General features: G+C 67.7%; 96 protein-coding genes (2 of these 96 cut by a window edge). 48 read left to right on the plus strand and 48 right to left on the minus strand.

Annotated elements, in window-relative coordinates:
• Nucleotides 1-155: the end of a methyl-accepting chemotaxis protein gene (locus PotMrB4_RS02165; RefSeq protein ID WP_172432383.1), read on the plus strand. Its footprint begins 1,873 nt before the window's first position; 155 of the gene's 2,028 nt are visible here — the last part of the coding sequence; the start codon falls outside the window, past its left edge; it ends in the stop codon at nucleotides 153-155.
• Between the two features lie 4 nt (nucleotides 156-159).
• On the opposite strand, the gene PotMrB4_RS02170 is transcribed toward PotMrB4_RS02165, so the two are convergent.
• Nucleotides 160-390, minus strand: coding sequence for a DUF1127 domain-containing protein (locus tag PotMrB4_RS02170; RefSeq protein ID WP_074967267.1), 231 nt, complete (start codon nucleotides 388-390; stop codon nucleotides 160-162).
• 179 nt (nucleotides 391-569) lie between these two features.
• Here PotMrB4_RS02170 and PotMrB4_RS02175 point away from each other — a divergent pair, with 179 nt between their 5' ends.
• Nucleotides 570-2,015 carry an aminotransferase-like domain-containing protein gene (locus tag PotMrB4_RS02175; protein ID WP_142012748.1) on the plus strand — a complete coding sequence of 482 codons (1,446 nt, stop codon included), beginning with the start codon at nucleotides 570-572 and terminating at the stop codon, nucleotides 2,013-2,015.
• Nucleotides 2,016-2,069: 54 nt separating this feature from the next.
• Here the strand turns inward: PotMrB4_RS02175 and PotMrB4_RS02180 are convergent, their stop codons facing one another.
• Nucleotides 2,070-2,519 (minus strand): REP-associated tyrosine transposase, encoded by a 450-nt coding sequence (locus PotMrB4_RS02180; RefSeq protein ID WP_172432384.1) that lies wholly within the window; start codon nucleotides 2,517-2,519, stop codon nucleotides 2,070-2,072.
• Between the two features lie 163 nt (nucleotides 2,520-2,682).
• On the minus strand, nucleotides 2,683-4,875 hold the full coding sequence (yccS, locus tag PotMrB4_RS02185) for a YccS family putative transporter (RefSeq protein WP_172432385.1): 2,193 nt from the start codon (nucleotides 4,873-4,875) through the stop codon (nucleotides 2,683-2,685).
• Nucleotides 4,876-5,115: 240 nt separating this feature from the next.
• On the opposite strand from yccS, the gene PotMrB4_RS02190 reads away from it, so the two are divergent.
• Nucleotides 5,116-5,850 carry a substrate-binding periplasmic protein gene (locus tag PotMrB4_RS02190; RefSeq protein WP_172432386.1) on the plus strand — a complete coding sequence of 245 codons (735 nt, stop codon included), beginning with the start codon at nucleotides 5,116-5,118 and terminating at the stop codon, nucleotides 5,848-5,850.
• Between the two features lie 30 nt (nucleotides 5,851-5,880).
• On the opposite strand, the gene PotMrB4_RS02195 is transcribed toward PotMrB4_RS02190, so the two are convergent.
• The 3 genes from PotMrB4_RS02195 to mdtD form a co-directional block, all read right to left on the minus strand.
• Nucleotides 5,881-7,113, minus strand: coding sequence for a GGDEF domain-containing response regulator (locus PotMrB4_RS02195; RefSeq protein ID WP_172432387.1), 1,233 nt, complete (start codon nucleotides 7,111-7,113; stop codon nucleotides 5,881-5,883).
• A gap of 75 nt (nucleotides 7,114-7,188) precedes the next feature.
• Complete coding sequence (gene dbpA, locus PotMrB4_RS02200) at nucleotides 7,189-8,589, minus strand: ATP-dependent RNA helicase DbpA (RefSeq protein WP_301308360.1); 1,401 nt, start codon at nucleotides 8,587-8,589, stop codon at nucleotides 7,189-7,191.
• Nucleotides 8,590-8,655: 66 nt separating this feature from the next.
• Entirely contained in the window at nucleotides 8,656-10,068 is a 1,413-nt protein-coding gene (gene mdtD, locus PotMrB4_RS02205; RefSeq protein ID WP_172432388.1) for a multidrug transporter subunit MdtD, read from the minus strand.
• Between the two features lie 123 nt (nucleotides 10,069-10,191).
• Between mdtD and torT the strand changes: the two genes are divergently transcribed.
• Complete coding sequence (gene torT, locus PotMrB4_RS02210; protein ID WP_172432389.1) at nucleotides 10,192-11,223, plus strand: TMAO reductase system periplasmic protein TorT; 1,032 nt, start codon at nucleotides 10,192-10,194, stop codon at nucleotides 11,221-11,223.
• 35 nt (nucleotides 11,224-11,258) lie between these two features.
• Here the strand turns inward: torT and betA are convergent, their stop codons facing one another.
• Complete coding sequence (gene betA / locus PotMrB4_RS02215) at nucleotides 11,259-12,944, minus strand: choline dehydrogenase (protein ID WP_172432390.1); 1,686 nt, start codon at nucleotides 12,942-12,944, stop codon at nucleotides 11,259-11,261.
• Nucleotides 12,945-13,045: 101 nt separating this feature from the next.
• Entirely contained in the window at nucleotides 13,046-14,518 is a 1,473-nt protein-coding gene (gene betB, locus PotMrB4_RS02220; RefSeq protein WP_172432391.1) for a betaine-aldehyde dehydrogenase, read from the minus strand.
• Between the two features lie 363 nt (nucleotides 14,519-14,881).
• Here betB and PotMrB4_RS02225 point away from each other — a divergent pair, with 363 nt between their 5' ends.
• Entirely contained in the window at nucleotides 14,882-16,417 is a 1,536-nt protein-coding gene (locus PotMrB4_RS02225) for a BCCT family transporter (protein ID WP_044409272.1), read from the plus strand.
• 91 nt (nucleotides 16,418-16,508) lie between these two features.
• Here PotMrB4_RS02225 and betI read toward each other — a convergent pair whose 3' ends face one another.
• From betI to PotMrB4_RS02255, 6 genes are all read right to left on the minus strand, one after another.
• Entirely contained in the window at nucleotides 16,509-17,099 is a 591-nt protein-coding gene (gene betI, locus PotMrB4_RS02230; protein ID WP_172432392.1) for a transcriptional regulator BetI, read from the minus strand.
• Between the two features lie 217 nt (nucleotides 17,100-17,316).
• Nucleotides 17,317-18,174, minus strand: coding sequence for a glycine betaine ABC transporter substrate-binding protein (locus tag PotMrB4_RS02235; protein ID WP_044409239.1), 858 nt, complete (start codon nucleotides 18,172-18,174; stop codon nucleotides 17,317-17,319).
• 121 nt (nucleotides 18,175-18,295) lie between these two features.
• Nucleotides 18,296-19,240, minus strand: a complete 945-nt coding sequence (locus PotMrB4_RS02240) for a choline ABC transporter substrate-binding protein (protein ID WP_074967283.1) — start codon at nucleotides 19,238-19,240, stop codon at nucleotides 18,296-18,298.
• A gap of 35 nt (nucleotides 19,241-19,275) precedes the next feature.
• Nucleotides 19,276-20,172 carry an ABC transporter permease gene (locus PotMrB4_RS02245; RefSeq protein ID WP_074967285.1) on the minus strand — a complete coding sequence of 299 codons (897 nt, stop codon included), beginning with the start codon at nucleotides 20,170-20,172 and terminating at the stop codon, nucleotides 19,276-19,278.
• 1 nt (nucleotide 20,173) lies between these two features.
• Nucleotides 20,174-21,370: a quaternary amine ABC transporter ATP-binding protein gene (locus tag PotMrB4_RS02250; protein ID WP_172432393.1), complete on the minus strand. Its 1,197-nt coding sequence runs from the start codon at nucleotides 21,368-21,370 to the stop codon at nucleotides 20,174-20,176.
• 669 nt (nucleotides 21,371-22,039) lie between these two features.
• A complete protein-coding gene (locus tag PotMrB4_RS02255; protein ID WP_107329260.1) occupies nucleotides 22,040-22,978 on the minus strand; it encodes a choline ABC transporter substrate-binding protein in 939 nt (312 codons plus the stop codon).
• Nucleotides 22,979-23,245: 267 nt separating this feature from the next.
• Here PotMrB4_RS02255 and PotMrB4_RS02260 point away from each other — a divergent pair, with 267 nt between their 5' ends.
• Nucleotides 23,246-24,622: an L-serine ammonia-lyase gene (locus tag PotMrB4_RS02260; protein WP_074967287.1), complete on the plus strand. Its 1,377-nt coding sequence runs from the start codon at nucleotides 23,246-23,248 to the stop codon at nucleotides 24,620-24,622.
• Between the two features lie 418 nt (nucleotides 24,623-25,040).
• A complete protein-coding gene (gbdR, locus tag PotMrB4_RS02265) occupies nucleotides 25,041-26,135 on the plus strand; it encodes a choline metabolism transcriptional regulator GbdR (RefSeq protein WP_044409222.1) in 1,095 nt (364 codons plus the stop codon).
• A gap of 824 nt (nucleotides 26,136-26,959) precedes the next feature.
• Here gbdR and PotMrB4_RS02270 read toward each other — a convergent pair.
• The 7 genes from PotMrB4_RS02270 to PotMrB4_RS02300 form a co-directional block, all read right to left on the minus strand.
• Nucleotides 26,960-27,205, minus strand: a complete 246-nt coding sequence (locus PotMrB4_RS02270; protein WP_044409219.1) for a hypothetical protein — start codon at nucleotides 27,203-27,205, stop codon at nucleotides 26,960-26,962.
• 25 nt (nucleotides 27,206-27,230) lie between these two features.
• On the minus strand, nucleotides 27,231-28,010 hold the full coding sequence (gene etfB, locus PotMrB4_RS02275; RefSeq protein ID WP_044409216.1) for an electron transfer flavoprotein subunit beta: 780 nt from the start codon (nucleotides 28,008-28,010) through the stop codon (nucleotides 27,231-27,233).
• A complete protein-coding gene (etfA, locus tag PotMrB4_RS02280; RefSeq protein ID WP_172432394.1) occupies nucleotides 28,000-29,232 on the minus strand; it encodes an electron transfer flavoprotein subunit alpha in 1,233 nt (410 codons plus the stop codon). The genes etfB and etfA overlap by 11 nt, the downstream gene beginning before the upstream one ends.
• Before the next feature lie 37 nt (nucleotides 29,233-29,269).
• Nucleotides 29,270-31,228, minus strand: a complete 1,959-nt coding sequence (gene dgcB / locus PotMrB4_RS02285; RefSeq protein ID WP_172432395.1) for a dimethylglycine demethylation protein DgcB — start codon at nucleotides 31,226-31,228, stop codon at nucleotides 29,270-29,272.
• A gap of 92 nt (nucleotides 31,229-31,320) precedes the next feature.
• Nucleotides 31,321-33,381, minus strand: coding sequence for a dimethylglycine demethylation protein DgcA (dgcA, locus tag PotMrB4_RS02290; protein WP_044409207.1), 2,061 nt, complete (start codon nucleotides 33,379-33,381; stop codon nucleotides 31,321-31,323).
• Nucleotides 33,382-33,396: 15 nt separating this feature from the next.
• Nucleotides 33,397-33,927 carry a DUF5943 domain-containing protein gene (locus tag PotMrB4_RS02295; RefSeq protein WP_074967296.1) on the minus strand — a complete coding sequence of 177 codons (531 nt, stop codon included), beginning with the start codon at nucleotides 33,925-33,927 and terminating at the stop codon, nucleotides 33,397-33,399.
• Nucleotides 33,928-34,134: 207 nt separating this feature from the next.
• Nucleotides 34,135-35,112, minus strand: coding sequence for a dipeptidase (locus PotMrB4_RS02300; protein WP_044409203.1), 978 nt, complete (start codon nucleotides 35,110-35,112; stop codon nucleotides 34,135-34,137).
• A gap of 454 nt (nucleotides 35,113-35,566) precedes the next feature.
• Between PotMrB4_RS02300 and PotMrB4_RS02305 the strand changes: the two genes are divergently transcribed.
• The 4 genes from PotMrB4_RS02305 to PotMrB4_RS02320 are packed head-to-tail and all read left to right on the plus strand — an operon-like array spanning nucleotide 35,567 to nucleotide 40,690.
• Nucleotides 35,567-36,049 (plus strand): formate dehydrogenase subunit gamma, encoded by a 483-nt coding sequence (locus PotMrB4_RS02305; protein WP_044409202.1) that lies wholly within the window; start codon nucleotides 35,567-35,569, stop codon nucleotides 36,047-36,049.
• Nucleotides 36,043-37,599, plus strand: coding sequence for an NADH-ubiquinone oxidoreductase-F iron-sulfur binding region domain-containing protein (locus tag PotMrB4_RS02310; RefSeq protein WP_172432396.1), 1,557 nt, complete (start codon nucleotides 36,043-36,045; stop codon nucleotides 37,597-37,599). Before PotMrB4_RS02305 ends, PotMrB4_RS02310 begins: the two co-directional genes overlap by 7 nt.
• Nucleotides 37,596-40,472, plus strand: coding sequence for a formate dehydrogenase subunit alpha (gene fdhF / locus PotMrB4_RS02315; protein ID WP_172432397.1), 2,877 nt, complete (start codon nucleotides 37,596-37,598; stop codon nucleotides 40,470-40,472). The genes PotMrB4_RS02310 and fdhF overlap by 4 nt, the downstream gene beginning before the upstream one ends.
• Nucleotides 40,469-40,690: a formate dehydrogenase subunit delta gene (locus PotMrB4_RS02320; RefSeq protein ID WP_044409197.1), complete on the plus strand. Its 222-nt coding sequence runs from the start codon at nucleotides 40,469-40,471 to the stop codon at nucleotides 40,688-40,690. The genes fdhF and PotMrB4_RS02320 overlap by 4 nt, the downstream gene beginning before the upstream one ends.
• A gap of 531 nt (nucleotides 40,691-41,221) precedes the next feature.
• Here the strand turns inward: PotMrB4_RS02320 and PotMrB4_RS02325 are convergent.
• Entirely contained in the window at nucleotides 41,222-42,178 is a 957-nt protein-coding gene (locus PotMrB4_RS02325) for a GlxA family transcriptional regulator (RefSeq protein WP_172432398.1), read from the minus strand.
• A 255-nt stretch (nucleotides 42,179-42,433) separates the two neighbouring features.
• On the opposite strand from PotMrB4_RS02325, the gene choX reads away from it, so the two are divergent.
• The 4 genes from choX (at nucleotide 42,434) to PotMrB4_RS02345 (ending at nucleotide 45,888) form a co-directional block, all read left to right on the plus strand.
• Nucleotides 42,434-43,369, plus strand: a complete 936-nt coding sequence (choX, locus tag PotMrB4_RS02330; protein ID WP_044409191.1) for a choline ABC transporter substrate-binding protein — start codon at nucleotides 42,434-42,436, stop codon at nucleotides 43,367-43,369.
• Between the two features lie 72 nt (nucleotides 43,370-43,441).
• Nucleotides 43,442-44,329 carry a BKACE family enzyme gene (locus PotMrB4_RS02335; RefSeq protein WP_044409188.1) on the plus strand — a complete coding sequence of 296 codons (888 nt, stop codon included), beginning with the start codon at nucleotides 43,442-43,444 and terminating at the stop codon, nucleotides 44,327-44,329.
• A 79-nt stretch (nucleotides 44,330-44,408) separates the two neighbouring features.
• Nucleotides 44,409-45,374, plus strand: coding sequence for an L-carnitine dehydrogenase (locus PotMrB4_RS02340; protein WP_172432399.1), 966 nt, complete (start codon nucleotides 44,409-44,411; stop codon nucleotides 45,372-45,374).
• 34 nt (nucleotides 45,375-45,408) lie between these two features.
• The gene (locus PotMrB4_RS02345; protein WP_172432400.1) at nucleotides 45,409-45,888 is read left to right on the plus strand and encodes a thioesterase family protein; all 480 of its coding nucleotides are present in this window, start codon (nucleotides 45,409-45,411) and stop codon (nucleotides 45,886-45,888) included.
• Nucleotides 45,889-45,928: 40 nt separating this feature from the next.
• On the opposite strand, the gene PotMrB4_RS02350 is transcribed toward PotMrB4_RS02345, so the two are convergent.
• Nucleotides 45,929-46,561, minus strand: coding sequence for a response regulator transcription factor (locus PotMrB4_RS02350; RefSeq protein WP_044409178.1), 633 nt, complete (start codon nucleotides 46,559-46,561; stop codon nucleotides 45,929-45,931).
• A 450-nt stretch (nucleotides 46,562-47,011) separates the two neighbouring features.
• On the opposite strand from PotMrB4_RS02350, the gene PotMrB4_RS02355 reads away from it, so the two are divergent.
• Entirely contained in the window at nucleotides 47,012-50,644 is a 3,633-nt protein-coding gene (locus PotMrB4_RS02355) for a transporter substrate-binding domain-containing protein (RefSeq protein WP_232060783.1), read from the plus strand.
• Here PotMrB4_RS02355 and PotMrB4_RS02360 read toward each other — a convergent pair.
• Complete coding sequence (locus PotMrB4_RS02360; RefSeq protein WP_074967311.1) at nucleotides 50,638-51,828, minus strand: EAL domain-containing response regulator; 1,191 nt, start codon at nucleotides 51,826-51,828, stop codon at nucleotides 50,638-50,640. The two genes, PotMrB4_RS02355 and PotMrB4_RS02360, sit on opposite strands and share 7 nt — an antisense overlap.
• Before the next feature lie 164 nt (nucleotides 51,829-51,992).
• Here PotMrB4_RS02360 and PotMrB4_RS02365 point away from each other — a divergent pair, with 164 nt between their 5' ends.
• The 4 genes from PotMrB4_RS02365 (at nucleotide 51,993) to PotMrB4_RS02380 (ending at nucleotide 56,954) form a co-directional block, all read left to right on the plus strand.
• Nucleotides 51,993-52,625 carry a response regulator transcription factor gene (locus tag PotMrB4_RS02365; protein ID WP_160481645.1) on the plus strand — a complete coding sequence of 211 codons (633 nt, stop codon included), beginning with the start codon at nucleotides 51,993-51,995 and terminating at the stop codon, nucleotides 52,623-52,625.
• A gap of 287 nt (nucleotides 52,626-52,912) precedes the next feature.
• Nucleotides 52,913-53,440 carry a fimbrial protein gene (locus PotMrB4_RS02370; protein ID WP_172432401.1) on the plus strand — a complete coding sequence of 176 codons (528 nt, stop codon included), beginning with the start codon at nucleotides 52,913-52,915 and terminating at the stop codon, nucleotides 53,438-53,440.
• Nucleotides 53,441-53,551: 111 nt separating this feature from the next.
• Nucleotides 53,552-54,226 carry a fimbrial biogenesis chaperone gene (locus PotMrB4_RS02375; RefSeq protein WP_232060784.1) on the plus strand — a complete coding sequence of 225 codons (675 nt, stop codon included), beginning with the start codon at nucleotides 53,552-53,554 and terminating at the stop codon, nucleotides 54,224-54,226.
• A gap of 151 nt (nucleotides 54,227-54,377) precedes the next feature.
• Entirely contained in the window at nucleotides 54,378-56,954 is a 2,577-nt protein-coding gene (locus tag PotMrB4_RS02380) for a fimbria/pilus outer membrane usher protein (RefSeq protein ID WP_232060785.1), read from the plus strand.
• Between the two features lie 80 nt (nucleotides 56,955-57,034).
• Here PotMrB4_RS02380 and PotMrB4_RS02385 read toward each other — a convergent pair whose 3' ends face one another.
• Nucleotides 57,035-57,346: a hypothetical protein gene (locus PotMrB4_RS02385; RefSeq protein ID WP_172432404.1), complete on the minus strand. Its 312-nt coding sequence runs from the start codon at nucleotides 57,344-57,346 to the stop codon at nucleotides 57,035-57,037.
• A 550-nt stretch (nucleotides 57,347-57,896) separates the two neighbouring features.
• Complete coding sequence (gene gbcA / locus PotMrB4_RS02390) at nucleotides 57,897-59,189, minus strand: glycine-betaine demethylase subunit GbcA (RefSeq protein WP_044409161.1); 1,293 nt, start codon at nucleotides 59,187-59,189, stop codon at nucleotides 57,897-57,899.
• A 360-nt stretch (nucleotides 59,190-59,549) separates the two neighbouring features.
• Here gbcA and gbcB point away from each other — a divergent pair, with 360 nt between their 5' ends.
• Nucleotides 59,550-60,650: a glycine-betaine demethylase subunit GbcB gene (gbcB, locus tag PotMrB4_RS02395; RefSeq protein ID WP_044409158.1), complete on the plus strand. Its 1,101-nt coding sequence runs from the start codon at nucleotides 59,550-59,552 to the stop codon at nucleotides 60,648-60,650.
• A 718-nt stretch (nucleotides 60,651-61,368) separates the two neighbouring features.
• Here the strand turns inward: gbcB and PotMrB4_RS02400 are convergent.
• Nucleotides 61,369-62,412 carry a threonine aldolase family protein gene (locus tag PotMrB4_RS02400; RefSeq protein ID WP_044409155.1) on the minus strand — a complete coding sequence of 348 codons (1,044 nt, stop codon included), beginning with the start codon at nucleotides 62,410-62,412 and terminating at the stop codon, nucleotides 61,369-61,371.
• A gap of 215 nt (nucleotides 62,413-62,627) precedes the next feature.
• On the opposite strand from PotMrB4_RS02400, the gene PotMrB4_RS02405 reads away from it, so the two are divergent.
• Nucleotides 62,628-62,927: a hypothetical protein gene (locus tag PotMrB4_RS02405; protein WP_044409151.1), complete on the plus strand. Its 300-nt coding sequence runs from the start codon at nucleotides 62,628-62,630 to the stop codon at nucleotides 62,925-62,927.
• Between the two features lie 184 nt (nucleotides 62,928-63,111).
• Here the strand turns inward: PotMrB4_RS02405 and PotMrB4_RS02410 are convergent, their stop codons facing one another.
• A complete protein-coding gene (locus PotMrB4_RS02410; protein WP_107331324.1) occupies nucleotides 63,112-63,417 on the minus strand; it encodes an NIPSNAP family protein in 306 nt (101 codons plus the stop codon).
• Nucleotides 63,418-64,144: 727 nt separating this feature from the next.
• Between PotMrB4_RS02410 and glyA the strand changes: the two genes are divergently transcribed.
• The 7 genes from glyA to fdhA all read left to right on the plus strand — a co-directional run bounded on the left by glyA (nucleotide 64,145) and on the right by fdhA (nucleotide 72,996).
• Nucleotides 64,145-65,398: a serine hydroxymethyltransferase gene (gene glyA / locus PotMrB4_RS02415; RefSeq protein WP_172432405.1), complete on the plus strand. Its 1,254-nt coding sequence runs from the start codon at nucleotides 64,145-64,147 to the stop codon at nucleotides 65,396-65,398.
• Nucleotides 65,399-65,413: 15 nt separating this feature from the next.
• Nucleotides 65,414-66,664 (plus strand): sarcosine oxidase subunit beta family protein, encoded by a 1,251-nt coding sequence (locus PotMrB4_RS02420; RefSeq protein ID WP_044409143.1) that lies wholly within the window; start codon nucleotides 65,414-65,416, stop codon nucleotides 66,662-66,664.
• Between the two features lie 11 nt (nucleotides 66,665-66,675).
• Nucleotides 66,676-67,002: a sarcosine oxidase subunit delta gene (locus tag PotMrB4_RS02425; RefSeq protein ID WP_044409140.1), complete on the plus strand. Its 327-nt coding sequence runs from the start codon at nucleotides 66,676-66,678 to the stop codon at nucleotides 67,000-67,002.
• On the plus strand, nucleotides 66,999-70,019 hold the full coding sequence (locus PotMrB4_RS02430; RefSeq protein WP_172432406.1) for a sarcosine oxidase subunit alpha: 3,021 nt from the start codon (nucleotides 66,999-67,001) through the stop codon (nucleotides 70,017-70,019). The genes PotMrB4_RS02425 and PotMrB4_RS02430 overlap by 4 nt, the downstream gene beginning before the upstream one ends.
• Nucleotides 70,012-70,641, plus strand: a complete 630-nt coding sequence (locus PotMrB4_RS02435; protein WP_044409134.1) for a sarcosine oxidase subunit gamma — start codon at nucleotides 70,012-70,014, stop codon at nucleotides 70,639-70,641. Before PotMrB4_RS02430 ends, PotMrB4_RS02435 begins: the two co-directional genes overlap by 8 nt.
• Before the next feature lie 110 nt (nucleotides 70,642-70,751).
• On the plus strand, nucleotides 70,752-71,609 hold the full coding sequence (purU, locus tag PotMrB4_RS02440; protein ID WP_172432407.1) for a formyltetrahydrofolate deformylase: 858 nt from the start codon (nucleotides 70,752-70,754) through the stop codon (nucleotides 71,607-71,609).
• Nucleotides 71,610-71,796: 187 nt separating this feature from the next.
• Nucleotides 71,797-72,996: a formaldehyde dehydrogenase, glutathione-independent gene (fdhA, locus tag PotMrB4_RS02445; RefSeq protein WP_172432408.1), complete on the plus strand. Its 1,200-nt coding sequence runs from the start codon at nucleotides 71,797-71,799 to the stop codon at nucleotides 72,994-72,996.
• A gap of 128 nt (nucleotides 72,997-73,124) precedes the next feature.
• Here fdhA and betT read toward each other — a convergent pair whose 3' ends face one another.
• A complete protein-coding gene (gene betT / locus PotMrB4_RS02450) occupies nucleotides 73,125-75,086 on the minus strand; it encodes a choline BCCT transporter BetT (RefSeq protein WP_222119543.1) in 1,962 nt (653 codons plus the stop codon).
• A gap of 311 nt (nucleotides 75,087-75,397) precedes the next feature.
• Nucleotides 75,398-76,291, minus strand: a complete 894-nt coding sequence (locus PotMrB4_RS02455; protein WP_172432409.1) for an acyltransferase — start codon at nucleotides 76,289-76,291, stop codon at nucleotides 75,398-75,400.
• A gap of 217 nt (nucleotides 76,292-76,508) precedes the next feature.
• Between PotMrB4_RS02455 and PotMrB4_RS02460 the strand changes: the two genes are divergently transcribed.
• The 4 genes from PotMrB4_RS02460 to creC all read left to right on the plus strand — a co-directional run bounded on the left by PotMrB4_RS02460 (nucleotide 76,509) and on the right by creC (nucleotide 80,575).
• Nucleotides 76,509-77,723 (plus strand): HD-GYP domain-containing protein, encoded by a 1,215-nt coding sequence (locus PotMrB4_RS02460; protein WP_373323503.1) that lies wholly within the window; start codon nucleotides 76,509-76,511, stop codon nucleotides 77,721-77,723.
• 110 nt (nucleotides 77,724-77,833) lie between these two features.
• Nucleotides 77,834-78,352 (plus strand): retropepsin-like aspartic peptidase RloA2, encoded by a 519-nt coding sequence (gene rloA2 / locus PotMrB4_RS02465; RefSeq protein WP_074967329.1) that lies wholly within the window; start codon nucleotides 77,834-77,836, stop codon nucleotides 78,350-78,352.
• A 79-nt stretch (nucleotides 78,353-78,431) separates the two neighbouring features.
• Nucleotides 78,432-79,124, plus strand: a complete 693-nt coding sequence (gene creB, locus PotMrB4_RS02470; protein ID WP_044409119.1) for a two-component system response regulator CreB — start codon at nucleotides 78,432-78,434, stop codon at nucleotides 79,122-79,124.
• 26 nt (nucleotides 79,125-79,150) lie between these two features.
• Nucleotides 79,151-80,575: a two-component system sensor histidine kinase CreC gene (gene creC, locus PotMrB4_RS02475; protein WP_172432410.1), complete on the plus strand. Its 1,425-nt coding sequence runs from the start codon at nucleotides 79,151-79,153 to the stop codon at nucleotides 80,573-80,575.
• A 153-nt stretch (nucleotides 80,576-80,728) separates the two neighbouring features.
• Here the strand turns inward: creC and PotMrB4_RS02480 are convergent, their stop codons facing one another.
• Nucleotides 80,729-81,448 (minus strand): hypothetical protein, encoded by a 720-nt coding sequence (locus PotMrB4_RS02480; RefSeq protein ID WP_044409113.1) that lies wholly within the window; start codon nucleotides 81,446-81,448, stop codon nucleotides 80,729-80,731.
• A 142-nt stretch (nucleotides 81,449-81,590) separates the two neighbouring features.
• On the opposite strand from PotMrB4_RS02480, the gene PotMrB4_RS02485 reads away from it, so the two are divergent.
• From PotMrB4_RS02485 to PotMrB4_RS02505, 5 genes are all read left to right on the plus strand, one after another.
• Nucleotides 81,591-82,028, plus strand: a complete 438-nt coding sequence (locus PotMrB4_RS02485; protein ID WP_044409110.1) for a CBS domain-containing protein — start codon at nucleotides 81,591-81,593, stop codon at nucleotides 82,026-82,028.
• Nucleotides 82,029-82,219: 191 nt separating this feature from the next.
• Nucleotides 82,220-83,587 (plus strand): cell envelope integrity protein CreD, encoded by a 1,368-nt coding sequence (gene creD, locus PotMrB4_RS02490; RefSeq protein WP_172432411.1) that lies wholly within the window; start codon nucleotides 82,220-82,222, stop codon nucleotides 83,585-83,587.
• 66 nt (nucleotides 83,588-83,653) lie between these two features.
• A complete protein-coding gene (locus tag PotMrB4_RS02495; protein WP_044409104.1) occupies nucleotides 83,654-83,995 on the plus strand; it encodes a hypothetical protein in 342 nt (113 codons plus the stop codon).
• Nucleotides 83,979-84,137: a hypothetical protein gene (locus PotMrB4_RS02500; RefSeq protein ID WP_160158613.1), complete on the plus strand. Its 159-nt coding sequence runs from the start codon at nucleotides 83,979-83,981 to the stop codon at nucleotides 84,135-84,137. Before PotMrB4_RS02495 ends, PotMrB4_RS02500 begins: the two co-directional genes overlap by 17 nt.
• A gap of 105 nt (nucleotides 84,138-84,242) precedes the next feature.
• Nucleotides 84,243-86,345, plus strand: a complete 2,103-nt coding sequence (locus tag PotMrB4_RS02505; RefSeq protein WP_172432412.1) for a TonB-dependent receptor — start codon at nucleotides 84,243-84,245, stop codon at nucleotides 86,343-86,345.
• A gap of 343 nt (nucleotides 86,346-86,688) precedes the next feature.
• On the opposite strand, the gene PotMrB4_RS02510 is transcribed toward PotMrB4_RS02505, so the two are convergent.
• The 8 genes from PotMrB4_RS02510 to PotMrB4_RS02545 form a co-directional block, all read right to left on the minus strand.
• On the minus strand, nucleotides 86,689-87,639 hold the full coding sequence (locus PotMrB4_RS02510) for a Vgb family protein (RefSeq protein ID WP_172432413.1): 951 nt from the start codon (nucleotides 87,637-87,639) through the stop codon (nucleotides 86,689-86,691).
• 66 nt (nucleotides 87,640-87,705) lie between these two features.
• A complete protein-coding gene (locus tag PotMrB4_RS02515) occupies nucleotides 87,706-87,870 on the minus strand; it encodes a hypothetical protein (protein WP_172432414.1) in 165 nt (54 codons plus the stop codon).
• The gene (locus PotMrB4_RS02520; protein WP_172432415.1) at nucleotides 87,867-88,988 is read right to left on the minus strand and encodes a PepSY-associated TM helix domain-containing protein; all 1,122 of its coding nucleotides are present in this window, start codon (nucleotides 88,986-88,988) and stop codon (nucleotides 87,867-87,869) included. Before PotMrB4_RS02520 ends, PotMrB4_RS02515 begins: the two co-directional genes overlap by 4 nt.
• Nucleotides 88,989-89,056: 68 nt before the next feature.
• Nucleotides 89,057-91,483 (minus strand): TonB-dependent siderophore receptor, encoded by a 2,427-nt coding sequence (locus PotMrB4_RS02525; RefSeq protein WP_172432416.1) that lies wholly within the window; start codon nucleotides 91,481-91,483, stop codon nucleotides 89,057-89,059.
• A 120-nt stretch (nucleotides 91,484-91,603) separates the two neighbouring features.
• The gene (locus PotMrB4_RS02530; RefSeq protein ID WP_172432417.1) at nucleotides 91,604-92,572 is read right to left on the minus strand and encodes a FecR domain-containing protein; all 969 of its coding nucleotides are present in this window, start codon (nucleotides 92,570-92,572) and stop codon (nucleotides 91,604-91,606) included.
• A complete protein-coding gene (locus tag PotMrB4_RS02535; protein ID WP_301308356.1) occupies nucleotides 92,569-93,114 on the minus strand; it encodes an RNA polymerase sigma factor in 546 nt (181 codons plus the stop codon). Before PotMrB4_RS02535 ends, PotMrB4_RS02530 begins: the two co-directional genes overlap by 4 nt.
• A gap of 65 nt (nucleotides 93,115-93,179) precedes the next feature.
• Nucleotides 93,180-93,887, minus strand: coding sequence for a 3'-5' exonuclease (locus tag PotMrB4_RS02540; RefSeq protein ID WP_160479369.1), 708 nt, complete (start codon nucleotides 93,885-93,887; stop codon nucleotides 93,180-93,182).
• Nucleotides 93,884-95,821, minus strand: coding sequence for a putative nucleotidyltransferase substrate binding domain-containing protein (locus PotMrB4_RS02545; protein ID WP_172432418.1), 1,938 nt, complete (start codon nucleotides 95,819-95,821; stop codon nucleotides 93,884-93,886). Before PotMrB4_RS02545 ends, PotMrB4_RS02540 begins: the two co-directional genes overlap by 4 nt.
• 192 nt (nucleotides 95,822-96,013) lie before the next feature.
• Here PotMrB4_RS02545 and PotMrB4_RS02550 point away from each other — a divergent pair, with 192 nt between their 5' ends.
• Nucleotides 96,014-96,529: a response regulator gene (locus PotMrB4_RS02550; protein ID WP_160479373.1), complete on the plus strand. Its 516-nt coding sequence runs from the start codon at nucleotides 96,014-96,016 to the stop codon at nucleotides 96,527-96,529.
• A gap of 25 nt (nucleotides 96,530-96,554) precedes the next feature.
• Here the strand turns inward: PotMrB4_RS02550 and PotMrB4_RS02555 are convergent, their stop codons facing one another.
• From PotMrB4_RS02555 to PotMrB4_RS02565, 3 genes are all read right to left on the minus strand, one after another.
• Nucleotides 96,555-98,078: an NCS1 family nucleobase:cation symporter-1 gene (locus PotMrB4_RS02555; protein ID WP_172432419.1), complete on the minus strand. Its 1,524-nt coding sequence runs from the start codon at nucleotides 98,076-98,078 to the stop codon at nucleotides 96,555-96,557.
• Between the two features lie 320 nt (nucleotides 98,079-98,398).
• Nucleotides 98,399-100,576 carry a malate synthase G gene (locus PotMrB4_RS02560; protein WP_172432420.1) on the minus strand — a complete coding sequence of 726 codons (2,178 nt, stop codon included), beginning with the start codon at nucleotides 100,574-100,576 and terminating at the stop codon, nucleotides 98,399-98,401.
• Nucleotides 100,577-100,646: 70 nt separating this feature from the next.
• Nucleotides 100,647-100,832, minus strand: coding sequence for a hypothetical protein (locus PotMrB4_RS02565; protein WP_172432421.1), 186 nt, complete (start codon nucleotides 100,830-100,832; stop codon nucleotides 100,647-100,649).
• Between the two features lie 59 nt (nucleotides 100,833-100,891).
• Between PotMrB4_RS02565 and PotMrB4_RS02570 the strand changes: the two genes are divergently transcribed.
• The gene (locus PotMrB4_RS02570) at nucleotides 100,892-101,344 is read left to right on the plus strand and encodes a GNAT family N-acetyltransferase (protein WP_074967354.1); all 453 of its coding nucleotides are present in this window, start codon (nucleotides 100,892-100,894) and stop codon (nucleotides 101,342-101,344) included.
• Nucleotides 101,345-101,369: 25 nt separating this feature from the next.
• Nucleotides 101,370-101,888, plus strand: a complete 519-nt coding sequence (locus PotMrB4_RS02575) for a glycine cleavage system protein R (protein WP_044411880.1) — start codon at nucleotides 101,370-101,372, stop codon at nucleotides 101,886-101,888.
• A gap of 213 nt (nucleotides 101,889-102,101) precedes the next feature.
• Here the strand turns inward: PotMrB4_RS02575 and rarD are convergent, their stop codons facing one another.
• Nucleotides 102,102-102,992, minus strand: a complete 891-nt coding sequence (rarD, locus tag PotMrB4_RS02580; RefSeq protein WP_044411883.1) for an EamA family transporter RarD — start codon at nucleotides 102,990-102,992, stop codon at nucleotides 102,102-102,104.
• A 172-nt stretch (nucleotides 102,993-103,164) separates the two neighbouring features.
• Here rarD and PotMrB4_RS02585 point away from each other — a divergent pair, with 172 nt between their 5' ends.
• Complete coding sequence (locus PotMrB4_RS02585) at nucleotides 103,165-103,752, plus strand: SMI1/KNR4 family protein (protein ID WP_172432422.1); 588 nt, start codon at nucleotides 103,165-103,167, stop codon at nucleotides 103,750-103,752.
• A 5-nt stretch (nucleotides 103,753-103,757) separates the two neighbouring features.
• Here the strand turns inward: PotMrB4_RS02585 and PotMrB4_RS02590 are convergent, their stop codons facing one another.
• The 5 genes from PotMrB4_RS02590 to PotMrB4_RS02610 all read right to left on the minus strand — a co-directional run bounded on the left by PotMrB4_RS02590 (nucleotide 103,758) and on the right by PotMrB4_RS02610 (nucleotide 107,639).
• Entirely contained in the window at nucleotides 103,758-104,732 is a 975-nt protein-coding gene (locus PotMrB4_RS02590) for a serine/threonine protein kinase (RefSeq protein WP_172432423.1), read from the minus strand.
• Between the two features lie 66 nt (nucleotides 104,733-104,798).
• Nucleotides 104,799-105,563, minus strand: coding sequence for a TOBE domain-containing protein (locus tag PotMrB4_RS02595; RefSeq protein ID WP_172432424.1), 765 nt, complete (start codon nucleotides 105,561-105,563; stop codon nucleotides 104,799-104,801).
• A gap of 66 nt (nucleotides 105,564-105,629) precedes the next feature.
• Nucleotides 105,630-106,358: a ComF family protein gene (locus tag PotMrB4_RS02600; RefSeq protein WP_172432425.1), complete on the minus strand. Its 729-nt coding sequence runs from the start codon at nucleotides 106,356-106,358 to the stop codon at nucleotides 105,630-105,632.
• A gap of 15 nt (nucleotides 106,359-106,373) precedes the next feature.
• Complete coding sequence (locus PotMrB4_RS02605; protein WP_172432426.1) at nucleotides 106,374-106,667, minus strand: hypothetical protein; 294 nt, start codon at nucleotides 106,665-106,667, stop codon at nucleotides 106,374-106,376.
• Nucleotides 106,668-106,721: 54 nt separating this feature from the next.
• Nucleotides 106,722-107,639 carry a LysR family transcriptional regulator gene (locus tag PotMrB4_RS02610; RefSeq protein WP_172432427.1) on the minus strand — a complete coding sequence of 306 codons (918 nt, stop codon included), beginning with the start codon at nucleotides 107,637-107,639 and terminating at the stop codon, nucleotides 106,722-106,724.
• A gap of 122 nt (nucleotides 107,640-107,761) precedes the next feature.
• Between PotMrB4_RS02610 and PotMrB4_RS02615 the strand changes: the two genes are divergently transcribed.
• The 6 genes from PotMrB4_RS02615 to bioB all read left to right on the plus strand — a co-directional run.
• Nucleotides 107,762-108,520, plus strand: coding sequence for a 5-oxoprolinase subunit PxpA (locus PotMrB4_RS02615; protein ID WP_172432428.1), 759 nt, complete (start codon nucleotides 107,762-107,764; stop codon nucleotides 108,518-108,520).
• Between the two features lie 46 nt (nucleotides 108,521-108,566).
• On the plus strand, nucleotides 108,567-108,815 hold the full coding sequence (locus PotMrB4_RS02620) for an acetyl-CoA carboxylase (protein WP_044411900.1): 249 nt from the start codon (nucleotides 108,567-108,569) through the stop codon (nucleotides 108,813-108,815).
• Nucleotides 108,816-108,827: 12 nt separating this feature from the next.
• A complete protein-coding gene (locus PotMrB4_RS02625; RefSeq protein ID WP_172432429.1) occupies nucleotides 108,828-110,225 on the plus strand; it encodes an acetyl-CoA carboxylase biotin carboxylase subunit in 1,398 nt (465 codons plus the stop codon).
• A complete protein-coding gene (locus PotMrB4_RS02630) occupies nucleotides 110,215-111,093 on the plus strand; it encodes a 5-oxoprolinase subunit B family protein (RefSeq protein ID WP_172432430.1) in 879 nt (292 codons plus the stop codon). Before PotMrB4_RS02625 ends, PotMrB4_RS02630 begins: the two co-directional genes overlap by 11 nt.
• Nucleotides 111,086-112,060 carry a 5-oxoprolinase subunit C family protein gene (locus PotMrB4_RS02635; RefSeq protein WP_142012664.1) on the plus strand — a complete coding sequence of 325 codons (975 nt, stop codon included), beginning with the start codon at nucleotides 111,086-111,088 and terminating at the stop codon, nucleotides 112,058-112,060. The genes PotMrB4_RS02630 and PotMrB4_RS02635 overlap by 8 nt, the downstream gene beginning before the upstream one ends.
• Nucleotides 112,061-112,273: 213 nt before the next feature.
• Nucleotides 112,274-112,865, plus strand: partial view of a biotin synthase BioB gene (bioB, locus tag PotMrB4_RS02640; protein ID WP_172432431.1) — the 5' portion only. Its footprint extends 467 nt past the window's final position; the window shows 592 of its 1,059 coding nt (coding positions 1-592); it begins with the start codon at nucleotides 112,274-112,276; its stop codon lies beyond the right edge, outside the window.

A 112,865-nucleotide genomic window follows, 5' to 3' on the forward strand; every position in this document is an offset into this window, starting at 1 on the left:
CCACCGCCGACGAGGTCAGCGGCAACATCCAGCAGGTGGACCAGGCCGCCGCGCTGCTGCTGGGCGGGGCACGCTCGGTGCAGAGCGTGGCCGAGCAGTTGCGCCTGGGCAGCCAGGCCCTGCACGACAACACCTCGCGCTTCCGCCTGGGGTGAGCCACTAGCCGCGCCAGAACGGCTTGAGCCCTTCCTCCAGCGCCTGGGCGCGGGTCAGGCCGATGTCCTTCAGCGCGTGCTCGTCCAGCTCCAGCAGCGCCTTGCGGGTCGACAGGCGCAGCCAGAAGCGCTGCCAGGGGCTGCCGGACAGCCGCACCGACGTGGCGGCGCGTTCGCCGGCCTGTATCAGTTCCTGTGGGTGAAGGGTCAGCCGTACATCGCTCAAGCCGCTCATCTCCGGACTCCTGGTGTTTTCTGGGGGCGGAGCCATTGTCCGGTGGCAGGTCGTGTTCGATACAGATTCAAGGCTGTGGAATTTTCTTCATACAGATTGCCGGCTTCGGCATCTGAATCCACAATCGACGGCGAATCTGTATGGTCGGCGGCTACACGTAAGTCGCCAGGGAGAACAGCATGACGCTCTACAGCCAGCTCGCCGAAACCCTGGGCGAGCGCATCGAGCAGGGCTACTACCGCCCTGGCGACCGCTTGCCCTCGGTGCGCGCCCTGAGCCAGGAGCACGGCGTCAGCCTCAGTACCGTGCAGCAGGCCTACCGGGTGCTGGAGGACCAGGGCCTGGCGGAGCCCCGGCCCAAGTCCGGCTACTTCGTTTCCCTGCGCCGGCAGATGCCCGAGTTGCCCGCCGTGGCGCGGGCCGCCCAGCGGCCGGTGGAGGTGTCGCAGTGGAGCGACCTGCTGGAGCTGGTGCGCCGTGGCGCGCGGGACGGCCTGGTGCAACTGGGGCGCGGCATGCCCGACATCACCAGCCCCACCCTGCGCCCGCTGCTGCGCAACCTGGCCCAGGCGGCCCGGCGCAGTGACCTCGGCGGCCTGTACTACGACAGCCTGCAGGGCTCCCAGGCGCTGCGCGAACAGGTCGCGCGGCTGCTGCTGGACAGCGGCAGCCGCATCCCCGCCAGCGACCTGATCATCACCACCGGCTGCCACGAGGCGCTCTCCACGGCCATCCGCACCGTGTGCCAGCCCGGCGACATCGTCGCGGTGGACTCGCCCAGCTTCCACGGCGCCATGCAGGCCTTGAAGGGCTTCGGCATGAAGGCCCTGGAACTGCCCACCGACCCGCTCAACGGCATCAGCCTGGAGGCGCTGGAGATGGCCCTGGAGCAGTGGCCGATCAAGCTCATCCAGCTCACCCCCAGCTGCAACAACCCGCTGGGCTACATCATGCCCGAGGCCCGCAAGCGCGCCCTGCTGGAGCTGGCCCAGCGCTACGACGTGGCGATCCTCGAGGACGACGTCTACGGCGATCTGGCCTACCGCTACCCGCGTCCGCGCACCATCAAGTCCTTCGACGAGGACGGCCGCGTGCTGCTCTGCAGCTCCTTCTCCAAGACCGTCGCGCCGGGCCTGCGCATGGGCTGGATCGCACCCGGGCGCTACTTCGACCGCCTGCTGCACATGAAGTACATCTCCTCCGGCGCCACCGCCACCCAGCCGCAGCTGGCACTGGCCGAGTTCATCGCCAGTGGCGCCTACGAGCCCCACGTACGGCGCATGCGTGCCCAGTACCAGCAGGGCCGGGACCAGATGATCGACTGGGTGATGAGGTACTTCCCCGCAGGCACCCGCGTCAGCCGCCCCCAGGGCGGCTTCATGCTGTGGGTGGAACTGGCGGCCGGCTTCGACACCCTGCGCCTCAACCGCGAGTTGCTGCAGGACGGGGTGCAGATCGCCCCCGGCAGCCTCTTCTCCGCCTCCGGCAAGTACCGCAACTGCCTGCGCATGAACTACGCCCCCCGCCCCAGCGCCGCCCAGGAAGCGGCCGTACGCAAGGTGGGCGAGCGGGTGAAGGTGTTGATGGGCGAGATGGAGGCCCGGCAGGACGGTGTAGAGGCTTAGGGCCCATGTAGGGGCGACTTCAGTCGCCCAGCAGCCCGCCGGGCTGCCTGCACCTCAAACCCACACCGCGTCCCAATGCGAATACAGGCGAACGCTCCTGACCAGGCCGGCCCGCAACGGGTTGGCCACGATGTAGCGTGCGACCCTCTGCCGCTCCTCTTCTCTTCGCAACGCATGGTCATGGAAGCCTCGCTGCCAAATTGTCTGCCTGGTGCCGAGCCATTCACCCACCCGCTTCGATGAACGCCCTTTCAGCAACTTGATGACCTGGGAGAGGGTCAGGGGGCCGTGCAGACGGAACAGCCAGTGCAGGTGATCGGGCATCACTACCCAGGCCAGTGATTCCAGCAGGTGCTGCTCCTGAAGACGGCGCATTTCGCTGACCAGCAGGCGTGCGCAGGTCAGGTCTTCGAGGAGCGGGCGTCGCCCTTCGGTGGTGGTGGTGACGTGATAGAGCCGGCCGCCGGTGGAGATGCGACCGATGCGCAGGTCGTCCCGAGACATGCCCCTGTCCTTCTTGCGTGACAGGGCAATGTATCGGGGATGCGCTGACGGATGGGGCGCTTAGTGGAGTGGGAGAGAGCTGTATCGCCTGGGAGATTGGGGGCCATTGCATGGCCCCTGGGCGAATGAATTCGCCCCTACAGATGGGGAGATTCCGTGCGGGTCACATCGACGGTGCGGGTGGTGAACCCCTCTCCCCACCCGCCAGATGCCCCGCCAATGTCCGTAGTGCGCCTAGCTGGCGGCAGATCAGGGCCAGTTCGGTCTGCACCAGGCGTACGCGCTCGTCCATGTCGTCCGGCAGCTGCTCCAGCGTCTTGGCCAGGGCCTCTTCGCTGTCGCTGTGGATGGCCACCGGCTGGCGCTGGGCCATGGCGGCGGCGATGGCTTCCAGGGTGGCGGCGATGCGTTCGCCGGCCTCGGCCAGGGTAGGCTCCAGCACTAGCGGCTCGGCACTGCGGTGGGCGCCCAGGGCGGAGAGGTAGCTGAGCAGGGTGTGGGACAGCACCAGGAAGCGGAAGCCCATGTCGGCGTCCTTCCGGAAGTGCCCGGGCTCCATGAGCATGTTGGCCAGGGTGGTGGACAGCGCCGCGTCGGCGTTGTGGGCGTTGCGCCGGGCCAGTCGGTAGGCCAGGTCGTCGCGCTTGCCACTGGCGTACTGCTGGAGGATCTGCCGCAGGTAGTGGGCGTTGTAGACCAGGGTGGTGGAGACCACCCGGTGCAGGCCGCGCCCCTGCCAGTCGGGGAGGATGAAGATCACCGCCAGGGCGGCGATCAGGCTGCCCAGCAGGGTGTCCACCAGGCGCGGCACGAACAGGCCGTAGCTGTCGCCGATCTGGTTGAAGCAGAACAGCACCATCAGGGTGATCGCCGCCGTCGCCAGGGTGTAGCGGGTGGCGCGGTTGGTGAAGAAGATCACCCCGGCCACCACGGCGAACATCGATTGCACCAGGGCGCTGGGGAACAGGTCGAACAGCGCCCAGCCCAGGGCCAGGCCGATCACCGTACCGATGATCCGCTGCACCAGCTTGCGCCGCGTGGCGCCGAAGTTGGGCTGGCAGACGAACACCGTGGTCAGCAGGATCCAGTAGCCCTGGCTCGGGTGGATCAGGTGCAGCACGCCGTAGCCGGCGGACAGGGCGATGGCCATGCGCAGGGCATGGCGGAACACCACCGAGGTGGGGGTGAAGTTCTGCTTCAGGCGCTCCCAGACGTCCTTCAGCCCCTTGGGCGAGCGGTCCAGCAGGCTGCTGTCCTGCGCGTCAGCGAGGGCGTCGGGGTTGCTGGCGTCGGTCAGCAGCCGGTCCAGGGTGGAGAGGTTGCTGGCCAGGGCGTTGAGCGAGCGCAGCAGGCCGCGCCAGGCCGGGTTGCTCTGGATGCGCAGGTGCTCCAGGGAGCGGTGCAGGTCCTGCAGGGCCTGGGTGCCGTCGTGGTACTCGAACGGCTGGCGCATCTGGATGGCCTGGCCCAGGGCCTGGCAGGCGCCGCCCTGCTGGCGCAGCAGGCGCTGGCAGCGGAACAGCACGTCGCTGTGGAAGAAGGCTTCGGCCAGCTGGTTGTAGGGGTAGTGGGAGGAACTGGCGCGCTCGTGGATGTCCTGGGCCAGGAAGTACAGCTTCAGGTAGCGGCTGACCTTGGGCCGCGGCCGGGCGTTGCCGACCCGGTGCAGGATGATTTCCTTGGCGGCGTTGAGTGCGCTCACCACCTTGCCGTTCTGCTGGGCCAGCTCCAGGCGCTTGGCCTCCACGTCCAGCTCCCGCAGGGGTTCGAACAGGCTGGACTTGAGCTTGAGGTACTGCCCCAGCTCGCGGTACAGCCGCGCCAGGCTCTGCTGCACCGGCTGGTGGGTGAACAGCGCCTGCCAAAGCACCGAGAGCAGGCCGTACCAGGCGGCGCCGCTCACCAGCAGTGCCGGCTCGCGCCAGAGGTCGTCGGCCACGCCGTTGCGCTGGTCGACGCCGATCATGCTGTAGATCGACAGGATCAGCGTCGCCGAGGCGATGGTGGCGTAGCGCTCGCCGAGGGCGCCGAGCATGGTCAGGCCGAAGCTGGCCAGGGCCAGGGCGGCGACGAACAGCCAGGGATAGGGGAACAGCAGCTCCACCGACAGGGAGGCGATGCTGAAGCAGCCCAGGGTCACCAGCAGCGCCTGGATACGTCCTTGCCAGCTGTCGTCAGTTTCCGCCAGGGCGCTGGCGATGATGCCGAGGAACAGCGGGATGAGGGCGTCCATCCGGTCCAGGGACCAGCACAGCGCCATGCTGCCGGTCAGCGCGATGGACACGCGCAGGCTGTAGCTGAACTTGTCCTGGGCCCAGAGGCGGCGCAGGGAGTGGCTGAACGAGGTAGCGGGCATGGCGGCCTTGTGAGCTGGCTATTCGGGACGGCTGCCGCACGGAACGGCACGCCTGAGGTTACCGCTTGGATGTTTCCCGGGCGAGGCGGGTTACAGCGACGTGCCGCGATTGTGCAGCGGCTGGCGCCGGTGGGCATGCAGGGGGCCGGTGATTGATCGGCGTGCCCGCTTGCGCCGGTCTACCCTGAGAGGGCGGCTCAATGGCGTGCTGCCGTCCCTGCCTGGAAGTGGGACTTTCGGATGACCAAGACCCTTCGCTTGCTGTTCCTGCTCTCGCTGCTGGGTGCGGCCGGCCTGCGCGCGGACCCGCTGCGGCTGGTCGGCGACGTCTGGCCGCCCTTTACCGATGCGCGCATGCCGGGCAATGGCGTGGCCGTGCAACTGGTGGAGACCGCGCTGCAACGTGCCGGCTACGCCACTAAGTACGTGGAGGTGCCTTGGGCCCGGGTGCTGCGGGGCTTGCAGACCGGTGACTACGACGTGGTGGTGAGTGCCTGGTACGAGGATGCCCGAGCCGTCTACGGCCTCTATTCCGACCCCTACCTAGTCAACCGCATCCGCTTCGTGCAGCGACGCGGCAGCGGCCTGCGCTACACGAACCTGGACGACCTGCTGCCCTACAGCCTGGCGGTGGTGCGCGGCTACGCCTATTCGCCGGCCTTCGACCAGGACACCCGCCTGAAACGGGTGCCGGTGGTGGGCTTCGAGATGGGCGCACGGATGGTGGCGGCGGGGCGGGTGAACCTGACCCTGGAGGACGAGCTGGTGGCCCGCTATCACTTCGGCCGCGAGCTCAAGGGCATCCGCAATGAGCTGGAGTTCCTGCCGCAGCCCCTGTCGGAGAACAACCTGGCGATCCTCGTGCGGCGCAGCCTGCCCCAGCACCGTGAGGTGGTGGAGCGCTTCAACCGGGCCTTGCAAGGGATGCGCGAGGACGGCACCTACCAGCGCATTCTTGAAGGGCAGGGGCTCTGAGCGCCTGGTGCAGCAAGGGCGTGAAGGGAGTCAGAGCAGGGTGCGCCCGCGCCCCTGGCTCTTGGCTTCGTAGAGGCGCTGGTCGGCCTTTTGCAGCAGCGCTTCCAGCTCCTCCGGCTCGCCGTGGTAGACCCCGGCGCTGAACGACAGCGGCGGTGCCTCGTTGGCATAGCGCAGCCGTGCGCAGTTGCGCCGCAGCTGGTCCAGCGTGGCCTGCACGGTGACCCCGTCGGCGTCGCTGAGCAGGGCGAACTCCTCGCCACCCAGGCGGCCCAGCACGGCATCGGGGAAGCTGTGGCGGAACACCTTGGCGAACATCACCAGGGCGGTGTCGCCGCTGGCGTGGCCGTAGTCGTCGTTGATGCGCTTGAAGAAGTCCAGGTCGATCATCGCGACGCTGATGGGTTGGCTGTTGCGCCGGGCCTGCTGCAGGCGCTCGGCGCACTGTTCGTAGAACGCACGGCGGTTGAATAGCTCGGTGAGCGAGTCGTACAGCGCGGCCTGGCGCAGGGCCTTGAGCATGTCCCGGCGCTCCAGGCTGAACATCACCCGGCAGTTCAGCTCCTCGGTGCAGAAGGGCTTGCGCAGGAAGTCGTCGGCGCCGTGCTTGATGAACATGGCGCTGAGCGAGCCCTTGGTGTCGGCCGAAAGGCCCAGGATTATCAGCTCGTTGCGGCGCATTTTCTGGCGCAGGGTCTTCACCAGTTCGAAGCCGCTGATGCCAGGCATGCCGTGGTCCACCAGCAGCAGGTCGATGTCGGTCTGCTCCTGGAGGATGCGCAGGGCTTCGTCGCCGTCGCAGGCCTCGATCACCTGGTACTGGTGCGGTGTCAGCACCCGGCGGACGAACTTGCGGGTGGCGTCGGAATCCTCGGCCACGAGGATCTTCACGCCACGGTTGCGCTCCAGGCGGTGCAGCAGGCGGAAGGCGTACTCGTAGGAGTGCTGGCTCTCCTTGAGCACGTAGTCCACCACGCCCTTGAGCAGCAGGCTGTCGCGGCGCTGCTCATCGTAGGAGCCGGTGAGGACGATGCAGGGCACGGCGTGGCGCAACACCAGGTCGACCACCTCGCCATCCGGCGCGTCGGGCAGGTTGAGGTCGACGATGGCGCCGAAGAACAGCGCGGCCGAGGTTTCCAGCAGCAGCTCGGCCTCGGCCATGCTGGCGCAGAACAGCGGCTGCAGGTCCGGCTCCTGGCGGAACAGGTGCTCCAGGATCTTCAGGACCAGCGGACTGTCTTCGATGACCAGAATGTTGCGCACTACTTGCTCCATTGCCTCGACGACGGGCACGTTGTCGCCAGCGCTGTGTTTCGATCGATCCGTTCCGGGGTGTCGCTAGAGGAGGCGCACCTTGAAGGCACGCCCCTTGATACGGCCTTCCGCAAGACGCTGGAGCGCCTGGCGGGCGATGCTCCTGTCCACGGCCACGAAGGCCTGGAAGTCGAAGATGGCTATCTTGCCCACCTGCGTACCGGGAATTCCAGCCTCGCCGGTGAGTGCCCCGAGGATGTCCCCGGGGCGAACCTTGTCCTTGCGCCCTCCACTGATACACAGCGTAGCCATAGGCGGCAGAAGCGGCTCGCGATTCTTCACCACCCGTTCATCCAGGCGCTGCCAGTTCAGCGGCGCCTGTTGCAGGGCCTCGATGGCCGAGGCGCGGCTGGCCTCGGCCGGGGCCACCAGGCTCAGGGCCAGGCCCTTTTCCCCGGCCCGGCCGCTGCGGCCGACGCGGTGGATGTGCACCTCGGCATCGCGGGACAGCTCGACGTTGATCACCGCTTCCAGCCCGGCGATGTCCAGGCCACGGGCGGCGACGTCGGTGGCCACCAGCACGCAGAGGCTGCGGTTGGCGAACAGGGTGAGCACCTGGTCGCGGTCGCGCTGCTCCATTTCGCCGTGCAGGCTTTGTGCCGAAATGCGCAGGGACTGCAGGTGTTCCACCAGCTCCTGGCACTGCTGGCGGGTCTGGCAGAAGGCGATGCAGGACTGCGGGCGCACGTGCATGAGCAGGTGGGCCACGGCCTCGAAGCGCTGGCGCGGGTCGATCTCGAAGAAGCGTTGCTCGATCTGCTGGTCGTCGTGCCGCGACTCCACCTCGACCCGCTGCGGATCACGCAGGAAGCGCGAGGCCAGGCGGCCGATGCCGTCGGGGTAGGTGGCGGAGAACAGCAGGGTCTGGCGCTTGGCCGGGGTCATGCTGACGACTTCCTCGATGGCCTCGATGAAGCCCATGTCGAGCATGCGGTCGGCCTCGTCCAGCACCAGGGTGCGCAGGCCATCGAGCACCAGGCTGCCCCGGCGCAGGTGCTCAAGCACACGGCCCGGGGTGCCGACGACGATGTGTGCGCCGTGCTCCAGGGAGCCGATCTGCGGCCCCAGCGGCATGCCGCCGCACAGGGTGAGGATCTTGATGTTGTCGGCCGCGCGGGCCAGCCGGCGCAGTTCCTTGGCCACCTGGTCGGCCAGCTCGCGGGTGGGGCACAGCACCAGGGCTTGGCAGCCGAAGAAGCGCGGGTTGAGCCCTTCCAGCAGGCCGATGCCGAAGGCGGCGGTCTTGCCGCTGCCGGTCTTGGCCTGGGCGATGAGGTCGCGGCCCTGGAGGATCACGGGCAGGCCGAGGGCCTGGATGGGCGTGGTCTCCCGGTAGCCGAGGGCCTCGAGGTTGGCCTGCATGGCGGCGGACAGGGGAAGGCTGCTGAAGGGTAGGGTGCTCACGGAGGGGGCCTGGTGGGTCATCTGGGCGCGCAGTTTAGCAGGATGAAGAGTCATCACCGCCGGCCGATGGCGACCGGCGGCGGGGTTTCAGTGGCCGCCATCGTCCACCGGGCGGACTGCGCGGCCACTGTCGGCGGGCAACTGCAGGAAGATCGCCGCCGCCATCAGGGTCAGCACGCCGACGCACAGGTAGGTGGCCTGGAAGGCCTCCAGCACGCTCTGGGCGTCGGGCTTGCCGAAGCCGCCGAGCAACGCGGCGGCCACGGCGACGCCGAGGCTCATGGACAGCTGCATCACCACCGAGAGCAGGCTGTTGCCGCTGCTGGCCTGCTGGTCGTCGAGGTCCAGCAGGGTCACGGTGTTCATGGCGGTGAACTGCATCGAGTTGACCGCGCCGAGGGCGGCGAGCTGGGCCAGCAGCACCGTGTAGGGCGTGCCGGCGTCCACCAGGGCCAGGCTGGCGATCAGGCCGCCGAGCAGGGCGGTGTTGCCCAGCAGCAGGCGGCGGTAGCCGAGGCGATCCAGCAGTGGCTTGGCCAGGGGTTTGGCGAGCATGGCCGAGAGCGCCAGGGGGATCAGCGTCATGCCCGCCTGGGCTGGGCTGAAGCCCAGCGCCACCTGCAGCAGCAGCGGGGTTAGGAAGGGCAGGGCGCCGCTGCCCAGGCGCGAGAACAGGTTGCCGAGGATGCCGGCGGCGAAGGTGCGGGTGCGGAACAGGGAGGGCGGGAACAGCGGCCGCTCGATCTGCATGGCGTGCAGCCAGTAGGCCGCCAGGCAGGCGATGCCGGCGAACAGCAGGAGCATCACCCGTACGTGGGGCAGGTGCAGTTCGCCCAGACCTTCCAGGGCGATGGTGATCAGCACCATCGCTGTGCCGAACAGCAGGAAACCGCGCAGGTCCAGGCGTACCGGGCCGCTGCTGCGCAGGTCGGGCAGGAAGCGCCCGGCGGCGTAGGCGCCAAGCAGGCCCACCGGCAGGTTGATGAGGAAGATCCAGTGCCAGGTGGCGTATTCCACCAGCCAGCCGCCAAGGGTCGGGCCGATCAGCGGGCCGAGCAGGCCGGGCAGGGTGACGAAGCTCATGATCCGCACCAGCTCGGTGCGCGGGTAGCTGCGCAGCACCATCAGCCGGCCCACGGGCATCATCAGGGCGCCGCCCAGGCCTTGCACCACCCGCGCCACCACCAGTTGGCCGAGGGTGGTGGAGAGGGAGCAGAACAGCGACCCGAGAGTGAACAGCAGCACCGCCCCGAGGAACACCCGGCGGGTGCCGAAGCGGTCCGCCAGCCAGCCGGAGGCGGGAATCAGCAGGGCCACGGTGAGCATGTAGGCGATCACCACCGACTGCATGCGCAGCGGGTCCTCGGCGAGGTCGCGGGCCATGGTGGGCAGGGCGGTGTTGAGGATGGTGCCGTCCAGGGCCTGCATGAAGAAGGCGATGGCCACGAGCCAGGGCAGCAGGCGGGCGGTGCGGGGATCGAGGGGATGGGAGCCGGGCATGGGAATCCTCAAGAGGATGACCCGGGGACTTTAGGCCTGTAGGCGAAGGCTGTCATCCACCGTGGCATGCGGGCTGCTAGGCTCTTTGCGAATTCTCCTCGCGCTTGCTAAGGACTGGCTTCGATGCGGATCTGCTGTGCGCTGCTGCTGTCCTGGCTGGCCCTGGTACCTTGCCAGGCGGCGGAGTGGTTTCCCGTGCCGGTGATCGCTGACGGACAGGCTCGCGATTACGTGCCGCTGGAGCGTGCCAGCCGGCCCTGGCGCGTCTGTACCTTGCTGCCCCATGGCATCGACCGTTACTGGTGGGGTGTGGCCTGGGGGCTATCCGAGGAGGCCCAGCGGCAGGGCGTCCAGTTGGGCATCTATGAGGCCGGCGGCTACCAGTTCCCGGATGTGCAACGCGCGCAGTTGAGCCGGTGTGTCGAGCTCGGTGCCGATGCCTTCATCATCGGGGCCATCGAGGCGCGGGGGTTGTGCGACGAGATCCGGCAGTTGCAGCAACGCGGCACGCCGGTGATCGACCTGGTCAATGGCATCGAGTGCGCAGGGGTGACGGCCCATTCGCGGGTGGATTTCGCCGACATGGCCAGCGTGGCGGTGGCGTACATCCGGGCACGCGCGGGCAGTTCACCGGTCCGCATCGGATGGCTGCCCGGGCCCCGTGATGCCGGGTGGGTGCTGGATGCCGAGCGGGGCGTTCAGCAAGCTATCCAGGGGGCGTCGGTGAGCCTGGCGGAAGGCGGCTACGGCCCGGTTGATCGCACCACCCAGGCGGCGCTGGTGCGCCAGTTGCTGGCGCAGGAGTCTCACCTGGACTACCTGCTGGGCAATGCGGAGGCGGCAGCGTTTGCGGCGAGCCTGGTCAAGGTGTCGCCGTCGCGCTTTCCGACCCAGGTGGTGTCGCTCTATGCCACGGAGCGGGTGCTGGATGAGGTCCGCCAGGGTCAGGTACTGGCGGCCCCCACGGATTCGCCGGTGATCCAGGCGCGAATTTCCATGGACCTGGCCGTGAGGGCACTGGAGCACAGGGAGGCGGCGACGTGGGTGAGTCCGCGCATCCAGATGCTCGACCGGGCGGCTCTGGATCACTTCGACATCAGCCGGCTGATGCCGCCGGAAGGGCATTGGATGATCCGGCAGGAACTGCCGGAGTAGACGCGGGGGCGGCGCGAAACCGCCCCCGCGGAGGGTCAGCTCGCCTTGCGCTGCGGCTCGGTGCGCACAGGGGCATCACCGGCCACGTAGTAGGTGGCGTTGCTGCGCGGCAGCGGTTGGCGGCCGCGGATTTTGTCGGCGATCTTCTCGGCCATCATGATAGTGGTGGCGTTGAGGTTGCCGGTGATGATCTCCGGCATGATCGACGCGTCCACCACCCGCAGGCCTTCCATGCCGTGCACGCGGCCCTGGCCATCCACCACCGCCATGTCGTCGGTGCCCATCTTGCAGGAGCAGGAGGGGTGGAACGCGGTTTCGGCGTGGTTGCGGATGAATTCGTCCAGCTCGGCATCGGTCTGCTTGTCCACGCCTGGGCTCAGCTCGCGCCCGCGATAGGGGTCGAGGGCCGGCTGGGCCATGATCTCGCGGGTGATGCGGATGCCGTCGCGGAACTCCTGCCAGTCCTGCTCGTGGGACATGTAGTTGAACAGGATGCTCGGGTGCTGGCGCGGATCGCGGGACTTCACGTGGATGCGGCCGCGGCTCGGCGAGCGCATGGAACCCATGTGCGCCTGGAAGCCGTGTTCCTGCACGCCCTTGCTGCCGTTGTAGTTAATCGCCACCGGCAGGAAGTGGTACTGGATGTTGGGCCAGGCGAATTCGGAGCGGGTGCGGATGAAGCCACCGGCCTCGAACTGGTTGCTGGCGCCCAGGCCCTTGCCGAGGAACAGCCATTGGGCACCGATGGCCGGCTGGTTCCACCACTTGGTGGCCGGGTAGATGGAGACCGGCTCCTTGCAGGCGTACTGCAGGTACAGCTCGAGGTGGTCCTGTAGGTTGGCACCGACGCCGGGCAGGTCATGCACCACCGGGATGTCGAGGCCGCGCAGCAGATCGCTGGGGCCGACGCCGGAGCGTTGCAGCAGTTGCGGCGAGGCGATGGCGCCGCTGCAGACGATCACTTCACGGCGGGCGTGGGCGGTGATGCGCTGGTCGCTGTCGCCCTTGAGGTAGTCGACGCCGATGGCACGCTTGCCGCTGAACAGCACGCGGTCGGTCAGGGCGTGGGTGACGATGGTCAGGTTAGGGCGGTTGCGCGCCTGGTCCAGGTAGCCACGGCCGGTGGCGGCACGGCGGCCTTCCGGGGTGACGGTGCGGTCCATGGGGCCGAAACCTTCCTGCTGGTAGCCGTTGAGGTCATCGGTACGCGGGTAGCCGGCCTGCACGCCGGCCTCGACCATGGCGTGGAACAGCGGGTTGTTGCCGTTCTTCGGCGTGGTGACGCTCACCGGGCCGTCGCCGCCGTGGTAGTCGTTGGGGCCGATGTCGCGGGTCTCGGCCTTGCGGAAGTAGGGCAGGCAGTCGAGGTAGGTCCAGTCTTCCAGGCCCGGGGCCTTGGCCCAGCTGTCGAAGTCCAGGGCGTTGCCGCGGATGTAGCACATGCCGTTGATCAGCGAGGAACCGCCCAGGCCCTTGCCGCGCCCGCATTCCATGCGGCGGTTGTTCATGTACGGCTCGGGGTCGGTCTCGTAGGCCCAGTTGTAGCGGCGGCCCTGCAGCGGGTAGGCGAGGGCGGCGGGCATCTGGGTGCGGAAGTCGAAGCGGTAATCGGGGCCGCCGGCTTCCAGCAGCAGGACGCTGACGTCGGCGTCTTCGGTCAGGCGGGTGGCCAGTACGTTACCGGCCGAGCCGGCACCGACGATGATGTAGTCGAATTCCATGGGTCATCCTCCGGATGGGCTGCGGGCTACAAGCGCCGGGCCGCACCGTGTGCGGCGCGCGGGCTTGCAGCCGAGTCGCTTGAGGCTTGCGGGGGCTGGGCTCAGAACACCGAGGCGTAGTCGCCGAGCTCCACCTGCACGGACTTGATGCGGGTGTAGTGGGCCAGGGTGGTGATGCCGTTCTCGCGGCCGACGCCGGATTGCTTGTAGCCACCCACCGGCATTTCGGCGGGGGATTCGCCCCAGGTGTTGATCCAGCAGATGCCGGCTTCCAGCTTGTGGATCACGCGGTGGGCACGGGCCAGGTCGCGGGTGACGACGCCGGCGGCCAGGCCGTAGTCGGTGTCGTTGGCGCGGCGGATCACTTCGTCTTCGGTCTCGTAGGTGAGGATGCTCATCACCGGGCCGAAGATCTCCTCGCGGACGATGGTCATGTCGTCGGTGCAGTCGGCGAACACGGTGGCGGCCACATAGGCGCCCTTGGCGAACTCGCCTTCGGTCACGCGCTCACCGCCGATCACCAGGCGTGCGCCTTCCTTGCGGCCGGCCTCGATGTAGCCGAGCACGCTTTCCATGTGGGCGAAGCTGGTCAGCGGGCCGAAGTTGGTGCTGGCCTGCTCCGGGTTGCCCAGGCGGATGCGCTTGACGCGCTCGACCACCTTGGCTTCGAAGGCTGCAGCCAGGGACTTGGGCACGAACACGCGGGTGCCGTTGGTGCAGACCTGGCCGGAGCTGAAGAAGTTGGCCATGACGGCGATGTCGGCGGCGCGGTCGAGGTCGGCGTCGTCGAAGATGATCAGCGGCGACTTGCCGCCCAGTTCCATGGTCACTTCCTTCAGCGAGGAGCTGGAGGCGCTGGCCATGACCTTCTTGCCGGTGGAGGTGCCGCCGGTGAAGGAGATCTTCTCGATCAGCGGGTGCTCGGTCAGCCACTGGCCGACTTCACGACCGCTGCCGGTGAGCACGTTGAACACGCCGTCCGGCACGCCGGCTTCGGTGTAGATCTCGGCCAGCTTGAGGGCGGTCAGCGGGGTGACTTCGCTGGGCTTGAAGATCATGGCGTTGCCGGCGGCCAGGGCCGGGGCGGACTTCCACATGGCGATCTGGATCGGGTAGTTCCAGGCGCCGATGCCGGCGACCACGCCGAGCGGCTCGCGGCGGGTGTAGACGAAGCTGGTCTCGCGCAGGGGGATCTGCTCGCCTTCCAGGGCGGGGATCAGGCCGGCGTAGTACTCGATCACGTCGGCGCCGGTGACGATGTCCACCGCCTGGGTCTCGGCCAGGGGCTTGCCGGTGTCGAGGGTTTCCAGCGCGGCCAGCTCATCGTTGCGCTCGCGGAGGATGTCCACGGCACGACGCAGGATGCGCGAACGCTGCATGGCGGTCATGGCGGCCCAGACCTTCTGGCCCTCGACGGCGCTGGCGACGGCGCGCTCGACGTCGTCCTTGCCGGCACGCTGGACGTTGGCCAGGACTTCGCCATTGGCGGGGTTGATGGTCTCGAAGGTGGCGCCGCTGGTGGCTTCGACGTAGCGACCGCCGATGTAGAGCTTCTGTTCTTCGAATCGGGCCATGGGGATCGTCCTCTCAGGTCTCGTTACGCAAGGCGGGGTGCCTTTGTGCACCCCTTTCTCGTGATTCCAGGACGGCAAAGGGCCGCCCGATCAGGGTGAAAACGAGCCTACTTTATTTTTATTGAACGTTCAAACAACAAAGAATAAGCTGCGCGGCATGGACCGATGTGCGGCAGTTCGCCGCACCCTGTCCAGGCCGCAATGCAGAGGCTTCGCCGGGGTTCATGAGCGGGTCGGGCAGGGCGGCGCGGGTCTGTGGTTGCGCCGACAGGCGCGTGCCTTAACTGCCTTGGAGCTCTGCTGTCCATGAGTACCGCCTCTTCCCACCACGGCCACGGCGTGCAGCCGCGGCTGAATCCCGTGGTGTTCTTCGGATCGACGGCGTCGATCCTGCTGCTCACCCTCGTGCTGATCCTCTTCCCCGAACAGGCCGGCCTCTGGCTCGGCAAGGCCCAGGCCTGGCTGTCCCGCAGCTTCGGCTGGTACTACATGCTGGCGATCGGTGCCTACCTGTTCTTCGTCCTCTACGTGGCCTTCTCCCGCTACGGCAACCTGCGCCTGGGGGCGGACGGCGAGCGTCCGGACTTCAGCTACGGCGCCTGGGCGGGGATGCTGTTCTCCTCGGGCATCGGCATCTCGCTGCTGTACTTCGCGGCGTCCGAGCCGCTGGATCACCTCTACAACCCGCCGGAAGGCGAGCCCGGCACCCAGCACGCCGCACGCCAGGCGCTGCAGCTGACCTTCCTCCACTGGGGCGTGCATGGCTGGGCGATCTATGCGCTGGTGGGCCTGGCCGTCGGCTACTTCGCCTACCGCCACAACCAGCCGCTGGCATTGCGCTCGGCGCTCTACCCGCTGTTCGGTGAACGCCTGATGAAGGGTTCGGTGGGCAATGCGGTGGACTGCTTCGGCATCTTCGTCACCCTGCTGGGCCTGGTGACCAACCTGGGCATCGGCTCGCTGCAGGTCTCCTCCGGCCTGGAGTACCTGTTCGGCTACCCCCACAGCCAGACCGCGCTGCTGGCGGTGATCCTGGTGATGAGCCTGGTGGCGACCCTGGCTGCCGTGTCGGGTATCGAGAAGGGCATTCGCCGCCTGTCCAACCTGAACATCATCCTGTTCAGCGGCCTGCTGCTGTTCGTGCTGCTGGCGGGCAATACCCTGCACCTGCTCAACAGCCTGGTGCAGAACCTGGGCGACTACCTCAACGGCCTGGTGCTGAAGACCTTCGACCTCTACGTCTACACCGGCCAGAGCGGCAAGAGCGAAGCCTGGATGGGCCTGTGGACCCTGTTCTACTGGGCCTGGTGGATCTCCTGGGCGCCCTTCGTCGGCATGTTCATCGCCCGTATCTCCCGTGGCCGTACCGCCCGTGAGCTGGTGTGCGGCGTGATGCTGATCCCGCTGGGCTTCACCCTGGCCTGGCTGTCGGTGTTCGGCAACAGCGCCCTGGACCTGGTGATGCAGCAGAACGCCGTGGAGCTGGGCAAGGCCGCGCTGGAGCAGCCGTCCATGTCCATCTACCTGCTGCTGGAGCACTACCCGATGGCCAAGGTGGTGATCGGCCTGTCCATCTGCGTGGGCTTCGTGCTGTTCCTCACCCCGGCCGACTCCGGCTCGGTGATGCTGGCCAACCTGTCCCGCAAGGGCGGCGAACTGGACGAGGACGCGCCGAACTGGCTGCGCATCTTCTGGTCCGTGGTGATCACCCTGGTGACCATCGGCCTGCTGTTCGCCGGCAACTTCACCGCCATGCAGACAGTGGTGGTGCTGGCGGGGCTGCCGTTCTCGGTGGTGCTGCTGCTGTACATGTTCGCCCTGCTCAAGGCGATGCGCGCCGACCTCGACGGCGAGGCCCTGGAGCGCCGCTCACCGGTGTCGGTGCCCGGCCCGGTCTGATCGGCCCGCAATGCAAAACGCCCTGGGGGAAACCCCGGGGCGTTTTCGTTTCAGGCGAGTAGCGCGTCGACGCGGAAGGTGGAAGCCGGGGTTAGCGGGCGGCCTTGGCCAGTTGCTGGTCCAGGTAGTCGTAGGCGATATGCAGGGACTGTCGCGTATCGACGTCGCCGGAGAGGGCACTGCGCAGCCACAACCCGTCGATCAGCGCGGCCAGGCCACGGGCGGCCGCACGCGCGGTCTGGACGTCCAGCACCCTGCGCAGCTCGCAGCACAGGTTGGAATAGAGGCGGTGGTCGTTGACCCGCTGCAGGCGGCGCAGGGACGGGTGGTGCATGCTGGCGGCCCAGAAGGCCAGCCAGGTCTTCATGGCCGGGCCGTTGACCTGGCTGTCGTCGAAGTTGCCTTCGATGATCGCCCGCAGGTGGGCGCGGGGGCTGCTGTCCACCAGGGCGGCACGGCGCTCGCGCACGGCGGTGCTGAGGGCCTGCATCAGGTGGCGCATGGTGGCCTCGAGCAGGCCGTTCTTGTCCTTGAAGTAGTGGCTGATGATGCCGTTGGAAACACCGGCGAGGCGCGCGATGTAGGCGATGCTGGCGTCGGCCATGCCGACCTTGTCGACGGCCTCGAGGGTGGCATGGATCAGTTGCGAGCGGCGGATCGGCTGCATTCCGACCTTGGGCATCGGGGATTTCCACCATTTTGTGTGGGTATCGGGAAGGCGGAGTCTAGGGCGTAATTAATTGATTGATCAATCAGCGTCGTCGTCGCAGGCGGGAAGGGGCCGAGGTGCCCGGTGATGGGGCGGTTTTGCCCTGCAGGGCATCCAGGCGCTGGGGCAAGGCCCATGAAAAAGCCCCCGACGGCAGGGCCGGCGGGGGCTTGGGCGAGCGTGGCGCGGCTTACTTCAGCCACTCCTCCACGCGCTGCGGGTTCTTGGCGATCCAGGCCTTGGCGGCCTCTTCCGGCTTGGCGCCTTCGCGGATGGCCAGCATCACGGCACCGACTTCCTCGCCGCTCCAGGAGAATTTCTTCAGGAAGGCGGTGGCATCGGCGGCCTTGGCTTCCAGGCCCGGGTTGACCACGGTGTCGACGTGCTCGTCATCGCCGAAGACCTTCTTCGGATCTTCCAGGAAGCGCAGCTTCCACTTGGCGAACATCCAGTGGGGGATCCAGCCGGTCACCACGATGGGCTTCTGGGCTTTCTCGGCGCGGGTCAGGGCGGTGGCCATGGCCGGGCCGGAGCTGGGCATCAGCTTGATGTCCAGGTTGTATTGCTTGATCGCGTCCTCGGTGCGGCGCATCACGCCGGCCCCGGCGTCGATCCCGGTGATCTTGCCGTCGAAATCGGCCTTGTAGGTGTTCAGGTCTTCGATGGATTTGGCCTGGACGTAGTCCGGCACGATGAGGCCGATCTTGGCCCCTTTGTAGTTGGAGCCGAGGACGACCACCTTGTCCTTGAGCTTCTCGTAGTACTCGCCGTGGGTGGCCGGCAGCCAGGCCGAAAGGGTGGCATCCAGGTCGCCCCGGGCCACGCCCTGCCACATGATGGCGGGCTCCACCGGCTTGAGGTCGACGCCGTAGCCGAGCCGTTCCTTGAGGATTTCGCCGGCGACATGGGTGGCAGCGACGCTGTCGTCCCAGCCGTTGACGTAGCCGATCTTCAGGGTGGGTTTGTCAGCGGCATGGGCCGTGCCGAGGCCAAGGGCCAGGGCGGCGATGCCGATGGATTGCAGACACAGGGACTTCAGCTTTCGCATACGTATTGCTCCATCAGGTGGGATTGGCAGCATTGCTACGTTGGAGGCCTGAACCCGTTCTTGGGCGGGCTTGGCGAGTCCGCGCACCGTGGCCGGGCGGCCACGGTGGCGGAAAGGGAAGTCAGAGACCGAGGTGCTTCTTGACGGCGGCGGCGCCGTCCTGGCCGTCGAAGGTGGTGACGCCGGCCAGCCACTTGTCGAGCACGGCGGGGTTGGCTTTGAGCCAGGTGGTGGCGACCTTCATCGGGTCTTCCTTCTTCAGGATGTTCTCCATCAGCTGGCTTTCCATCTCGACGTTGAACTGCAGGTTGTTCAGCAGCTTGCCGACGTTGCCGCAGCGGGCCTCGTAGTCCGGCGGTACCACGGTGTAGACCTTGGCGGCGCCGTAGTCGGGGCCGAACACGTCATCGCCGCCGGAGAGGTAGGTGATGTCGAACTGGGTGTTCATCGGGTGCGGGGCCCAGCCGAGGAAGACCACCGGCTCCTTCTTCTTGATGGCGCGCTGCACCTGGACCAGCATGCCCGCCTCGGAGGACTCGACCATGCGGAAGCTGCCCAGGTCGAACTGGTTGCCCTTGATCATCTTGTCGATCAGCAGGTTGCCGTCGTTACCCGGCTCGATGCCGTAGATCTTGCCGCCCAGCTGGTCCTTGAACTTGGCGATGTCCTGGAAGCTCTTCAGGCCGGCTTCGGCCGCGTAGGTGGGCACGGCCAGGGTGTACTTGGCGCCTTCGAGGTTGGCGGTCGGCAGCACCTTCACGCCGTTGTCCTTGGTGAAGGGCTCGATCACCGCGTCCATCGACGGCGCCCAGTAGCCCAGGAAGACGTCGATCTGCTTGTTCTTCACGCCGGTGAAGGCGATCGGCACCGAGGCCATGATCTTGCGCGGGTTGTAGCCCAGGCCCTCGGTCAGCACCATGGCCACGCCGGTGGTGGCGGAGATGTCCGCCCAGCCGATTTCCGCGAAACGTACCTGCTTGCAGCTTTCCGGCTCACCGGCCCAGGCGCCTTGCATCAGCGCACAGGCCAGCAGGCCGACTCCCGCCATTTTCTTCATGTTCTTCATCAGCAACTCCCCTGGTACTCGTTTATTGGCGTTTCTTAGGAAGGCTTCACCTGGCGCTGCAGCCGTGCCCGGGCGCTGAACCAGCCGAACAGGCTGGCACGACCCTGGACGCGCGGGGTGCCGAAACTCTCGGTGATGCGGTCGAGGATGATCGCCAGCAGCACCACGGCCATGCCGCTCTCGAAGCCCAGGCCGATGTCCAGGCGCTGGATGCTGGCGAGTACGTCGTTGCCCAGGCCGCCGGCGCCGACCATCGAGGCGATGATCACCATCGACAGCGCCATCATGATGGTCTGGTTGACCCCGGCCATGATCGACGGCATCGCGTTGGGAAGCTGCACCTTGTATAGCAGCTGCCAGCTGGTGCAGCCGAAGGATTGGCCGGCCTCGACGATTTCCTTGTTCACCTGGCGGATGCCGAGGCTGGTCAGGCGCACCGCCGGGGGCATGGCGAAGATCACCGTGGCGATGATCCCCGGCACGCGGCCGAGGCCGAAGAGCATGGCGGCGGGAATCAGGTAGACGAACGCCGGCATGGTCTGCATGAAGTCGAGGATCGGCCGGATGATGATGGCCACCCGCTCGCTCTTGGCGGCCCAGATGCCCAGCGGGATGCCCAGCAGCAGGCTGATGAGGGTGGAGGAGAAGGTCAGGCCGAGGGTGACCACGGTCTGCTCCCAGAAGCCGGTGAGCACGATCAGCACCAGCGAGGCGGCGGTGAACAGTGCGAACTTCACGCCGATGCGCCACAGGCCGAGGCCGACGAACACGGCGATCAGCAGCCAGGCCGGCGGCCACATCAGGAAGCGCTCGATCAGCTCGGAGAAGCCGCTGACCACAGCGCCCACGTTCTCGAAGGCGCCGCCGTAGTTTTCCAGCAGGTGCTGGACGACGTCGTTGACCCAGCTACCCAGATCCAGTTTCTCGCTCATCTCACACCCCCTGCAGTCGGCTCAGCAGGCGGCCCTTGCTGATCGCCCCGGCATAGTGGCCCGCCTGGTCGATGACCGGGATGGGGCCTTCGTTGTCCACCAGGCGCTCGATCACCTGGTCCAGTGGCAGGTCCTCGGGCACCGGCACGATCTGCTTGAGCAGGTCCGGTTCGAGGCTGCGGGAGCGGCCGTCCTCCACCAGCAGGGCGATCTTCTCCAGGCTGATGGAGCCGCGGAAGCGGTTGTCCTCGTCGACGATGAAGGCGTAGTGCTTGTCCATGGCCTGCAGCTCGCGGCACACCTGCAGCGCATCGGGCGCCTTGCCGTTGTGCACGTAGAGCGGGACGCTGTCGGCCTTGAGCTGGCCAGCGGTGAGGTAGCGGCTGGTGTCGACGGTATCGAAGAAGTTGCGCACGTAGTCGTTGGCGGGCTTCTCGATCAGCTCCTGCGGGGTGCCGACCTGGACCAGCTTGCCGCCTTCCATGATGCCGATGCGCGAACCGATGCGCATGGCTTCCTCGATGTCGTGGGAGACGAAGATGATGGTGCGGCGGTGGGTCTTCTGCAGCTCCAGCAGCACGTCCTGCATCTCGCGGCGCTTGAGCGGGTCGAGGGCCGAGAAGGCCTCGTCCATGATGATCATCGACGGGTCCACCGCCAGGGCGCGGGCCAGGCCAACGCGCTGCTGCATGCCGCCGGAGAGTTCGTGGGGGTACTTGTGGGCGAAGGGCGCCAGGCCCACCTGCTCCAGCACTTCCATGGCGCGACGCTCGCGCTCCTTCTTGCCCTTGCCGGCCACTTCCAGGCCGAAGGCTGCGTTGTCCAGCACGGTGCGCGAGGGCATCAGGGCGAAGGACTGGAACACCATGCTCATGTCGCGACGACGCAGGTCGATCAGCTGTGCCTTGGGCAGCTTGGCCACGTTCTGGCCGTCGATGAAGACGTCGCCCGCGGTCGGTTCGATCAGACGGTTGATGAGGCGGATCAGGGTGGACTTGCCGGAGCCCGACAGGCCCATGAGGACGAAGATCTCGCCCTCCTCGACGCTGAACGAGACGTCGCTGACGCCGATCACCGCGCCACGTTCAGCGAGAATCCGTTCCTTACTCCAGCCTTGCTTGAGCAGGTCGATGGCTTCTTGTGGCTGTTGGCCGAAAACCTTGTAGAGGTTCTGGACCACGATTTTTCCAGACTGCATGGGATCATTCCCCTTCGGTAGGCATCCTTGTCGGACACGCGTGCTCGCGGGCTCCCATTCAGGGCGCGGCGCCAGGTGCTGTCGACTGTTCTTGCCTGTGTGGGTTTACTGGTTCCAGGGCCTGGCAGGGAGGCTGTGCGACGTCGAACCGACGACCGGGTGCCCACGGATTCAGACAGCCACCCTCACCCCGCAGGGCATGGACGCCTGATCGAATCCTTGAGTTCCTGTCCTTCGTTGCGCTGAGTTGCAAACCGCTTTCCACACCCTCTGGCAGTGCTACGTGACCCGATCCCTGGGTCATTCCACACCTCGACCGGAGGTGCGCGTACATCCGAAATTTCTTGTAGGGCCACGTCCCGTCAGGAGGGCATGGCCGCTTTGTGTTCTTCGGTCCGGGGCGGAGGGCCCCGGTCTGCCGCACCTCCCTGGGAGTGCGACAGCGACGAAATCGGCTGTCTCAACGATATAGCCTCGGCATACCGGCAATTGTCGGTTTACGACCCTGACGTGTTGGGCGACGACATCAGCCAATGGCGGAAAACCTTAACAGAAAGTTTTTGCCCGGCGCGACCGCTGGAACCCGCATGGCGACTGGCCTGCAGCGCTTGAGAGGGCTGCAGGCCAGGGCAGCCGGGGGCTGCGGTGGAGTGGAGGGAACGACAGAAATCAGGGTTCGGCGGCCAGGTTCAGGGCAGGATCCGCCGGCTTTCCGTCGCGGGTGGTGACGCCTTCGAGCCAGCGCGCCAGGTCGGCGGGGTTCTCCTTCAGCCAGGCCTTGGCCTCGCGGCGACGGTTGGTGCTCTGGTTGAGCACGGCACCCATCAGGTGGTTCTCCATGGCCAGGGAGAAGCGCAGGTTCTTCAGCAGGCGCCCGAGGTTCGGGCACTCCTTGGCCAGCCCTGCACGGGTGTTGGTGTAGACGGTGGCACCGCCGAAGTTCGGGCCGAAGTAGTCGTCGCCGCCGGCCAGGTACTGCATCTCGAAGGTGTTGTTCATCGGGTGCGGCTCCCAGCCGAGGAACACCACCCACTGCTTGAGGTGCTCGGCGCGCTTCACCTGCGCCAGCATGCTGCTCTCGCTGGACTCCACCAGCTGGAAGTCACCGACGCCGAAGGCGTTCTCGCTGATCATCCGGCCGATCAGCTTGTTGCCGTCGTTGCCGGGCTCGATGCCGTAGATCTTCCCGCCCAGCTCCTTGCGAAAGCGCGCCAGGTCGGAAAAGTTCTTCAACCCGCCGTCCCACGCCGCCTTGTTCACCGCCAGGGTGTACTTGGCGCCTTCCAGGTTGGCGCCCAGGGTGTCGACGCTGCCTTTCTCGCGGTAGGGGGCGATGTCGTTCTCCATGCTCGGCATCCAGTTGCCGAGGAACACATCGATCTTCTTGTCCGCCATGGCCTTGTAGGTGTCGGGCACGGACAGGCGCTTGACCTGGGTGCTGTAGCCCAGCTCGGTGAGCACGTAGCGGGTCACGGCGGTGGTGACGGTGATGTCGGTCCAGCCGACATCGGCGAAGCGAACGGTGGAGCAGGACTCCGGATCGGCAGCCTGGGCCAGCAGCGGAAAGCACAGCGCTGCGGCCAGGCCCCAGGTTCTTCTAGGGTTCATGGTCTTATCCACAGGGTGTTTCGGATCGGGGAAACCCGCGTGGCGAACGATGCGCTGCTGGCCGGAGCGGGGCGCCTGGATCATGGCGCCGTAGACGTGTCGCTTTCTACGAAGCAGGTCGCAAGCAGGACGTCGCTGTCGTTTTTCCACGCTCGATGTGGGGATAACGGGCGACGCATTCGGACACGAGCAAGTCGGTGTGGGACGTTCGCCGCTCACGGAAATGCCGATGATGTGCGCGATGCAACCCAGTCAGCGGAGAGTCCCGTGGCCATCAGCGTGTTCGACCTGTTCAAGATCGGTATCGGCCCATCCAGTTCCCACACCGTCGGGCCCATGCGCGCTGCCGCGCTGTTCGTCGGCGCCCTGCGCGAGCGCCACCTGTTGGAGCGCGTGCGTCGGCTGGAGGTGAACCTCTATGGCTCGCTGTCCGCCACCGGCGTCGGGCACGGCACCGACCGCGCGGTGATCATGGGGCTGATGGGCGAGTGGCCCGACCAGATCGACCCGCAGCTCATCGCCCCGCGCATCGCCACGCTGATGGAGCGCAACGAACTGCTGCTGGACGGTCGCCTTTCGGTGCCCTTCGTCTGGTCGCGGGACATGCGCCTGCTGGACGAGAACCTGCCCTACCACCCCAACGCCATGACCCTGGTGGCCCTCGGCGAGGACGGCGAACTGCACCGCGACACCTATTACTCCGTCGGGGGTGGCTTCGTGGTGGATGCCGAGCAGGCCGCCTCCGGCCGCCTCGACCAGGACACCACCGCGCTGCCCTATGACTTCTCCAGCGGCGACGAACTGCTGCAGCTCTGCCAGCGCCACGGCCTGCGCGTGTCCGAGCTGATGATGGCCAACGAGCGTGCCTGGCGCAGCGACGAGGCGATCCGCAGCGGCCTGCTGCGCCTCTGGGCGGCCATGCGCGAATGCGTGGAGAACGGCCTGCGCCACGAGGGCGTGCTGCCCGGCGGCCTCAACGTGCGCCGCCGCGCCGCGCGCCTGCACCGCAGCCTGCTGGACCTGGGCAAGCCCAACGTCATCGGCTCCACCATGAGCGCCATGGAGTGGGTCAACCTGTATGCCCTGGCGGTGAACGAAGAGAACGCCGCCGGCGGGCGCATGGTCACCGCGCCCACCAACGGCGCCGCCGGCATCGTCCCCGCCGTGCTGCACTACTACATGCGCTTCAACCCTGAAGCCTCCGATGACGATGTGGTGGCGTACTTCCTGGGCGCCGCCGCCGTCGGCATCCTCTGCAAGAAGAACGCCTCCATCTCCGGCGCCGAAGTGGGTTGCCAGGGCGAGGTCGGCTCCGCCTGCGCCATGGCCGCCGCCGGCCTGGCCGAAGTGCTTGGGGCCAGCCCCGAACAGCTGGAGAACGCCGCCGAGATCGCCCTGGAGCACAACCTCGGCCTCACCTGCGACCCGGTCGGCGGCCTGGTGCAGGTGCCCTGCATCGAACGCAACGCCATCGCCGCGGTAAAGGCCATCAACGCCGCGCAGATGGCCCTGCGTGGCGACGGCGAGCACTTCATCTCCCTCGACCGGGTGATCCGCACCATGCGCGACACCGGGGCCGACATGCACGACAAGTACAAGGAAACCTCCCGCGGCGGCCTGGCCGTCAGCGCCATCGAGTGCTGACCCGCCCGTGCCCCCGGCCCGGGCGCGCCGCCGCCTTTTGGTGCGTCGCGCCCGGAGCGGATGAAAAGACCTCCTGACCAATCGGTCACATCACGCGCCGTTCGTCTGTTACGGCCCACATTCCCGGATGTAGCGGGGTGACAACGGCCCTCCCGTCCGGTGCTACCGAACACCCCAGACGCCAGGAACCACGCGGCCTGGCGGTCGCTATCAGAATGTTTCTGTCGCTCTCGCCTAGCCCCGCTGGCATGGGGTTTGGATGAATCGACACATTTTTATTGAACAGCTGATCAATCCAGGCATGGCCTTTGCCTTGTAGAAAGGGCAACCGTCTGGGTCAGCGCGTACCAGAACCACCAATAAGAAAGAGGGCCTCGCAATAGAGGCTCAATGCGTGTTTAGCGTGAGGGTTTCGCAGATGTCACAGTCCACCACCGGCTCCCAGCCTCAGAATCGCGTCCCCCAAACCATCGGCTTCCTGCTGCTGGACAACTTCACCCTGATCTCCCTGGCCTCGGCGGTGGAACCGCTGCGCATGGCCAACCAGCTTTCCGGCAAGGAGCTGTACCGCTGGTACACCCTCAGCCAGGACGGCAAGCCGGTAAGCGCCAGCGACGGCCTGCAGATCACCCCCGACGCCGGCCTGGAGAACGCGCCGGCGCTGGATGCGGTGATCGTCTGCGGCGGGGTGGACATCCAGCACAGCGTGACCCGCGAGCACCTGCACTGGCTGCAGGTGCAGTCCCGCCAGGGCCGCCAGCTGGGCGCCGTGTGCACCGGCAGCTGGGCGCTGGCCAAGGCCGGTCTGCTGGACGGGTTCGACTGCAGCGTGCACTGGGAATGCCTGGCGGCCATGCAGGAAGCCTTCCCCCGCGCTGCCGTGACCACCCGCCTGTTCTCCATCGACCGCAACCGCAACACCTCCTCCGGCGGCACCGCGCCGATGGACATGATGCTGCACCTCATCGGCCGCGAGCATGGCCGCGAGCTGGCAGCGGCGATCTCCGAGATGTTCATCTACGAACGCATCCGCAACGAGCAGGACCACCAGCGCGTGCCCCTCAAGCACATGCTTGGCACCAACCAGCCGAAGCTGCAGGAAATCGTCGCGCTGATGGAGGCCAACCTCGAAGAGCCAATCGACCTGGACGAACTGGCCTGCTACGTCGACGTTTCCCGTCGCCAGCTGGAGCGCCTGTTCCAGAAGTACCTGCACTGCTCGCCGTCGCGCTACTACCTCAAGCTGCGCCTGATCCGCGCGCGCCAGCTGCTGAAGCAGACCGCCATGTCGATCATCGAAGTGGCCTCGGTGTGCGGCTTCGTCTCCACCCCGCACTTCTCCAAGTGCTACCGCGAGTACTTCGGCATCCCGCCGCGCGACGAGCGCGCGGGCCAGAACGCCAACGTCGTCGCCCTGGTGCCGCTGCCCGAAGACCTGCGCCGCCCCTCCACCGCCGGCGTCGCCCTCAGCCGCGCGCAGAGCGAATCCACCTTCGCCAGCGTCCGCCTGTAATCCACCCGGGGCCGCCAGCGGCCCCGTTCGCCAAAACGTCCCTGTAGCCCGGGCTTCAGCCCGGGAAACTCCCCTGCTGACGCCTGCCCGTGGGAGCGAGCGCTGCTCGCGGAGGTTCTTCCCTAGCCCACCCTGCCCGCTCCCGGACTGAAGTCCGGGCTACGCGGTCTTGCCTGGGGCTTGGGTGCGGGGCCTTTCGCGGTTGAAACCGCTCCCACGGGGCTGGTGCCGGCTTGCGGGAACTGCTGGATTCGATGCGGTTCGCCGAGCTCATCGCATCCTACGTCGCATGCGATGGGGGGCGTAGGCGGACGTAGGATGGGTTGAGCTGTGCGAAGCCCATCGGCCCCAGGGTGCGTCCTCAGCCGTTCCCAGAGTGTCCCCGTAGCCCGGGCTTCAGCCCGGGAAACTCCCCGGCTGACACCTGCCCGTAGGAGCGAGTTCTGCTCGCGAAGGTTCTTCCCCGCGCACCCTGCCCCTTCCCGGACTGAAGTCCGGGCTACGTGGGTTTGCCTGGGGCTTGGGTGCGGGGGCCTTTCGCGGTTGAAACCGCTCCCACGGGCTGGTGCCGGCTTGTAGGCGCGGCGGGATTCGATGCGGTTCGCCGAGCTCACCGCATCCTACGGTCGCGTGCGATGGGGGGCGGAGGCGGACGTAGGATGGGTTGAGCTGTGCGAAGCCCATCGGTGCCAGGAGGGGACGGTGCCGATGCCCCACCACTCCGTAGCCTGGGCTTCAGCCCAGGGATGCTTCGTGCCGGCGGGCGACGGTTTTGCGTGGGCATGAAAAAGGGCGCCAGCGGCGCCCTTTGTCGTTACGGGGTATCAGCGCGGCACCAGGGCCGGGAGCAGGGTGCGGGAGATGGCTTCGCGCACCTGGGGCAGCAGGGTGGCGTTGCCGCCCAGCAGTTCCTCCACCAGGCGCCGCAGGGCAGTGGCGCGCTCCGGGCTGAGGCCGCTGACGGCGTGTTCGCACGCCTGTTCGGCGCTCACCCCCGGCGGAATGCTGAGGCCCAGTGCAACCAGCCGGTCGCGGAAGTCATCCTGGTCGATCAGATCGGCATGCATCATGTCGGTGTCTCCTCCTGGTGCTGCGTCAGCGCAGCACTCCCTCTTCCTGCAGCAGTTTGAAGATAGCCTCGGCACCCGCTTCCGGCGAAAGGTCCTTGAGTACCTGGCCGCCACCGCCGGAGGCCTTGGCCGTCGCCGCCTTCATCCGCTCGGCACCGGTCTTGGCCTTGATCACCTTGAGGCGCTTGGGACGCGGGCGGGCGGGTTGCAGCTGGCTGTCGGCGAACAGCTCGTCTTCTACCACGTCCACGTCTTCGGCACTTAGCTGTCCGCGACGTGCCGGACCGTAGGCGCTCTGCCGTGCGGCCGGGGCGGCGTTGTCGACGCTGGCGAGGAACGGCAGGCGCACCTTCAGCCGGCGCCGCTGGCCACGGGGCAGGGCTTGCAGCACCTGGGCGACGCCGTTGTCCACCTTCTCCACCTCGGCCAGGCCCACCACCAGCGGCCAGCCGAGGCGTTCGGCCAGCAGGTAGGGGAGCATGCCCGAGCCTTCGCCGGTTTCCGCCTGGCTGCCGGTGAGCACCAGCTGCGCGCCGCTGTGCTGGATGAAATCGCCGAGGGCCGGCAGGGCGTCGTCACGCGGGCCCTGCTCCAGCACCACCAGCTCGGTCAGGCCCATGCCCAGGTAGCTGCGCAGGGCGTCTTCCCGGGGATCGCCGGCGTGCACCACCCGCAGCTGCGGGCCGGCCAGGCGCAGGCCCAGTTCCACCGCGCGGGCGTCCTGGTCGGCGCGGCGCGGACGGCCGGACGTGGGGTGGGCGCCGACGGAGACGAGGCTGACGATCTTCAGTGCGTCATGCGGCATCGCGTGCCCCTCCCTGACGGTATTGCCGTACCCGCTCGATGAGCGCGGCGAGGATGGCGCCGGAGTCGCCGATCACCGAGAGATCGGCGCGTTTGATCATGTCGCAGCCCGGGTCCATGTTCACCGCCACCACCTTGTCGCAGGCGCCAATGCCCTGCAGGTGCTGGATGGCCCCGGAGATGCCCACCGCGAGGTAGACCCGCGCGGTGACCCAGGTGCCGGTGGCGCCGACCTGGCGGTTGCGCGGCATGTGGCCGTCGTCCACCGCCACGCGGGAGGCACCTTCGGTGGCGCCCAGCTCGCGGGCGGCCTGGTGGAACAGGTCCCAGTCCTTCACGCCGTTGCCGCCGGAGAGGATGAACTCCGCTTCGGCCATGGGAATCTGCGCCGGGTCCACGGCCACCGGGCCGAGGTCTTCGATGCGCGGCAGGCTGTGGGCGATGGCGTGGGTGAGCTCCAGGGCGCGGGCCTCGTGGCGGGTCTCGCTGACCGGCTCGGCGCATTCGGCGGCGGCCAGCACCAGGCGTGGCAGGCGCCGTACCAGGTCTTCACGGCCGGCACCGGCACGGCCCGTGGCCTGCTGGTCGGCCACCTGCCAGACGCGGGTGGCGGGGCGCTCGCCGAGCTTGGCGGCCAGGCGCCGGCCCAGCTCGCCGCCACCGGTGCGGCTGTCGGGCAGCAGCCAGTGGCGCGGCGCCAGCTGGCTTTCCACGGCGCTCAAGGCCAGCACCCGCGCTTCCGGCGAGTAGCCGTCGAAGGCTTCACCGGGGATGCGCAGCAGGCGGTCGACCCCAGCGGTGTCGAAGGCGTTTTCCTTGTCCTCGCCGAACACCACGGCCACCACGGCGCCGTCACTGCCGGCCAGCTTGCGGGCCAGGCCGAGCAGGTCCTTGTCGTGGCTGGAGAGGCGGCCGCCGACCATGTCGGGCACCACGCAGACGTGGAAGGCCGGTTGTTCGATGACCAACAGTGGCAGCTGCACCACCTCGGGCGCGCTGCTGCGCTTGCCGGCGGTGCCCTGCTGGGCGCCGCTGCGGTCGATGCGCTTGACGCCGTTGGGGCCGATGAAGCCGGCGGCGGCCACATGGGGGTTCTTGCGCAGCACGCCGTTGGGGCCCATCCAGCTGGCCTGGCCCTGGGTCTGCAGCAGGCCGTGCAGCGGGTGCAGGCGGTTTCGGGCGATCCACTCGGCGCGTGGGTCGCGGCGGATGATGTCGCTCATGCTCGGGTCTCCAGGCGGGGGAGGCGGTGGATGGGCATCACGCCACCTCCATGGACGCTTTGGCGGCGGCCGGTTTCTTCACCTCGGCCGGAGCCTCGATGAGCACGTCGGCCACCAGTTCGGCGATGTCCTTGATCTCCGGGCGCGGGGCGACCACGCCTTCGAGCATCGCGGTGCACTGCGGGCAACCGACGGCCACCAGTTCGGCGCCGGTTTCCTTTATGTCCACCATGCGCATGTCGGGAATCCGCTGCTTGCCCGGGATGTCGGTGATCGGTGCGCCGCCACCGCCGCCACAGCAGCGGGAGCGGAAGCCGGAGCGTTCCATTTCCTTCACTTCGATGCCGATGGCCTTGAGCACGGCGCGGGGCGCTTCGTATTCGCCGTTGTAGCGGCCGAGGTAGCAGGGGTCGTGGTAGGTCACGCTGCCGGCCTTGCTCTGGCCGAGGTTCAGCGCGCCGGCACGCACCAGCTCGTCGATGAAGGTGGTGTGGTGCAGGACGTCGTAGTGACCGCCGAGGGCGCCGTACTCGTTCTTCAGCACGTGGAAGCTGTGGGGGTCGCAGCTGACGATGCGCTTGAAACGGTACTTGGCCAGGGTGGCGATGTTGCGCCTGGCGAGGGTCTGGAAGGTGGCTTCGTCACCCAGGCGCCGGGCCACGTCGCCGCTGTCGCGCTCTTCCAGGCCGAGCACGGCGAAGTCGACGTTGGCGGCCTTGAGCACTTTCACGAAGGCGCGCAGGGTGCGCTGGTTGCGCATGTCGAAGGCACCGTCGCCGACCCAGAACAGCACGTCCGCCTGTTGCTTGTCGCTCATCAGCGGCAGGTTCAGGTCGGCCGCCCAGTTCAGCCGGCCGCCGGGGGCGAAGCCGCCGGGGTTGTCAGTGGCGATGAGGTTTTCCAGCACCTCGGCACCCTTGTTCGGGGTGGCGCCCTTCTCCAGGGTCAGGTGGCGGCGCATGTCGACGATGGCGTCGACGTGCTCGATCATCATCGGGCACTCCTCGACGCAGGCGCGGCAGGTGGTGCAGGACCACAGGGTCTCGGCATCCACCAGGGCCTTGCCCTCCAGGGACACGATGGGCTGGTGCGGGCCGCCGCTGTGCTCACCCAGGGCCTTGCCGGGGTAAGGGCTGCCGGCGAAGGAGGCGTCGTTGCCGCCGGCCAGGCCGATGACCATGTCCTGAATCAGCTTCTTCGGGTTCAGCGGCTGGCCGGCGGCGAAGGCCGGGCACATGGCCTCGCACTTGCCGCACTGCACGCAGGCGTCGAAACCGAGCAACTGGTTCCAGGTGAAGTCGGTGGGTTTCTCCACGCCCAGCGGGGCGCTCGGGTCGGTCAGGTCCAGGGCCTTGAGGCCGGTGGAGCGGCCGCCACCGAAGCGTTCGGCGCGGCGGTGCCAGGCCAGGTGCAGGGCCCCGGCGAAGGCGTGCTTCATCGGCCCGCCCCAGGTCATGCCGAAGAACAGCTCGGACACACCCCAGGCCACGCCCACGGCGAGGAGGGCCGCGAGGAACCAGCCGCCGAAGCCGGCCGGGAGGATGCCGGCCACCGGCAGGGTGGCGATGAAGAAGCTCGCGGAGAACATCAGCAGGCTCTTCGGCAGGCGCATCCACGGACCTTTGGACAGCCGCGCCGGCGGGTTGCGCCGGCGCTTGGCGACGAACAGGGCGCCGACGAACATCAGCGCCGTGGCCGCCAGCAGGGCGAAGCCGAGGATGCGGCTGTGCAGGCCGAAGCCATGCACCAGGATCGCCAGCAGCGCCGCCAGGACGAAGCCACCGGCGGTGGCGACGTGGGTCTTGGACATGTACTTGTCGCGCTCGACCACGTGGTGCAGGTCCACCAGGTAGCGGCGCGGCATCTTCATCAGCCCGCCGAGCCAGTCGACCTGCGACGGGCGGCCCCGGCGCCACATGAGGAAGCGCTTCGCGGCGCCGAGCACGGCCAGGCCGAGGGCGGTGAAGAGCAGGAGGGGAAGAATCGTGTTCAGCATTGCTGGTCTCCCTACGGGACCGGGTGAACGCGGGGAGGATGCGCGGGAGGGGTTTCGCGTCGCTCACCCCATCCCGCGTCTACCTGGCGGCGTCAGAAGTCCTTGCACAGGCGCAGGGCGTCGTAGATCGCCGCGTGCACGTTGCGGGGGGCGCCACAGTCGCCGATGCGGAACAGCAGGTAACCGTCACCGGGCTCGCTGAGGCAGGGCTGCGGCTGGATGGCGAACAGGGCGTCGACGTCGATCTGGCCCTTGTTGCGCGAGCCTTGCTTGAGTGCGTAGTACAGCGTCTCGTCCGGGCGTACGCCGTTCTCGATGACGATCTGGTCCACCACGCGCTCCTCGCGGGCGCCGGTGTACTCGTTCTCCAGCACGGCCACCACCTTGTCGCCCTCGCGGTAGACCTTCTCCAGCACCAGGTCGCCGGTCATGATCACTTCCTTCGGGTACAGGCTGCGGTAGTAGGTCGGGAAGGTGGTGCCACCCATGGCGACGCCGGGCTTGGTGTCGTCGGTGACGATCTCCACCTGGGCGCCCTTCTCGGACAGGTAGTCCGCTGCGGACATGCCGCCGAACTCGCAGATGGTGTCGTAGACCAGCACGTTCTTGCCGGGCTCCACCTTGCCTTCGAGGATGTCCCAGGCGCTCACCACCAGGCCGTCGGCCGCACCCCAGTGCTCGTTCTGCTCGATGAAGGGGTGGCCGCCGTTGGCCAGCACCACGATGTCGGGCTTGAGGTCGAGGATGGTGGCCGGATCAGCGGCGGTGCCCAGGCGCAGGTCGACGCCGAGGCGGGCGATCTCCAGCTGGTACCAGCGGGTGATGCCGGCGATCTGGTCGCGCTGCGGGGCCTTGGCGGCGAGGGTGATCTGGCCGCCGAGCTGGTCCTTCTTCTCGAACAGGGTCACGTCGTGGCCGCGCTCGGCCGCCACGCGGGCCGCTTCCATGCCGGCGGGGCCGCCGCCGACGATGACCACCTTGCGCTTCTTGCCGGTGGTCTTCTCGATGATGTGCGGAACGCCCATGTACTCGCGGGTGGTGGCGGCGTTCTGGATGCACAGCACGTCCAGGCCCTGGTACTGGCGGTCGATGCAGTAGTTGGCGCCGACGCACTGCTTGATCTGGTCCACCTGGCCCATCTTGATCTTGGCGATCAGGTGCGGGTCGGCGATGTGGGCGCGGGTCATGCCGACCATGTCCACGTAGCCGCCTTCGAGGATGCGCGTGGCCTGGTTCGGGTCCTTGATGTTCTGCGCATGCAGCACCGGGACGTTGACCACTTCCTTGATGCCGGCCGCCAGGTGCAGGAAGGGCTCCGGCGGGAAGCTCATGTTGGGGATGACGTTGGCCAGGGTGTTGTGGGTGTCGGCGCCGGAGCCGACCACGCCGATGAAGTCCAGCATGCCGGTGTCGCTGTAGTACTTGGCGATCTGCTTCATGTCCTCGTGGGACAGGCCGTCGGGGTGGAACTCGTCACCGGAGATGCGCAGGCCGACGCAGAAGTCGGGGCCGACTTCCTCGCGCACGGCCTTGAGCACTTCCAGGCCGAACTTCATGCGGCCTTCGAAGGTGCCGCCCCATTCGTCGGTGCGCTTGTTGACGCGCGGGCTCCAGAACTGGTCGATCATGTGCTGGTGCACGGCGGACAGTTCGACGCCATCCAGCCCGCCGGCCTTGGCGCGGCGCGCGGCCTGGGCGAAGTCACCGATGACGCGCCAGATCTCTTCCACCTCGATGGTCTTGCAGGTGGCGCGGTGCACGGGCTCGCGGATGCCCGACGGGGACATCAGGGTCGGCCAGTTGTAGCCGTCCCAGCGCGAGCGCCGGCCCATGTGGGTTATCTGGATCATGATCTTGGCGCCGTGCTTGTGCATGGCGTCGGCGAGGTTCTGGAAGTGCGGGATGATGCGGTCGGTGGACAGGTTCACCGAGCTCCACCACTGCTGCGGGCTGTCGGTGGAGACCACCGACGAGCCGCCGCAGATGGCCAGGCCGATGCCGCCCTTGGCCTTCTCCTCGTAATAGCGGATGTAGCGCTCGGTGGTCATGCCGCCGTCGGTGGCGATCACCTCGGCGTGAGCGGTGGAAAGCACGCGGTTGCGGATGGTCAGCTTGCCGATCTGGATCGGCTGGAACATTGCTTCGAAGGCCATGGTGCGTGCTCCGGCTTACAGGGGTTTGACGGTGAACAGGCCGTCGTCGTGGCCTTCTTCCGAGCCGCTGTAGACCTGCTCGGCGACGGTACGAAGGCTGCTGCCACGGGCGGCGAGGATCTGGTCCATGGCGCCGGCGAACCAGCCGGTGAACATGTAGTCCACCTTGCGGCCGACCTTGCCGTAGACGTAGACGAAGGCGGAGTGCTTGAGCTTGACGCTGGCGGTGCCCTTGTCGAGGTCGATGTCCTGGATCTGGAACAGGCCCCAGCCGCGCTGGGACAGGCGCTTCATGTAGTGCTCGAACACCGCCACGCCTTCCAGGCCGTGGCATTCGGCCTCCTTCTCGCACCAGTGCCAGGCGGACTTGTAGCCGGCCTTGTAGAGGATCTCGGCGTAGCGCTCCGGGCCCAGCTCGGCTTCGATGCCCATGTGGTTGTTGACGAAGAAGTGGCGCGGCACATAGAGCATCGGCAGCGCGTCGGTGGTCCAGACGCCGGTCTCGCTGTCGACTTCGATGGGCAGTTCAGGGGCGTGTTTGGCCATGTGGATAACTCCGAATTCGATTTGCGAATGGGGCGTAGCCCCGTCTCATGGTTGAAAGGTGTCGATGAATGCCCGTGGAACCGTCGCGAGCGCGCCGAGAGCAAGGAGACCCGCAGCGACAGGCGAGAGCAGTACGCCGGTACGGCGAGCCTGTCGCGAGGACGCGACGCCGCTATCGGTGTGCGCAGCAGGTTCCAGGGGTATTCATCACTCGCCCCAGACGTCCTTCAGGACGTTGACCCAGTTCTCGCCCATGATCTTGCGCACCACGCGTTCGCTGTGGCCGCGCTTGAGCAGGGTCTCGGTGAGGTTGGGGAACTCGCCCACGGTGCGGATGCCCAGGGGGTTCACGATCTTCCCGAAGTTGGTCAGGCGGCGGGCGTAGCCCTTGTCGTGGGTCAGGTACTCGAAGAAGTCCTGGCCGTGGCCCTGGGTGAAGTCGGTGCCGATGCCGATGGCGTCCTCGCCGACGATGTTCATCACGTACTCGATGGCTTCGGCGTAGTCGTCGATGGTGGAGTCGATGCCCTTGGCGAGGAACGGCGCGAACATGGTCACGCCGACGAAGCCGCCGTGGTCGGCGATGAACTTCAGCTCTTCATCGGACTTGTTGCGCGGGTGTTCCTTCAGGCCGGAAGGCAGGCAGTGGGAGTAGCAGACGGGCTTCTTCGATTCGAGGATGACTTCCTCGGAGGTCTTGGAGCCGACGTGGGAGAGGTCGCACATGATGCCGACGCGGTTCATCTCGGCGACGATCTCGCGACCGAAGCCGGAGAGGCCGCCGTCGCGCTCGTAGCAGCCGGTGCCCACGAGGTTCTGGGTGTTGTAGCACATCTGCACGATGCCCACGCCGAGCTGCTTGAACACCTCCACGTAGCCGATCTGGTCCTCGAACGCGTGGGCGTTCTGGAAGCCGTAGAGGATGCCGGTCTTGCCCTGTTCCTTGGCCTTGCGGATGTCGGCGGTGGTACGCACCGGTATGACCAGGTCGCTGTTCTCGCGGATCAGGTTGTTGCTGGCGACGATGTTGTTCACCGTGGCCTGGAAGCCTTCCCACACGGAGACGGTGCAGTTGGCAGCGGTCAGGCCGCCCTTGCGCATGTCTTCGAAGAGTTCGCGGTTCCACTTGGCGATGATCAGGCCATCGATGACGATGCTGTCGGCGTGCAGTTCGGCTGGGCTCATCAGGCTGTCCCCTTGGTGTCGGGCGCGCCGAATCGGTTGCCGGCGCTTTGAAGGGAGCATATCCCCGGGGCTTTGGGCGCTATCGCGCAAAAGCGACCGGGGTATTGCCGAAAGCGTCAAGCCGGTCGCGGATAGGCATGCGGGGTTCGGCGAAGCGGCGCTTCGTGGCGGGCCGTGCGTCCGGCATCCGCCGATGGGGCTGCGGGGCATCTATATAAGAAGGTGGCGGCAAGTCGCCCGGCGTCGGTTTCAGCATGCACAGGGTCGCTGAGGTGCAATTTCCCAGGCGCAGGGATGGCAAGCTCGCGTAATGCCCCGGACCCGTGCGCGAAGACGTGCGGTCCCGGCAACAGGGTGGCAACCGGCCCGCGTACCGTGGCGGTCGGCGCTGCCGCAGCCGAAACCTCCAGGCCCAGGCGTCCAGCGCCCGGCCTGTGGAGCCGAGGAACGCTGTATGCCTGATGAGACGCTTCACCTGCCTCTGATTCAGCGCGTGCTGGCGCGGGAGAAGGACACCCCCGGTGCCCTGCTGCCGATCCTGCATGCCATCCAGGAGGGCGCCGGCTACATTCCCGCCCTCGCCATCCCCGAGATCGCCCACGCCCTCAACCTCAGCCAGGCCGAGGTCCACGGGGTGATCAGCTTCTACCACGACTTCCGCACCGCCCCGCCGGCACGCCACACCGTGCGCCTGTGCCGCGCCGAGTCCTGCCAGAGCCGGGGCGCCGAAGCCCTGGCGGCGCAACTGCGCGAGCAACTGCAGCTGGACGACCACGGCACCCTTGCCGATGGCCGCGTCAGCCTGCGCCCGGTCTATTGCCTGGGCGCCTGCGCCTGCTCCCCGGCGGTCGAGGTGGACGGCAAGGTCCACGCCCGGCTGACCCCTGAACGCCTGCACGCGCTGGTGCAGGGTTGCCTGGAGGACGGCTCATGCTGAGGCTGTGCATCCCCTGTGATTCCGTCGCCCGCGCGGTAGGCGCCGATGCCGTGGCCGCCGCCCTGGTGGCCGAGGCTGCGCGCCGGCAGCTGCCGCTGGAGGTGCGCCGCACCAGTTCCCGTGGCCTCTACTGGCTGGAGCCGCTGGTGGAGCTGGAGGGGGCCGAGAGTCGCCAGGGCTTCGGCCCGGTCAGCGAAGCCGACGTGCCCGGCCTGCTCGACGCCCTCGCCGGTGACGGCCAGCATCCCCTGGCCCTGGGGGCGGTGGAGGAGCTGCCCTACCTGAAGACCCAGCAGCGGCTGCTCTTCGCCCGTGCCGGCATCACCCGGCCGCTGTCCCTGGACGACTACCGTGCCCACGGCGGTTTCGAGGGCCTGGCCCGTGCTGTGGCGCTGAGCGGTGACGAGATCGTCACCGCGGTGCTGGATTCCGGCCTGCGGGGGCGTGGTGGTGCCGCCTTCCCCGCCGGCATCAAGTGGCGCACGGTGCGTGGCGCCGCCGCCGAGCAGAAGTACGTGGTGTGCAACGCCGACGAGGGCGACTCCGGCACCTTCGCCGACCGCATGCTGATGGAGGGCGACCCCTTCCTGCTGATCGAGGGCATGGCCATCGCCGGCCTCGCCGTCGGCGCCAGCCAGGGCTACATCTACGTGCGCTCCGAGTACCCCCAGGCGGTGGAGGCCCTGCGCGGCGCCATCGCGCTGGCCCGTGATGCCGGCTACCTCGGCGCGGACGTGGGCGGCAGCGGGCGGCCCTTCGAACTGGAGGTGCGAGTCGGCGCCGGGGCCTACATCTGCGGCGAGGAAACCGCGCTGCTGGACTCCCTGGAAGGCAAGCGCGGCGTGGTCCGCGCCAAGCCGCCGCTGCCGGCGCTGCAAGGCCTGTTCGGCCAGCCGACGCTGGTGCACAACGTGCTGACCCTGACCTCGGTGCCGCTCATCCTGGCCCGGGGCGCGGCGTTCTACCGTGACTTCGGCATGGGCCGTTCCCTGGGCACCATGCCCTTCCAGCTGGCCGGAAACATCCGTCACGGCGGCCTGGTGGAGCGGGCCTTCGGCCTGACCCTGCGGGAGCTGATCGAGACCTATGGCGGCGGCTGCGCCAGTGGCCGGCCGGTGAAGGCCGCCCAGGTGGGCGGTCCACTGGGGGCCTGGGTGCCACCTGCGCAGTTCGACACCCCGCTGGACTACGAGGCCTTCGCCGCCATGGGCGCCATACTCGGCCATGGTGGTGTGGTAGTGGCCGACGACAGCCTGGACATGGCGCAGATGGCGCGCTTCGCCCTGCAGTTCTGCGCCGAGGAGTCCTGCGGCAAGTGCACGCCCTGCCGCATCGGCTCGACCCGGGGCGTGGAAGTGGTGGACCGGCTGATCGCCGCCACCGACATCACCGCCCGCGAGGAGCAGGCCCTGCTGCTGCAGGACCTCTGCGACACCATGACCTACGGTTCGCTCTGTGCCCTCGGCGGGATGACCGCCTTCCCGGTCACCAGCGCCCTCAGGCACTTCCCCGCCGACTTCGGGCTGCCGCCCACGGAGGCTGAGCAATGATCCAGATCTTCGACCCCGCCAAGGACACCGACCTGGGCACCCCCGCCCGCCAGAGCGAGGTGCAGGTCAGCCTGAGCATCGACGGCCGCGAAATCAGCGTGCCCGCCGGTACCTCGGTGATGCGTGCCGCCGCGCTGCTCGGCACCACCATTCCCAAGCTCTGCGCCACCGACAGCCTGGAAGCCTTCGGCTCCTGCCGCATGTGCCTGGTGGAAATCGACGGCATGCGCGGCTACCCCGCTTCCTGCACCACGCCGGTGACCGAAGGCATGGTGGTGCGCACCCAGACGCCCAAGCTCGCCAGCCTGCGGCGCAACGTCATGGAGCTGTACATCTCCGACCACCCGCTGGACTGCCTCACCTGCTCCGCCAACGGCAACTGCGAGCTGCAGACCGTGGCCGGCCAGGTGGGCCTGCGCGAGGTTCGCTACGGCTATGACGGGGCCAACCACCTGAGCGATGCGAAGGACACCTCCAACCCCTATTTCGACTACGACCCGAGCAAGTGCATCGTCTGCAACCGCTGCGTGCGGGCTTGCGAGGAGGTGCAGGGCACCTTCGCCCTGACGATCGACGGGCGCGGCTTCGACTCCCGCGTGGCGGCGGCCGGCGGGGAGAACTTCCTCGACTCCGAATGCGTCTCCTGCGGGGCCTGCGTACAGGCCTGCCCCACCGCCACGCTGATGGAGAAGAGCGTGGTGGAGATGGGCCAGCCGGAGCGCAGCGTCATCACCACCTGTGCCTATTGCGGCGTGGGCTGCTCCTTCCGTGCGGAGATGAAGGGCAATGAGCTGGTGCGCATGGTCCCGGACAAGAACGGCCAGGCCAACCACGGCCATTCCTGCGTCAAGGGCCGCTTCGCCTGGGGCTACGCCACCCACCCGGACCGCATCACCAAGCCGATGATCCGCAAGCGCATCACCGACCCGTGGCAGGAAGTCAGCTGGGAGGAGGCGGTGAACTACGCCGCCGGCGAGTTCCGCCGCCTGCAGCTGCAGTACGGGCGCGACGCCATCGGCGGCATCACCTCCAGCCGCTGCACCAACGAAGAAACCTACCTGGTGCAGAAGCTGGTGCGCGCCGGCTTCGGCAACAACAACGTGGACACCTGCGCCCGCGTCTGCCACTCGCCCACCGGCTACGGGCTGAAGCAGACCCTGGGCGAGTCCGCCGGCACCCAGAGCTTCGACTCGGTGATGCAGGCCGACGTCATCCTGGTGATCGGTGCCAACCCCACCGACGCCCACCCGGTGTTCGGCTCCCAGCTCAAGCGCCGCCTGCGTGAGGGCGCGCGGCTGATCGTCATCGACCCGCGCCGCATCGACCTGGTGGATTCGCCCCATGCCCGCGCCGAGCTGCACCTGGCGCTGCGTCCGGGCACCAACGTGGCCATGCTCAATGCCCTGGCCCACGTGATCGTTACCGAGGGGCTTGTGAAGCAGGACTTCGTCGACGCCCGCTGCGAGCCGGCCGACTTCGCCCGCTGGAGCGCGTTCGTCAGCCGTCCCGAACATGCCCCCGAGGCCCTGGGCCCGGTTTGCGGCGTAGCCCCGGACGCCATCCGCGCGGCGGCCCGGCTCTACGCCACCGGCGGCAACGCGGCCATCTACTACGGGCTGGGCGTGACCGAACACAGCCAGGGCAGCACGGCGGTGATGGGCATCGCCAACCTCGCCATGGCCACCGGCAACGTCGGCCGCGAAGGTGTCGGGGTGAACCCGCTGCGCGGGCAGAACAACGTGCAGGGCTCCTGCGACATGGGCTCCTTCCCCCATGAGCTGCCGGGCTACCGCCACGTCTCCAACGAGGCGGTGCGGGCGCAGTTCGAGCAGGCCTGGGGCGTGACCCTGCAGCCCGATCCGGGGCTGCGCATCCCCAACATGTTCGAGGCGGCCCTGGGTGGCAGCTTCAAGGGGCTGTACTGCCAGGGCGAGGACATCGCCCAGAGCGACCCCAACACCCAGCACGTGACCGCTGCGCTGTCGGCCATGGAGTGCGTGGTGGTACAGGACATCTTCCTCAACGAAACCGCCAAGTTCGCCCACGTGTTCCTGCCCGGCAGCTCCTTCCTGGAGAAGGACGGCACCTTCACCAACGCCGAGCGACGCATCTCCCGCGTGCGCAAGGTGATGGAGCCGCTGGGCGGCAAGGCCGACTGGGAAGCCACCGTGGCCCTGGCCAATGCCCTGGGCTACCGCATGGACTACCGGCACCCGTCGGAAATCATGGACGAGATCGCCCGCCTCACGCCGACCTTCAGTCGTGTCAGCTACGCCGAGCTGGAGCGTCACGGCAGCCTGCAATGGCCGTGCAACGACGCCGCGCCGGACGGCACGCCGACCATGCACATCGATGCCTTCGTGCGTGGCAAGGGGCGCTTCATGCTGACCGGCTACGTGCCCACCGAGGAGAAGGTCAACAACCGCTACCCGCTGCTGCTCACCACCGGGCGCATCCTCAGCCAGTACAACGTCGGCGCGCAGACCCGGCGCACCGACAACGTGGCCTGGCACGAGGAGGACCGCCTGGAGATCCACCCCAGCGACGCCGAGAGCCGTGGCATCTCCGAGGGCGACTGGGTGGGCGTGGGCAGCCGTGCGGGGCAGACCGTGCTGCGTGCCCGGGTGACCGAGCGGGTGGCGCCGGGGGTGGTGTACACCACCTTCCACTTCCCCGAGTCGGGCGCCAACGTGATCACCACCGACAACTCCGACTGGGCCACCAACTGCCCGGAATACAAGGTGACGGCGGTGGAAGTGACGAAGGTGTTCCAGCCTTCCGAATGGCAGAAACGCTATCAGGCGTTCAGTGACGAACAGCGGCGCCTGCTCAAGGAGCGCCGCAGGACGGAGAGAGTCGAGGCACGCCGATGAGCACAGACAACCTGATCAAGATGGCCAACCAGATCGCCCAGTTCTTCAGCAGCGAGCCGGACCCGGAGGCGGCGGTGAAAGGCGTCCAGCAGCACCTGCAGAACTTCTGGACCCCGGCCATGCGCATCGAGCTCATGGCCTGGCAGGTGGAGCGCCAGGGCGAGAACCTCCACCCCCTGGTGCAGGCCGCCCTGGCCGAGCAGGGGCGGGCGGTCTAGCGTCGTGCTCCACGCCGCCGGGCGTTCCCTTTGCGCCCGACGGTGGATCGGTGGGGCGCGATCCACCCCACGCGGTGCCGCATGCACAACCCGTAGGATGCGGTGAGCTCGGCGAACCGCATCGATCCCGAACCGAGCCTGGCAATGATGGGCTTCGCACAGCTCAGCCCATCCTACGAGGCTGTCCAAACTCGGGCGTTCCCGTGGTGCCCGACGGTGGAGCGCGACCCACCCCAGGCGGCGCCGTGTGCATAACCCGTAGGATGCGGTGAGCTCGGCGAACCGCATCGACCACGAACCGGGCCTGGCAATGATGGGCTCCGCACAGCTCAGCCCATCCTACGAGGCTGCCCAACGCCAGGCGTCCCGTGGCGCCCGATGGTGGAACGGTGGAGCGCGATCCGCCCCACGCGGTGCTGCGTGCACAACCCGTAGGATGCGGTGAGCTTGGCGAACCGCATCGCATCCGAGCCGTGCCTGGCCCTGATGGGCTTCGCACAGCTCATCCCATCCTGCGTCCGCTGTGCCGCTTCATCGCTGCGGCGGGTCCGGGTGTTCGTGCCGGTCGCGGCTCGGGGTGGTGTCGAAGCGCTGGCGGTAGCAGCGGGAGAAGTAGCTGGAGGACTCGAAGCCGCAGGCCAGGGCCACCTCCAGCACGCCCATGTCGGTCTGGCGCAGCAGCTGCCGGGCCTTTTCCAGGCGCAGGCCCAGGTAGAAACGGGTCGGCGTGTCCTTCAGGTGCAGGCGGAACAGCCGTTCCAGCTGGCGCGGGGTGACGCCAACGCGCTCGGCCAGGGTGCAGGTCGACAGCGGCGTCTCGCTGTGGCGCTCCATCTCGCCGATCACCTGCACCAGCTTGCGGTTGTGCACGTTGAAGCGGCTGGCGATCTGCATGCGCTGGTGGTCCTGCTGGGAGCGGATGCGGCCGAGCACGAACTGTTCCGACACCTTCAACGCCAGGGCCTCGCCGTGCTGGCGGGCGATCAGCGTGAGCATCAGGTCGAGGCTGGCGGTGCCGCCGGCGCTGGTGATGCGGCGCCCGTCGATCTCGAACAGCTCCTGGGTGACGGTCAGCGACGGGTAGCGCTCGCGAAAGGCGTCGATGGCCTCCCAGTGCAGGGTCAGGCGCTGGCGCTCGAACAGTTCGGCCTCGGCCAGCACGAAGCTGCCGGTGTCGATGCCGCCCAGGTGCACGCCGTCGGCTTCGGCGCGGTTGAGCCAGTGGGACAGGCGCGGGTTGAAGGTGGCCAGCGGCTCGAAGCCGGCCACCACCAGCAGGCAGTCCCCGGCGGCCGGGGCCTCCAGGCCGCCATCCACGTTGAGCGACATGCCGTTGCTGCCGGCCACCGGGCCGCCGTCGGCACTGAGCAGGCGCCAGCGGTACAGCTCGCCGCGGAAGCGGTTGGCCACCCGCAGCGGCTCCACCGCCGACATGAGGCCCATCATCGAGAAGCCGGGCAGCAGCAGGAAGCCGAAGGTCTGGGTCATGGGCGGGTTCCACGAGGCGATGAGCACTTAAAAACCAGCAGCGCGGCGGCTGCAAGCGGGGAGGTCGTTTCTGTCCTAGAGGTGGTCGTTCTGGTTCGAATCGGCGGGGCGGGCGCTGCGTAAGTTGTGTCCATCGGGTTGACGTGGCGCCCGAGCACGGATGGAGTCGCCGGGCGGGTCGAGCGTGCCTGGAGCCGTCGACCCCGGCCTCCTGAACAACAAGTAGAAAGCCGCATGGCCGCAAGGGGAGCATCGATGAAACGTCTTACCGCATTCGCTGGTTGCTGTTTGTTCGCCCTGTCCCACACCGCTGCATTCGCCGCCGACGACGCCAGTTGCCAGAAGATCCGCATGGGCGTGGTGGGCTGGACCGACGTGGTCGCCACCTCCGCCGTCGCCAACGAGCTGCTGGGCAGCCTGGGTTACCAGACCAGCCAGACCCAGGCGTCGCAGCAGATCATCTTCGCGGGTATCCAGAAGAAGCAGGTGGACGTGTTCCTCGGCTACTGGAAGCCGATCATGGACGACAACATCAAGCCCTTCCTCGACAGCGGTGCCGTGAAGGTGGCGGCCCAGCCGTCCCTGGGCGATGCCGTGGCGGTGCTGGCGGTACCCACCTACACCGCCGAGCAGGGGCTGCGCACCTTCGCCGACATCGCCCGCTTCAAGGACCAGCTCGGCGGCAAGATCTACGGCATCGAGTCCGGTTCCGGCGCCAACCTGGCGATCCAGAAGATGATCGATGGCAACCAGTTCGGCCTGGGCGGCTTCAAGCTGGTGGAGTCCAGCGAGGCGGCGATGCTGACGGCGGTGAAGCGTGCGGTGAAGAACCACAAGCCGGTGGTGTTCTTCGGCTGGAAGCCGCACCCGATGAACATCCAGATGCCGGTGACCTACCTGACCGGCAGCGAGGACGTGTTCGGCCCCAACGACGGCGCCGCCACCGTCTCCACCGTGACCGCGCCGGACTTCGCCCAACGTTGCCCCAATGCCAACCGGCTGGTCACCAGCCTGCGCTTCACCAGCGACCAGGAGGCGCAGCTGATGCAGCCGATCATGGAGCGCCAGGAGCCGGGCAAGGTCGCCCGCGAGTGGCTCAAGGCCAACCCGGCGGTGGTCAAGGGCTGGCTGGAGGGCGTGACCACCTTCGATGGCCGCAGCAGCGACCAGGCCGTTGCCTCCCTGAAGTAATGCCGTTCAACCCCGGTGCGCGGGTTCGCCCGCGCACGGTTTCCGATCGCCTCGCAGAAGGATGAATCCACCGTGAACCATGAAGTCATCGTCACCTGCGCCGTTACCGGCGCCGGCGATACCGTCGGCAAGCACCCGGCCATTCCCGTCACCCCGAAGGAGATCGCCGCCGCCGCCATCGAGGCGGCCAAGGCGGGTGCCACCGTCGCCCACTGCCATGTGCGCGACCCGCGTACCGGCAAGCCGAGCCGCGATGTGGCGCTGTACCGCGAGGTGGTGGAGCGCATCCGCGAGAGCGACACCGACGTGATCATCAACCTCACCGCCGGCATGGGCGGGGACCTGGAGATTGGCAAGGGCGAGCAGCCGCTGGAGTTCGGCGCTGGCACCGACCTGGTGGGGCCACTGGAGCGCCTGGCCCATGTGGAGGAGCTGCTGCCGGAGATCTGCACCCTGGACTGCGGGACGCTGAACTTCGGCGATGGCGACTTCATCTACGTGTCCACCCCGGCCCAGCTGCGGGCGGGCGCCAGGCGCATCACCGAGCTGGGGGTGAAGGCCGAGCTGGAGATCTTCGACACCGGCCACCTGTGGTTCGCCAAGCAGATGCTCAAGGAAGGGCTGCTGGAGGACCCGCTGATCCAGATCTGCCTGGGGATCCCGTGGGGGGCGCCGGCGGACACCACGACCATGAAGGCCATGGCCGACAACCTGCCGCCCGGCCTGACCTGGGCCGGCTTCGGCATCGGCCGCATGCAGATGCCGATGGTGGCCCAGGCGATGCTGCTGGGCGGCAACGTGCGGGTTGGCCTGGAGGACAACATCTGGCTGGACCGGGGCGTGCACGCCAGTAACGGCCAACTGGTGGAGCGGGCCATCGAGATCATCGAGCGCCTGGGCGGCCGTGCCCTGAGCCCGGCCGAGGGCCGCGAGAAGATGAACCTCAAGCGCCGCGGCTGAGCAAACCCCTCATTCATATGCCGTCGCCCGGGCTTCAGCCCGGGGCGCGGCGCCAACCGACACAGGATCAGGAGCCACCATGGCCTTCACCACTCACATCAGAACCTTCGCCGCCCTTGGCAGCGGCGTGATCGGCAGCGGCTGGGTCGCCCGCGCCCTGGCCCACGGGCTGGACGTCGTCGCCTGGGACCCGGCGCCGGGTGCGGAGGCCGCGTTGCGGGCCCGCATCGCCAATGCCTGGCCGGCCCTGGAGAAGCAGGGGCTGGCGCCGGGTGCGTCCCAGGCGCGCCTGCGTTTCGTCGACACCGTCGACGAGTGCGTGCGGGACGCGGACTTCATCCAGGAGAGTGCTCCCGAACGCCTGGAGCTGAAGTTGGCGCTGCATACGCAGATCAGCGCGGCGGCGCGCCCGGAGGTGATCATCGGCTCCAGCACCTCGGGGCTGCTGCCCAGTGAGTTCTACGCCGACGCGCAGCACCCGGAGCGCTGCGTGGTGGGGCACCCGTTCAACCCGGTCTACCTGCTGCCGCTGGTGGAGGTGGTGGGCGGGGAGAAGACGGCGCCGGAGGCGGTACAGGCGGCCATTCAGGTCTACAGCGCACTGGGCATGCGCCCGCTGCACGTGCGCAAGGAGGTGCCGGGCTTCATCGCCGACCGCCTGCTGGAGGCGCTGTGGCGCGAGGCGCTGCACCTGGTCAACGACGGTGTGGCCAGCACCGGGGAGATCGACGATGCGATCCGCTTCGGTGCGGGGTTGCGCTGGTCCTTCATGGGGACCTTCCTCACCTACACCCTGGCCGGTGGCAACGCGGGGATGCGGCACTTCATGGCGCAGTTCGGGCCGGCCCTGCAACTGCCCTGGACCTACCTGCCGGCGCCGGAGCTGACCGAGACGCTGATCGACCGGGTGGTGGAAGGCACGGCGGTGCAGCAGGGCGAGCGCAGCATCGCCGAGCTGGAACGCTACCGGGACGACTGCCTGCTGGCGGTGCTGGCGGCGATCAAGGACACCAAGGCCCGCCATGGCTTCGCCTTCGCGGAGTAGCCGGCATGGTCTTTCGATGGAGTGGAGCCCGGACATGAGCAACCCCCTGGTGACCTACCGCACGCGCATTCCCGCGGAGTGGGTGGACTACAACGGCCACCTGCGCGATGCGTTCTACCTGCTGATCTTCAGCTACGCCACCGATGCGCTGATGGAGGTGATCGGCCTCGACGAGGGCGGGCGCGCGGAGACCGGCCACACGCTGTACACGCTGGAGTGCCACCTGAACTTCCTGGCGGAAGTGAAGCTGGATGAAGCGGTGGAGGTGCACACCCAGGTACTGGGCGTGGACGCCAAGCGCCTGCACATCCACCACAGCCTCTACCGGCCGGGAGAGTCGGTGATGCTCGCAGCCAGTGAGCAGATGCTGATGAACGTGGACGCCGCCACGGCGCGCTCCTGTGCGTTCGCACCCGGGGTGGCGGAACGGGTCGGGGCGTTGTTCGACGGGCACCGGGCGTGTCCGCTGCCGGCGTATGTGGGGCGGGTGATCGGGCTGCCGTCTTCGCGATGAAGGCGGCGCCCCGGCGCAAGGGCCGGGGCTCGGCGCGGGGTCAGGTCGGCAAGGCGTAGCGGCGGGCGAAGTCGATGAGGTCCACCAGGTTGCGGGTCTTCAGCTTGTCCATCAGGCGGGACTTGTAGGTGCTGACCGTCTTGTGGCTGATGAACAGCTGCTCGGCGATTTCCTTGTTGTTCTTGCCGTTGGCCAGGTTCTGCAGCACGGCCAGCTCACGGTCGGAGAGGCTGTCCAGCAACTGGCTGTCGTTCGGGCTGCCGCCTTCCTGGGCGCCGGAGGGCAGGTGCACGGTGCTGGGGAACAGGCTGTAGCCGGAGAGCACCGAGCGGGTGGCGGAGATCAGGCTCACGGCCTGCTCCTGCTTGGAGAGGTAGCCGGTGGCACCGGCCTGCAGGCAGCGGTTGGCATACAGCGCGGCCGGCAGCGAGGTGAGCACCAGCAGCTTGAGGTTCACGTCCATCGCGCTGAGGCGCCCCAGCACTTCCAGGCCGTCGAGCTTGGGAATGGCGATGTCGAGAATGACCAGGTCGGGGCGCAGGGAGCGGGCCATGCTGAGGCCTTCCACGCCGTTTTCGGTTTCACCGACGATTTCATAACCTTCGCGTTCCAGCAGTACGCGAGTCGCGAAACGAATCATGGGCTGGTTGTCGATCAGCAGAATCTTGCTCATCTGGTTGGTTCTCCTGCTCAAGTTTCTCAATTCAATAGGAAGGCGCACGGAAGCCTTCGGGAACTTGCCGTATGGGTGTGTTAAAGGAACGGTTGTTGGCCTTCCTGACCACGAACGACGGGGGTGTGGGCCCGAGCGCGATGTCGATCAAGTTGGCATTGAGCGATTCTTCTCAGAATCTTGCTCGCTGTCTTTCGGACTATTCCGAATACTTCGTTTTTCTGCCCGGCTAACTTGTACGACCTGATTTATCCGTCTGATGAGGCGGCTTAAAAAGTTTGGCTAAGCATGTAGAGCGCGGATTATATTTGCGGTGCGCGGCGGGATTGGTCTTTTGGGAAGTTTCCTACAAGACATGTAGGTATTACTTTTATGTACGCCCCCTTAGGGTCGCCTGTCTGCTCTTGAACTAAGGTTTCCCCGACACCTCTTTTCCCTGCAGGTGGGTCTGTGTCCCGTATTTTCGTCCTCCGCACACTCTCCCTGTGCCTGTCTTTGCTGTGCCTGTCGTTCGGCGGTGTCGTCCTGGCCGAGGGAGGGCGCGCCCTCTCGCTGTCCAGCCAGGTGGTGGTGGACCAGCAGGAGCTGGAAATTTCCGAATCCGACTGGCACTGGTTGCGCCAGCGCCGTGAGTTGGTCTTGGGCGTGCTGGCCCAGGGGTATCCGCCCCTGGAGATTCTCCAGGGGCAGGGGACCTACCAGGGCATGACGCCGGACGCGGCCGCGCTGCTGGGGCAGATGCTCGGTCTGCAGATTCGCCTGCGTGCCTACCCCGACCGTGCGGCGCTGGAGAAGGCGCTGCTGGCCGGGGACATCGACCTGTTCGGTGCCGACAGCCATGGCGAGCAGGAGCCGGGGCTTGCCCGCAGCCTGGCCTACGGCTCCAGCCGGCTGGCGTTGTTCCGCCGTGGCGATGACCGCCGCGAGTTTCCCGATGACCTCAAGGACCTGAAGGTGGCCTACACGCCGGGGCACGGCGATGCCGTGGCGCTGTTCCCGTCCGCCCAGGCGCTGCCGGTCGACACGGTGGAAGAGGGCGTCGCCGATGCCGCCTTCGGCCGTGCGGACCTGCTGCTGGCCGATGTGGTGCCGGTCTACTACCTGCTGAACCGCGCCTTCTACGGCACGGTGCGTTTCGAGCGCTATGTGGATTGGCCCGGCGGCGAGCTGGCCTTCGTGGTGCGTCAGTCCGACCCGCAACTGCTGCGGGGGATCGATGGGGCACTGCGTGCAGTTGGTCGCTCGCGCCTGGACGAGATCGCTCGCCGCTGGGTGGGCAACGGTGTGATGCCGGCGGCCGAGCGCATGGTGCTCACCCCGGAGGAGGCGCGCTGGGTGCAGCGTCATCCGGTGGTGCGCGTGGCGGTGGACGACGACCTGGCGCCCCTGGCCTTCTTCGATGGCAACGGGCAGTTCCAGGGCATCATCGCCGAGCTGCTGGACCTGGTGCGGCTGCGTACCGGGCTGCGCTTCGAGGCCGTCAGCCGCACCGGCGGCTACGCCGGCCAGATCGACGCCCTGACCTCCGGCCTGGCGGATGTGGGGCTGCTGACGCAGGACCATGAGCGGGAAACCCTGCTGCGTTTCACCCGACCGATCACCAGCAGCCCCTTCGTGCTGGTCACCCGTTCCGGCGCCGATGGCCTCGGCGAGTCGGTGGGGGACCTGTCCGGTCGCGTGCTCGCCCTGGGGCGCGGCCATGTGGCGCGGGAGGCGATCCGCCGTGCCTTCCCCAAGGCGGAACTGGTGGAACCCGGTTCGACCCTGGATGCCTTGCACAGTGTCGACACCGGCCGCGCTGATGCCGCGCTGGTGGGGCTTCCGGTGGCCCGCTATTACCTGGTGCGGATGTTCCAGGGCCGCCTTGCCATCGCCCAGGTGGCGCCGGTGGGGCCGGCCACGGCCAACTTCGCGGTGCGTCGGGGCGATACCGAGCTGCAGGCGATCCTCGACCGGGCGCTGGCCGAGCTGTCGCCCGACGAACTGGCCGCTACGGCCAACCGCTGGCGCGGCATGCCGGGCATGAGCCCGCAGACCTGGCGCGACTACGGTGTGCTCATCCAGCGAATCATCATCGGTGCGGCGGTGCTCCTGCTGCTGGTGCTGGCCTGGGTGCTGCACCTGCGGCGCCAGGTGCGCCGGCGCCAGCTCGCCGAGCGCCAGTTGCAGGATGAGCTGCGCTTCATCGAAACCTTGATCGACAGCATGCCGCCGCCGGTCTACGTGCGGGACACCGAAGGGCGCCTGCTGTCGTGCAACCGCAGCTACCTGCAGACCCTTGGCCTGCCCCGCGAGGCGGTGATCGGCCTGACGGTGACCGAGCTGCCGGTGGATTTCCCGGCCGCCGCCGAATTCCACCAGCGGCAGCTGCAGGCGATTGCCGAAGGGCAGCTGCAGCGCTCGGTGCATGAGCTGTCCCTGGGCGGTCGCACCCTGTGGATCGAGCACTGGATCCAGCCATTCCAGGATTCCACCGGGGTCACCCGTGGAGTGATCTGCGGCTGGCTGGACCTCACCGAGCACCATAACCTGGTGCTGGAGCTGGAAGCGGCGAAGAACATGGCTGACGCGGCCAGCCGCGCCAAGACCACCTTCCTCGCCACCATGAGCCACGAGATCCGCACGCCGATGAATGCGGTGATCGGCATCCTCGAACTGGCGCTCAAGCGTGCGGCCGACCGCCCCATCGACCCGGCCAGCATCGAGGTGGCCTACAACTCGGCGAAAGGCTTGCTGGAACTGATCGGCGACATCCTCGACATCGCCCGCATCGAGTCCGGTCGGCTCAGCCTGTCACCCCGCCGGGCCAATCTGCGGGAGCTGGTGGAGTCGGTGGCGCGGGTGTTCGACGGTTTGGCGCGGCAGAAGGGGCTGGTGCTGAACCTGGACATCGATGGCGGCATCCAGGGCGATGTGCTGGTGGACGGCATGCGCTTCAAGCAGGTGCTGTCCAACCTGGTCAGCAACGCCATCAAGTTCACCCGTGAAGGCAGCGTCAGCGTGCGCATCCATGGCGAGGATGGCGAGTCCGACCAGTTGCACGTCTACCTCAGCGTGGCGGACACCGGCATCGGCATCGACCCGGCGGACCAGGCGCGCCTGTTCCAGCCCTTCGAGCAGGTACAGCGCAGCACCGGGGCGATGGAAGGGGCAGGGCTGGGGCTGGTGATCTGCCGCTCGCTCTGCGAAATGATGGGCGGCCGCCTGACCCTGGACAGCGCCCTCGGGCGCGGCACCCGGGTGGACGTGGAGTTGCGCCTGCTGCGGCTCGACCCGATCCCGCTGATGGAGATCGCCCGCCAGGAGGAGGCCCAGGCCCGGCGGAGGCTGAAAGTGCTGGTGGTGGACGACCACCCGGTGAACCGGCAAATCCTCGCCCAGCAGCTCGCCTACCTGGGGCACACCGTGGTGGAGGCTGCGGACGGGGTGGACGCCCTGGCGCGCTGGCGCGAGCAGCCCTTCGACGTCGTTGCCACCGACTGCCACATGCCACGCATGAACGGGGCAGACCTGGCCCGCGCCATCCGCGAGGACGAGCGCCAGCAGGGGCGCGTGCCGGTCCTGATCCTCGGTCTGACCGCCGACGCCCAGCAGGAAGAAGTGGAGCGCGGCCTCAAGGCCGGGATGGACGATTGCCTGGTCAAGCCCATCGGGCTGGACCTGCTGGAGGAAAAACTCGGTGGTGCCCCGGGCGCCTCACCCGCGCTGGTCGAGCCGCCGGCGGGCGAGGCTGCGGCGTTGTTCGACCTGAGCCCCCTGGCACCCTTGACCGGTGGCGACCCGGGCCTGGCGGTGAACCTGCTGCGGGAGCTGCTCAACACCAACCGACGCGACCTCGCCGCGCTGGAAGAGCAGGTGCGCCAGCACGATGCCTCGGCGCTATTCGAGCTGGCCCATCGGCTCAAGGGCGCAGCGCGGGTGATCAAGGCCACCCAGGTGATCGAGGCCTGCGAGTACCTGTCGCGGGCCAGTGTGGTGGAACGGCCGCGAACCGAGGCCCTCGAGGCCGGCGTGGAGGCTGTGCGGCGTGCCCTGGATGCCTTGGAGCGTGGCCTGATCCAGCAGATGCCGGAGCTTCAGTGAAGCGTCGGGCGCTCCACCAGCAGGCGGTCGAAGTCCGGGCGGGCCAGGGGGCGGGAGAAGAGGAAGCCCTGGCCTTCGGTGCAGCCCAGGGACAGCAGGCGCTCGCGCTGCTGGCGGGTCTCGATGCCTTCGATGATCAGGCTGATGTCCATGGCCTTTGCCAGCGCCACCGCGCTGCTGATCACCGCACCGCTGCGGGGCTGGCTGGTGAGCTTGCGGGCGAAGCCGGCGTCCAGCTTCACCTGGCTGAAGGGCAGGTCGCAGAGGCGGTCGAGGGAGGAGTAGCCGGTGCCGAAGTCGTCCATCGACAGGCCGCAACCCATCATGCGCAGGCGAACGAGGTTCTCCAGGCTGGTGGTCGGGGCGCTGAACAGGCCGGTCTCGGTGACTTCGAAGGTGATGCCATCGGCGGGCAGGCCGGCTTCTTCCAGGTATTCGCGGACCCGCTCGGGGAGGGCGTTGTCGCTCAGTTGGCCGGGCTGGAGGTTGAAGGCGATGTTCAGCGAGCGGCCCTCGCGAGCGAGGCAGCGCTGCAGCTCCAGGCCCTGGCGGAAGATCTGCCAGAACATGCGGTTGATCAGGCCGTGGGCCTCCATCATCTGCAGGAACTGCGCGGGCATCAGCACGCCGTGCTGCGGGTGGCGCCAGCGGGCCAGGGCCTCGGCGCCGATCAGTTCGCCGCTGCGCAGGTCCACCTTGGGCTGGAACCAGGCCTCGAACTGGCCCAGTTCCAGGCCTTCCAGCAGTTCGTCGCGGGAGGGCAGTTCGAGGACTTCCGGCTCGCCCAGCCCACGGGCCTGGTTGGCTTCGTAGCGGGCCAGCAGTTGCGCGGCCCGCTCGATGTCGAAGGGCTTGCCCAGGTCACCCAGGCATTCCAGCCCGAGGGTACGGATCATCGATTGGGTGGCCTGGCGCAGGGGCGCTTCCACGGCACTGCTGAGGATCACCGAGCGCACGGCGCCGGAATGGCTGGCGTGGCGGAGGAAGGCCAGGCCGTCCATGCCCGACATGCGCAGGTCGCACAGCACGACATCGACGCCGCCGCAGCTCTGCAGTTCGGCCAGGGCGCTGGCGCCATCGCCGGCCTGGTGGATGCGCTGGACCCCCAGCTTCTGCAAGGCGGTGACGGCGATCAGGCGCTGGAAGGGTTCGTCTTCCAGAACCAGAATGCTGATGTTCTTCATGGCGAGGGCTCGGTTGGTAAAAAGTTCGGCCACGTTACGCAGGCAGTCCAAGTGCAGCTAGGCGAAGCGTCGGTAGCGTTTGTAGGAAATTTCATCTGTGGCACGACTGTGTCACAGTTTTGTCGGGGCTCACCTGAGCCGTGGTCCAGCGCGAGGTCGCAAGTATGAGAACAGCCCTGATCGTCGATGATCACCCGGTGATCCGCATGGCGGTGCGCATGCTCCTGGAGCGCAACGGGCTCGAGGTGGTGGGCGAGGCCGACAACGGCGTCGATGCCGTGCAACTGGTGCGCCAGCACGAGCCGGACGTGGTCATCCTCGACATCGGCATTCCCCGCCTGGACGGCCTCAACGTCATCAGCCGCATCCGCTCGCTGGGGCTCGACAGCCATGTGCTGGTGCTCACCTCATTGCCCGCCGAGGGCTTCTGTCAGCGCTGCCTGCAGGCAGGGGCACGGGGCTTCGTGAGCAAGGAGGAGGACCTGCAGAACCTGGTGATCGCCATCAACTCCATCAGCGCCGGCTTCACCTTCTTCCCCGCCGACGTGCTGCCGGTGGGGCAGGGCGCGCCGGCCAGCGAGCAGGAGTTGGTGGGGCGCTTGTCCAACCAGGAGCTGATGGTGCTGCAGTACCTGGCGTCCGGCCTTGGCAACAAGGAAATCGCCGAGCGGATGCTGCTCAGCAACAAGACCGTGAGCACCTACAAGAGCCGCATCCAACAGAAGCTCAACCTCGCCTCGCTTCTCGAACTCATCGAGTTCGCCCGCCGCAACGACCTGAGCGCTCGGCAGCAGTAGCCGCTCTACCTCGCACTTCTCCCTCCTGGCGCCCGCTCGGGCGCCTTCCTCTGGGGCTCTGAAGCCAGCCTCAGAAAAGGTTTCAGATCCAGGTGAAATTTCCTACAGCCCGCATGGGTCGGGGACTCCATTCTCGGCTTGAGGCCGTCGATATCATTGTGCCCGCCACGCTGAAGTGCGATGCGGTTCTCAATACGAGGCCGGCAAGCGCTCAGTTCTGGTTCCGACTTTAGAGGTCAATCTTTCATTTCGGCGCGTGGAACCAGGCGCCTCTACAGGAGAGTTAAATGAAAAAGTTCCTCACCGCTGGCGCGGCCCTGGTCGGTTTCGGCCTGAGCAACCTGGCACTGGCCTATGACGGCACCATCACCTTCAAGGGTGAAGTGTCCAGCAAGACCTGCACCATCAACAGTCAATCCGTCAACCAGACCGTAGAGCTGGCGCCCGTTTCCCAGACCTCCCTGAAGGCGGGCCAGAACGCTGGCTTCAAGCCGTTCGCGATCTCGGTTTCCAGCTGCACCCAGGGCGCCAAGGTCAAGGCCAACTTCGAGATTGGCCCGAACGTCGACCCCGTCAACGGCACCCTGAAGAACGAGCTCAGCGGTGCGGATGCCTCCAACGTGGCCATCCAGCTGTTCAACAAGGACCAGCAGGCTATCGACCTGGCTACTGGCACCAATAACCTTGAAGAGATCACTGGTGCTGGCGGCGATGCCACTCTTGGCTTCTTCGCTGCCTATCTGGCACCTGCTGCTGCAGATGCCACTCCGGGTCAGGTGAGCTCCAAGGTCACCTACACCATGACCTACGAGTAACTCCTCCTACTCGCCCGGGACCTCCCGGGCGAGTTGTCTCTACGGTACTTCCCCATGTCCCTGCGCATCTCAATCACGCGATGGCTACTGGCTGTCACGACCTTGTTGACCGTGTCCGGCGCCCATGCCGGCATCGTGGTCAATGGCACCCGGTTCATCTACCCCGCGAAGCAGCAGGAGATTGGCGTGCGCGTCAGCAATGACGGCGACAAGCCTTCCCTGGTCCAGGTGTGGATCGACCGGGGTGACCCCGAAATCCGCCCCGAGAACGCCGAAGCCCCCTTCGTCATGACGCCGCCCCTGTTTCGCGTCGACCCCGGCAAGGGCCAGAGCGTGCGGGTTTCCTTCACCGGCGAGCCCCTGCCCAAGGACCGCGAGAGCGTGTTCTGGCTGAACCTTCTGGATGTGCCGCCCATGCCCAGTGAGGACGGCAACTACATGCAGTTCGCCATCCGCACCCGGGTCAAGCTGTTCTATCGCCCCGAAGGGCTTCCGGGTCGCCCGGACCGCGCCATCGAGCAGGTGGCCTGGAGCCTAGCCAGCATCGACGGCAAGCCCGTGCTCAGGGCCGCCAACCGCAGTGCCTACAACGTGTCTTTCGGCGACATCGCCCTGCGTGCCAACGGCCGCGACTACAAGGCCGGCAGTGGCATGGTCGGGCCCTTCGGCAGCCACGACTTCCCGGTTACCGGGTTGTCCGGCATGCCGGCATCCGGTCGCGTGGTGCTGCAGTGGATCAACGACTACGGCGCCAGCGTCGGTCAGGAGAGCAGCCTGGACAAGTAGGTCCGGGCATTAGTCGCCTTTTTCTTTACACGAATCCCAAGGAGCATCGCGCTGGTCGATGCGAGGTGTACCCATGACTTCGCTTTCCGATACGGATGCCGTTGGCCCCACAAGGGCCTTACTCCCGGGCGGTCAGCGGCGGTGCCCTGTCGTGCGCCCACATTTGCTGGCCTTTGCCGTGGCCATGGCATCGCTCGGTGTCGCCGCGGGCCTCGTAGATGCGGACGAGTTGCCCGATAGCCCTCGTTTTGCGGCCTTCAACCCTGACTTTCTGTTCAATGGCTCGGGTCAGGGCGAGGCGGTAGACCTGTCCCGCTTCAGCCGCGGCACCGTGCTGCCGGCGGGCACCTATCGGCTGGACATCCTCCTCAACGAGCGCTGGATAGGCCGCCAGGAAGTCCGCCTGCAGGACGACAAGGACGCCCCCAACGGCGCCCGGGTCTGCTTCACCCCGACCCAACTGGGCACCATCGGTCTGGATCTGGACAAGCTGCCGGACCCGGCGGCCGCCCGCGCGAAGCTGGAAAGCGAGGAGTGCCTGGACCTGACTCAACTGGTGCCGTCCTCCAGCGTCAACGTCGACCTGTCCGAACTCAGCGCCTACCTCAGCGTTCCCCAGGCCTACCTTGGGCGGCAGGTGCGCGGTGAAGTGGACCCCCGGGATTGGGACCGTGGCGTCACTGCTGGCTTCATCGGCTACAGCGCCAACCTCTACCGGAACCACGCCGACAGTGGCGATACCCAACAGCTCAGCATCGGGCTCAACAACGGCATCAACCTGGGCGACTGGCGGCTGCGTACCAATGGCAACTACAACCGCTCCAGCTCGTCGGGCGCCCCTTCGCGCAGCCACTACAGCAACAGCAGCACCTACGTGCAGCGGGACCTCACCGGCATCCGCTCGCAACTGACCGTGGGCGACTACTACACGCCGGGCGAGCTGTTCGACAGCGTGCCCTTTCGGGGCGTGCAGGTGAGTTCGGACGACCGCATGCTGCCCGACGCCCTGCGCGGCTATGCGCCGGTCATCCGTGGCGTGGCGGAGACCAACGCCAAGGTCACCATCCGCCAGGGTGCGTCGATCCTCCACGAGGTCACGGTTTCCCCCGGGCCGTTCAGCATCGAGGACCTCTACGACTCGGGCTACTCCGGCGACCTGGAGGTCACCGTGACCGAGGCGGATGGCCGCCAGCGCACCTTCCTCGTGCCTTACGCCTCCGTGGCCCAGTTGCTGCGCCCGGGCATGTCGCGCTTCAGCGTCACGGCCGGCGAGTACCGCAACGACTCGGCCGAGCGCGTCCCGCGCTTCGTCCAAGGCACCTACCAGCGTGGTATCTCCAACGACTGGAGTGCCTACACCGGCAGCATCATCGCCGAGAAGTACATGGCGGTTCAGGGCGGTGTGGCCCTGAGTACCGGTCTGGGTGCCCTGGCTTTGGACGTGACCCAGTCGCAGGTCAAGGAGTCCCCCCTGCGCACCGAGGACTCGGCGCCCAGGGGCGGCCGCAGCTACCGGATGACCTACTCGAAGCTGGTGGACGCGACCCAGACCAACTTCACCATGGCCGCCTATCGCTTCTCCAGTCGCGGCTACCTGAGCTTCAGCGACTACGCCCAGGCCTATGGCAACCCCGAGGGTGGGCTCTATCGCCAGCGCAGCCGCTTCCAGGTGAGTGCCACGCAACCCCTGCCGGGGGAGATGGGCAGCCTCTACCTGAGCGGCTCGTCGCAGAAGTACTGGGACGCCTCGCGCAAGGGCGACATGACCTTCCAGGGCGGCTACTCCAACAGCTACCGCTGGGGCTCCATGAGCCTGTCGGTGGGGCGTACCCGCATGGGCGAGGGGTACGAGAACCAGTACATGATGAGTTTCAACATCCCCATCGGCGATGTAGGTCGTTCCGCCAGCCTCAGCACGTCGGTCAACTACGCCAAGGGCCGCAGCAGCACCCAGGCCAGCCTGAGCGGCTCCCTCGGGGAACAGTCCCAGGCCAGCTACAGCCTCTATGGCTCCACCAGTCGCGACCAGGGCGAGCGTTCCAACAACACCGGTGGCAGCTTCAACTACCGTGCCTCCGCTGTGTCCCTCAACGCCGGATTGAGCAAAGGCACCGGCTACCGCCAGGAGAACCTTGGTGCGATGGGCACCATCGTGCTCCACCCGGGGGGCGTCAACTTCACCCAGACCCAGGGCGAAACCCTCGCCATCATCGAGGCCAAGGGCGCCCAGGGTGCCTATGTGTCGAACGATGCCGGGACGCGGATTGCCGGCAATGGCTACGCCGTGGTCGGTGGGCTGTCCCCGTATCGGCAGAACCAGGTGGTGATCGACCCGGCCGGGCTGTTCCGCAACGTGGAGCTGCAGGTCACCGAGCAATCGGTGGCGCCCCGCCATGGCGCGGTGGTCATGCTCAACTACCCGACCATCAGCGGCATCCCGGTTCTGTTGAAGATCGTGCGGGACAACGGCGAGAACCCACCACTGGGCGCCGAAGTATTCGATGCTGACGGCAAGAGCGTGGCAATGGTGGGACAGGCGGGCCGTGCGTTCCTGAGGGGGCTGGATCCGGCTGGATCGCTGGTGGTGCGCTGGGGCAGTGACCCCGACAAGCGTTGCACCTTCGAGTACCGGCTGCCGGAAGCAGACCCGGATGATCTCAATTACCAGCAGTTGGAAGTTCGTTGCATCACCCGTACCGGGCGTTCCGAGGTCGCGTTCGCCGACTGATGCCTGGTACTGCCTGAACGCTTTTCCTCATCGGGGCCGGTCTTTACCGGCCCTGTCTTTTTCTGCGCGTTCGATACCGCTCAATTGAAGGTGACGGTGATGATCCCGGCCTTGCGGCCCGAGCGGGTCGTGATGGGCTTCATTGCCACGCTCTGGGTCTGGGCGACGCCTGCACAGGCCGAGTCATGGAAGGGATCGGTCGTGGTGCGCGGGCTGATGCCATTGGCGCGTCCCACATTGTTCTGCCAGACATTTGTAGGAACGCTGCACATATCCTTTACGATTCGACCCTGAAAGGTGATCTGACCACGAGCAGGTTCGTTGGCATTGGCTTGGGCAGCGCCCAGGGCCAGGAAGAGGGCGACGGCGGAGAGACTCAGTATTTTTTTCATGTTTAGGACTCCTCACAGACATGCCCTGAGTAAAAATCAGCGCGCTCCTACAATCCAGTTTTTTGCTGTCCTCTTTTTCTGTAGGCGACCTCGGGTGGGGCGCCCTTGCGTCACAGTTCCATTTGCGACTGCCGATATTTTGTGACCACGTTCATTTCGTGGTCCTTGTCAGAAATTTCCTATATGGATCTTTCGTCCCTTAAAGGCCACAATCGGGCAGTCATCCCGCCGCAGGCACGCTGCAAAAGCACCTCTGCTCCACCCGCCTCGCACACACGGCCAAGCCCCTCGTTCAGCACCGACTGCCTCCATTCGTCTTTTCTGCCCCTGCACAGGTGGTGGAATGGTTTTCTGCGGGCATGAAAAAGGCCCATCGCACTGGCGCGATGGGCCATAAAAAAAGCCCCCGTCAGGGCCGACGACCTGACGGGGGCGAGGGGTGTCCCTGACGGGACCTCAGTGTGTTGCTTTCAGCGCCGGGAGCGTTTGCAGGCCAGCGCCGCGTAGAGCATGAGCAGGATGAGGAATCCCAGGCTCAGGGACATGTCGCTTACTCGGCGCCGACCTGGCGCAGCTTGGTCGCCGGGGTGTCGCCCAGGTTGTTGAGCATCCGCTCGCTGTACCAGTCGAGGAAGTTGATCACGCCGAACTCGTAGGTCTTCGAGTAGGGGCCGGGCTGGTAGGCGGAGGAGTTGATGCCGCGCTGGTTCTCCTCGGCCAGGCGACGGTCCTGGTCGTTGGTGGCGTCCCACACCTCGCGCAGGCGCGCTACGTCGTAGTCCACGCCTTCCACCGCGTCCTTGTGCACCAGCCACTTGGTGGTGACCACGGTCTCCTGCGGGCCGATGGGCCACACGGTGAAGACGATCATGTGGTCGCCCATGCAGTGGTTCCAGGAGTGCGGCAGGTGGAGGATGCGCATGGAGCCCAGGTCCGGGTTCTGGATGCGGCCCATCAGCTTCTTGCTGCCCTGCTTGCCGTCCATGGTCATGGACACGGTGCCTTCGAGCAGCGGCATGCGCACGATGCGGTTGCGCAGGCCGAAGCTGGCGTGGGCATAGGGGATCTTCTCCGCGTCCCAGGCCCGGGTGCAGGCGGCCACCTGATCCTTGAAGGCCTGGCTGGCGCGCGGGTCGGTCACGTCGTCCCACTCCAGCAGGGTGTTGAGCAATTCCGGGTGCGAACCACTGCAGTGGTAGCACTCGCGGTTGTTCTCCATCACCAGCTTCCAGTTGGCGGCCTCACGCAGGGTGGTCTGCACGGCCACCTTGGTGTTCTCCATGTCGTAGGGCTCCATGTAATGGGCCAGCGTGGAGAGGAAGTCGTCGATGGCCGGCGGGTTCTCCGCCAGGCTGATGAAGATGTAGCCGCCGGCGGTCTTCACGTGCACCGGCTTCAGGCCGTACTGCTTCATGTCGAAGTCGGCACCCATCTCGGTGCCGGCGAACAGCAGGCGGCCGTCCAGTTCGTAGGTCCACTGGTGGTAGGGGCAGACCAGCTTGGCCACCTTGCCCTTGTCGCTGACGCACAGGCGCGAACCGCGGTGGCGGCAGACGTTGTGGAAGGCATGGACCTGGCCTTCGGCGCCGCGCAGGACGATCACCGGGTTGTCGCCCACCTGCAGGGTCAGGTAGTTGCCCTTGGCCGGGATCTCGCAGGTCATGCCGGCGATCAGCCACTCCTTGTGGAAGATCTCCTGCATGTCGAGCTGGAACAGGCGCTCGTCGTTGTAGAACGGCTGGGGCAGCGAGAAGGTGTGGTCGCGCTCCTTGAGCATGGCGGCCGTGGCCTTACGTGCGGGTTCGAGCGGGTCGACCAGGCTCAGGGGGGAAGTGACGTCCATCGGTAACTCCTCAAAAGGCTGGTCGCACCGGCGACCGCCGCAATGGGTGGCTGATTCGGTTGTCACGCAAGGCGGCGTGACGTGCCCCTCTGTTCTCCCTGGCCGACTGCAGGCCCTGCTGCGGATACGAGGGTGGTTTTTCGAAAAGCCTCGTGTTCTGGCTGGGGCCGAGTGTGCTGTCGCCATGGGGTACGACCTTATCCACGGGCGACACGGCCGCATCCGTTTCCGACGCTCGAGCCCTTGTGGTTGCTGGCAGGTCGCGATGAGCATGCGAATGTCGCTGGCAGGTAAGTGGTGGGGATTTGCGTTCAGCAGAATCCGATCAAAGGCGCCGATCCACGGCGCGCGGAGATGCGTATGAGCAACAGCTTCCTGAACCCGGTGAACACCCAGACCTGGACCAACGGCCGCCACCTGGTGCGCTGCGTGAAGACCGTCCAGGAAACCTGGGACGTCCGCACCTTCTGCTTCATGGCCGACCAGCCGATCCTGTTCTTCTTCAAGCCCGGCCAGTTCGTCACCCTGGAGCTGGAGATCGACGGGCAGCCGATCATGCGTTCGTACACCATCTCCAGCACGCCCTCGGTGCCCTACAGCTTCTCCATCACCATCAAGCGCGTGCCGGGCGGCAAGGTCTCCAACTGGCTGCACGACAACCTCAAGGAAGGCGATGTCCTCCCCGTGCACGGCCCGGTGGGGCTGTTCAACGCCATCGACCACCCCGCCGACAAGGTGCTCTACCTTTCCGGCGGCGTCGGCATCACCCCGGTGATGTCCATGGCCCGCTGGTTCTTCGACACCAACGCCAACGTCGACATGGTCTTCGTCCACAGCGCCCGCACGCCGAAGGACATCATCTACCACCGCGAACTGCGCCACATGGCCTCGCGGATCGCCAACTTCAAGCTGCACCTGGTGGTCGAGCGCTACGACGCCGGCGAGACCTGGTCCGGCTACCGCGGCTACCTCAACGAAGCGATGCTGCACCTGATCGCCCCCGACTTCATGGAGCGGGAGATCTTCTGCTGCGGCCCCACCCCCTACATGAGCGCGGTGAAGCGCCTGCTGCAGGCCAAGGGCTTCGACATGGCGCGCTACCACGAAGAGGCCTTCGGCCCGACGCCCCCCGAGGTGCGCGAGGAGGTCAAGGAACTGGCCGCCGAGGCTGCCGAGGCCGCGCCCGTACCGGCCGCCGACCAGCACCTGGTGGAATTCAGCAGCACCGGCAAGAGCATCCGTGTCGCCCCGGGCGAGACCGTGCATTCCGCCGCCGCCAAGCTCGGCCTGCATATCCCCAAGGCCTGCGGCATGGGCATCTGCGGCACCTGCAAGGTAATGAAGACCGCCGGTGAGGTGGAGATGGAGCACAACGGCGGCATCACCGACGAAGACGTCGCCGAGGGCTACATCCTCTCCTGCTGCAGCGTGCCCAAGGGCGACGTCTGCATCGACTATTAAGTCCCCAGACATCGGCCTGTACGGAAAACGACCAGGGCCTGCAAAGCCACGCCGGGCGGGGCACAGCGGGTTTCGCGAACAGCTTGTCCACAGGCTGGTCCACGGCATCTGTGGATCGGCCGCGTACCCTCGGGCCGCGCACGACACGGCTTCCAGCCGCTTGAGGTTCCACGGGAGCGGGCTGTTCAGGATTTGATCAGTGCGCTGAAAGCCTTGCCAGCCATGGGCTGCAGTCTTCTATCCACAGGTCGGTCACAGCCTCCTGCACAGTGGGTGTGCATAGTTACCCCACCGGCACCACCTTCCTGCTCGCAGGCTGACCTCCAGCCCAGGCAGCGCGGGCGCCGTGGCGTCCGAGCAGGGGTGAACAGGTTGTCCACAGGCTTGCCCACCGTTACCGGGGAAAACCTGGGGCCGATGCCCCGTGGAACATCCAGAACCCGGCTGGAGCATCCAGTCATTTCGCGGCCTTCAGGCCTGGATGAAAAATGAGCGATCGGCTGTGCGCCACGTCTGGCAAAGGGTGTGGCGATCTATCCACAGGCAGTTGACAGGCCGGTGCACAGCAGCTGTGCATGAATGTACGGCAAGTGGCTGAAATAGAACGAAAAACAGGCGGGAGGCCAGGGCCGTTGCGGCGCCTGGCCTGGCGGGAGGGCTCCACGGTTTGTCCACAGGTTGATGCACCGTAATCGGGGACAAGTCGCGGAGCGGGGCTTCAGCCCTGGGCCATTGCAGCGCGGATGTCGGCGGCCAGCTCGCGTACCCGGGCTTCCTCGGTGTCCCAGGAGCACATGAAGCGAGCGCCGCCGGCACCGATGAAGGTGTAGAAGCGCCAGTTGCGCGCCCGCAGGTACTCCAGCGCCGCCTCGGACATCTGCAGGAACACCCCGTTGGCTTCCACCGGGAACATCAGGCTCACCCCCGGCACGTCCGCCACCAGCTCTGCCAGCAACTGCGCGCAGCCGTTGGCGTGCTGTGCATAGCGCATCCAGGCGTCGTCCTGCAGCAGGCCCACCCAGGGCGCCGAGAGGAAGCGCATCTTCGAGGCCAGTTGCCCGGCCTGCTTGCAGCGGTAGTCGAAGTCCTCGGCCAGGTCATGGTTGAAGAACAGGATCGCCTCGCCCACTGCCATGCCGTTCTTGGTACCGCCGAAGCACAGCACGTCGACGCCGGCCTTCCAGGTCAGCTCCGCCGGGGTGCAGCCGAGGAAGGCGCAGGCGTTGGAGAAGCGCGCGCCGTCCATATGCAGGCGCAGGCCCAGCTCCTTGCACACCGCGCTGATGGCCCGGACTTCCTCCGGGCGATAGACGGTGCCCACTTCGGTGGACTGGGTCAGCGTCACCACGCGGGGTTTCGGGTAATGGATGTCCTGGCGCTTGAGGGCGATCTCGCGCACCGCGTCGGGCGTCAACTTGCCTTGCTCGGTGCGGGCCAGCAGCAGCTTGGAACCGTTGGAGAAGAACTCCGGCGCGCCGCATTCGTCGGTCTCGACGTGGGCCGTCTCCGAGCAGATCACGCTGTGGTAGCTCTGGCACATCGAGGCCAGAGCCAGGGAGTTGGCCGCCGTGCCGTTGAAGGCGAAGAACACCTCGCAGTCGGTCTCGAACAGGCGGCGGAAGTGATCGGCGGCGCGCGCCGTCCAGCTGTCCTCGCCGTAGGCGCGCTCATGGCCCTGGTTGGCCTGGGCCATGGCGGCCCACACCTCCGGGCAGATGCCGGAGTAGTTGTCGCTGGCGAATTGCTGGGTCTTGTCGGTCATCGAAGGGTCCTTTCGGTGTGCCGCCCCGTGCGTAGGCGGCCGATGGGATGTAAGTTAACGCCAGCTTGGATGCACGGAAACGTGCTCAGGCGACATCTGTTTCCACCCAGGCGCTGTCCGGGCGCCTTCAGGAACTCCGAGCGGGCTTTGCGGCTCACAACAGAACCGCACCTGCCACGGGGCCGGACCCTGCCATCACCTGAGGAGTGTCACCGATGCGCTACACCCACCTGCTTGCCGTTGCCGCCACCCTTTCCGTCAGTCTGTCGGCCGCCGCCGCCCAATGGGGGCCGGGCGAGCGCGAGCGTTTCGTCCAGGACTGCGCCGCCGGCGCCCAGGCCCAGGTGGCCGGGGACAAGCTGCAGAAATACTGCGGCTGTGCTGCCGACAAGGTCGGTGCCGAGTTCAGCCAGGCCGAGCTGGACGAGCTGAAGAACCAGACCACCCCGCTGCCCAAGCCCACCCACGAGCGCCTGATCAAGGTCACCAACCAGTGCCTGGCGCACCTCAACTGACCCCATCCTCCGGGCCTGGCCGTTGGCCGGGCCCTCTCCCCACGTTCCGTATCCGCACGCCCGCGTAGAAAACCGACACGTCGCCCCTCGGGCGCTGCGTCTGCACGCGTCCGCTGTGCCTGTGGGTATCAGGGGCGGGCGGCGCTGGCGAAGCGGAGATGGAGCCAGGCCGCAGGGGGAGGGGTCAGTTGAAGACGGGGCGGAAGAAGCTGCGCTCGTAGCTGAGGATGCAGCGGGTCTGCTCCGCGTAGGCGAAGGCCGCCTGGCAGTCAGCGTCCTGCATCGACTGGGCGCGGTAGGTCTCGTAGGCGGCCAGGCTGGGGAAGGTGAACATCGCCATGGCGACGTTGTTGGCGCCCTCGGAGGGCAGGAAGTAGCCGTGGTGCTGGCCGCCGAACTTCTCCACCAGCGGAATCCACAGGCGCCCGTAGTGCTCGAACTCGGCGAGCTTGTAGGGATCGATGATGTAGCGCAGGTAGCAGGTGACCATGGGGCGTCCTTTTCATTGGGCGATTGCCTGGGAGCCGGCACGCTAGCCAGTGCCCGGGCGGCTTGTCCAGCACGCCGGCATCCACAGCCTGCCTTGCTCACTGCCCTGCGCTGTGGGCAAGTGGGGGATTGGACAACCTTTCCGCAAACCCTCAAAGGCCTCACCAGGCGTGGGTCATGACGATCTATCCACAGGCTGTGAACAGGGCCGTGCACAGTTTCTGTGGGCAAGCACCGGCTGCAACCCGCTGATGCTGCTCAAGAAATGTACGAAGGCCGGGAAGCCTTGCCATGCCTGGTGCGGCGCCAGCGCTCTACAGGTTATCCACAGGGTGCTCCACGCTTTATGGGGATCACCCACCCACCGTGTTCATCCATCGCCTCTCCGTCGCGCCGACGGCCATGTCCCGTGGCGTCATCTACTGTTCCCATCGCGTCGTCGCTTTTGGCAAAGACGGCGCTGCCTGGCGGCGCCGCGCCCTGTCGCCCCGGAGGCAAGGTGGCCGCTGAAAGCGCCGTGTCGCGGGCCGGGTCGTTTGAGCATTTGGACGTCGTAAACAGGCAAGTCACCCCCCAGGCGTTTTCGCACAATCGGTCGCAACAGGCCCGGTCAGGCCGGAGATTCCGGCGCTGGCGCCCCCGGTGGAAACACCGGTGGGCGCTTGCCGCGATGGCTTCCGACCAGCCCCCCAAACCCCGTGCGACAGCCGCACCGCAGGAGATCAGCGATGTTCAGCAAGCAAGACCGAATTCAGGGCTACGACGACGAACTGTTCAGCGCGATGCAGGAAGAAGCGCACCGACAGGAAGACCACATCGAGCTGATCGCCTCCGAGAACTACACCAGCCAGCGGGTGATGGAAGCCCAGGGCAGCGGCCTGACCAACAAGTACGCCGAAGGCTACCCGGGCAAGCGCTACTACGGCGGTTGCGAATTCGTCGACAAGGTGGAGCAGCTGGCCATCGACCGCGCCAAGCAGCTGTTCGGCGCCGACTACGCCAACGTCCAGCCGCACTCCGGCTCCTCCGCCAACAGCGCCGTCTACCTGGCCCTGCTCAACGCCGGCGACACCCTGCTGGGCATGAGCCTGGCCCACGGCGGCCACCTCACCCACGGCGCCAAGGTGTCCTCCTCCGGCAAGCTGTATAACGCCGTGCAGTACGGCCTGGACCCGGCCACCGGCCTGATCGACTACGACGAAGTCGAGCGCCTGGCCGTGGAGCACAAGCCGAAGATGATCGTCGCCGGCTTCTCCGCCTACTCCAAGACCCTCGACTTCCCGCGCTTCCGCGCCATCGCCGACAAGGTCGGGGCGTTGTTGTTCGTCGACATGGCCCACGTCGCCGGCCTGGTGGCCGCCGGCCTGTACCCGAACCCGCTGCCCTACGCCGACGTGGTCACCACCACCACCCACAAGACCCTGCGCGGCCCGCGCGGTGGCCTGATCCTCGCGCGCAAGAACGAAGAGATCGAGAAGAAGCTGAACTCCGCCGTGTTCCCCGGCGCCCAGGGCGGCCCGCTGATGCACGTCATCGCCGCCAAGGCCGTGTGCTTCAAGGAAGCGCTGGAACCCGGCTTCAAGACCTACCAGGCCCAGGTCATCAAGAACGCCCAGGCCATGGCCAAGGTGTTCATCGAGCGTGGCTACGACGTGGTCTCCGGCGGCACCGACAACCACCTGTTCCTGGTCAGCCTGATCAAGCAGGGCCTGACCGGCAAGGACGCCGACGCCGCCCTCGGTCGCGCCGGCATCACCGTGAACAAGAACGCCGTGCCCAACGACCCGCAGTCGCCCTTCGTCACCTCCGGCGTGCGTATCGGCACCCCGGCCATCACCACCCGTGGCTTCAAGGAAGCCCAGTCCACCGAACTCGCCGGCTGGATCTGCGACATCCTCGACCACCTCGGCGACGCCGACGTGGAAGCCCAGGTGGCCCGGCAGGTGGCAGCGCTCTGCGCCGACTTCCCCGTCTACCGCTGATCCAGGAGTCCGAGCATGCAACGTTATTCCGGCTTCGGCCTGTTCAAGCACTCCCTGAGCCACCACGAGAACTGGCAGCGCATGTGGCGCAACCCCACGCCCAAGCCGGTCTATGACGTGATCGTGGTCGGCGGCGGTGGCCATGGCCTGGCCACGGCCTACTACCTGGCCAAGGAGTTCGGCGTGAAGAACGTCGCGGTGGTGGAGAAGGGCTGGCTGGGCGGCGGCAACACCGCGCGCAACACCACCATCGTCCGCTCCAACTACCTGTGGGACGAGGCGGCGCACCTCTACGAGCACGCCATGAAGCTGTGGGAAGGCCTGTCCCAGGACCTGAACTACAACGTGATGTTCTCCCAGCGTGGCGTCTACAACCTCTGCCACACCCTGCAGGACATGCGTGACGCCGAGCGCCGCGTCAGTGCCAACCGCCTCAACGGCGTGGACGGCGAACTGCTCAACGCCCGCCAGGTGGCCGAGGAGATTCCCTACCTGGACTGCAGCAAGAACACCCGCTACCCGATCCTCGGCTCCACCGTGCAGCGCCGGGGCGGCGTGGCCCGCCACGACGCCGTGGCCTGGGGCTTCGCCCGCGCCGCCGACGCCCTGGGCGTCGACCTGCTGCAGAACACCGAGGTGATCGGCTTCCGCAAGCAGGACGGCGCGGTCATCGGGGTCGAGACCAACCGCGGCTTCATCGGCGCCAAGCGCGTCGGCGTGGTCACCGCCGGCAACTCCGGGCACATGGCCAAGCTCGCCGGCTTCCGCCTGCCGCTGGAATCCCACCCGCTGCAGGCCCTGGTGTCCGAGCCGATCAAGCCGATCATCCACAGCGTGATCATGTCCAACGCCGTGCACGGCTACATCAGCCAGTCCGACAAGGGCGACCTGGTCATCGGCGCCGGCATCGACGGCTACAACGGCTACGGCCAGCGCGGCTCCTACCCGACCATCGAACACACCCTGCAGGCCATCGTCGAGATGTTCCCGGTGCTGTCGCGCGTGCGCATGAACCGCCAGTGGGGCGGCATCGTCGACACCACCCCCGACGCCTGCCCGATCATCGCCAAGACACCGGTGAAGAACCTGTTCTTCAACTGCGGCTGGGGCACCGGCGGCTTCAAGGCCACCCCCGGCTCGGGCAACGTCTTCGCCGCCAGCCTGGCCGCCGGCGAGATGCACCCGCTGGCCAAGCCCTTCTCCATCGAACGTTTCCACAACGGCGCACTGATCGACGAGCACGGCGCCGCTGCCGTGGCTCACTAAGGAGACCCGCCATGCTGCACATCTTCTGTCCCCATTGCGGCGAGCTGCGCTCCGAAGAGGAATTCCACGCCAAGGGCCAGGCGCACATCCCGCGCCCGCTGGACCCGGGCGCCTGCACCGACGAGGAGTGGGGCGACTACATGTTCTTCCGCGACAACCCCCGTGGCCTGCACCACGAGCTGTGGGTGCACGCGGCCGGATGCCGTCGCTACTTCAATGTCACCCGCCACACCGTGACCTACGAAATCCTCGAAACCTACAAGATCGGTGAGAAGCCCAGCATCACCGAAGCCACCACCGGCGAGAAGAAAGCAGCGCCTGCAGGAGTAACGGCATGAGCCAGGTCAACCGCCTTCCCAAGGGGGGCCGCGTCGAGCGTGGCCAGCCCCTGACCTTCACCTTCAACGGCCAGAACTACCAGGGCTACGCCGGCGACACCCTCGCCTCCGCCTTGCTGGCCAACGGCGTGGACGTCATCGGTCGCTCCTTCAAATACTCCCGCCCGCGCGGCATCGTCGCCGCCGGTGCCGAAGAGCCCAATGCCATCCTCCAGCTGGGCTCCACCGAACAGGCCCAGGTGCCGAACATCCGCGCCACCCAGCAGGCCCTGTACGGCGGCCTGGTGGCCAGCAGCACCAACGGCTGGCCGAGCGTCAACACCGACCTGATGGGCATCCTCGGCAAGGTCGGCGGCGGCATGATGCCGCCCGGGTTCTACTACAAGACCTTCATGTACCCGCAGAACCTGTGGCTGACCTACGAGAAGTACATCCGCAAGGCCGCCGGCCTGGGCCGCTCGCCCACCGAAGTGGACCCGGACATCTACGACCACCTCAACCAGCACTGCGACGTGCTGGTGGTCGGTGCCGGCCCCGCCGGCCTGGCTGCCGCCCTGGCGGCCGGTCGTAGCGGCGCCCGCGTGATCCTCGCCGACGAGCAGGAAGAGTTCGGCGGCAGCCTGCTGGACACCCGCGAAACCCTCGACGGCAAGCCCGCCGCCGAATGGGTCGCCAAGGCCCTGGCCGAGCTGGCCAGCCTGCCGGAGGTGACCCTGCTGCCGCGCGCCACGGTGAACGGCTACCACGACCACAACTTCCTCACCATCCACCAGCGCCTCACCGACCACCTGGGTGAAGTCGCCCCCCGTGGCCAGGCGCGCCACCGCGTCCACCGCGTGCGCGCCAAGCGCGTGGTGCTGGCCGCCGGCGCCCACGAGCGGCCGCTGGTGTATGCCAACAACGACGTCCCCGGCAACATGCTGGCCGGTGCCGTCTCCACCTACGTCAACCGCTACAGCGTGGCCCCCGGCCGCGAACTGGTGCTGTCCACCAACAACGACTACGCCTACCGCGTGGTGCTGGACTGGCTGGACGCCGGGCAGAAAGTGGTCGCCGTCGCCGACGCCCGCAGCAACCCGCGCGGCGCCTGGGTCGAGGAAGCCCGCGCCCGTGGCGTGCGCATCCTCACCGGCAGCGCCGTGGTCGAGTGCCGTGGCAGCAAGCGCGTCACCGGTGCCCGCATCTGCGCCATCGACGTCAAGGGCCACCGCGTCACCAGCCCCGGCGAAGTGGTGGATTGCGACCTGATCGTCAGCTCCGGCGGCTACAGCCCCGTGGTGCACCTGGCCTCCCACCTGGGCGGCAAGCCCACCTGGCGCGAAGACATCCTGGCCTTCGTGCCCAGCGAGGGCGGCTTCCAGAAGCGCCTGTGCGCCGGTGCCGTGAACGGCGTCTTCGGCCTCGGCGACGTCCTCGCCGACGGCTACGAGGCCGGTGCCAAGGCCGCTGCCGAAGCCGGCTTCAAGCCGGTGGAAGGCGTCGTGCCCAAGGCCGCCATCCGTCACGAGGAGCCCACCCTGGCGCTGTTCCAGGTGCCCCACGACAAGTCCACCGCCCGCGCGCCCAAGCAGTTCGTCGACCTGCAGAACGACGTCACCGCCGCCGGCATCGAACTGGCCACCCGCGAGGGCTTCGAATCGGTCGAGCACGTCAAGCGCTACACCGCGCTGGGCTTCGGCACCGACCAGGGCAAGCTGGGCAACATCAACGGCCTGGCCATCGCCGCCCGTTCGATGGGCATCAGCGTTGCCGAGATGGGCACCACCATGTTCCGCCCGAACTACACCCCGGTGACCTTCGGCGCCGTGGCCGGGCGTCACTGCGGCCACCTGTTCGATCCCAAGCGCTACACCGCCATGCACAGCTGGCACCTGGCCCAGGGCGCCGAGTTCGAGGACGTCGGCCAGTGGAAGCGCCCCTGGTATTTCCCGAAGAACGGCGAGGACCTGCACGCCGCCGTGGCCCGCGAATGCAAGGCCGTGCGCGAGAGCGTGGGCATCCTCGATGCCTCCACCCTCGGCAAGATCGACATCCAGGGCCCGGACGCCCGTGAGTTCCTCAACCGTGTCTACACCAACGCATGGACCAAGCTGGACGTGGGCAAGGCCCGCTACGGCCTGATGTGCAAGGAAGACGGCATGGTCTTCGACGACGGCGTCACCGCCTGCGTCGGCGACAACCACTTCATCATGACCACCACCACCGGCGGCGCCGCCCGCGTCATGGAGTGGCTGGAGCTGTACCACCAGACCGAGTGGCCGGAGATGAAGGTGTACTTCACCTCGGTCACCGACCACTGGGCCACCATGACCCTGTCCGGCCCCAACAGCCGCAAGCTGCTGGCCGAGGTTACCGACATCGACCTGGACAAGGACGCCTTCCCCTTCATGAGCTGGAAGGAAGGCAAGGTGGGGGGCGTGCCGGCGCGGGTGTTCCGCATCTCCTTCACCGGCGAGCTGTCCTATGAAGTGAACGTGCAGGCCGACTACGCCCTGGGCGTGTGGAAGCAGCTGATCGAGGCCGGCAAGAAGTACAACCTGACCCCCTACGGCACCGAGACCATGCACGTGCTGCGGGCCGAGAAGGGCTTCATCATCGTCGGCCAGGACACCGACGGCTCGGTCACCCCGGACGACCTGGGCATGGGCTGGTGCGTCGGCCGCAACAAGCCGTTCTCCTGGATCGGCTGGCGCGGCATGAACCGCGAGGACTGCCTGCGCGAGGGCCGCAAGCAACTGGTGGGCCTCAAGCCGCTGGACCCGAACAAGGTCCTGCCGGAAGGCGCGCAGCTGGTGTTCGATCCCAAGCAGTCCATCCCGATGAAGATGGTCGGCCACGTCACCTCCAGCTACATGAGCGCCAGCCTTGGCCATGCCTTCGCCCTGGCCGTGGTCAAGGGCGGCCTCAAGCGCATGGGCGAGCGGGTCTTCGCCCCCCTGGCCGATGGCAGCGTGATCGAAGCCGAAATCTGCAGCTCCGTGTTCTATGACCCGAAAGGGGATCGCCAGAATGTCTAACGTCAACGTCTACGAACAACGCCCGGGCAACATCCAGGGCGAGTCGCCCCTGCACCACGCCGGCCTCGACGAGCTGGCGCGCAAGGGCAAGGCCAGCGCCGGTGTCGTGCTGCGCGAGAAGAAGCTGCTGGGTCACCTGGTGATCCGTGGCGAAGCCAGCGACCCGGCCTTCGCCGGCGGCGTGCACAAGGCCCTGGGCCTGGAGCTGCCGGTGGCGCTGACCCTGGTGGCCAACGGCGACACCTCACTGCAGTGGCTGGGCCCGGACGAGTGGCTGCTGATCGTCCCCGGTGGCCAGGAGTTCGCCACCGAGCAACGCCTGCGCGAGGCGCTGGACGGCCAGCACATCGCCGTGGTCAACGTCAGCGGCGGCCAGACCCTGCTGGAATTGAGCGGGCCGAAGGTGCGCGAGCTGCTGATGAAGTCCACTTCCTACGACGTGCACCCGAGCAACTTCCCGGTGGGCAAGGCGGTGGGCACCCACTTCGCCAAGGCCACGGCGGTGATCCGCCACACCGGCGAGGACACCTGGGAACTGGTGGTGCGCCGCAGCTTCTCCGACTACCTCTGGCTCTGGCTGCAGGACGCCAGCGCCGAGTACGGGCTGGCGATCAAGGCGTGAGATGGAGGGTGGACGGCGCCGTTGCCGTCCACCGCAGGCCAGCGCAGGTGGAGGGGTGAAGCGTCCTCCCCCCTGCGCCCCCTGACAGCACAGATTACCGAGGCCCCGACATGAGCCGCACCCCCGATACCTGGATCCTCACCGCCCACTGCCCCAGCGTGCTCGGCACGGTGGACGCGGTGACCGGCTACCTGTTCGAGCAGCGCTGCTACGTCACCGAGCACCACTCGTTCGATGACCGGTTGTCCGCGCGCTTCTTCATCCGCGTCGAGTTCCGCCAGCCCGACGGCTTCGACGAGGGCGCCTTCCGTGCCGGCCTGGCCGCCCGCGTGGCGCCCTTCGACATGCAGGTGGAACTGACCCCGCCGGGTTACCGCGCCAAGGTGGTGATCATGGTCTCCAAGGCCGACCACTGCCTGCATGACCTGCTCTACCGCCAGCGCATCGGCCAACTGGCGATGGACGTGATGGCCGTGGTGTCCAACCACCCCGACCTGGAGCCGCTGGCCCGCTGGCACGGCATCCCCTACCACCACTTCCCCCTCGACCCCAACGACAAGCCCGCCCAGGAGCGGCGCGTGCTGCAGGTGATCGAAGACACCGGTGCCGAGCTGGTGGTGCTCGCCCGCTACATGCAGGTGCTGTCGCCCGAGCTGTGCCGGCGCCTGGATGGCTGGGCCATCAACATCCACCACTCCCTGCTGCCCGGCTTCAAGGGCGCCAAGCCCTACCACCAGGCCTACCAGAAGGGGGTCAAGCTGGTGGGCGCCACTGCCCACTACATCAACAACGACCTGGACGAGGGCCCGATCATCACCCAGGGCGTCGAACCGGTGGACCACGCCCACTACCCCGAGGACCTGGTGGCCAAGGGGCGTGACATCGAATGCCTGACCCTGGCCAAGGCGGTGGGCTACCACATCGAGCGCCGCGTGTTCCTCAACGCCAACCGCACCGTGGTGCTCTGAACCAGCAGGTGTGGCCCGGGCCTCGGCCCGGGTGCATGCCAGACCCCGGACGTGCGTCCGGCTACAGATTTCGGCAGCCGCCCTGCCAGTTCCACCCGGCGGCTCCGGCAACAGACACAAGCTCCAGTACAAGGCCGCGTGGCCCAGGCCGCGCCTTTGTATCCACAACAACAAAGGAGATTCATGCATGTCTGGTAATCGTGGTGTCGTTTATCTCGGAGCGGGCAAGGTCGAAGTGCAGAAGATCGACTACCCGAAGATGCAGGACCCCCGTGGCAAGAAGATCGAGCACGGCGTGATCCTGAAGGTCGTCTCCACCAACATCTGCGGCTCGGACCAGCACATGGTGCGCGGACGTACCACCGCCCAGGTCGGCCTGGTGCTCGGCCACGAAATCACCGGCGAGGTGGTGGAGAAGGGCAGCGACGTCGAGAACCTGAAGATCGGTGACCTGGTGTCCGTGCCCTTCAACGTCGCCTGCGGCCGTTGCCGCTCCTGCAAGGAGATGCACACCGGCGTCTGCCTGACCGTCAACCCGGCCCGCGCCGGCGGCGCCTACGGCTACGTCGACATGGGCGACTGGACCGGTGGCCAGGCCGAGTACGTGCTGGTGCCCTACGCCGACTTCAACCTGCTGAAGCTGCCCGAGCGCGACAAGGCGATGGAGAAGATCCGCGACCTGACCTGCCTCTCCGACATCCTGCCCACCGGCTACCACGGCGCCGTCACCGCCGGCGTCGGCCCGGGCTCCACCGTCTACGTGGCCGGTGCCGGCCCGGTGGGCCTGGCCGCTGCCGCCTCCGCCCGCCTGCTGGGCGCGGCCGTGGTCATCGTCGGTGACGTCAACCCGGTGCGCCTGGCCCACGCCAAGGCCGTCGGTTTCGAGATCGCCGACCTGTCCAAGGACACCCCGCTGCACGAGCAGATCGCCGACCTGCTGGGCGAGCCGGAAGTGGATTGCGCCGTCGACGCCGTGGGCTTCGAAGCCCGTGGCCACGGCCATGCCGGTGCCCAGCACGAGGCCCCGGCCACCGTGCTCAACTCGCTGATGCAGGTCACCCGCGTGGCCGGCAAGATCGGCATCCCCGGCCTCTACGTCACCGAAGATCCGGGCGCCGTGGACGCCGCCGCCAAGATCGGCAGCCTGAGCATCCGTTTCGGCCTCGGCTGGGCCAAGTCCCACAGCTTCCACACCGGCCAGACCCCGGTGATGAAATACAACCGCCAGCTCATGCAGGCCATCATGTGGGACCGCATCAACATCGCCGAAGTGGTGGGCGTGCAGGTCATCAGCCTGGATGACGCGCCCCGTGGCTACGGCGAGTTCGATGCCGGCGTGCCGAAGAAATTCGTCATCGACCCGCACAAGACCTTCAGCGCCGCCTGAGGCCTGAGCCGCAACCCCTGGTGCTGCGTTCTACCGGCGCAGTACCTGTCCTTCGAGGAGCCATGACGGCTCCTCTTTTTTATGGGCGGCTGACAGGAGGGCGCCCGGGCGTTCGCCCGGGGCTGTGGTCAACGCACCAGGTGCAGGAACTGCAGGTGCCGCTCGTACTGGTCGAGCATGTCGTCGATCACCTGCTGGCGGCTGTAGCCCACCAGGTCGTAGTCCTGGCTGCCCTCGGCCAGGTGCACCTCGGCGCGGTAGTAGCGGCGGTTCTGGCGGTTGCGCGCATCCAGGCCGGCGACGGCGAAGGAGGGCGTGAAGTAGCCGCGCATCACCACCCGGTAGAGGAACGGGTGTTCCTCGCCATGGCCCACCTCCAGGCTCAGGCTGGCGCCGGCCGGGTCCATGTGGGTTTCCACCGTCAGGCCACGGGTGCGGAACTGCTCGGCGAGGGCCTCCATGGCCGGTCGCACCTGTTCTTCCATGAAGCGGTACACCTCGTCCCGCGAGGGGAAATGCACCGCCTGGGCCAGGCGCTGGCGCCAGCCGCTGCGGCGCCGGGGCGAGCGCTGGTCCACCGGCGAGGGCGCATGCAGGCGGGCGCGCTGGCGCTGGGACTCCAGGTAGAAGGCCTTGTGCAGCCCCCACATCATCAGCAGCAGGATCAGCGAGAAGGGCAGGGAGGTGAGCACCACCGCCGACTTCAGCGCGTCGATGCTGCCGGCGAACAGCAGGCCGATGGTGATCAGCGCGGTCAGTGCGCCCCAGAACACCCGCAGCCAGCGCGGGCCGTCCTCGTCCACCGCGCCGCCCCGGGAGGAGAGGGTGGAGAGCACCACGGTGCCCGAGTCGGCGGAGGTGACGAAGAACACGAAGCTGATGAACACCGTCACGGCGATCACCGCGCGGCTCCAGGGGTAGCTTTCCAGCAGGTGGTAGATGGCCATGGACGGTTCGTTCACCGCCACCGTGGCCAGGTCGCTGGCGCCGCTGAAGGCCTGCTCCAGGGCGCTGTTGCCGAAGATCGACATCCACGCCAGGGTGAAGCCCAGGGGAATGAACAGCACGCCGAAGACGAACTCGCGGATCGTCCGGCCGCGGGAAATCCGCGCGATGAACAGCCCGACGAAGGGCGCCCAGGCGATCCACCAGGCCCAGTAGAACACCGTCCAGTCGCCCAGCCAGCGGGTGCCGCCGTCGTAGGCGTAGAGGTCGAAGCTCTTGGTCGGCAGCGCGCCCAGGTAGTCGCCCAGGTTCTGCACCAGCATGTTCAGCAGGTGCTGGGTGGGCCCGGCGAAGAGCACGAACAGCAGCAGTGAGCAGGCCAGTAGCATGTTGACGTCGGACATCACCCGCACGCCCTTCTCCACGCCGCTGACGGCGACGATCACGGCGGCGCCCATCATCAGCACGATCAGCGCCACCTGCACCCACTGGTCGTGGGGGATGCCGAACAGGTAGTCCAGGCCGGCATTGAGGTGTAGCACGCCGAAGCCCATGTCGGCGCCCAGGCCGAACACCGTGGCGATGATGCCGAAGGCGTCCACGGTGTAGCCGATGGGGCCGTTGATGCGCTTGCCGATCAGCGGGTACAGCGCCGAACGCAGCGCCAGCGGCAGGTTGTGGCGGTAGGCGAAGTAGGCCAGGGCCATGGCCACCAGGGCGAACACGCCCCAGCCGTGCAGGCCCCAGTGCAGGAACAGCAGCTGCATGGCCTGGCGCGCGGCTTCGCTGCCACCGGCCTCGCCCTTGGGCGGTTGGGCGAAGTGGGTCAGCGGCTCCGACACGCAGAAGAAGAACAGGGTGATGCTGATGCCGGCGGCGAACAGCATGCCGGCCCAGGACAGGTAGCTGAACTCGGGCTCGTCGTGGTCGGCACCGAGCTTGATCCGGCCATAGCCGGACAGCGCGGTGACCACCACGAAGACCAGGTACAGCGTCATCGCCAGCAGGTAGTACCAGCCGACGCTGCCGGAGGCCCAGGCCTGGGCGCGGGCGAGCCATTCACCGGCCTGTTCGGCGAACAGGGTGGCGGCCAGGCCGAAGATGAGGACGAAGGCCGCCGAGCCGATCAGCACCGGGGCGTTCATGCGCAGGGACGGGGTGGAAGCTTGGGTCGAGGTGTTCACAGGGTTCCCCCTGCGTGGGTGGTCGAGGGTGTCGGCAAGCGGCATCTCCTTTAACGCGGATTCGGGCATTCGGGTGAGAGTGCGGGAGCGGGGATGGGGTTCCTTTTAAATTGATCGGGCGTTCAATATAAACACGCTAAAGCGCGTCAACGCCAATGGCGGCGCGCTCTACAGCCATTTCAGACAAGGCTTCAGGCCGGGTGGTACGGGGGCTGCGACGCTTCGTCGGAAAGCGCAGCGGGGCGGGCCGGGCGGACGCCCGGCCGCGAGGGTCAGCCGTGCAGCTCGCTGCGCAACTGGTGGATGCGGGCGTCCTTCTCGGACCACAGGCGGCTCACCCAGTCCTGCAGGTATTGGCGGAAGGCCGGGTCGTTCTCGTAGTCGCCCTGCCAGAGGGACGGGTCGAGGTCGCGGGTCTGGATGTCGACGATCACCCACGGCACCTGGCCCGACACCAGGGCCCAGAAGCCCGGCACCTGCTGGCCGGGGTAGATCAGCGTGACGTCGAGGATCGCATCCAGCTGCTCACCCAGGGCCGCCAGCACGAAGGCCACGCCGCCCGCCTTGGGCTTGAGCAGGTAGCGGTAGGGGGAGCCCTGCTGGGCCTGCTTGGCGGGGGTGAAGCGGGTGCCTTCCAGGTAGTTCACCACGGTGACCGGCAGGCGCTTGAACTTCTCGCAGGCAGCCTTGGTGATCTCCAGGTCCTTGCCCTTCATCTCCGGGTGCTTCGCCAGGAAGGCCTTGGAGTAGCGCTTCATGAAGGGGTAGTCCAGCGCCCAGAACGCCAGGCCGATGAAGGGCACCCAGATCAGCTCCTGCTTGAGGAAGAACTTGAAGTAGGGCGCCTTGCGGTTGAAGGCCTGCACCAGCGCGGGGATGTCCACCCAGGACTGGTGGTTGGACACCACCAGGTAGGAGGTGTCGTTGCGCAGGCCGTCGCCGCCACGGATGTCCCAGCGGGTGGGGGTGAGCAGGGCGAAGATGCGCTTGCAGTTCTCCGCCCAGGCCTCGGCGATGCCCATCACCGCGCGGGAGCAGGCGTCCTTGAGGGCCTGGCCGGGGAGCACCAGCTTGAGCAGGGCGATCAGCAGCATCGGGCCGATCAGGGCCAGGGTGTTGATCAGCACGAGGAGGATGGTGGTGATACCGGTCAGCAGCGCCCTCATGGGTCCATGGCTCCTTGGCCTGTGGGTGGCGTTGCCATGATACGCAGGCGTGAACGGCTGCCAAGACACTCATCCCCTTCCTCAGATAAAGTCAGGCGAAACGGCTGTTCCGGCCACTGGCCATCAGGCATCATCGCCCTCGTTCCTGGTTTCTCGTGTGTTTCCATCGGTGCCCATCGTGTTGAAGAAGATCGCTGTGTCGGACCTGCGTCCGGGCATGTACGTTCAGGAACTCTGCGGCTCATGGATGGACCACCCCTTCTGGAAGAGCAGCTTTCTGCTGAAGTCCCAGAAGGATCTGGCGCGCATTCTCGACAGCGCCGTCACCGAAGTCTGGATCGACACCTCCAAGGGCCTCGACCTCGCCCCGGACCAGGCTGCTGCCCAGGTTACGGCCGAGCAGGCCAACGAAGAGGCCGACGCCCAGCTGCTGGCCGCCAACCACCCCGACAACGCCGCCGCGCGCCCCGTCAGCCTGGAAGACGAGGTGGCCCGGGCCGTGGCGCTGTGCGAGCGCTCCCGCGCCGCCGTCATGGCCATGTTCAAGGACGCCCGGCTCGGCCAGGTGGTGGAGCTGAGTCAGGCCGATGGGCTGGTGGAGGAAATCTCCGCCTCGGTGCTGCGCCACCCCAACGCCCTCATCAGCCTCGCGCGGCTGAAGAACTCCGACGAATACACCTACATGCACTCGGTGGCCGTCTGCGCCCTGATGATCGCCCTGGCCCGCCAGCTCGGTCTGCCCGAGCCCCAGGTGCGCGAGGCCGGGCTCGCCGGGCTGCTCCACGACATCGGCAAGATGGCCGTGCCCAACGCCGTGCTGAACAAGCCCGGCAAGCTCACCGACAGCGAGTTCGCCACCATGCGCGGCCACCCCATGGCCGGCGCGCGCATCCTGCTGGAGAGCCACCAGGTCAGCGCGCTGGTGCTGGACGTGTGCCTGCACCACCACGAGAAGTTCGACGGCAGCGGCTACCCCCATCACCTGGCCGGCGAACAGATCAGCCTGCTGGCGCGGATGGGCGCGGTGTGCGACGTGTACGACGCCATCACCTCCGACCGCCCCTACAAGAAGGGCTGGGACCCGGCCGAATCCCTGCACAAGATGGCCGAGTGGACGAAGGGTCACTTCGACCCCAAGGTCTTCCAGGCCTTCGTCAAATGCGTCGGCATCTACCCCACCGGCTCCCTGGTGCGCCTGGAGAGCGGGCGCCTCGGCGTGGTGCTGGAGCAGGGCAGCGGCTCCCTGCTGATGCCCAAAGTGCGGGTGTTCTTCTCCGCCCGCTCCAAGGTGCCGATCCCCCAGGAGGTGATCGACCTCGCCACCATGCAGGGCCGCGACCGCATCGTCGCCCGCGAATCCCCCGAGGACTGGGGCTTCCGCAACCTCGAGGAACTCTGGGGCGGGGTGCGCCTGAAGAAGGTGGGCGGGTAGACTGCGCGGCACCGCCGAACCAAAGGCCCGTCGTGCCGGTCCCAGAACCTGCCGGCGCACGTGCCCCGTCGACAGAACCGCCCACCGCGCCCCACGCCGAGGAGACCGACTTGAAACCCTTGCTCGCCCTGCTGACCCTGCTCGCCCTGCCGGTATTCGCCGCCGAGGAGCCTGACCTCTACGGCCGCTACGAATACATCCGCCTGCCCGAAATCGGCCAGACCCTCAAGGCCAAGATGGACACCGGCGCCCTCACCGCCTCCCTCTCGGCCAAGGACATCGAGCGCTTCAAGCGTGACGGCGAGGAGTGGGTGCGCTTCCGCCTGGCCACCAAGGACGCCGACGACACCCTCTACGAACACCGCCTGGCGCGCATCAGCAAGATCAAGACCCGCGCCGAGGAAGCCGGCGATGAAGAGGACGACGAGCGCGAGAAGGCCGACCCGTCCAAGCGCCCGGTCATCGAACTGGAAATGTGCCTGGGCGATACCAAACGCACCGTCGAGGTCAACCTCACCGACCGCAGCAGCTTCAACTACCCGCTGCTGATCGGCGCCAAGGCGCTGCGCGAATTCCGCGCCGCCATCTACCCCGGCCGCAAGTACACCGCCGGCAAGCCGCAGTGCTGAACCGTCGGCCCGGGTGGGATTGACGCCGCCCGGGCCCGACGGCACCCTGCCGGCTTTCCCGCCGCCTCGCACGGACGCCATGCCCAGCATCCTCATCGTCGAAGACGAAGCCGCCATTGCCGACACCCTCGTCTACGCCCTGCAATCCGAAGGCTTCACCGTCACCTGGCTCAGCCTGGCGGGCGAGGCCCTGGAGCGCCTGGCCCACGAGCCCTTCGACCTGGTCATCCTCGACGTCGGCCTGCCCGACATCAGCGGCTTCGAGGCCTGCCGCCGGCTGCGGCGCTTCTCCGAAGTGCCGGTGATCTTCCTCACCGCCCGCGATGCCGAGATCGACCGCGTGGTGGGCCTGGAGATCGGCGCCGACGACTACGTGGTCAAGCCCTTCAGCCCCCGCGAAGTGGCCGCCCGGGTTCGCGCCATCCTCAAACGCATGGCCCCGCGCGAGCCGGCCCCGGCCGCCCCCGCAGCTCCTGCTGGTGACGGCCCCTTCCAGGTGGACCTGGAGCGCTTCCGCATCCACTACCACGGCCAGTTGCTGGCCCTGACCCGCCACGAATTCCGCCTGCTGCAGCACCTGCTCGGCCAGCCGGAGCGGGTGTTCAGCCGCGAGCAACTGCTCGACGCCCTCGGCGTGGCCAGCGACGCCGGCTACGAGCGCAGCATCGACAGCCACATCAAGAGCCTGCGCGCCAAGCTGCGCCAGGTCGCCGATGCCGAGCCGATCCAGACCCACCGCGGGCTCGGCTACAGCTACGACCCCCGCGCCTGAGCCCGCCCGCGCCCCGAGGACCTGCCATGCCACTGGGCATCCGAATCTTCCTGGTCTACTTCCTCTTCGTCGGCCTGGCTGGCTACTTCGTGCTCAGCACCGTCATGGACGAGATCCGCCCCGGTGTGCGCCAGTCCACCGAGGAAACCCTGGTGGACACCGCCAACCTGCTGGCCGAGATCCTCCGCGACCCGGTGCGCGACGGCACCCTCACCCAGAGCAACCTGCCCGAGCTGCTCAAGGCCTACGGCAAGCGCCAGCCCGGCGCCGAGATCTGGGGCGTGCGCAAGACCGAGGTCAACCACCGCATCTACGTCACCGACGGCACCGGCCGCGTGCTGCTGGACTCCACCGGCCAGGCCGTGGGCCAGGACTACTCCGGCTGGAACGATGTCCTGCTGACCCTGCGCGGCCAGTACGGGGCCCGCTCCACCCGCGAAGACCCGGCCGACCCCGACTCCTCGGTGATGTACGTGGCGGCGCCGATCCGCGCCGACGGGAAGATCATCGGCGTGGTCTCGGTGGCCAAGCCCAACCGCTCGCTGCAGCCCTACATCTACCGCTCCCAGGTGCGCCTGGCCTGGCTCGGCGCCGGCCTCATCGTCCTCGGGCTGCTGATCGGCGGCCTGCTCTCCTGGTGGCTCAGCGGCTCCCTGCGGCGCCTGACCCGCTACGCCCAGGCCGTCAGCGAAGGGCAACGGGCCGAACTGCCCAGCCTCAGCGGCGGCGAACTGACCCAGCTGGCCCGTGCCGTGGAGCGCATGCGCACCGAGCTGGAGGGCAAGGCCTACGTCGAGCGCTACGTGCACACCCTGACCCATGAACTGAAGAGCCCCCTCGCGGCCATCCGGGGTGCCGCCGAACTGCTGGAGGGCGACATGCCCGCCGAGCAGCGGCAGCGCTTCGTCGCCAACATCGCCGGCGAGGGCGCGCGCCTGCAGCAACTCATCGAACGCCTGCTGTACCTGGCCCAGGTCGAGCAGCGCCAGGGCCTGGAAGAGCGCGTCAGCGTGCCAGTGGCGCCGATGGTGGATGAGCTGGTGCAGGCCCAGGCGGCGCGCATCGAATCGGCCGGCCTGCGCGTCGAAGACGCCATCGGCGACGACGTGGAGGTGAAGGGGGAGCGCTTCCTGCTGCGCCAGGCCCTGGCCAACCTGCTGGACAACGCCCTGGACTTCACGCCGCCCGGCGGCCTCATCCGCTTCGCTGCCGAGCGCGAGGGCAGCCACTGGACGCTGTGCCTGTTCAACCAGGGCGACGCCATCCCCGACTACGCCCTGGCCCGCCTCACCGAGCGCTTCTACTCCCTGCCGCGCCCCGGCAGCGGGCGCAAGAGCACCGGCCTCGGCCTCAACTTCGTGCAGGAAGTGGCCAACCTGCACGGCGGCGCCCTGCGGGTGGAAAACCGCGACGGCGGCGTCGAAGTCCGCCTGCGGCTGCCCGCTGTCTGAACGTCCTCGCACCATTTCGGTGCGAATGCCCGGCCCCGCTCGGTGGGTCGATGGAGCGCGACCCACCCTACGACCGCGCGTAGGGGGTGGCGCTTTCCCATCCACCGACGGAGCTGGGGCGTAGCCCGGGCTTCAGCCCGGGAGGGGAGGTTTCTACTGGGACGCCGCTGGGCTCTTCGCGTACTTCGCCAGCACGCCCTGCCAGAACGCCGGGAAGCCCTCGCTGAAGCGGGTGAACGCAGCTTTTTCGGCACGGTTCCTCGACTCGGCCACGGCGTCTTCGGTGGACCAGGTGCTGGCACGCTGTTCCTCCTGGGCGGTGGCCTCGGTCGAGCCGTAGATGTAGCCGCTGCGCACATCCACCAGGATGCCGGCCACGGTACTGGTGACATGGGCCTGGTGATTGGGCAGGAAACCCAGCGACACCGCCGTCAGCGGGCCCAGCGGGGTGCTGTCGACATAGAACTGGGTGTCCACCGTGTAGACCAGCAGCAGGTCCGAACGCATGTGGGCGGCCGGGAGGCGCAGGTCCTTGAGGCTCTTCATGTCATTGGGCACCAGCAAGCGGCTCAGGGGCGCGGCCTGGCTGATCAGGGGTTGTCCGGCGATGCGCGCCAGGTCCGCGTCGGACTCGATGTCGCGGGTCTGCACCACCTCGAATCCGTCCCGGTAGAGGCTGGCCACGCGGACGATGCTCAGTTGGGCCGGGAAGGGGCTGGCAGGTTTCTTGCTGAACAGTTCCTCGATGTCGGCGTCATCGATGCCGGCCAGGGAAACGCCGTGGTCGGGCGTGACGAAGCTTTTGCTGGAGCAACCGCCGAGCATGAGCAGCGACAGGGCGGCGAGGGCGAAGAGGGTCTTGCGAGGGGGCATGGAATCTCCATTTCCGAACGGCCGGGAGGGCCGACTGGCGGCGATTCTGCCGCCCTTTGCGGGCGCCCACAATTGACTATTCTCAGTTCGCCGCCGTGATGGAACGCGGTGCACACGACCACGAGAAAACCGGGAGCAGCCGATGAAGACCGTTGCCGAAATACTGCGGGGCAAAGCCCACACGACGATCTACCGCGTGGACCCCACCACCACCGTGCTGGAAGCGGCCGAGCTGATGGCCGAGAAGGGCATCGGCGCCGTGCTGGTGATGGAGCGCGACGAACTGGTGGGCATCGTCACCGAGCGCGACTACGTGCGCCGGGTGGCCGCCAAGGACCGCTCCTCCTACGGCACCGAGGTGCAGGAGATCATGACCTCCAACCTCTACGTGGTCGGCCCGAAGGACAGCAACCAGTTCTGCATGCAGCTGATGACCGAGAAGAACCTGCGCCACCTGCCGGTGCTGGATGAAGGCAAGGTGATCGGCCTGCTGTCGATCCGCGACCTGGTGCGCGACATCACTGCCGAGCAGGAAAGCCTGATCCAGCACCTGGAGCAGTACATCCGCGGGTCGTGCTGACCGCCCTGCTCCCGTAGGGTGGGCTTCAGCCCACCGTCAGCCCAGCGCTTCGCTCAGGGTGATCGGCCGGCGGGATCGCGCAGCGATCCCGGCTCTTCACCCAATTCCCACACAAACTCCACATTCCCCCCATAGCCCCGCCCCAGGCGCGCTCCAGACTTTCCCCATCGAACACATGAGGAGAGTCCGAGATGACCCGAACCCTGGGCTTCAAGCTGGGCGCCATCGCCCTGCTGATCCTGCTGCTGCTGATCCCGCTGCTGATGATCGACGGCTTGATCGACGAGCGTCAGATGGCCCGCGACAGCGTGCAGGCCAACATCGCGCAGAGTTCCAGCTACGCCCAGCAGGTGACCGGCCCGCTGTTGGTGGTGCCGTTCCGCCGTACCGTGCGCGAGTGGAAGACCCACGAGAAGACCGGCCAGCGCTACCTGGACGAGCGCGAGCAGCGCGGCCGGCTGTTCTTCCTGCCCGAGCGCTTCCACCTGCAGGGCGACGTCGACACCCAGTTGCTGACCCGTGGTATCTACCAGGCCCGGCTGTACAAGAGCGACAGCCGCATCAGCGGTGAATTCGCCGTGCCGGCGCATTTCGGCATCGAGGAAGGGCTGGAGGATTACCAGTTCGAGACCCCGTTCCTGGCGGTGGGCATCAGCGACATCCGTGGCATCAACAACGCCCTCAAGCTGGAACTGAACGGCCGCAGCCTGGACTTCCAGCCCGGCAGCGGCGACCCGATCCTGGCCAGCGGCGTGCATGTACCACTGCCCCACCTGGCCAGCGGCGAGGCCCAGACCCTCAACTACGGCTTCACCCTCAACCTGCAGGGCACCGAATCGCTGCACATCACCCCGGTGGGGCGTGACAGCCAGGTGGAGCTGAAGTCGCCCTGGCCGCACCCCAGCTTCGTCGGCGAGTTCCTCCCCGCCGAGCGCGAGGTGCGCGAGGACGGTTTCACCGCCCGCTGGCAGACCAGCTTCTTCGCCACCGACCTGCAGCAGGCCCTGGCCGACTGCGCCTATGAGGACCGCTGCCAGGCCTTCAACAGCCGGGTGTTCGGGGTCAGCTTCGTCGACCCGGTGGACCAGTACCTGAAGAGCGACCGCGCCATCAAGTACGCCCTGCTGTTCATCTGCCTGACCTTCGCCGGCTTCTTCCTGGTGGAAGTGCTCAAGCGCATCAACGTCCACCCCGTGCAGTACGGCCTGGTGGGCCTGGCCCTGGCGTTCTTCTACCTGCTGCTGCTGTCGCTCTCCGAGCACCTGGCGTTCGGCCTGGCCTATGCGCTGTCCGCCTCGGCCTGCGTGCTGCTGGTGGGCATCTACGTCAGCAGCGTGCTGCACAGCTGGGTGCGCGGTGGCGGCTTCACCGCCGGCCTCGCCGCGCTGTACGGGATGCTCTACGGCCTGCTCAGCGCCGAGGACTACGCCCTGCTGATGGGCTCGCTGCTGGTGTTCGGCCTGCTGGCCTGCGTGATGGTGCTGACCCGCAAGCTCGACTGGTACGCCGTTGGCCGCCCCGCCGCCCCGTTCCAAGCCCAAGCCCCAGCCCAGGCTTGAGCCCAGGCAGATCCCCAACTCCCGGCGCGGCACCCCGCCGCGCCGCCTACTGAAGGAAGACCCACCATGCGCGCACTGTTCCAGTTCTCCGCCTGCTTCGCCCTCGGGCTGGTGATCTCGGTGTTCATCCTCGGCGGCCTGATGTTCGCCAACGGCTTCGGCGTCATCGAGATCTGGCTGCTGACCGGCAAGCCCCTGGCCAGCCTGGCCCTCACCGTCATCCCGGACGGCTTCTGGCACGCCCTCACCGGCGTGATGGAGGCCCGCACCAACCCCACCGTCAACTCCTTCCTGCAGATGTGCGCCGCGCTGGCCCAGGTCGCGCTGGTGCTGGGCTACGGGCTGTTCCGCTTCTGGTACCGCCGCGATGACGACGAAGAGGAGGCCTGCGATGGGACCGCTCACTGAGGAACGCCGGCAGGCCCGGCTGCTCGCCGCACGCATCGCCCTGCATTTCCCCGGCTACCAGGTGGCCCCGGAAGGCGTGACCGGGGTGCGGCAGCCGGCCCGGCGGCAAGGGGGCGAGCCGCAGCCCCAGCCGGGCAGGTGAAGGTGCGATGTGTCGGGATTGTAGGGAATCGGTATCAGATGGCTATCAATATCAAATGCAAATAAATATCATCTGCGCCCTTTCCCCACGATCCGGACGCCGATCATGCACCACCCCGCCCATCCCTCCGCCCTTTCCCGAATTGCCCTGGGCCTGGCCGCCACCCTGATGGCACCGCTGGCCCTCGCAGCCGGAGCGTCCACCGACCTGCCGGCCATCGAAGTGGAGGGCAAGGGCAGCCAGGACACCCGCACCCGCGAGGTCTCCACCGCCACCCGCACCGCCACGCCGGTGCGCTACGTGCCCCAGGCCATCGACTCGGTACGCACCCAGGACGCCCTCAACTACGGCGCCACCCGCATCGGCCAGGTGCTCAGCGGCCTGCCCAACGTCAGCGACGCCAGCGACACCCGCTTCGACGGCCTGCGCATCCGTGGCTTCGACGCCAGCAACGACTTCTACCTCGACGGCCTGCGCGACGACAGCCAGTACACCCGCGACTTGCACAACATCGAGCGCATCGACGTGCTCAAGGGCCCGGCCGCCGTGCTCTACGGGCGTGGCAGCCAGGGTGGCCTGGTCAACCGCATCAGCAAGCAGCCCCAGGCCGGCCTCGGCTCCTCCATCGAGGCGCAACTGGGCAGCCAGGACTACCGCAGCCTCTACGCCGACCTCAGCGCCGATGCCAGCGACGACATCGCCCTGCGCCTGAACCTCGGCGAGCAGGACGCCAACAGCTTCCGCAAGGGCATCGACTCCAGCCGGCAGCTGTTCGCCCCGGCCATGAGCTGGCAGCTCAGCCCCGACCTCAACTGGCTGGTGCAGTACGAGTACAGCCGCCACAACCGCACCCCGGACCGTGGCATCCCCGGCCTCAACGGCCGCCCCGCCGACGTCGGCCGCGACACCACCTACGGCGACCCGCAGCGCGACTACATCGACGACAAGGCCCAGTCCCTGCGCTCGCGCCTCACCTATGACCTCAGCCCCGACTGGCAGCTGCGCCAGACCCTCGGGCTGTTCATGCTCGACAGCCGCTTCGACAACACCTACGTCACCAGCGTCAACGCCACCGCCCGCACCGTCGGCCGCGCCCGCTGGCAGCAGGACCTGACCACCCGCAACCTGTTCAACAGCGTCGAGCTGGAAGGGCTGGTGATGACCGGCGACATCGAGCACCGCCTGCTCACCGGCGTCGAACTGGGCAACCAGCAGCGCAACCCGAAGCTCTACACCAACGCCACCGGCGCGGCCAACGCCGTGCCGGCCCTCGGCATCTTCGACCCCGACACCGGCCGCCAGCACACCGGCCGCATGGTCGCCAGCAGCGATGCCCAACACCACATCGACAGCCGCGCGCTCTACCTGCAGGACCAGGTGCGCCTGGACGAGCACTGGCAGGTGCTGCTCGGTCTGCGCTACGACCACTTCGAGGTGGATTCCGAGAACCGCCTCAACGGCCGCCGCGAACGCCGCGTGGACGACAGCCTCAGCCCCCGCGTCGGGCTGGTCTGGACGCCCGTGCCGGAGCATTCCTTCTACGCCTCGTTCAGCAAGAGCTACGCCCCGGTGGGGGGCGGGCTGATCGGCATCACCGCCGGTGCGGCGGGCAACACCAACGCCCTCGACCCGGAACTGACCCGGCAGAAGGAAGTGGGGGTGAAGAGCGACTGGCTCGACGACCGCCTCAGCACCACCTTCGCGCTGTATGAGATCGAGCTGTACAACCGCCGCACCAGCGACCCGAACAACCCCGGCAACGTGCTGCTTTCCGGCCTGCAGCGCTCCCGGGGCGCCGAGCTGACCGCCACCGGGCGGCTGTACGGCAACTGGGTGGTACGCGGCGGCATCGGCCTGCAGGACGCCACCATCGTCAAGGACAACAACGGCTTCGAAGGCAAGCGCATCGGCAACGTCGCCAAGCGCAACGGCAGCCTGTTCATCGGCTGGCAGCCCGAGCAGGGCTTCTACGGCGAGACCGGCGTGACCCTGGTGGGCGACCGCTACGCCGACAACGCCAACACCGTGGTGCTGCCCGGCTACGGCCGCTGGGACGCGCTGCTGGGCTACCGGGTCGAGCACTGGGACCTGCACGCCGCCCTCACCAACCTGACCGACAAGACCTACTACAGCACCGCCACCAGTGCCGTGCAGATCATGCCCGGCGACCCCCGCACCCTGATGACCACCCTGGCGTATCGCTTCTGATGCGCCCGGTGCCCACGTCCCCGGACTGAAGTCCGGGCTACGAAAAGCGCTGGGGCCGAGCGTGGGGTGGATGGGACGCCATCCACCCCACGCCCCGACGTGATGCGGTTCGTGGCCTCACCGCATCCTACGAAGGCCATTGCCGCTCAAGACGAGCCGTAAGGTGGGTCGCGCTTCACCGATCCACCGTTCGTGGCCATGCCGAGCGCCCACGGTGGCTGGAAAACACTACGCACGAAGCCGCGATGTGCCGTTTTGTGGGAGCGAATTCATTCGCGATGGGGCCGGGATATCGGCACCGTTCCCGGGCTGAAGCCGGGGCTACGGATCGCGCCGTGCGTGCTCACTCCTTGATCACCACCAGCCGGTCGCGGTTGGATTCGGCGCCCCAGACTTCGCCGATGCGTCCGGCCAGGTGCAGGACGCGGGCGTCGGCCTGGTCGCTGGGGAAGCGGGTGAAGCGCTGGCTGAAGGGGTTGAAGCGCAGGATGGCGTTGCTGCGGAAGTCGCTCAGCCAGAGCCGGTCCTGCTCGTCGACGTACAGCGCATGGGCCTCGGCGTCGGCGCTGGGCAGCGCCCAGTGGGTCCAGGCCTTGGCCAGGGGGTCGTAGCGGCTGAGCTGGCCGCTGCCGCGCTCGCTGACCCACAGGGTGCCCTTGGCATCGCTCCAGATCCGCTGCGAGCCTTCGCCGCCGCCGGGGCTGTCGATCACCTCGGCTTCGCCGCTGACGCGGTCGATGCGGGCGATGTGGCGGCCGTCGCGGCTGGCGTACCAGACCTCGCCGTTGGGCGTGACGGTGATGCCGTAGGGGCCGGCGCCGCGCGGAGCGGGCCAGGTCTTCAGGTCACCGTTGCGTGGGTCGAGGCGGCCGTAGAAGCCGTTCTGGCCGGTGAACCAGAGCAACCCGTCCCGATCGAAGGCAGCGGCCACCAGCCCGGCGTCGCCGAGCTGGCCGGGCAGCGGGTAGCGCTTGAGCGTGGGGCCGGTGGGGTCGACACGCACCAGGGCGTTGAGGCCGGCATCGGTGATCCACGCAGCGCCGTCCTCGGCCACCACCACGCCTCGGGGGCTGGAGCCGGCGCCGAGGGCCATGGGCTGGCTCTGCCCGGTGAGCGGGTCCAGCAGCCCCACCAGGCCCAGGGCGGGGGCGGTGTACCAGACCCGGCCGTCGGTGGCCGGGGCCACGTCACGGGGGGCGCTGCCCGGCGGCAGCGGGTAGTAGTGGACCTCGGCGGCGAAGCCGGGCAGGGCGAGCAGGGTGGCGATCAGGCCGACGGCCAGGGCGCGGATCATGGCGACCTCCAGTCAGGAACATCTCCCTATGGACGCCTGCCCGCGCCGAGGGTTCGCCCGCCCGGCTCAGCGGCGCCGCAGGAAGGGCCGCACGCCGAGGGCGACCGGGATGCCCAGGCCGACCCAGGCCAGGGCGTCCCAGATGCCGTCGCCGAGCAGGGCGCCCACCAGGCCGGTGGCGGTCAGCGCGACCAGCAGCGCGGGCACGGCGAAGATGCGCGTCAGGTTCATGCCGTGGCCTCCCGCCGGCGCGCCGGGACGCGTCGGCGCACCCACCACAGGTAGAGCCCGCTGCCGAGCACGATGAGGGTCAGCACATCGAGCGCCGCCCATAGCAGTTGCATGGGCCGGCCGCCGTAGTCGCCGAAGTGCAGCGGCTGGGACATGGCCAGGGCGTCCATGTACCAGGGGCGCTCACCGACGGCCGTCACCTCCAGGGTGCGCGCGTCGATCAGCACCGGCGTCCACAGGTGCGAGGTGAGGTGGCTGCTGCCTTTCATGAACACCGAATAGTGGTGCTCGCTGGAGAAGCGCGTGCCGGGGAAGGCGATGAAGTCCGCCGCCATGCCCGGCGTCGCCTTCGCGGCGATCTCCAGCAGGCGCGTGGCCGGGGCGCGGTCGGTGAGCGGCGGGGCGTCGCGGTAGGGCTCGACCATGGCGGCCAGGCTCTCGTTACGCCAGGCGGCGATCAACAGGTCGGCGCAGGCGCTGATCACCCCGGTGACGCCGACCACCAGGGCCCAGGTGAGGGTGACGATGCCGATCAGATTGTGCAGGTCCAGCCAGCGGGTGCGGGGGGAGCGGTCGCGGCGCACGGTGCCGAACTCCAGGCGACGCATGAAGGGGGCGTAGAGCACCACGCCGGAGACGATCGCCACCACCAACAACAGGCCCATGAAGGCCAGCAGCAGCTTGCCCGGCAGCCCGGCGAACAGGTCCACGTGCAGGCGCAGCATCGTCATCATGAAGCCGCCGTTGGCCGAGGGCATGGCCACCGGCTCGCCGCTGCGGGCGTCGAGCATGAAGGTGTGGGAAGAGTTGGGTTCGGTGCCGGCGGTGGCGGCGGTGATGGCCACCACGCCGTTGGGCTCGTCGTCCTCCCAGCCGAGGTACTGCACCACCTCGCCGGGGCGGTGGGCTTCGGCGGCCTGCACCAGCTGCTGCAGGTCGAGGCGCGGCGTATCGGCCGGCATCTCGCGCAATACCGGGGCGTTGCCCAGCAGGTGGTCGATCTCGTGGTGGAAGATCAGCGGCAGGCCGGTCAGCGCCAGGAGCAGCAGGAAGGCCGTGCAGATCAGGCTGGTCCAGGTGTGGACGAAGGACCAGCGGCGGAGGGTGGTGGTTTTCATGATTCGTCCGGAAGCCCGAGGCCACCCGGCGGGCGGCACTCGGTGGTGCGTGGCGTGGGGCGAGGGGCTCACCACCGGTAGGTGGCGCTGGCGACGACGCTGCGCTCGTCACCGTAGTAGCAGTAGTAGCCGTCGCAGGTGGAGAGGTAGTCCTTGTCCAGCAGGTTGGTGGCGTTGAGCGCCAACGACGCGCCGTTCAGGCTGCTGTCCAGGCGCCCGAGGTCGTAGTGCACGGCGGCATCGAACACGGTGTAGGACTTGGCGAAGCCGAGCTCGCTGTTGGCCTGGTCGCCGAAGGTGTTGCCGGTGTAGCGGGCGCCGGCGGCGATGCCGAAGCCGTCGAGCACGCCGTTGTGCCAGGTGTAGTCGGCCCACAGCGAGGCCTGGCGGTTGGGCATCAGCTGCAGGCGCTTGCCTTTGAACTCGCCATCCTGCACTTCGGATTTCGCCTGGGTGTAGGAGGCGATCAGCTTCAGGCTGTCGGTGACGTTGCCCACGGCTTCCAGCTCCAGGCCCCTGACCTTCACTTCGCCGTCCTGGCTGGTGACCGGCGTGCCGTTGATGCGGTGGGTGACCGAGACGTTCTGCTGCGTCAGGTCGTAGACGGCGGCGCTCAGCAGGATGTCGCTGCCGGGCGGCTGGTACTTCACGCCCAGTTCCCACTGCTTGCCTTCGGTCGGCTTGAACGAGTCGGTCGGCGAGGCGGTGGCGTTGCTGGTGGGCTGGAAGGACTCGGCGTAGGACAGGTACGGCGTGAAGCCGGAGTCGAACACGTAGCTGAGGGCGGCGTTGCCGCTGAAGGCCTTGTCGCGCTCGGTGTTGGTGGCATCGCCCTGGTTGAGGAAGGTGGTGCCGGTGTGTACCCAGTCCTCGCGACCGCCGAGGGTCAGGCGCCACTGGTCCAGGGCCATCTGGTCCTGGACGTAGAGGCCGGTCTGGACGGTCTTCTGGTTGTAGTCGTAGTACGCCAGTGAACGCGGCGGGCGGACGATGGGCTGGCCGTGCACCGGATTGTTGACGTTGATGTCCGGCGGGGCGTAGCCGTTGAAGGCGGTGCCGAAGACCGACATGTAGTCGGTCTCGATGCGCTGGTGGTCGAGGCCGAGCAGCAGGGTGTGGTCGATTTCGCCAGTGCTGAAGTCGGCCTGGAAGTTGTTGTCCACCGCGAACTGGCTGATGGCCTCATCGGTGTTGGTGCTGTTGCGACCGACGTTGCCATTGGCGTCGACCACGTAGCCGGAACCGGCGAGCGAGGGGATGTAGCTGTTGACGGTGACGGTCTGGAACGACAGCTCGGACTTGGTGTAGCGCAGGTTCTGGCGGAACTGCCAGACGTCGTCGAAGCGATGTTCGAAGGCGTAGCCCAGCGCGTAGTAGGTGCGGTCGTAGAAGTCGTAGTCCGGATCGCCCAGGTTCTTGTGGTGGGAGATCTTGCCGAAGGGCATGTCGATCTTGGTGCCCTGGATCGGACGGAACTGGCTGGTGGTGCCGGTATCGTCGCGGGTGAACTGCGAGAGCAGGGTCAGCGTGGTGTCGGGGTCGATGTTCCAGGTCAGGCTGGGGGCGAGGTTGTAGCGCTTGTTGTCGACGTGGTCGATCTGCGTGCCGCTGTCGCGCACCACGCCGCTCAGGCCGTAGAGGAACTGGCCCTGGTCGTCGATCTGGCCGGTGCTGGCGAAGTTGATCTGGCGATGGTTGTCGCTGCCGTACTGCACCTCGATCTCATGGCGGGTCTCGGCGCTCGGGCGACGGCTGACCATGTCCAGCAGGCCACCGGGCGGCGTCTGGCCGTACACGGAGGAGGCCGGGCCACGCAGCAGGGCCAGGCGGTCCAGGTTCCAGGTTTCCGGCTTCGGGTTGGCGTACACGCCACGGGGCAGCGGCAGGCCGTCGAGGAAGTGGGTCGGCTCGAAGCCGCGTACGCGCATCCAGTCGTAGCGGGTGTCGCTGCCGAAGCTGCTGGAGACGATGCCCGGCATGTACTTCACCGCGTCGTCGAGGCTGTGGACGCTGCGCGCCTGCATCTGCTCGCGGGTGGCGACGGAGATCGAACGCGGAACCTCGGCCAGGGCGGTGTCGGTCTTGGTGCCGGCGGCGGTGCGCTGGGCCAGGTAGCCGGTGGTGGGGCCCCAGGCGCTTTCGCTGGCAACGGCGCCGTCGATGTTGGTGCTCGGCAGGACCATGGTGTCTTGCGGCAGCGCGGCCAGGCTGTAGCTGCCGCCGTTCTGCACCAGTTGCAGGCCACTGCCTTTCAGCGCGGCATTCAGTGCGTCGACCGGTGAGTACTCGCCCTGCACCGGCTGCGCCGTCTTGCCGGTGGTCAGGCCCGGATCGATGCTGAGGACGATGCCGGCCTCGCTGGCGATGCGGTTCAGGGTACTGGCCAGGGGCGCGGCGGGCAGCCGGTATTGCTGGGTATCGGCGCTGGCGTGAGGCGCCAGGCTGCCCAGGAGGATGGCGCCTGCGAGCAGGCTGGGGCGGAAGGCAAACGTCATTGCGAGCGACTCCTGATAGGAAATAAGTCTCAATGACTCCTTGCCGAGCCAGGGTGGAAAAGTGATAGGGGTTGTGAAAAAAAATCTGGCGCCGCACGGCGACCGCCCCCGTAGCCCGGGCTACGGGCGCGGGGGCGTCCGGTGGGCGGGCACCACGCGGGTCCACCAGTCGGTGTGGCGCTCGATGCGCACCGGCAGGCTGGGCGGAAGCGCGGCCAGGGCCTGGTCGGTGTCGCCGAGGGGGAAGCTGCCGCTGATGCGCAGGTCGGCCACCGCCGGGTCGACCCCGAGGTAGCCACGGCGGTACTGGCCGAGCTGCTCCAGCAGATCCGCCAGGCGGACGTTGTCGACGACCAGCATGCCGCGGCTCCAGGCGTCGGCGCCCACCGGGGCGGCCTCGCTGCGGCCCAGGGCGTCGGCCTGCATCAGCACCTGCTGGCCTTCGCCGATGATGCGTTCGTCCTCGGCCTGCGTGGGGTGTGCGGCGACGGCGGAGCGCAGCACGACCAGGCGGGTGGTCTGGCCTTCGCGGCGCACCAGGAAGCGGGTGCCGAGGGCGCGCAGTTCGCCCTGTTCAGTGGCGACCACGAAGGGGCGCGGGTCGCCGTGGGCGGTTTCGACGAGGATCTCGCCGCTGCGCAGGTAGAGCCGCCGCTGCGGGCCGTCGAACTGGATGTCGAGGGCGCTGCGGCTGTTCAGGCGCACCTGGCTGTGGTCCGGCAGTTGCAGCTGGCGCTGTTCGCCGCTGGCGGTCATTTCGTCGGCCAGCCAGTCCCCCAACGGGCGGTGCTGCTGGGCGAGGAGCAGCCCGAGCACACCGGCCAGGCACAGGCCGAGCACGCTGCCGCTGCTGCGCAGGCGGTGGCGCGGGGCCTCCAGCAGGGCGTGGCGGGCCGGTGCGCTGCTGGCGGCGCCCAGGTGCGCATCCAGGCCGTTGAGCCGCGACCAGGCAAGGGCGTGCTCGGGGCTGGCGGCGTGCCAGAGGTTGAATTCGGCCCGTTCCTGGGCGCTGGCTTCGCCGGAGCCGAGGCACAGCTGCCAGTGGATGGCTTCGTCCAGCACGCGGGCGGACACCGGCGCCGGGTTCATTGCGGCGCTCCGTAGAGGGCGATGTAGCACTGGCGCAGGCCCTGGGCGAGGTACTGGCGCACGCGGGGCACGGAGACGCCCAGGCGCTGGGCGATCTCGGCGTGGCCGAGGCCGTCCAGGCGGTTGTAGAGGAAGGCGGCGCGGGCCTTGGCCGAGAGGCTGCCGAGCAGGCGGTCGATCTCGCGCAGGGATTCGAGCATCAGCGCCTGTTCCTCCAGGCTCGGCTGGGTGGGTTCGGGCAGGTGTTCCAGGGCGTCCAGGTAGGCCCGCTCCAGGGCACTGCGGCGGAAGTGGTCCACCAGCAGGCCACGGGCGATGGTGGTGAGCAGGGCACGGGGTTCGCGCACCTGGCCGAGGTCGGGTTTGCCCAGCAGGCGGACGAAGGTGTCCTGGCTGAGGTCTTCGGCGCGGTGGTGGTTGTCCAGGCTGCGGCGCAGCCAGCCGAGCAGCCAGGCGCGGTGGTCGCGGTACAGGGCACCGGCCAGTTCCTGGTTTGTGGGGTCCACCGACGACACGGCCACCTCCGGCTGAGTACGAATCATGAGCGAGAATGATTCGCAATTATGCCGATGGCGGCGAAGTGCCGCAATTGCAGGCCGTCGGCCGGTCAGAACCCGGGTTGCTGCTGGCGGCGTTGCTGCCGGGCGAGGGCGGCGGACAGTGCGGCGGGGCTGTCCAGCCCTTGGCGGCGGGCGTGGGCGAAGAGGATCAGGGCCATCTCGGCGGTGGCCAGGGCATCGGCGCTGGCGTGGTGGCGCTGCTGCACCTGCAGGCCGAAATGCTCGGCCCACTGGTCCAGCCCGCCGTTGCGGATGCCGGCGTCGGGGCAGAGCAGGGGGGCCAGTTCGGCGATGTCGAGGAACGGGTGGCGCAGGCGCAGGCCCAGGTCCTGGCGCAGGGCGCGGGCGAGCATGCGCTGGTCGAAGGGGGCGTGGAAGGCCAGCACCGGGCTGTCGCCCAGGTAGTCCATGAAGTCCAGCAGGGCTTCGGCCGGCGCCAGGCCGGCGGCGGAGACGCTGGGGGCGATGCCGTGGATGAGCACGGCGGGGGAGGTGCCGGCGTTCCGGTACAGGGTCGCTTCGAAGCCCCGTCCGAGGGGAATGGCGCCGGCCTCGATGCTCACCGCGCCGATGGACAGCACCAGGTCGCGGCTCATGTCCAGGCCGCTGGTCTCCAGGTCGAGCACCACGAAGCGCTGCTCGGCCAGGGGCCGGTCGTCCAGCGCCTGGGGCGCGGGCAGGGCGTCGCGGCGCTGCTGCTGGTCGTCTGTCAGGGCTGGGCGCTGGCGCCGGGTGAACCAGGAGAAGGCATTCATAGCTGGTAGCGCAACGCCAGGCTGGCCTGCAGGCGCTGGGCCTGGCGGAAGGATTCGCGGAGGATGCGCCGGTCCAGGTGGTTGAGGCTGTCGGGGTTGAGGTGGTTGGACAGCGGAAGCCCCTGGCGGGCCTGTTGCTGGTGCTGCTGCATGCGGGTCTGCTGGATGAAGTGGTAGGCCTCTTCGAAGGCGGCGCCGTCCTGGGCGTCGATCACTTCGCGCTGCACCAGCTGGCGCAGGCGGTCGAGGGTGTTGCCGCTCTCGATGCCGTTGGCCAGGGCCAGCAGGCGGGCGCCGTCGACGAAGGGGGTGAGGCCCTGGACCTTGAGGTCGAGGGTGTCTTTCTCGGCGCCCTTGCGGGCCACCACGAAGTCGCGGAAGCGGCCCACCGGCGGGCGCTGGCGCAGGGCGTTCTCGGCCATCATGCGCTGGAACAGGCTGTTGTCGGCGACCTGCGCGAGCATCTCGCGGCGCAGCTGGTCGCAGCCGTCGTGCTCGCCCCAGACGGCGCGCAGGTCGAAGTAGATGCTGGAGGCCAGGAGGTTCTCGGGGGTGGCCTCGCGGATGAAGCCGGTGAAGCGCCGGCGCCATTCGTTGCGCGACAGGCACAGCTCGGGGTTGCCGGCCATGATCCGCCCCTTGCACAGCTCGAAGCCGCAGGTGGCGAGGGCCTGGTTGATGCGTTCGGCCAGCGGCAGCAGGCGCCCGCGCAGCAGGGCGGCCTCGGCGTCGTCGGCGGCTTCGAAGAGGATGCCGTTGTCCTGGTCGGTGTGCAGGGTCTGTTCGCGGCGCCCTTCGCTGCCGAAGCAGAGCCAGGTGAAGGGCACGCCGGGGTCGCCCATCTCTTCCAGGGTCAGTTCGATCACCCGGCACACGGTGTGGTCGTTGAGCAGGGTGATGATGTGGGTGATCTGGGTGGAGCTGGCACCGTGGGCGAGCATGCTGTCCACCAGGCGGCGGATGTCGGCGCGCAGGGCGGCGAGGGTCTCGACGCGACCGGCATGGCGGATGGTGCGGGCCAGGTGCACCAGGTCGACCCGCTGCAGGGAGAACAGGTCGCGCTCGGAAACCACGCCCTGCAGGCGACCGTCCTCCACCACGCAGACGTGGGCGATGTGGCGCTCGGTCATGGCGATGGCGGCGTCGAAGGCGCTGGCGCCGGGCGGCAGGTGGAAGGGTTGCTGGGTCATCAGCTCGGCGATGGGCTGGTCGAGGTCGGCGCAGGCGTCGGCGATCACCCGGCGCAGGTCGCGCAGGGTGAAGATGCCCACCGGGCGCTCGTCGCCCTGGACGATGACGATGCTGCCCACCTGGCTCTCGTGCATCAGCCGCACCGCTTCGCGCAGGGGCATGTGCGGCGGGCAGGCCACCGGCTGGCGCACGGCCAGCTCCGCCAGGCGGGTGTCGAGGGAATACTGGGCGCCGAGGGTTTCCACCGCGCGCAGCTGGACCTGCTGGTTGACCTGGTCCAGCAGGCTGCTGACGCCGCGCAGGGCGAAGTCGCGGAAGGGGTTGGAGAGGGCGAACAGCTTGACGAAGCCTGCCTTGTCCAGCAGCAGGCAGAAGGTGTCTTCGCCGGCCAGGTGCTCGGTGCGGGTGGCGCGTTCGCCCAGCAGGGCGGCGAGGGGGAAGCACTCGCCGGTGGCGATCTCGAAGGTGGTTTCGGTGCCGCGCTTGGCCGAATGCGGGCGCTCGCCCACCACCCGGCCCTGCTTGACGATGTAGAAGTGCTCCACCGGCCCGTCGCCGGGCTTGATGATGGAGTCGCCGCGCGCATAGAAGCGCAGCAGGCAGTGCTCCACTAGGAAGGCCAGGTGGGCGCTTTCCATCTGGTTGAAGGGTGGGAACTTCTGCAGGAACTCCATGGTGCCGTGGACGTTCTGCATCACCGCGAGCTTGCCCGCCTGCTCGAAGGCGCTGCCTGTCGTGCTCATGCCGTGCTTCCGCGTGTCTCTTGTTGTCCCGGCATGGTCGTGGCTGGGGGCCGGGGCTGCCCATTGGACGTAAGTATAGGAAGGGGCGGCGACCGTCCGGCGGGCCAAGGGAACTCCGCCGAAGCGGCGTTATCCCACCCTAGTTGGCCGTCCATGAGGTGGACGGGCCGGGAGTCGGGCATAGGTGACGCGATGAGTTACGGCGATCTGCTCAGTGAAGAAGAACTGCTCGCGCTGGACGAGCTGGTGCGCGGCCCGCACCAGGCGTCGGTGCTGCTGGTGGACGGCGACGATGCGCTGTATCCACGGCTGGCCGCTGCGCTGCAGGGGCTCGGCTTGCGCTGCCTGCACGCGCCCGGCCGTGCCGAGGCGCTGGAGCTGCTGGCCTCGCGCTCTTCCATCGGGTTGCTGGTGTGCGCCCTGCACCTGCCGGACGGCAGCGGCCTGGAGCTGGTGCGCCAGGTGCGCCAGTCGGCCCGCGCCAGGCTGCCGGTGGTGATGATGGCGGGCGATGCGACGGTGCAGGATGCGGTGGAGGCCTTGCACCTGAAGGTGCTGGACTTCCTGCTGGGGCCGCCCGACCTGGCCCACCTGACCACCCTGGCGCGCAATGAGCTGGGGACGCCGCCGGAGCCGAAGGTCGTCCGGAGGCGGCCCAGGCCGAAAGAAGCGGCCGTCGAAACCTGCCTCGCCCTGAAGAGCGCCTGAGCCGAGCGGCCCAGGCGTTCTTCGTTCAGTGGTGGACGCTGTCCACCGCGATGGATTCCCCCGAAACCTCCACGAACGGCCGCCGGCGATCGGCGAGCGAGACGTGGATCAGTGCCGCCAGCCCGGCACCGAAGAACCAGGAGAAGTGCGACAGGCTCTCGAAGGCCGGCAGCAGCGCGAGGACGATGGCGATCAGCGCCGAGGGGGCGAAGGCGGCCAGGGCCTGCAGGTTGACACCGCGGTGGTAGTGGTAGGCCGCCTCGGGCGCCTCCGAGTACAGCTCCGGCAGGTTCACCCGGCCCCGGCGCACCAGGTAGTAGTCGGCGACGATGATGCCGTACAGCGGGCCGAGCAGGGCGCCCAGGCCGCCGAGGAAGTAGAGGATCACGCCGGGGCTGTTGTAGAGGTGCCAGGGCAGGATCACCACGGCGAGGGTGGCGGCCAGCAGGCCGGCGCGGCGGAAGTTCAGCACGCGCGGGGCCAGGTTGGTGAGCACGTAGGCCGGGGCGACGAAGTTGGCCATGATGTTCACCGCCACGGTGACGATCAGGAAGGCCAGGCAGCCGAGCACCAGCAGCCCGGTGTGGGGGATGGCGGCGACGATGTCGGTGGGGCTCTGGATCAGCGTGCCGTCGAGGCTGAACTGGGCCCCGGCGAGAACCACGGCGATCAGCCCGAACAGCAGCATGTTCACCGGCAGGCCCCAGAAGTTGCCCTGGCTGATGGTGCGGCGGTCCGGGCAGTTCCGCGAGAAGTCGCAGAAGTTGAGGATCATGGTGCCGTACAGGCTCACCCACAGCGCGGCGCCGCTGAATACCTTGAGCCACAGACCGGCGCCTTCGGCCTGCTGGCCGGTGGACCAGCTGATGCGCAGCCCGGCGCGGACGTACATCCAGCTGGCCAGCGCGGCGACGGTGACCAGGATCACCGGCCCGGCGAAGGACTCGTAGCGCCGCACCATTTCCATGCCGTAGGCGAAGATCAGCAGCTGCATGCACCAGATGCCGAGGAAGGTCAGCCAGCCCAGGGTGGACAGGCCCAGCAGGCTGTCCTGGTCGTAGGCCCGCAACTCCGGCGCCAGGGCGGTGAGCAGCACCCGCAGCACCACCGAGGCGAGGTAGGTCTGGATGCCGAACCAGGCGATGGCAATCACCGCGCGGATCAGCGCTGGCAACTGGGCACCATGGATGCCGAAGGCGATGCGGCACATCACCGGGTAGGGCAGGCCGGTCTTCTGGCCCATGTAGCCGGAGAGGTTCATCAGGCCGTAGATGAGCAGGGCACCGAGGGCGAAGGCGGCGAGGATCTGCACGCCGCTCATGCCGAGGGCGAACAGGCCGATGGCGAAGGAGTAGTTGGCGATGTTGTGGACGTCGTTGGTCCACAGTGCGAAGAGGCTGTAGCGCCCCCAGCGGCGCCCCTCGGCCTTTGTGGGGGCGAGGTCGGCGCTGTAGAGCCGGGGGCTGAGGGCGGCTTGCTGGGGTGAGGCGGCGGTGGGCGCGGTGGCGGCACCGGGTGCAGCGGCGACATGGGCGGGGGTTGGGTTCATGGTCGGCTCGGCCTGTATGCACGGTTTGTTTGAGTTGTGTGCAATTGCGAGTTCCATGCCACTTTTCGTGCGTTGGCGCTCATCTGAGTGCTGTGCGCGCTCTCACGCCAGGTGTGGCGAGGGCTGCCGGGAATGGATTGAATTTTCCTTGTCGATCATTGACTTACGAGTCAGATTTGACGTGCCCAGTCGCGGGGCGCTTTGGGTTTTTTGTACACAAAACTGTGCGCAGGCGTTACGCAAGCCCATGACGGCGTTGGAGGTGGGGCGCATAAAAAAACCGCCCCGGAGGGCGGTTTCTTCAACGCGGTGTGCAGCGCTTACAGGCCGTTCTTGGCCTTGTACTCGCGGCGACGGCGGTGCAGCACCGGCTCGGTGTAGCCGTTGGGCTGCCGGGTGCCTTCGACCACCAGTTCCAGGGCAGCCTGGAAGGCGACGTTGTCGTCGAAGTTCGGCGCCATCGGGCGGTAGAGCGGGTCGCTGGCGTTCTGGCGGTCCACCACGGCAGCCATGCGCTTGAGGCTTTCCTCGACCTGCTCGCGGGTGATCACGCCGTGGCGCAGCCAGTTGGCCAGCAGCTGGCTGGAGATGCGCAGGGTGGCGCGGTCTTCCATCAGGCCGACATCGTTGATGTCCGGCACCTTGGAGCAGCCGACACCCTGGTCGATCCAGCGGACCACGTAGCCGAGGATGCCCTGGACGTTGTTGTCCACTTCGTTCTTGATCTCCTCGGCGGTCCAGTCGGTGCTGGGAGCCAGGGGGATGGTCAGGATGTCGTCCACGGAGGCCGGGGTGCGCTTGGCCAGCTCGGCCTGGCGGGCGAACACGTCGACCTTGTGGTAGTGCAGCGCGTGCAGGGTGGCGGCGGTGGGCGAGGGGACCCAGGCGGTGTTGGCGCCGGAGAGCGGGTGGCCGATCTTCTGCTCCACCATCGCGGCCATCAGGTCCGGCATGGCCCACATGCCCTTGCCGATCTGCGCGCGGCCTTGCAGGCCGGTGGCCAGGCCGACGTCGACGTTGTTGTTCTCGTAGGAACCGATCCACTTCTCGCTCTTCATGGCGGCCTTGCGCACCATGGCGCCGGCTTCCATGGAGGTGTGGATTTCGTCACCGGTGCGGTCGAGGAAGCCGGTGTTGATGAACACCACGCGCTCGGCAGCGGCCTTGATGCAGGCCTTCAGGTTGACGGTGGTGCGGCGCTCCTCGTCCATGATGCCGACCTTGAGGGTGTTGCGCGGCATGCCCAGCACGTCTTCGACGCGGCTGAAGATCTCGGTGGCGAAGGCGACTTCCTCCGGGCCGTGCATCTTCGGCTTGACGATGTAGACCGAGCCGGTGCGGGTGTTCTTGCGGCTGGTGTTGCCGTTGAGGTTGTGCAGGGCGATGAGGCTGGTGAACAGCGCGTCCTGGATGCCCTCGGGCACTTCGTTGCCAGCGGCGTCGAGGATGGCCGGGTTGGTCATCAGGTGGCCGACGTTGCGCACGAACAGCAGGCTGCGGCCGTGCAGGGTCAGCTCGGAACCGTCGGCCTTGGTGTAGACGCGGTCGGGGTTCATGGTGCGGGTGAAGGTCTGGCCGCCCTTGCTGACTTCCTCGGCGAGGTCGCCCTTCATCAGGCCCAGCCAGTTGCGGTAGACGACGGTCTTGTCGTCGGCGTCGACGGCGGCGACGGAGTCCTCGCAGTCCATGATGGTGGTCAGGGCGGCTTCCATCAGCACGTCCTTGACGCCAGCGGCATCGGTCTGGCCGATAGGGCTGGTGGGGTCGATCTGGATCTCGAAGTGCAGGCCGTTGTGCTTGAGCAGCACGGCGGCGGGCTTGGCAGCGTCACCCTGGAAGGCGATGAACTGCGCGGCGTTCTTCAGGCCGGTCTCGCTGCCGTTCTTCAGGCTCACGGCGAGCTGGCCGTTCTTGACGGTGTAGGCGGTGGCGTCGACGTGGGAGCCGGACTCCAGCGGCGCGGCTTCGTCGAGGAAGGCACGGGCGTAGGCGATGACCAGGTCACCCCGGACCTTGTTGTAGCCCTTGCCCTTCTCGGCGCCGTTGGCTTCGCTGATCACGTCGGTGCCGTAGAGCGCGTCGTACAGCGAGCCCCAGCGGGCGTTGGCGGCGTTCAGGGCGAAGCGGGCGTTCATCACCGGCACCACCAGCTGCGGGCCGGCCATGCGGGCGATTTCTTCGTCGACGTTCTGGGTGCTGGCCTGGAAGTCGGCCGGTTCGGGCAGCAGGTAGCCGATTTCCTGCAGGAAGGCCTTGTAGGCCACGGCGTCATGGGCCTGGCCGGCACGGGCCTGGTGCCAGGCGTCGATCTTGGCCTGCAGTTCGTCGCGTTTGGCGAGCAGGGCTTTGTTCTTCGGCGCGAGGTCGTTGATGACCTTCTCCGCACCGGCCCAGAACGCGTCGGCAGCGATGCCGGTTCCGGGGATGGCTTCGTTGTTCACGAAGTCGAACAGGACTTTGGCGACCTGCAGGCCACCGACTTGAACGCGCTCAGTCATTGCTTGCCTCACTCTGCTCAATATCCGCTCTGGACCGTGCCTGAAAGCTTGTAGTCCGAGCCGCGGCATACTACATGAACCCGTCACAAAAAACAGGGTCGGGCGTCGCTATGCGACCGAAAAACCACTTACGGTCACTGCGGGACAAGAATGTTCTCAAAAAACCGATAGATTGTTCCAGATAAATCTTCAAACCGTACACGATCACGATTTTCGCGGCGCTGCGACCCGGCGTCGCAGCATCTGACAGCGTCATCAGCCACTACCTTCAGCTCTTTTCTATACTGCCTCCACTACAAAAAAAGGAGCCCCACCATGACGGTACGCGCTGCGACCGCCGCTGACCTGGATGAGCTGAGCCAGTTGTTCAGTGGTTACCTGGACTTCTACCGGGTGCCCCGCCCGCTGCAGGAGATCCGCCACTTCCTCGGCGAGCGCCTGGAACGCGGCGACTCGGTGATCCTCATCGACCGCGACGAATCCGGGCATGCCCAGGGGTTCGTCCAGCTCTATCCCTTCATGTCCTCCCTGGCGTTGGCGCCGGCCTGGTTGCTCAGTGACCTGTTCGTTGCCCCTTCGGCGCGCCGCCTGGGGGTGGGCGAACGGCTGATGAACGCCGCCCGCGCCCATGGCGAGGCCACCGGCGCCTGTGGCCTGCAGCTGGAAACCGCGCGGACCAACCTGGCCGGGCAGGCGCTCTACGAGCGGCTCGGCTACGTGCGGGACGAGGTGTACCTGACCTACTGGCTGAGCCTGGATCGCCGCTGAGCGACCCCGCACCAAGGAGACCGACATGCACCATCTCGTACTCACCGTGATCGCCGCCGACCAGCCCGGGCTGGTGGAGCGCATCGCCCAGTGCATCGCCACCCATGGCGGCAACTGGCTGGAAAGCCGCATGGCGCGGATGGCCGGGCAGTTCGCCGGCATCCTGCGGGTGGCCGTGCCCGCCGAGGGCCAGGGCAAGCTGGTGGCGGGCCTGCAGGGGCTGGAGACGCACGGCATCCGCGTGATGCTGGCGGACAGTGGCACCGAGCCGGCCAGCGGCTGGCAGACCATCCACCTGGAGCTGGTGGGCAACGACCGCCCCGGCATCGTCCGTGACATCACCCACCTGCTGTCCCGCCACGGGGTCAACCTGGAGCAGTTGCAGACCGAGGTGGTACCGGCGCCCATGAGCAGCGAGCCGCTGTTCCGCGCCGAGGCCACCCTGGCCGTGCCCCTGGCACTGTCGCTGGATGACCTGCAGGCGCAGCTGGAAACCCTGGCCGACGACCTGATGGTGGAGCTGACGCTCAACGCCGACGCTTGAGGCTTACCCACGGAAAACCAGGGCAAGCCTGTGGACAAGTTGGGGATGCTCCGCCGCAGGCCTTGCCGGGCGTGGACTGCAGGCGGCTGGTCGGAAACTGATCAGCTCGCCGGGCTTGTGCACATCCGCCGTGGAAGGGCCTGTGGATAAGCTCGGGATCGACGGCTGCAGCCCCCGCCAGCAGCGGCGTCCAGCCCGTCGTTCACTTATTGCTCAACCCTGGTTGCGGCGCAGGGTCATCCAGGCGTCGACGCTGTAGATCGCCAGGCCGGCCCAGATGCAGCAGAAGGCCACCAGCTTGTTCGGGTCGAAGTGTTCGCCGAACAGGAAGATCGCCTGCAGCATCACCAGGGTCGGCGCCAGGTACTGCAGGAAGCCTAGGGTGGTGTAGGGCAAGTGGCGGGCGGCGGCGTTGAAGCACACCAGCGGCACCAGGGTCACCGGGCCGGCGGCCACCAGCCAGAGGGCCTGCGGGTCGCTCCAGAACCCCGCCTGACCGGTGCTGGCCTCCGGGTGCAGCAAGAGCCAGCCCAGGGCCAGCGGCAGCAGCAGCCAGGTCTCCACCACCAGGCCCGGCAGCGCAGCCACCGGGGCCTGCTTGCGGATCAGCCCATAGAAACCGAAGGTCAGGGCCAGGGTCAGCGACACCCAGGGCAGCGCGCCCACCTGCCAGATCTGCTGGGCCACGCCCACGGCTGCCAGGCCCACCGCCAGCCACTGCAGGCGGCGCAGGCGCTCGCCGAGCAGGAGCATGCCCAGCAGCACGTTCACCAGCGGGTTGATGTAGTAGCCCAGGCTCGCTTCCAGCATCCGGCCGTTGTTCACCGCCCAGACGTAGACCAGCCAGTTGCTGGCGATCAGCAACCCGCTGGCGCCGAGGATGGCGAAGCGACGCGGGTTCTCGCGCAGCTCCCGCCACCAGCCCGGGTGCTTCCACACCGCCAGCAGCAAGGCGCCGAACAGGGCGGACCAGATGGCCCGGTGGGTGATGATCTCCAGGGCGGGAATGCGCTCGAGCAGTTTGAAGTAGATCGGGAAGAGTCCCCAGATGACATAGGCAGTCAGGCCCAGGGCATAGCCCCGGCGGGGATTGGCGGTGGCCATCAGGCGTCCTTGGTTCGGCAGGTAGAAAGAAGCGCGCCATTTTAGGGCGCGCACCGGCGCTTGTCTGTGACGTTGCGGTCGACACGGGGTTCCGCAGTGCCGTGGGAGGGCGGTCGCGGCAATGCTGCCCGGCGGCTGGCACACTGCACGCCGGTTTCCCAAGGAGTGCGCCATGACCGTCGTCGAACGCTACCTGCAAGGCCTGGAGCAGGCCCTGCCCCCCGAGTCCCGCCAGCGCCTGGGCCAGGCCCTGGGGGCCACGCCCGCCCAGCTGGAGGCGCTGCGTGCGGCCTATCCCCAGGTGCCCGACAGCCTGCTGGCGCTGCTCCGGCGCATCAACGGCACCTACTGGCAGGACCACGGCGGGGTCATGCTGCAGGAGCTGATTCTCGGCTCGGACGTGTTCGAGTACCCCTATTACCTGCTCTCGGTGGAGCAGATGCTCGCCGAGCGTCGCCGTACCGACAGCATCCTCCAGGTCTACGACGGCTACCTGGATGAGTTTCCGGAGCTGATCGGCGCCGGCATCGACCCGACGCTGCCGATGGATCGCCGCCTGTGCTTTTCCCACTGCATGAACAACGGCGGCACCTCGTTGCTGTACCTGGACTTCGACCCTGCGCCGGGCGGTACGGTGGGGCAGGTCGTGCGCTTCCTGCACGACCCCGATTCCTACGCGGTGATCGCGCCGAGCTTCGAGCGCTACCTCGAACAATTGATGGAGGACGACTACGCCTTCGTCTTCGACGAGGACGAGTGAGCCCCTCAGAACAGCCTGAGCGGCTCCTCGTCCAGGGCCGCCAGTTGCTCGCGCAGGGTGAGCACCTGGTCGCCCCAGTAGCGTTCGCTGCCGAACCAGGAGAAATGCATGGGGAAGGCCGGGTCGTCCCAGCGGCGGGCGATCCAGGCGCTGTGGTGCATCAGGCGCAGGGCCCGCAGGCCTTCGATCAGCGGCAGCTCGCGGGGGTCGAAGTCGTGGAACTCCTGGTAGCCGTCCATCAACTCGGAGAGCTGCCCCAACCGCTCCTGGCGTTCGCCGGCCAGCATCATCCACAGGTCCTGCACGGCGGGGCCCATGCGGCAGTCGTCCAGGTCGACGACGTGGAACGCCTCGTCGCGGCACAGCAGGTTGCCCGGGTGGCAGTCGCCATGCAGGCGGATGGGGCTGTAGCGCACCTCGGCGAACAGTTTGTCGAGGCGCTTCAGCAGGTCGCGAGCCACCGATTCGTAGGCCGGTAGCAGGCCCTTGGGGATGAAGCCACCTTCCAGCAGCGTCTGCAGCGAGGTGTGGCCGAAGTTGTCCACAGCCAGCTGCTCGCGGTGCTGGAACGGCCGGGTCGCGCCCACGGCGTGCAGGCGGCCGAGCAACTGGCCGAGGCGGTAGAGCTGGTCGAGGTTGCCCGGCTCCGGGGCGCGGCCGCCGCGACGGGGGAACAGGGCGAAGCGGAAGCCGGCGTGCTCGAACAGCGTCTCGCCTTCGCAGCGCAGGGGCGCCACCACCGGCACTTCGTGTTCCTCCAGCTCCAGGGTGAAGGCGTGCTCCTCGCGGATCGCAGCGTCGGTCCAGCGCTCGGGCCGGTAGAACTTGGCGATGAGGGGCGCGCTGTCCTCGATCCCCACCTGGTACACGCGGTTCTCGTAGCTGTTCAGCGCCAGTACCCGGGCATCGCTGAGGTAGCCCAGGCTCTCCACGGCATCCAGGACCAGGTCGGGGGTGAGGGCGTCGAAGGGATGGGACATGGGGCGGCTCCAGCGGATGGGCGCACAGTCTAGCGGGTCGCGCGCCGGCCTGCCGAAACCGCCGGGCTAGAGTGCCGTGCCCAGCAGCACCTGGCCGGGGTCGAACAGCACCCGCGCCAGCTGGCCGGGCTGCAGGCCGTCGGCGGCGAGGCGGGTCGGTTCGGCCAGGGCGCAGAGGGTCTGGCCGCTGCCCAGGGCGATACGCACCTCGCTGGGGCCTTCCGCGTCGGGGACGATGGCCTCGATCCGGCCCTCCAGGGCGTTCAGGTGGGCATCCACGGGCGCATGCAGCGGACGCACCTCCAGCCAGCCGGCCTTCATCAGCGCGACCACGCCGACGCCCAGGGCCAGCTCCAGCTTCTCGGTGCTGTCGTGGGTGATCTGCGCCTTCAGCCGGGCGCCACCGGGCAGTTCCATCTCCACCAGGTCGTTGCGGCCATGGGCCTGCAGGCCGACCACCTTGCCGCTGAGCTGGTTGCGCGCACTGGTGCGCAGCATCAGGCGGCCCAGGCGCTCCAGGTCCTGTTCGTGCTCGGCGCTTTCCACCAGGCGTGCCTGCAGGCTTTCCAGGCGCTTGAACAGCGCCAGCAGGCGCTCACCCTCGGCGGACAGGCGCGCGCCGCCGCCGCCCTTGCCCCCCACGCTGCGCTCCACCAGCGGTTTCTCGGCGAGGTTGTTGAGCTCGTCGATGGCATCCCAGGCGGCCTTGTAGCTGAGGCCGGCGGCCTTGGCGGCGCGGGTGATGGAGCCCTGGATGGCGATCTGCTCCAGCAGCGCCATGCGCTGGGGGCGGCGGGTCAGTTGCTGGGTGAGGGGGATCAGCTGGCTCATGGTGGTCGGGGCCCGGTGGACATGGCGCGCAGGCTGAGTGAGCGGGGCGCGGTCGTCAAGCGCCTGTCAGGGCACGCTGCCCGGCTTGGGCGTGCGGGCCAGGCAGTAGACGTCCACCCGTGCGGCACCGGCGCGCTTGAGCAGGCGGGCGAGGGCGTGGGCGGTGGTGCCGGTGGTCAGCACGTCGTCCACCAGGGCCAGGTGCAGCCCGGCGGGGCGCGCGCGGGGTGCCAGGGCGAAGGCCCGGCGCAGGTTGCGTCGCCGGGTGGCGGCATCCAGCCCTTGCTGGGCCGGGGTGTCCTGGGTGCGCAGCAGCCAGCCGGCCTCCACCTTCAGGCGCAGCGAGCGGCCGAGCCAGTCGGCGAGCATCTGCACCTGGTTGAAACCCCGCGCCCGCTGGCGTGCCCGTGCCAGGGGCACCGGCAGCAGCAGGTCCGGCAGCGCTTGCCGGGTGTGCTGCAGGTGGTCGGCGAACAGCTCCGCCAGCAGGCGCCCGGCAGGCCAGTCGGCACGGTGCTTGAAACGGGTGACCAGGGCGTCGAGGGGGAAACCGTAGCGCCAGGGCATGCAGGCGCTGTCGAAGGCCGGTGGCCGCCGCTGGCATTCGCCGCAGAGCAGCCCGTCGGCCGGCAGGGGCAGGGCGCACTGGCGGCAATGGCCGGCCAGCCAGGGCAGGTCGAGCAGGCAGCCGGGGCAGATGGGGTGGACGTCATCGCCCTCCAGGGTGGCCAGGCACAGCTGGCAGCGGGCCTGGCTGCGCGCCAGGCGGCGAAGCCGGTAGAGGAGTCCGTCCATGGTGGTCCTGCGGGGTCAGTGGATGAGCCAGCTCATCACCACCAGTCCGAGCAGGGTGAGGATGAGGCCGCTGATGATGCCCTTCCTCGCCAGGGCGCGGATGCCGGACATCAGCAGCATCAGTCCGATGAACAGCACGACGAAGCTGAACAGCGAGGTATCCATTCCGATGGCCCGTGCCAGGCCGTGGAAAAAGTCGTCCATTGCCGACCAGATGCCGCCGAGCAACCCGGAGAGCAGGTCGACGATGAAGCGGATGGCGCGGCCCAGCGCCTCGCCGAGCCAACCGAAGAAACCTTCTGTGCCCATGGTGGATCCTTGCGTGGGGGATTCAGCCATTGGATTCGCAGCGGCGACGGGGGTTCAGCGTCGCGGGCTGTTCACCTGCGGCGCCAGGAAGGAATGCCGGAAGTACTCGCGGAATGCCTGCATCGGTTCATTGAAAACGCGGTCCCGGCGCCAGGCGAGCCCGACGCTCATCGACGGCACCGCGTCGGTCAGCGACAGGGTTTCGATGCGCCGTCCCTCCAGGGACCAGGGGCGGTAGACCAGGTCGGACAGGATGGCGACGCCCGAGCCGTTGGCCACCATGCTGCGAACCGCCTCCACCGAGCTGGTGCGGAGGATCACGTAGGGGCGGAATTCGGTGGCTTCCCAGTAGCGCAGGGCTGTCTGGTCCGCCTCGTCCACGGTCAGCAGGATGAAGGGCTCGGGGGCCACGTCGGCGAGCCCGACGGAGACCCGTTCGCTGAGCGGGTGGCGGTTCGGCAACCACAGGCGCCGTTCGGAGCTGAACAGGGTCTCGGCGGCGATGTCCGGGTGGCGCAGGTTGGCGGTCAGCACCACCGCCATGTCCAGCGAGCCGTCCAGCAGGCCGCGCTCGATGGCCTGGCGCTCCTGCTCGTGGAGGTCGAGCCGGATGCCCGGGTACCACTGCGCCATGCGCTGCAGGTGGTAGGGCAGGAAGTAGCCCATCACCGTGTAGCTGGCGGCCACCTTCAGGCTGCCTTCGAGGCTGGTGTCCGGCAGTGGGCTCTTCAGGGCGTCCTCCACGCTGCGCTGGATCGAGTAGGCGTGGTTGAGGAAGTGCCGGCCGCTGTCGGTGAGGGTCATGCCCTGGGGGGAACGGATGAACAGGCTGACGCCGAGCAGGCTCTCCAGCTCCTGGATGGCACTGGTGACGGCCGACTGCGAGATGTTCAGGTGGATCGCCGCCTGGGATATCTGCCCGACTTCGGCGGTGGCGATGAAGTAGCGCACCTGGCGCAGGGTGAATGACATGGGAACGCCCTTGGGTATCGATTTTTCAGATATCAGTGTATCGAATAATAGATCTTCCCAATGCCTCGTCCCCGCTCTTAACGTCTCGCCATCGATAGTCGAGCGCACGAGGAGAGCAGCGGATGATCGAGGTCGACCTCAATTCGGACCTGGGTGAGGGTTTCGGGCCCTGGACCATCGGCGATGGTGTTGATGCCCAGCTGATGCCCCTGATCAGCAGCGCCAACATTGCCACCGGCTTCCACGCCGGTGACCCCAACATCATGTCCCGCACCGTCGAGCTGGCGAAGCAGCATGGCGTCGGGATCGGGGCTCACCCCGGCTTTCGCGACCTGGTGGGGTTCGGTCGCCGGCACATCGCGGCGCCTGCGACCGAACTGGTCAACGACATGCTCTACCAGCTGGGCGCGCTGCGGGAGTTCGCCCGCCTTCACGGGCTGGCGTTGCAGCACATCAAGCCCCATGGCGCGCTCTACATGCACCTGGCCCGCGACGATGAGGCGGCTCGCCTGTTCGTCGAGACCTTGCAGCGCGTGGACCCGACCCTGTTGCTGTTCTGCATGGACGGTTCGGCCACCTGTCGCTGGGCCGAGGCCCTGGGCCAGCCGGTGGTGCGTGAGTTCTATGCCGACCGCGAGTACGACGTGACCGGCTCCATCGTGTTCATCCGCCGGGTCACCGCGTGGGACCCGGACCAGGTGGCCGAGAAAGTCCTGCGCGCCTGCCGCGAAGGGCAGGTGCGGACGGTGAATGGCCAGGACATCCCGATCCGCTTCGATTCGATCTGCATTCACAGCGACACACCTGGTGCCCTGGCGCTGGTCCAGCGCACCCGGGAGCGCCTGGCCGCTGCCGGGATCGCTGTACGCGCGCCCCGCTGAACCCCTGCCAACGCCTGCCCAGACAATGACGACAAGAGGAAAAGACATGGCTGAACATCAGGTACTTTCGCCGCTTCCCGGCACTTTCTATCGCAAGCCCGCCCCCGATGCCGCCGACTACGTGCGTGTCGGCGAGCGTGTTGACGTGGGCGCCGTGCTGGGGCTGGTGGAGGTGATGAAGCAGTTCTCGGAGCTGACCGCCGAGGTCGCCGGCACGCTCGTCGCCTTTCACGTGGACGACGGTGAGCCGGTAGAGCCTGGCCAGTTGCTGGCCGTGATCCAGAGCGACGACTGAGGAGGCTGGCCGATGACCGGTTCGATCCGAAAATTGCTGGTGGCCAACCGCGGCGAGATTGCCGTGCGCATCATCCGTGCGGCCCAGGGCCTGGGCATTCCCACCGTGGCAGCGTGCAGCGAGGCGGATGTCGATGCCTTGCCGGCCCGGCTGGCCGATGAGGTCCGGGTGATCGGCCCGGCGCGAGCCGACCGCAGTTACCTGAACGGCGAGGCGCTGATCGCGGCGGCCCTGGACAGCGGCGCCGATGCCATCCACCCCGGCTATGGCTTTCTCTCGGAGAACACCGCGTTCGCCCAGGCTGTGGTCGAGGCCGGCCTGGTCTTCGTCGGCCCCGATGCCGCGACGATCCGCCAGATGGGCGACAAGGCCGAGGCCCGGCGCACCGCCAAGGCCGCTGGCGTGCCGGTGGTACCCGGCTCGCCTGGCGAGCTGGACAGCCTCGAGGCGGCGCTCGCGTGCGCCGTCGAGGTGGGTTACCCGTTGCTGATCAAGGCATCGGCCGGTGGCGGCGGGCGAGGCATCCGCATCGCCCACGATGCAGAAGAGCTTGCCCGCGAGTTTCCGCTGGCCCAGCGCGAGGCCCAGGCGGCCTTCGGCTCGGGCGCGGTGTACCTGGAGCGCTTCATCCGCCAGGCGCGGCACATCGAGGTGCAGGTGCTGGGGGATGGTCAGCACGCCGTTCACCTGTTCGAGCGCGAGTGCTCCCTGCAGCGTCGTCGGCAGAAGGTCTTCGAGGAGGCGCCGTCCCCGGCGCTCAGCGAGGCCCAGCGTGCGGCCTTGTGTGAAAGCGCGGTGCGCCTGGCCCGGCAGATCGGCTATCGCGGCGCCGGGACCCTGGAATACCTCTTCGATGCGGTGAGCGGCGAGTTCTTCTTCATCGAGATGAACACCCGCATCCAGGTGGAGCACCCCGTGACCGAGATGGTGACCGGGGTGGACCTGGTGCAGTGGATGCTGCGTATCGCCGGCGGCGAGCCGCTGTCCCTGTCCCAGGAGGAGATCCGCCTGCAGGGCGCCGCCCTGGAGATGCGCATCAATGCCGAAGACCCGGCCCGCAACTTCTTCCCCAGCCCTGGCGTGGTGCAGTCTCTGAGCTGGCCGCAGGGGGAGGGCGTGCGCGTGGACAGCCATCTCTTCGAGGGCTACCGGGTGCCCGCCTACTACGACTCGCTGCTGGCCAAGGTGGTGGTGCAGGGCGCCGACCGCAGCGAGGCGTTCGCCCGTGCCGAGCAGGCGCTGGCGGCGACCCGCCTGACCGGGATGGCCACCACCCTGCCGCTGCATCGCCTGCTGTTGGCGGACGCCGCCGTACGCGACGGGCAGTTCGATACCGGCACCCTGGAACCCTGGCTCGTCGAGCGTGCCGCCCTGCTGGCAGCTGCTGTGGAGGTCCCCCATGAACACTGAAGCCGTGCGCTACAGCTTCGGCGGAGATGAACACCTGTTCGCCGAAGTGTCCGAATCCATGTCCCTGCCGGCATTCTTCCGCGGCATGGCAATCACCCGCGCCCTGGAGCGCGAGGCCCTGCCCGGGGTGCTGGACATCTGCCTGGCCAACGCCTCGTTCCAGGTGCGCTTCAACCCGGATGTGATTGCGCCGGAGGCGCTGCTGGAGCGGGTCCGGCAACTGGAGGCCCAGGCTGTTGCCGAACGCCGCCTGGAGACCCGCATCATCGAGATCCCGGTGCTCTACAACGACCCGTGGACGGCGGAAACCCTCATGCGATTCCGCGATCGCCACCAGGACCCGGCGTCCACCGACCTGGAATACGCCGCGCGCATCAACGGCTATGCCGACGTCCAGGCCTTCATCGAGGCCCACAGCGGCGCGCCCTGGTTCGTCTCCATGGTCGGCTTCGTCGCCGGGCTGCCCTTCATGTACCAGATGGTGGAGCGCGACCGGCAGTTGCAGGTGCCCAAGTACCTGCGCCCGCGCACCGATACGCCCCGGCTCACCCTGGGTCACGGCGGTTGCTTCGGTTGCATCTACTCGGTGCGCGGGGCCGGTGGCTACCAGATGTTCGGCGTGACGCCCGCGCCCATCTACGACCCCGAGCAGCGCCTCGATTACCTGCGGGACTCCATGGTGTTCTTCCGCTCCGGCGACATCGTGCAGTTCAAGGCCATCGACCGCGACGCCTATGACCGGGCGTTGGCCGAGGTCGAGGCAGGAACCTTCAGCCTGCGCATCCGTCCGGTCACCTTCGACCTGGATGCGTTCATCCAGGACCCACGTGCGTGTACCCAGGCCCTGCAGGAGGTGCTCAATGATTAAGGTGCTGAAACCCGGTCTGGCGACATCGGTCCAGGATGCCGGTCGGGAAGGCCATTACCACCTGGGCATTCCACCTTCCGGCGCGCTCGACCAGTTCGCCCTGCGCGCCGCCAACCTGCTGGTGGGCAATGCGCCCACCGCCGCCTTGCTGGAGTGCACCCTGCTGGGGCCTCAACTGGAGTTCCAGCGTGACGCCTTGGTCGCCGTCTGCGGCGCGCGCATGACGCCGCGCCTGGACGGTGAGGAAATGCCCCTGGACGCCGCGTTCCGGGTGCGCGCCGGGCAGGTGCTGGGCTTCGACTACCTGAAGGCGGGGGCGCGGGGGTATCTGGCCATCGAGGGCGGCATTGCGGTGCCCGAGGTGCTCGGCAGCCGGTCCACCTATGGCCTCGGGGCGATTGGCGGCCTCGAAGGGCGGCGCCTGGCAGCCGGTGATCAGCTCCCCCTGGGGCCCGCATCGGGACGTGGGCGCGAGGGCATGGCCCTGCCACGCTCGCTGCAGGACGAGGTCGGTGGCGAGATGACGCTGCGGGTGGTGCCAGGCCTTTATGTGCACCGCCTGACGCCGCAGGCGCTGGAGCAGTTCTTCGCCGACACCTGGACGGTGGGCTCCGAGGCGGATCGCACCGGCTACCGCTTCAAGGGCGGGACGCCGCTGGCGTTCGAGCCGCGCGAGCAGCCGTTCGGTGCCGGGTCCGATCCGTCGAACATCGTCGATGCCTGCTACCCCATCGGCTCCATCCAGGTGCCCGGCGGCCTGGAGCCCATCATCCTGCACCGCGACGCCGTTTCCGGCGGGGGCTATGCCACCATCGGCACGGTCATCAGCCCGGACCTGGATCGCATGGCGCAGATGCAGCCGAACCAGAAGGCGCGCTTCGTCGCCGTCGACCTCGAGGAAGCCCTGGCCATTCGGCGCCAGTACAACCAGCGGTTGGAGCGCTTGCAGCGGTTCTTCCTCGACTGATCCTTACGGCCGTCCTCACCCGTGAACCGCCCCGATCCTTCGAGAGGGGCGGTTTTCTTTTGCTCATAAAATGCTCAACTGTAAACCTGTGTCCCGAATCTGGTTGACAGCGTCGAACCCGAAATTAAGATGCCCCTTAGCCTGAACGCCCGGTCTATCGGCCCGGGCCACTCCGACAAGAGGCGCCATCCAAGCGTCGTAGGAACCCTTCCCATGAGTGCAACCGCCGCCATCGCTACCCGCCACGACTGGACCCTCGCCGAGGTGAAGGCGCTGTTCCAGCAGCCGTTCAACGACCTGCTGTTCCAGGCCCAAACCGTGCACCGCGCGCACTTCGACCCGAACCGCGTTCAGGTCTCCACCCTGCTCTCCATCAAGACCGGCGCCTGCCCGGAAGACTGCAAGTACTGCCCGCAGTCCGGCCACTACAACACCGGCCTGGACAAGGAAAAGCTGATGGAGGTGCAGAAGGTGCTGGAGGCGGCCGCCGAGGCCAAGGCCATCGGCTCGACCCGCTTCTGCATGGGCGCGGCGTGGAAGCACCCCTCGGCCAAGGACATGCCCTACGTGCTGGAGATGGTGAAGGGCGTGAAGAAACTCGGCCTCGAAACCTGCATGACCCTCGGCCGACTGGACCAGGAGCAGACCCAGGCGCTGGCCGATGCCGGCCTGGACTACTACAACCACAACCTCGATACCTCGCCGGAGTTCTACGGCAACATCATCACCACCCGTACCTACGGCGAGCGGCTGCAGACGCTGGCCTACGTGCGCGAAGCGGGGATGAAGATCTGCTCCGGCGGCA

Source organism: Metapseudomonas otitidis (assembly GCF_011397855.1).
GTDB lineage: Bacteria > Pseudomonadota > Gammaproteobacteria > Pseudomonadales > Pseudomonadaceae > Metapseudomonas > Metapseudomonas otitidis.

Bases quoted from the DNA above. Each gene is read 5' to 3' on its own strand.
- betT (WP_222119543.1), bottom strand. From the start codon at position 75,086: ATGAACGCCCCGGTGCTGATCGGCTCGGCGGCCTTCGTCCTCATCTTC.
- gbcA (WP_044409161.1), bottom strand. From the start codon at position 59,189: ATGGACGTCACTTCCCCCCTGAGCCTGGTCGACCCGCTCGAACCCGCA.
- PotMrB4_RS02555 (WP_172432419.1), bottom strand. From the start codon at position 98,078: ATGAACCCAACCCCCGCCCATGTCGCCGCTGCACCCGGTGCCGCCACC.
- PotMrB4_RS02480 (WP_044409113.1), bottom strand. From the start codon at position 81,448: ATGCCCCCTCGCAAGACCCTCTTCGCCCTCGCCGCCCTGTCGCTGCTC.
- mdtD (WP_172432388.1), bottom strand. From the start codon at position 10,068: ATGCCCGGCTCCCATCCCCTCGATCCCCGCACCGCCCGCCTGCTGCCC.
- PotMrB4_RS02250 (WP_172432393.1), bottom strand. From the start codon at position 21,370: ATGCAGTCTGGAAAAATCGTGGTCCAGAACCTCTACAAGGTTTTCGGC.
- gbdR (WP_044409222.1), top strand. From the start codon at position 25,041: ATGTCACAGTCCACCACCGGCTCCCAGCCTCAGAATCGCGTCCCCCAA.
- PotMrB4_RS02630 (WP_172432430.1), top strand. From the start codon at position 110,215: ATGAACACTGAAGCCGTGCGCTACAGCTTCGGCGGAGATGAACACCTG.
- PotMrB4_RS02170 (WP_074967267.1), bottom strand. From the start codon at position 390: ATGAGCGGCTTGAGCGATGTACGGCTGACCCTTCACCCACAGGAACTG.
- PotMrB4_RS02305 (WP_044409202.1), top strand. From the start codon at position 35,567: ATGCCTGATGAGACGCTTCACCTGCCTCTGATTCAGCGCGTGCTGGCG.
- PotMrB4_RS02610 (WP_172432427.1), bottom strand. From the start codon at position 107,639: ATGTCATTCACCCTGCGCCAGGTGCGCTACTTCATCGCCACCGCCGAA.
- PotMrB4_RS02590 (WP_172432423.1), bottom strand. From the start codon at position 104,732: ATGTCCCATCCCTTCGACGCCCTCACCCCCGACCTGGTCCTGGATGCC.
- PotMrB4_RS02240 (WP_074967283.1), bottom strand. From the start codon at position 19,240: ATGAAGAACATGAAGAAAATGGCGGGAGTCGGCCTGCTGGCCTGTGCG.
- etfB (WP_044409216.1), bottom strand. From the start codon at position 28,010: ATGCCGCATGACGCACTGAAGATCGTCAGCCTCGTCTCCGTCGGCGCC.
- PotMrB4_RS02500 (WP_160158613.1), top strand. From the start codon at position 83,979: ATGGGACCGCTCACTGAGGAACGCCGGCAGGCCCGGCTGCTCGCCGCA.
- betA (WP_172432390.1), bottom strand. From the start codon at position 12,944: ATGGAATTCGACTACATCATCGTCGGTGCCGGCTCGGCCGGTAACGTA.
- PotMrB4_RS02370 (WP_172432401.1), top strand. From the start codon at position 52,913: ATGAAAAAGTTCCTCACCGCTGGCGCGGCCCTGGTCGGTTTCGGCCTG.
- PotMrB4_RS02180 (WP_172432384.1), bottom strand. From the start codon at position 2,519: ATGTCTCGGGACGACCTGCGCATCGGTCGCATCTCCACCGGCGGCCGG.
- fdhF (WP_172432397.1), top strand. From the start codon at position 37,596: ATGATCCAGATCTTCGACCCCGCCAAGGACACCGACCTGGGCACCCCC.
- PotMrB4_RS02325 (WP_172432398.1), bottom strand. From the start codon at position 42,178: ATGACCCAGACCTTCGGCTTCCTGCTGCTGCCCGGCTTCTCGATGATG.
- PotMrB4_RS02540 (WP_160479369.1), bottom strand. From the start codon at position 93,887: ATGAATGCCTTCTCCTGGTTCACCCGGCGCCAGCGCCCAGCCCTGACA.
- PotMrB4_RS02460 (WP_373323503.1), top strand. From the start codon at position 76,509: ATGTACGTTCAGGAACTCTGCGGCTCATGGATGGACCACCCCTTCTGG.
- PotMrB4_RS02535 (WP_301308356.1), bottom strand. From the start codon at position 93,114: ATGATTCGTACTCAGCCGGAGGTGGCCGTGTCGTCGGTGGACCCCACA.
- PotMrB4_RS02400 (WP_044409155.1), bottom strand. From the start codon at position 62,412: ATGACCGACAAGACCCAGCAATTCGCCAGCGACAACTACTCCGGCATC.
- PotMrB4_RS02385 (WP_172432404.1), bottom strand. From the start codon at position 57,346: ATGAAAAAAATACTGAGTCTCTCCGCCGTCGCCCTCTTCCTGGCCCTG.
- rarD (WP_044411883.1), bottom strand. From the start codon at position 102,992: ATGGCCACCGCCAATCCCCGCCGGGGCTATGCCCTGGGCCTGACTGCC.
- PotMrB4_RS02340 (WP_172432399.1), top strand. From the start codon at position 44,409: ATGGCCTTCACCACTCACATCAGAACCTTCGCCGCCCTTGGCAGCGGC.
- PotMrB4_RS02520 (WP_172432415.1), bottom strand. From the start codon at position 88,988: ATGAAAACCACCACCCTCCGCCGCTGGTCCTTCGTCCACACCTGGACC.
- PotMrB4_RS02360 (WP_074967311.1), bottom strand. From the start codon at position 51,828: ATGAAGAACATCAGCATTCTGGTTCTGGAAGACGAACCCTTCCAGCGC.
- PotMrB4_RS02600 (WP_172432425.1), bottom strand. From the start codon at position 106,358: ATGGACGGACTCCTCTACCGGCTTCGCCGCCTGGCGCGCAGCCAGGCC.
- PotMrB4_RS02565 (WP_172432421.1), bottom strand. From the start codon at position 100,832: ATGACGCTGTCAGATGCTGCGACGCCGGGTCGCAGCGCCGCGAAAATC.
- PotMrB4_RS02430 (WP_172432406.1), top strand. From the start codon at position 66,999: ATGAGCCAGGTCAACCGCCTTCCCAAGGGGGGCCGCGTCGAGCGTGGC.
- PotMrB4_RS02300 (WP_044409203.1), bottom strand. From the start codon at position 35,112: ATGAGCCCAGCCGAACTGCACGCCGACAGCATCGTCATCGATGGCCTG.
- PotMrB4_RS02425 (WP_044409140.1), top strand. From the start codon at position 66,676: ATGCTGCACATCTTCTGTCCCCATTGCGGCGAGCTGCGCTCCGAAGAG.
- creB (WP_044409119.1), top strand. From the start codon at position 78,432: ATGCCCAGCATCCTCATCGTCGAAGACGAAGCCGCCATTGCCGACACC.
- PotMrB4_RS02510 (WP_172432413.1), bottom strand. From the start codon at position 87,639: ATGATCCGCGCCCTGGCCGTCGGCCTGATCGCCACCCTGCTCGCCCTG.
- PotMrB4_RS02495 (WP_044409104.1), top strand. From the start codon at position 83,654: ATGCGCGCACTGTTCCAGTTCTCCGCCTGCTTCGCCCTCGGGCTGGTG.
- dgcA (WP_044409207.1), bottom strand. From the start codon at position 33,381: ATGGCCTTCGAAGCAATGTTCCAGCCGATCCAGATCGGCAAGCTGACC.
- PotMrB4_RS02190 (WP_172432386.1), top strand. From the start codon at position 5,116: ATGACCAAGACCCTTCGCTTGCTGTTCCTGCTCTCGCTGCTGGGTGCG.
- PotMrB4_RS02530 (WP_172432417.1), bottom strand. From the start codon at position 92,572: ATGAACCCGGCGCCGGTGTCCGCCCGCGTGCTGGACGAAGCCATCCAC.
- gbcB (WP_044409158.1), top strand. From the start codon at position 59,550: ATGAGCAACAGCTTCCTGAACCCGGTGAACACCCAGACCTGGACCAAC.
- choX (WP_044409191.1), top strand. From the start codon at position 42,434: ATGAAACGTCTTACCGCATTCGCTGGTTGCTGTTTGTTCGCCCTGTCC.
- PotMrB4_RS02525 (WP_172432416.1), bottom strand. From the start codon at position 91,483: ATGACGTTTGCCTTCCGCCCCAGCCTGCTCGCAGGCGCCATCCTCCTG.
- PotMrB4_RS02620 (WP_044411900.1), top strand. From the start codon at position 108,567: ATGGCTGAACATCAGGTACTTTCGCCGCTTCCCGGCACTTTCTATCGC.
- PotMrB4_RS02310 (WP_172432396.1), top strand. From the start codon at position 36,043: ATGCTGAGGCTGTGCATCCCCTGTGATTCCGTCGCCCGCGCGGTAGGC.
- PotMrB4_RS02585 (WP_172432422.1), top strand. From the start codon at position 103,165: ATGACCGTCGTCGAACGCTACCTGCAAGGCCTGGAGCAGGCCCTGCCC.
- fdhA (WP_172432408.1), top strand. From the start codon at position 71,797: ATGTCTGGTAATCGTGGTGTCGTTTATCTCGGAGCGGGCAAGGTCGAA.
- PotMrB4_RS02570 (WP_074967354.1), top strand. From the start codon at position 100,892: ATGACGGTACGCGCTGCGACCGCCGCTGACCTGGATGAGCTGAGCCAG.
- betB (WP_172432391.1), bottom strand. From the start codon at position 14,518: ATGGCCCGATTCGAAGAACAGAAGCTCTACATCGGCGGTCGCTACGTC.
- PotMrB4_RS02255 (WP_107329260.1), bottom strand. From the start codon at position 22,978: ATGAACCCTAGAAGAACCTGGGGCCTGGCCGCAGCGCTGTGCTTTCCG.
- glyA (WP_172432405.1), top strand. From the start codon at position 64,145: ATGTTCAGCAAGCAAGACCGAATTCAGGGCTACGACGACGAACTGTTC.
- PotMrB4_RS02350 (WP_044409178.1), bottom strand. From the start codon at position 46,561: ATGAGCAAGATTCTGCTGATCGACAACCAGCCCATGATTCGTTTCGCG.
- purU (WP_172432407.1), top strand. From the start codon at position 70,752: ATGAGCCGCACCCCCGATACCTGGATCCTCACCGCCCACTGCCCCAGC.
- PotMrB4_RS02545 (WP_172432418.1), bottom strand. From the start codon at position 95,821: ATGAGCACGACAGGCAGCGCCTTCGAGCAGGCGGGCAAGCTCGCGGTG.
- PotMrB4_RS02410 (WP_107331324.1), bottom strand. From the start codon at position 63,417: ATGGTCACCTGCTACCTGCGCTACATCATCGATCCCTACAAGCTCGCC.
- PotMrB4_RS02345 (WP_172432400.1), top strand. From the start codon at position 45,409: ATGAGCAACCCCCTGGTGACCTACCGCACGCGCATTCCCGCGGAGTGG.
- PotMrB4_RS02595 (WP_172432424.1), bottom strand. From the start codon at position 105,563: ATGAGCCAGCTGATCCCCCTCACCCAGCAACTGACCCGCCGCCCCCAG.
- PotMrB4_RS02295 (WP_074967296.1), bottom strand. From the start codon at position 33,927: ATGGCCAAACACGCCCCTGAACTGCCCATCGAAGTCGACAGCGAGACC.
- PotMrB4_RS02405 (WP_044409151.1), top strand. From the start codon at position 62,628: ATGCGCTACACCCACCTGCTTGCCGTTGCCGCCACCCTTTCCGTCAGT.
- betI (WP_172432392.1), bottom strand. From the start codon at position 17,099: ATGCCCAAGGTCGGAATGCAGCCGATCCGCCGCTCGCAACTGATCCAT.
- torT (WP_172432389.1), top strand. From the start codon at position 10,192: ATGCGGATCTGCTGTGCGCTGCTGCTGTCCTGGCTGGCCCTGGTACCT.
- PotMrB4_RS02605 (WP_172432426.1), bottom strand. From the start codon at position 106,667: ATGGGCACAGAAGGTTTCTTCGGTTGGCTCGGCGAGGCGCTGGGCCGC.
- yccS (WP_172432385.1), bottom strand. From the start codon at position 4,875: ATGCCCGCTACCTCGTTCAGCCACTCCCTGCGCCGCCTCTGGGCCCAG.
- PotMrB4_RS02455 (WP_172432409.1), bottom strand. From the start codon at position 76,291: ATGAGGGCGCTGCTGACCGGTATCACCACCATCCTCCTCGTGCTGATC.
- creD (WP_172432411.1), top strand. From the start codon at position 82,220: ATGACCCGAACCCTGGGCTTCAAGCTGGGCGCCATCGCCCTGCTGATC.
- PotMrB4_RS02485 (WP_044409110.1), top strand. From the start codon at position 81,591: ATGAAGACCGTTGCCGAAATACTGCGGGGCAAAGCCCACACGACGATC.
- dbpA (WP_301308360.1), bottom strand. From the start codon at position 8,589: ATGACCCACCAGGCCCCCTCCGTGAGCACCCTACCCTTCAGCAGCCTT.
- PotMrB4_RS02625 (WP_172432429.1), top strand. From the start codon at position 108,828: ATGACCGGTTCGATCCGAAAATTGCTGGTGGCCAACCGCGGCGAGATT.
- PotMrB4_RS02505 (WP_172432412.1), top strand. From the start codon at position 84,243: ATGCACCACCCCGCCCATCCCTCCGCCCTTTCCCGAATTGCCCTGGGC.
- PotMrB4_RS02320 (WP_044409197.1), top strand. From the start codon at position 40,469: ATGAGCACAGACAACCTGATCAAGATGGCCAACCAGATCGCCCAGTTC.
- PotMrB4_RS02515 (WP_172432414.1), bottom strand. From the start codon at position 87,870: ATGAACCTGACGCGCATCTTCGCCGTGCCCGCGCTGCTGGTCGCGCTG.
- PotMrB4_RS02615 (WP_172432428.1), top strand. From the start codon at position 107,762: ATGATCGAGGTCGACCTCAATTCGGACCTGGGTGAGGGTTTCGGGCCC.
- PotMrB4_RS02550 (WP_160479373.1), top strand. From the start codon at position 96,014: ATGAGTTACGGCGATCTGCTCAGTGAAGAAGAACTGCTCGCGCTGGAC.
- PotMrB4_RS02575 (WP_044411880.1), top strand. From the start codon at position 101,370: ATGCACCATCTCGTACTCACCGTGATCGCCGCCGACCAGCCCGGGCTG.
- dgcB (WP_172432395.1), bottom strand. From the start codon at position 31,228: ATGCTGAACACGATTCTTCCCCTCCTGCTCTTCACCGCCCTCGGCCTG.
- PotMrB4_RS02420 (WP_044409143.1), top strand. From the start codon at position 65,414: ATGCAACGTTATTCCGGCTTCGGCCTGTTCAAGCACTCCCTGAGCCAC.
- PotMrB4_RS02235 (WP_044409239.1), bottom strand. From the start codon at position 18,174: ATGCGAAAGCTGAAGTCCCTGTGTCTGCAATCCATCGGCATCGCCGCC.
- PotMrB4_RS02635 (WP_142012664.1), top strand. From the start codon at position 111,086: ATGATTAAGGTGCTGAAACCCGGTCTGGCGACATCGGTCCAGGATGCC.
- PotMrB4_RS02175 (WP_142012748.1), top strand. From the start codon at position 570: ATGACGCTCTACAGCCAGCTCGCCGAAACCCTGGGCGAGCGCATCGAG.
- PotMrB4_RS02365 (WP_160481645.1), top strand. From the start codon at position 51,993: ATGAGAACAGCCCTGATCGTCGATGATCACCCGGTGATCCGCATGGCG.
- PotMrB4_RS02560 (WP_172432420.1), bottom strand. From the start codon at position 100,576: ATGACTGAGCGCGTTCAAGTCGGTGGCCTGCAGGTCGCCAAAGTCCTG.
- PotMrB4_RS02270 (WP_044409219.1), bottom strand. From the start codon at position 27,205: ATGATGCATGCCGATCTGATCGACCAGGATGACTTCCGCGACCGGCTG.
- PotMrB4_RS02435 (WP_044409134.1), top strand. From the start codon at position 70,012: ATGTCTAACGTCAACGTCTACGAACAACGCCCGGGCAACATCCAGGGC.
- creC (WP_172432410.1), top strand. From the start codon at position 79,151: ATGCCACTGGGCATCCGAATCTTCCTGGTCTACTTCCTCTTCGTCGGC.
- etfA (WP_172432394.1), bottom strand. From the start codon at position 29,232: ATGAGCGACATCATCCGCCGCGACCCACGCGCCGAGTGGATCGCCCGA.
- PotMrB4_RS02245 (WP_074967285.1), bottom strand. From the start codon at position 20,172: ATGAGCGAGAAACTGGATCTGGGTAGCTGGGTCAACGACGTCGTCCAG.